The organism is Streptomyces sp. NPDC107562, from assembly GCF_055657325.1.
This window is the reverse complement of record NZ_JBVKBE010000005.1, coordinates 1-115,343: the sequence shown is the minus strand read 5'-3', so window position 1 is coordinate 115,343 and position 115,343 is coordinate 1. Positions and strand designations below refer to the sequence as shown.

Here is a 115,343-nt window from a genome sequence, read left to right as displayed (position 1 = left end):
CCCCATCACTGCGCCTTCGTGGACAACGCCTTCGGCGACGGGGAACTGCGTCTGGACTGCCCCGATCACGCGGACGCCACCGGATCGGGGCGCTGACGGAGTCGAGCAGAGGCTTCGAGCACCCCGGTCGGCGGGCACACTCCCGGCACATGGGGTGCGCCGGTACGGGGCCGGCGGACTCCGGGTGAGGGGGTGCCGTGCCATGGCCGGAACGGGGAGTGTCCAGGAGACGCCGCACGAGATCGCGCTGCTGGCCGGCGGCTCGCGCGCCGCGGTCACCGTCGCGGTCGTGGCCCTGCATCTACGGGGCGCGGTGGAGGCTGGTGCGCCGGGCACGCTCCGGGCGATCGAGGGGGAGGCGGGCAGCGCCCTGCCCGCGCTCCCTGAACCGGGTCGGTTCCTGGACGGGTCGGCTGACCCCGACGGCGGGCAGGCGGCGGCCGTCACGGGCGCGGTGCGCGCCTCGTACCTGGAGAGCGCGGTGTACCACTGCCTGCACGAGCCGTGCGGGATACGGGAGTTGGTCCGGCACGTGGATGTCCGCTGGGCGCTGGCGGAGGTGCGGGTCGGCCTCGCGGAGGCGGGGCTGCTGCGCTATCCGCTGCTCGGTCCGACCCGGGCCGCCAGGCAGCGGATGAGGCTGCTGCGCAAGGCGCACCCGCCGCCGGAGAGCCGACTCGGCTCGTCGTACGACGACAAGCTGCTCGCCGTGGCCCTGCACGGTGAGCCGGCTCTGCGGGTGCTGGTGCCGCGTTTCGCCTTCCGGGCCGGCCTGACCGACCGGGTCCGGATCACGGCCAAGGACCAGTTCCGCAACTCGCCGCGCGGAGGCACCTACGGCGGCAACGGAGGCTACTTCTACTGCGGAAGCGGTGGGGGAGGCGGGGGAGGCGGGGACTGAGAGTGTCGGGGGAGTACCCGCCCACGCCGGGGCGAGCGCCCGAGCGGCGATGACGTGCGCGGGAACGGCGTGCGCGCACGGGCCCCGGGGCCAGGGGGAGTCGGCATGGCGACGTACGCCCACGAGTCCGGCGACGGCGAAGATCAGGCGATGCCGCGTTATCGTCGACTGGGTGAACGGAAGCGCGCCTGACATGCTCCGGCTCTCCGGCGACGGAGACCTTCCTCCGACCGCGGTGGTGCCCCACAGACGCGGTCGGTGCGCGGTTGCCGAGCGGCCCGGCGCGCGGCGTTCCGGCCGTCCCGTGCCGCTCCGACGGCCCGCCGCCGATCACGGCGCTCCACGGCGTTCCGGTCGCCCCCGGCTCCCCACCCCGGCGGAACACGTCCTGCCGAACGCACGTTCACTCCACTCGTCAGGGGCGGCGCCCCGCCGGTAGCCGCACCGCACAGGACCCCCGCTGGAGCACCGAAGTGAGCACAGCCACCACCGCGACCTCCCCGGCCCCACTGCTTCGTGTCCTGCGGCGGCTGATGCCGCACCCTCCGTGGCTGCTCGGGCCCCTCCTGGTGATCGTGGCCATCCCGGTGGCGGATGCCTTCCTTCCTCCCGACATCCATCTGGCCCACCTGCTCACCGTCGCCACCGCGGTCACGGCAGTCGGTGCCGGACCCCGCGCCACGGCCGCGGTGGGCCTGGCCGCGCTCCTGGCGCTCACCGCGGCCGGACTGGAGCGGCACACCCTGACGAGCGAGAGCGTGGTGGTCGAGTGGTGCGCGCTGTTCGCCGTCTCGGTCATCCTGGTGGCGTTCGCGCATCTGCGGAACCGGCACGAGCAGGCGCTACGGCGGGCACGCTCGGTGTCCGACACGGCCCAGCGCGTGGTGCTGCGTCCGCTCCCGGACCGCGCGGGACCGGTGCGGCTCGCCTCGCAGTACCGCAGTGCCGACGCCGACACCCAGGTCGGCGGCGACCTGTACGCCTCGGCGCGCACCGCGGGATCCACCCGGTTGATCATCGGTGATGTCCGCGGCAAGGGGCTCGCCTCGATCAGTGACACGGCGATCGTGCTGGGAGCCTTCCGTGCCGCCGCCCACCGTGAGATCCCGCTCACAGAACTGGTCTCCTACGTCGAGGACGCGATCCGCTGGGGCCTGGCCGAGTTCTCCTCGTCCGCGACGGAACTCGCCGAGCGGTTCGTGACCGCCGTACTCGTGGACATCCCCGACGACGAGCAGGTCGTGCATCTGGTCAGTTGCGGGCATCCGCCGCCCCTGCTGGTGTGCGGGTCGAACGGCATCGTGACGACGTTGCAGGCGGCGGAGATCGCGCCGCCGCTCGGTCTGGCCGTCGGACCGGCGTCCCCGCTCTCGTACGTCCCGTCCAGCTTCCCCTTCCACGACGGTGACCGCCTGGTCCTCTACACCGACGGGGTCAGCGAGGCCCGCGACCCGGCCGGCAGCTTCTACCCGCTCGCCGAACGTGTCGCCAAGCGGGCGGACCATCAACCCGGACCGCTCGTCGAGGCCATCACCGCCGACCTGTGCGAGCACGCCGGGGGCCGGCTGGTGGACGACATGGCCCTAGTCGTGGCGCAGCGGGGCCCGGACCCGGTGCCGGCCGACCGGGGCTGGTGACGCGACCGTCATCGTTCGGCCGTCGGCGGCGCGCTCGGCGCCTCCGGCAGCGCCCGTCCCAGGAGGGCCAGCGGGGACGACGCGATCACCACGGGGGACAGCAGCATGCCCGCGGCGGCCGCCAGAAGACCGGCGCGCGACCCCATTGCTCGGCGAGGAACCCGCCGAGCAGGGAGCCGAGCGGGGACAGCCCCATGCCGACACACGTGATCGTCGCGGCCGCCCGGCCCTGCATCCCGTCCGGAGTGACCGTCTGTCGCACGGCCATGAGCGCCACGTTCACGAGCTGACCGCCCGCACCGAACACGAAGCTGATCGCGAGGAGCGCGGCAACCGTCACCGCGGTGGAACCGTGCAGCGCGGGCACGCACAGGAAGACACCGTCGCCGAGTGCCGCCGCGACCACGAGGACGGGGCCGTACCCGAACCGGTGCGGGAGCCGGGCCGCCAGTACCGAGCCGAGCAGCGCGCCCGGCCCCGTCGCCGCGAGCGCCAGGCCGACGGCGGTGCCGGACAGGTGCAGTTCCCGCGGCAGGAAGAGGAGATAGACGGTCATCACGGCCGCGAAGGAGAACTGGAAGGCGGCCGAGGCCAGGCACACGGTCCGTAGCACGGTGTCGCCGACGACGAAACGGATACCCTGGCGGATCCGCCGCCAGATGCCGCACGGCCGCCCCGGGCGCTCGGGCACCGGTTCGACGCGGCGGATCCGGCGGATCGACAGGAACGACAGCGTGAAAAACAGGGCGCTGGAGGCGGCGGCGACCGGCGCCGACAGCAGGGACACCAAGGCACCGCCGAGTGCGGGTCCGCCGATCTGAGCCGCGGACCGGCTGCCTTCGAGCGCGCTGTTGCCCCGCACGAGCTGGTCGCGTCGTACCAGCCGTACGAGGAAGGCCTGGTACGCCACGTCGAAGAACACGGAGAGGGACCCGACGACGAAGGCGGTCAGGAACAGCGCGGACAGACCGAGCCGGCCGCACAGCCCGGCCACGGCGGCGGCCGCCAGGGCGACGGTCCGGGCGACGTCCGCCAGCACCATCACCGTGCGAGTGCGCCATCTGTCCACCCATGCGCCGACGAAGAGCGAGAGCAGCAGGACCGGCGCCTGACCCACGGCGCGCAGGACGCCCAGCTCGCTGCCACTGGCGTCGAGCGTCAGGACGGCGAACAGCGGAAGGACCACCAGAGCCGTGTGCTCGCCGAGTTGGGAGGCGGTCTGCCCCAGCCAGAGTCTGCGGAAGTCGCGGTCACGCCACGGTCCGGACGGGGCGGGGTCGCCGGAGGAAGGGGAAAGCGGGCGGGAGGCGGTCGGCACAGGGATTCCCGGGGTCGCGACAACGAAGCCCGCCACCGGGCACCCGGCGGGTGCGCCGACGGTTCAGGCAGGAGAAGGCTCGCTGTGCCGCAACAGCAGGGGCAGCACGCGATGACGGGCCGCTGGGCCTACGACGTCAACGCGCGCTCGAAAGACCGGGCACCTGCAACTCCTCGGGGTTCGACCAGCCGCACCGGGACTCTAACGTTCCCCGGCCGGGCACGAAAGGGATGTGCGCGCGCCGGGGAAGCGCCGACGCACCGGCGCTTCCCGGACGCATCAGCGAGACGCAGGCGGCCACGTGGTTCGCGCTGCTGAGCACGGAGTCGGGCAGATTCACCGCTGGTCGCGGCCAGGCAGTTGCCCTGCTCCGGCCGAGAGCGGTTCCCTCGCCAGGCGGGTGTCGCGATGCCGCTGCTCCCGCCCCCTGTTGCGCAGTTGTCCGGGGGCGCTCCCGGTGGCCAGCCGGAAGGCGCGGCCGAAGGCGGAACCCGAGGCGTATCCGACGGCGGTGGCGATGGAACCCACGGGACGGTCGGTGTTCGCGAGCAGGTCGGCCGCGAGGAGCATGCGCAGCCGGGTGAGGAAGTCACCGGGGTTCATTCCGGTCTCCCGCGTGAAGTGCCGGATGAACGTGGCCCGGGACATGGAACCGAGGGCGGCGAACTTCTCGATGCTCCAGTCGTACGACGGATCCCGGAGCACGGCCTCGGTCACGGTCCGCACGGACTCCTCCGCCGAGGCGAGCCACACCGCCTGCCCCAGTCCCCGCGTGCCGCGCAGGGCCATCGTCAGCAGGACGTCGCACAAGGCGTTCAGGATGGCGTCGACACCCGGGTCGGCATGGCGGGCCTCTCCCCGCATGAACTCGCTGAGCGGTCCGATCGGTCCGAGCCGCCCGGCGGAGGGGGGATCGACGCGAGCGGTCGCGCCCAGCGGCACATGGACCACCTCGGGAAGCATGTCCATCAGGATCTGTGCCGGGCCGGGCTCCCAGAGGTAGTGACCGCAGAAGAGGTCGACGGGCGCCTCCTCCCCTCCCCGCACGGCATCCGTCGCGCGATCCGCGTCCTCGGCCGTCGCGTTGCCGATCAGTTCGTACGGCCCCGCCTCCCGCCTCTCGACGCCCAGGGCCGCGCGCCGCCCACGGACGTGCATCTTGTGCGCCGTGCCGCGGGGAAGCAGCACCATGTCGCCCGAGACCAGCTCGATCACCCGGTCGGGGAGTTCCAGGTCGCACGCACCGCTCAGCAGGAGGTGGAACGGGGCCCGGCCCTCCTCGGCCGCGTCGTTGGCCAGGGTGTAGCGGCCCGCGAGCAGGCATCGGACGTCGATGTGGCCCTGCAGGCGCGCCAACCGGATCAGGCGGCTCAGTGCGTCCATGAAACGTTCTCGATAGAAATTGCGACATTTCAACCTTGGCCTGTCCGGATGGTGGAGGCAAGGTCGAAGTCATGGACACCTTGCACGTGGAACTCCTCGTCATCGGCAACAGTTCGGGCGGCAGGGCGCTCGCCGAGCGGATGAGCGCCGCCGGGTGCCGCGTGGTCCTCGTCGAGCAGCCCTCGCCGACCGACGGCGGTCCGAGGCCCGACCCGCCCGATCCGCCCCGTCCGCAGCCCGGCCCACCGCCCGCACCACCGCGCGTGCCACCGGCCCGACGTCCCCTGAACAACCCCGCCGACGCGAGCACGGTGACGGTGATCCAGGGGCACGCACGCTTCATCGGCGAGAAGCAGGTGGAGATCCGCACCGGCGTGGGCCGGCTCGTCGTCACCGCACGGACGATCATCGTCGACGCCGGTGCGGAGCCAGCCGTCCCGCACCCCTCGGGCGCGCGCCCCGGCGCGAGTTCCCGCACGCCTCGGGAGGGGACCATGCGAGCCGGGCCGGCCGCCCGCACGACGGTCCCCGGCACACCGCCGCACGGGACCGACCCGGGAGCGGCCGCCGTGCACGCGCTGTTCCACGACTCGTCCCTCAGCATGGCCGTCTGGGACCGCGCACTGCGCTGCGTGTGGTTCAACGACAGCGTGCACGACAAGGAGATCTACCACTGCGGCCCCGAGCCGGGCGGCCACGTGAGCGACCTGTTCCACGTACGGCACCCCGAATTCCTGGAACGCGCCATGACACAGGTCCTCGACAGCGGGGTGCCGCTGCTCGGATACGAACTGTGGCCCGTCCTCGCGGACCCGGCCGAGGTCCGCTCCCACTACTTCCGGGTCTCCCTGGTCCCGCTCGACGGACCGGACGGCAGGCCACTCGGCGTCTGCTCCCTCGCCACGCGGGTGAGCGCCGAGCACGACGGCGGGCGTCACAAACTGCTGTGCGAGGCGGAGAGCCGCATCGGCACCGACCTGGACCCGCTGGTCACCAGCCAGGAGCTGGCGGAGACGGCGTTGCCCGAGCTGGCCGACTTCATCACCGTCGACCTCGTCGAGGCGGTGCCCTTCGGCAAGGAGCCGCTGCGGCACCTCAAGCCCTCCGGCACGGGCACTCCGGGCGTCTACCGCGCCGCCGTCGCCTCCGTCCACGACGCGCTGCGCGCGGCACTGCCCGCACCCGGGACACCGGTCCACATCCCCCCGGCGTCCCCGCTGACCGCCGTGCTGAACAGCGGACGGTCCCACTTCGCGCCCGTCCTCGACCGCTCTCCCGGCAGCCGGCTGGACAGCGACCCGGAACGGGCCCGGATCATCGACCGGGCCGGCATGCACTCCCTCATGATCGTCCCGTTGCGGGCGCGCGGATCCGTGCTCGGCGTCGCCGTCTTCGCCCGCAGCCGGAACCCGGCACCCTTCAGCAGGGCGGACCTGGCGCTCGCCGAGGGGCTCGCGACGCGGGTCTCGCTGAGCCTCGACAACGCCCTGCGGTACGCACGCGAGCGCACCGCGGCACTCGTGATGCAACGCGATCTGATGCCCCAGCGCCTGTCGGCCGGCAGCACCGTCGAGGTCGCCTCCCGCTACCTGCCCGCCGACACCCACGGCGGCGTCGGCGGCGACTGGTTCGACGTCATCCCGCTGTCCGAGTGCCGCGTGGCCTTGGTGCTGGGAGACGTGTTCGGTCACGGCATCGACGCCGCCGTCACCATGGGGCGGCTGCGCGCCATGGTCCGCGCACTCAGCAAGCTGGACGTGCCGCCCGACGAACTCCTCCGGCTCCTCGACGAACTCGTCGTCGACCTCGCCCGCGACCGGGACGACGGCACCCCCGTCCCGACGACGGTCGCGGCGACGTGTCTCTACGCGGTGTACGACGCGACGTCGCGGCGCTGCGTGATGGCGAGTGCCGGCCACCCGCCGCCCGCGATCATCTCGCCGGACGGATCGGTGGCCTTCGCCGACGTGCCGCCGGGGGCGCCCGTCGGGGTGGGACTGGGCTCGTTCGCATCCGTCGCGGTGACGCTGGATGAGGGCACCGCGCTCGCCCTGTACAGCGACGGTCTCGTCGAGGGCGTCGGCCACGACATCGACCGTGGGCTGCACCAGCTGAGGACCGCGCTGGCCCGCGCCGGCCACGACGCCCTGGACGACCTGTGCGTGTCGGTCGTCGACGCTTTGGCGCCGGAGGGACCGGTCGACGACGACATCACCCTGCTGCTCGCCAGGACCCGGCCGTGCGGCGGCTGACCGACCCGGCCCTGGGAGGTTCCATGTCCCGACGCTTCGCGCACAAGGTCGTCCTCGTCACGGGGGCCACCTCCGGGATAGGGCGCGCGACGGCGCGACGCCTGGCGGGCGAGGGCGCGAAGGTCGTCCTGGCGGCCCGCGGACGGGAAGCCGGTGAGGCATTCGCGGCGGACCTACGCTCCGTAGGAGGCGAAGCCGCCTTCGTACGCGCGGACGTGACCGTCGAATCCGAGGTCGCGGAACTGGTCCGGGAGGCGGTGCGCCGCTACGGCAGGCTGGACGGCGCCTTCAACAACGTCGGAGCGCCCACGGCCGAAGGCCCCCTGACCGGGATCGAGGCCGAGGCCTGGCGGGCGGACCTGGCGCTGAACCTCGACAGCGTCTTCTACGGCCTCAAGCACGAGATCCCCGCCATCCGGAACAGCGGCGGCGGCGCGATCGTGAACAACGCATCCGTGTGCGGCGTCGGCGCGCAACTCCGGCAGGCCTCCTACGTCGCCGCCAAACACGGCGTGATCGGCCTCAGCCGGTCGGCCGCGCTGGAGACGGCCGACGCCGGCATCCGGATCAACGCACTGGTCACCGGCGGTGTCGACACCCCGCTGTCGCGGTCGCTGGTGCAGGACCTGCCGGGCCTGGCACCGGAGGACGCCTGGCGCGCGGCCATCGCGATGCACCCCCTCGGGAGGATGGCCGAGCCCTGCGAGGTCGCCGCCTTCACGGCGTTCCTGCTGAGCGACGAAGCCGGCTTCATCACCGGCGCCGCGCTGACGATCGACGGCGGCATGACCGCCCGGCTGTAGTCAGGCGACGCCGTACGCGACGGCCAGCGCACCGACGGCGTCGGCCATGCACCGGCGCAGTTCCGCGGGCGCTACGACCTCGACGTCGGCACCGAGGCGCAGCAACTCGCCGCGGGCGTGCTCGGTGCTCTCCGTCGGGATGACCGCCTCGATCCATCCGTCGTCACCGGCGGCCGTCGCGGTGGACTCGACCGCCCGTACCACCTCCGGGGGAAGGTTGTCGGGCAGCCGCCGCCGTCCTCGGGGGGAAAGGCGGATGGTGGCCGTGCCGGTGAAGCGACGCGACCGGAACTCGTCGAGGTACGCGGCCCAGTGCGCGCCCAGGTCGAAGTCCCGCGGTCGCTCGAACCGCTCGTCGCTCGGCGCCGCATCGAGCACCTGGGTGACGCGGTAGGTCGCGATCCGGCTCTCCGACGCGGCCACGAGGTACCAGACACCGGACTTGAGCACCAGGCCGTAGGGGCGCAGGCGGCGATCCACCTCCTGCGGCTCGCGCCAACGGCGGTAGCGCACGTCCACCGCGCGACCGCAGAGCACGGCATCGACGAACAGCGGCAGATACGGCGCCGGTTCGGGCTCCCGGTACCAGGCCGGGGCGTCCAGGTGGAACACCTCCGCGGTGCGCGCCGCCTCCTCCCGCAGCCCCGCCGGCAGCGCGGCCAGCAGCTTCAGCCGCGCCGCCGTCACCTCCGCGGAGAACCCCAGATCGGCGGCGGGGCCGGGCAGCCCGGCGAAGAACAGGGCCCGCGCCTCTTTCTGGCTCATGCCGGTCAGGCGGGTGCGGTAGCCGTCGAGCAGTTGGTAGCCGCCTCCGCGTCCCGGCTCCGCACGGACCGGGATCCCGGCGTCCTGCAGACGTGCCACATCACGGTAGGCGGTGCGGACCGAGACCCCCAGTTCGTCGGCGATCCCGCGGGCGGAGACGCGGCCACGGGATTGCAGCAACAACAGCACCGAGACGAGCCGGCCGGCAGACATGCCCGCATTCTCCCCGAAAACCCTGACAGCCCCTGACACACGGCTGCTCTAGCGTCTGTCCACGCCCCGCACCGAACGAGGCCCGGGAACCCCCGTGCCCTTCCCCCGGATGACAGACGAACAGGAGCCCGTCGTGCCTTCCCAGGACGCCGCCGTGCCTTCCCGCGATCGTGCCGTGCCTCCCGCGCGCGGCCCCGTCGTGATCGAGCTGCGCCAGTACACGCTGCGTCCCGGCCGGCGCGACGAACTCGTCGAGCTGTTCGACCGGGAGTTCGTAGAAACTCAGGAAGAGGCCGGGATGCTGGTCCTCGGCCAGTTCCGCGATCTCGACGACCCGGACCGCTTCGTCTGGCTCCGGGGCTTTCGGGACATGACGACCCGGCACCACGCGCTGACCGCCTTCTACGGCGGCCCCGTCTGGGCCGAGCACGGTCCGCGGGCCAACGCCACCATGGTGGATTCGGACGACGTCCTGCTGCTGCGACCGCTGTCGGATCCCTCCGGCCTCTCCCTTCCACCGGCCGAGCGTCCCCCCGTCGGCGCCGCCGCGCCGGAGCGACTCGTCGCCGCCACCGTGTGGTCCTTCCGTCCCGGACGTCCCGACGGCGTGGCGCTGCTCCGGGACGGTCTCCTTCCCGTGATCCGTGAGACGGGCCCCGCACCGCTCGCCGTCCTGGTCACGGAGCCCGCGCCCAACACCTTCCCCAGGCTGCCGGTCCGGACCGGCGAGAACGTCGCCGTGGTCATCACCTCGTACCCGGACGAGAGCGCCCGCCTGCGGCACCTCGCCGCCGTGCGGGCCCATCCCCGCGCCCGGGACGGGATCCTGCCGCGTGTCGAGCGCGAACTGACGGCGCCGCCCCGGACGCTCCGGCTGGCGCCGACGGGCCGCTCGCTCCTCACCTGACAGCGTGCTCACGGCTCACAGGAGCCGCCAGAGATGGTCGGCGGTGCCGTTGTCCGCGAACTGCACCACCTGGGCACTGTCGGCGGTGGACATCCGGTCCACGCCGAGGACCTTGCCGCTGTGCTTGTTGCGCAGCCGGAACCAGCCGTCGCCGTCGTCGACGCGGGTCCACAGGTGGTCGGCGGTGCCGTTGTCCGCGAACTGGACGACGTTCGCGCTGTCGGCGGTGGACATGCCGTCCACCCCGAGGACCTTGCCGCTGTTCCCGTTGCGGACGAGGAACCAGCCCTCGCCCCGGTCGACGAACTGCCAGGCGTGATCCGCCGTCCCGGTGTGGGCGAACTGCACCACCCGGGCGCTGTCGGCGAGCGACATGCCGTCCACGGCCAGGACCTTGCCGCTGTGCTTGTTCTGGATGCGGCGGAACGGCGGTTCGGGGGACCACGGCCGGCCCTGCGCGGACGCCGGGGGAAAGGCCGTGATCCGTAGCCGGGCGGCGCCCATCGGGATGAGGGTGACCCGTTCGACGGCGGCGGTCGAGCGGGCCGGCCCGTCCTGCAACGGGGCGACGACGTTCTCGCCGTCGGCGATCCATTCCGGGATCCGGCGGGCGTCTGCGGTGATCCGCACGGGCACCGTCTCGTGGGTGAACGGGTTGTCGGGGACGGGCCCGCCGGTACGCGTCACGGTCGCCCGGATGTCGGAGGCCAGGCCGTAGTTCCACGGGGTGGTGGCGTGCACCTCGTACTCCGGGAACTCGTCGGTGCCGGCATACCGCACGTACCGCTCGCCGATCAGCAGCGAGTACGTCAGCGGCCCGTGGTCGACGCTGACCGCGCCGTGGTTTCCGGGCCAGTTCCGCAGGGTGGTGCGCTGGGGCAGTCGGAGCGTGACGGTGTCGCCGTCGAGCCAGGTCCGGTCCACCCGGGCGAAGGCCGGCCCGTCCGGGGCGGTGACCCGCTGCCCGTTCACGGTGAGACGCGGGCCACGGCACCAGCCGGGCACCCGCAGCCGCAGCGGGAAGGCCACAGGTGTCGAGGTGGCGACGGTGATCGTGACGGTCTCGCCGAAGGGGTAGTCCGTCGCCGTGGTGAGCGTGACGGTCGTGTCCGACGCCCCGACGACGGCGCGCACCTGGCTGGGCGCGTACATGGCGGCGACCAGGCCGTTGTCGGGACTGCCCAGCCACAGCTCCTCGGTGAAGTAGGGCCAGCCCATGCCGTAGTTGTGCGGGCAGCAGCGGTAGTTGTCGACGCCCGGCTGGAACGCCTGCATGGCGAAGCCGTTCTGGAACTGTCCCTGGGTCTTGGCGCGGTTGTCGAGGTCGACGCTGTTGGCGCTGGTGACGTAGTGGACGGCCTTGCCCTGCGGATCGAGTGCGGCCGGCAGCATGTTGAACGCGAGGTCCTCGCACCGGTCGGCCCACACGGGATCACCGGTGATCCGGGTCAGCAGTTCGTGGCTGGCCATGAACTCGACGATGCCGCAGGTCTCGAAGCCCTGCCGGGGGTCCCCGAAGTCCGGTCGGCAGTTCTCGTCCCCGGCGAAGCCGCCGCCCGGGAACTGCCCGTAGCTGCGCAGCACGTCCTCGTAGGCCCGGTACGTGGCGCGGGTGAGTTCGGCGGAGCCGTCGAACTGCGCGTACTGGGCCGGCTCACGAAAACCCTGGGCGATGTTGACGTTGTGCGCACTGGGACTCGCCCCCGTCCAGTTGGCGCCCCAGGTGTGCATCTTGGCGGCGAGTTCCACCAGGAACGCCTCTCCCGTGCGCTCGTGGAGCCAGTGCGCGATGTCCAGCCCGTCGCCCCAGCGGTAGGAGACCCAGCTGGAGTCGAACGCCGACTTGCCCTGCGCGTTCATGAAGCGCAGGAATCGGGTGACGAACGGCACGATCCTGGTGTCGCCCGAGTACTCCTCCCAGGTGCGCAGTGCCATCAGCAGCGGCAGGAAGGGCCAGAAGTCGGGGCCGCCGCCCAGCGAGGTGCGCAGGGCGCGCGGGCCGAAGAACCCGTCACTCGCCTGCGTGGCCACGACGGCGTCGATCCAGCGGCGGGCGTTCGCCAGGGCGGCCGCGTCCCGGGTCGCCACGGCGAGGGGAACGTAGCCGCGTAACCAGTAGGTGACTTCCTCCCAGCCCTGCTTGTCCGGGTTCACCCAGCCGGTGCTCGCGAAGTCCAGGAAGTGCGAGCGCTGCTCGTAGCGGCCGAAGAGGCCGGTCAGCAGCAGTCGGAGCTGGCCGGCCAGCCAGCCGCGCGCGGTGACGCTGCCGGCCGGCAGCTTACGGAAGGCGTTCTGCGCCGCCGGCGGCGCGGCGGCCGAAGCCGTCGGCGCGAGGCGGACGTTGAGCGTGACGGCACCCAGCGCGAGGGCGCTCGCGGTGAGGAAGGCGCGACGGTCGACGGTCATGGGGGAGCTCCTGTCCGGGCGGAGGAGAGGGGAGCGTGCCACGGTCGTTCCAGGCTCTGTATATCGTTGTAAAGATTGGTTGCTGACATGACAACATCTGGAGCGGGGGCACGTCCAGATGGGGGACCGGGGCGGTGCCGCGTCAGCGCAGTGCGGCTTCGCCCGCGTGAACGGCGTGCAGGGCGCGCGCGACCGTCTCCTCGTTCTCACCGACCGGGGCGACGTAGTTGAGGACACCACGCGCGGCGTCCTCCCCGAGGGTGCGGGTGATCACCCACGTGGCGAGGTACTGCGAGGCCAGGCACCCGCCCGCCGTGGCGATGTTGCCCTCGCTGTGGAACGGCGTGTCCAGCACGGTGACGCCGCGGGCCTCGACGAAGGGCCGGGTCTTGATGTCCGTGCAGGCGGGCATGTCCTCGAGGAATCCGAGCCGGGCGAGCACCAGCGCGCCACTGCACTGGGCGCCGACCAGCTGGCGCGCGGGGTCGAGTCGCAGCCGGGAGATCAGCTCGTCGTCGGCGACGACGTCCCGCGCCTTGACGCCGCTGCCGATCAGCACCACGTCGGCCTCGGGCAGGAACTCCATCGGGCGCTGCCCTGTGACCTCGACGCCGTTCATCGACGTGACGACCGGCGTGGGAGTCGTGATGAAGGCCTCCAGGCCGTCCTTGCGGCACCGGTTGATCAAGGCGGAGGCGATGAAGCTGTCGAGCTCGTTGAACCCGTCGAAGGTGACCACCGCTACCTGCATCACAACTCCCTCGCCTGCGTCTCTCGCCCGCTTCTCCGCCGTGGGGATCCGGGCGCCCTCCGCCCACCTTGACCGGTCCGCTTGCAAAAAACAAGTGCCATTCCGGGGGGGGGGGGGGTGAGCGGCGCCGCGGACCGGACATGTCAGGTACTGAGAGGTGCCGCGGCGTCGGTGTCGGGCTCGCGCAGGGGGCGGAACTCCACGGCGACGACGCCGTCGACCGTGCGGCACAGGTCCTCCAGGGCGGGCACCGTCAGTTGCGAGGAGAGCCGTCCGGTGAGGATGACGTGTCCGTGCGTCACGTCCACCTGGACCGCCGAGGGGGCCTGGCCCAGCGTCTTGACCAGGACCTCCTCGACGATCTCGGTACGGATCGCCTGATCCTTGCGCAGGAAGACCCGGAGCAGGTCGCTGCGGCTCACCACGCCGATCAGCCGCTGGTCGTCGTCGACCACCAGCAGCCGCTTGATGCCGTGCCGTGCCATGACCCGGGCGGCCTCCACGACGCTCCAGTCCGCACGCGCGCACAGGGCGGGTGACGTCATCAGTCCCGCGGCGTCGGTCGCCAGCGCCTTGTCCGGCCGTGGGGGGACGCCGGGCGCCGTCGCGTCGTCGTCGTGGCCGCCCCATATCTTGTGCAAGAGGTCGGCCTCCGAGACCACTCCCACCGGGCGGTCCTCGTCGTCCACCACCGGCACCGCGGTGATGTCGTACTCCTGCAGCAGATGAGCGATCTCCTTGAACGGCGTACCGCCCTGCACGCGCACGACGGCGGCGCTCATCAGGTCGCGGACCAGCAGGTGGTTCATTCGGGCCCGTCCTTCTTCCGACCGTCGCGGGAAGCGTCCAGTGGCGCCTGGGTGATGCGTCCGACTCGCATACCTCCACTGTGCCGGACGCGCCGTCCACCGGCGACGAGTGATCGTGGCACGCCCGACACGACACCCGAGGCGTGGTGCCCGATATGTCAAGTTTTGTGTGTATATGATCACACTCCGTAGTCGAGCCAGGCGTCCTGCCTGGACGAGAAAGGGTTTGCATCATGCGCAAGATCATGCGTGCGGCGGTCGTAGCCGTGGCGGTCGCGGGGCTCTCCACCTTCGGTGCCGGGGTCGGCTTCGCCGGCGAGGAAGAGGGTGCCCCGCCGGTCATCGCCGAGGCCCACTCGTCGGCCGACGCCACGGCCGTCGGTGGCGACTTCGTCATCGACCCCGAGGAGGAGAAGCACGGCGGCGAGCACCACGGCGGCGAGGACGAGTGACCTGGCGCCGCGCCTCTTCAGGGACCGACTCGGCCTGAGCGACCGCGTAGGCGACCTTCCCGGCCCCGGGCGCACACCCCCTCCGCGGGGGTCTGCGCCCGGGTCGCCGTCCGAGCGGACGGGTGAGCGCCGCGGTCAGCGGCGACGGGTGGGTCGGCCTCCCGAGCGGCGCACGACGAGCAGAAGCACGACCGTGGCCAGCAGGGCCGCGATGCCAGGCGCGGCGAAGCGGGCCCACCGTATGGCGAGGCCCCCGAGTGCGGCACCGACGGGCATGCAGACGATGATCAGCGTGACCCTCGCGTCGAACCGCCGGTTCTGCACCAGCTCCGCGATGACGCCGGTCATCGCGCCGGTCAGGTACGAGGTGCTCGTGGCACCGCTGGTCGCCGCCCGGACCCCACCGCCCTGACAGCCCATGGCCAGGGCGCCGGCGGCGAGCAGAAGTGCCTGCTCGACGCTCCCGGGCCTGCCGTCCACGGTCATCCAGACCGCGGACACCGACCAGAGCACCACGATCTCCACGGCCAGCGCGCCCTTGAGACCCACCGCGTCCGGACGCCGGCGCAGGGAGCTCACGGCGACCTTGCTGCCCACGGCCGAGCCGGCCCAGTACGCGAGGATCGCCACGGCCGCAAGCCGCGCGACGGAGGGGTCGCCGACGCCCGACGCGAGGCCCAGCAGGGCCAGGTTGGCGGTCATCACGCTGGTGAAGACGCCCCCGAGCGCCAGGTAGCCGACGGTGTTGACACATCCGGCCGTCATGGTGAGCAGTGCCTGGCCCGCGAGGTCCAGCCCCTGGTCCGGAGCCGGGCCGCGGGACGGGGTCATCGGCACGTCCGAGCGCGACTTGTCATGGTGCGTTCTCCCGCAGGGCAGGCAGCGTGGGGCGACCGCCGGAGGCGGCTCTCGCATGGGGAACGATCAGGCTCTCACCGCGAACGCGGCACGCGCCGCAGGCGAAGCCGCAACACGCCGTGACCACCGGCTCCCGACGGGGCCGGGAGGCCACGCTAGGGCTCCATCAGCTCCTGCTCCGCCCAGATCGTCTTGCCGCTCTCCCCGTAGCGCGTGCCCCAGCGGCCGGCCAGGGAGGCGACGAGGAACAGGCCCCGTCCGCCTTCGTCCTGCACCCGGGCGTGCCGCAGGTGCGGCGCGGTGTCCGCGTCGTCGGACACCTCGATGGTCAGCGTCCGGTCCAGGATCAGCCGTAGCCGGATCGGGCCCTCGGCGTGCGTGATGACGTTGGTCGTCAGCTCGCTGACCACGAGTTCCATCACGGCCGCCGCCTCCTCCAGCCCCCAGCGGGACAGCCACCTCCGGGCCGCCCGCCTCGCCTCACCGACCGAGGCGGGCTGCGGGGGGAAGGTCCAGTCCACGACGTGTCCGGGATCCAGGTGCCGGGTCCTGGCCACGAGGAGCGCCGCCCCGTCCTGCGGGATGGTGCGCAGCACCTTGTAGGCGGCCGCGTCGCAGATGTCCGTGGGGCGGGCCGCGACGTCGGCCAGCATCTCCCACAGCCGGCGCAGCCGCTCGTCGGCCTCGGCCGGGTGGCGGTCCGCGCTGCCGTCCGAGTAGAGGGAGAGCAGGCTGCCGACGTCGAGCTCCGTGGTGGACGACTCGTAGGGAGTGCCACGGCCCAAGGCCGGTCCGACGGGCACGCCGAGCCGGCTGACGATGCCCTCGGGACTGGTGATCAGCGGGGCCGGGTGGCCCGCCGACGCCGCCGTGCACTGCCGCGTGACCGGGTCGTAGACCAGGTAGGCGCAGGTGGCGCTGAAGGGCGGCCGCCCCTGGTGGAGTGTCACCGGGTCGTCGTCCTGTTCACGGGCCAGGCGCTGGGCGGCGTCGTCGAGGTGCGCCAGCAGTTCGTCGGGCGGCAGGTCCATCTCGGCCAGCGTGGAGACGGCGGTGCGCAGGCGGCCCATGGCGGTGGAGGCCTGGAGATCGTCGCCGGGAACGTATCCGATGACCAGACCCACCCGGCAGCTGGAGAGGTCCAGGACGTCGTACCAGTGCGCCCCGTAGCGTCCGGGCAGGTAACAGTGGGCGGGCTCCACCGCCGTCACCTCGGGCGGGGTGCGCGGCAGCAGGCTGCGTTGCAGCGCGGTGTTGACCGTACGCTCGCGCGTGAAGCGACGGGCGTTGTCGATGCACAGGGCGGTGCACGCCGTCAGCTGGGAGGCCAGCGACAGGTCCTCCTCGTCGAAGCTCTCGGAATGCGATCCCTTCCGGTAGTAGCTCACCAGGCCGAGGAGCAGTCCATGCACGGTGAGCGGTGCCACGATCAGTGAGTGGACGCCCGCGCGGGTGAGGAACTCGGCGCGCAGCCGGTCGTGGTCCAGCCAGCCGTCGGCCGGCCGGACGGAGTTCACCAGCCGGGGGCGCAGATCGGCCAGCGCCTGGGTGTAGGGGGTGGGGAAGGCGAAGGCGCTGGCGCTGCCCACCGGGTAGGCGCCGTACCCGCCGTCGTCGGCCCGGAACGCCGCGCGCCGCGTGGGTAGCCGGCTGCTCACCGGACCGATCGGCGCGTCGCCGCTGAGAACCGATTCCAGCAGGTCGACCGAGACGGCGTCGGCGAAGCGGGGGACCGCCATGTCGGCGAGCTCCTGCGCCGTGCGCAGCGCGTCCAGGGAAGTGCCGATCTGCGAGCGCGCGATGTTCAGGAGATCGAGTTCGTTCTGCTTGCGGACCGGTTCGGTGATGTCGTGGACCATGGCGGCCACGCCGATCGCCCGGTCCCCGCCGCACAGGAGGAAGCCGCTGACGGCGTACACGTGCCGGTGGTGGGGGTCGTCGCTCGGGCGGGCGGGCACCCGCTGGTCGAGGACCGGGCGGCCGTCGCGCACGACCTCGCTCATGATCGGCCAGAGCGGGATACCGGTGTCGAGGCTCTTCAACTCCGCCCCGACCACCTTTTCCTCCGGTTGACCGCGCATGGCCAGGGCCGCCGCGTTGGAGCGCAGCACGCGCAGGTCCAGGTCGTAGATCTCCAGGCCGGCGCGGGCCTGACGGAACAGCGCCACCTCGAAGTCGTCCGTGGGGTCGGGCACGTCGGTGCCGGTCATGGTCCGGCCCCTCGATGTCGTTGTGCATGAGGCATGATCCACCTCATTTCTCCTCGACATAGGCCAGTTAACCCACCGACCACCCCGCCGCGCCACCGGGGCCACCGTCGAGCAGGAGGACCCCGGCCGTCACGGCCCGTGCGCGCGTCCCCGATCGGCGCGGGCCGCTACGTCCTCGTACCCGGAGCGCCCCTCAGCTCTCGCCGTCCGTGCTGGTCCGGGCCCTCGGGGGCGGCTGGAAGCAGGCGGTGACGTCCTTGCCGCGCGGACAGGGGTGGGTCTGCACGTCGTCGGCGAGGGCGTCGACCAGGAGCAGCCCCCGGCCCCCGAGGGCCGCTTCGTCGGCTCCGCGTTGCTCGGGGAGGCGACTGGACGCGTCGTGGACGGTCACGTGCAGGCACTCCGTGTCCCACGTGAGGATGAGCTGCGCCGCGCTGCGGGCATGCACATGCGCGTTGGTCACCAGCTCCGACACCGCCAGTACGACCGAGTCCACCAGATCCGGTGCCGTCCGCTCCCAGTCGAGCGCCGCCAGATGCGCCCGCGTCCAGTCCCTGGCCGCCTTCACTCCGCTGCTGACAGGCAGCGAACGCGCCCAGCCCACGGCCCTCAGCGATGAGTCCTGCGCCACTGTCTCTCCTTCGGCCAGTCACGGTACTCACCTCGTCTTCCCGGTATTCCACGGACCCAACGTGACTCCTCACCGACGTCGTCTCGGCGTGTGCCACGTCCCGTCCGTGCCGTCGTGCGCTTTGATCGCAGGAAGGCGTCGCACCACGCGGGACGCCGACGGGACGGCGGAACGTCGATGGAGCGCTCGGCATGGTTGAGGAAGAGTCCGGCATCCCCCATTGGCTGTTCGGTGATCAGCTCGGTCCGCACTTCCTCGATCCGGCGCGCGGCGGCCCGCACCGGGACGCGCCGGTCGTGATGATCGAGGCCCGCAGCGTCCTGCGGCGACGGCGGTTCCATCGCGCCAAGGCCCACCTGGTCCTCTCGGCGATGCGTCATCGGGCGGCCGAGCTCGGCGACCGCGTGCGCTACGTCAAGGCCGACACCTACCGCGAGGGACTGCGCGAGGCGGTGGGGGAGGGCGCCGTGACCGTGCGCCACCCCACCTCCCACTCGGCCCTCGCCTTCGTCCGCGCGCTGACCTCCGTACGCGTCCTGCCGGCGAGCGGCTTTCTCGTGACGCACGAAGAGTTCAGGCGATGGGCGGACGACCGCGGCACGAAGCACCTGCGCCAGGAGGACTTCTACCGCTGGGTCCGCCGCACGCACGACTTCCTGATGGAGGGCGACAGCCCCGTCGGCGGGCGTTGGAACCTGGACCACGACAACCGGCAACCGCCGCCGCGCGGCGCCACCGAACTGGGCGTTCCGGCTCCCTACCGCCCGCGGGAGAGCGACATCGACGCCGAGGTGCGCGCCGACCTCGACCGCTGGGCGCGCGACGGCGACGTCGAGTTCGTCGGTGAGGACGCGCCCCGGGCCTTCCCCGCCACGCGACGGGAGGCCCTCGCCGCGCTCCGCCGCTTCGTCGAGCACCGGCTCGCCACGTTCGGCCCGTACGAGGACGCGGTGCTCGCGAAGGACGCGACGATGAGTCACAGCCTGCTCTCCTCCTCGCTCAACCTCGGCCTGCTGGAGCCCGCCGAATGCGTCGAACGGGCCGAGGCCCGCTGGCGGTCGGGCGGCGCGCCGCTCAACAGCACCGAGGGCTTCGTGCGGCAGATCGCCGGGTGGCGCGAGTTCGTGTGGCACGTCTACTGGTACTTCGGTCCGCGGTACCGCGAGAGCAACGCCCTGCGCCACCACGAGCCACTGCCCGACTGGTTCACCGAGTTGTCCCCGGACGCCATCGGGGCGAACTGCCTCGCCCAGGTCCTCGGGCAGGTCAGGACGACGGGCTGGACCCATCACATTCCACGTCTGATGATCCTGGGCAGTTTCGCCCTGCAACGGGGGTGGGACCCCCGAGCCGTCACCGACTGGTTCCACCGCAGCTTCGTCGACGGCTACGACTGGGTCATGGTGCCGAACGTGGTCGGCATGTCGCAGTACGCCGACGGCGGCCGCATGACGACCAAGCCGTACTCGTCCGCGGGCGCCTACATCAACCGCATGAGCGACCTGTGCGGACCGTGCCGCTACAAGCCCTCCGTACGGGTCGGCGAGGACGCCTGCCCCTTCACCGCCGGGTACTGGAACCTCCTGCACCGGCACCGCGAGCGGTTCGCGCACAACGCCCGCATGACGCAGGTGGTACGAGGGCTGGATCGCCTCTCGGATCTCGAGGAACTGCTGGAGCAGGAGCGCGACCGCCGCTACTGAGTCACCTGGCCCGAGAGGAACGGCACATGGAGCGGAGCGGGGGAGACGCCGCGTCGGAGGAACCCGAGCAGCAGGCGCTGTTCGACTTGCCGGCACCTGGACGCACCGGGAGCACGCCGTTCCGGGACAGCCCGGCGGCACGCCGGATCCTCCAGGTGCGGGAGGTCTACGCGGAACCGGCGGCCCTCGCCTCCCCGCGCGGCCAGGAGATCATGGCGCGGCTGCCGGGCGTGCGCGTGACCGAGGTCGCCGGCCATTGGCGCATCCCGTCCCTGCACGGCAACGAGGGCAACGTCGGCCGGTGGGTCCGCATCAAGACCGAGACGCTCGTCCTCGGGGTCAAGCGCACCCTGGCGACGCGCCCCAACGGAAGGTCGGCCGACTGGATCGCCCCGGGCCCCTCCAACGGATGCGCGTTGGCCTGCGCCTATTGCTACGTCCCCCGCCGCAAGGGGTACGCGAACCCCATCACGGTGTTCACCAACATCGAAGCGATCATCGCCCATGTCCGGCGGCACGTACGGGCCCAAGGGCCCAAGGCGCGACCCAACCAGTGCGACCCCGAGGCCTGGGTCTACGACATCGGTGAGAACGGCGACTGCTCCGTGGACGCCCTGGTGTGCGACAACACGGAGGATCTGGTCGCCGCCTTCCGGTCGCTGCCCACCGCGAAGGCCTCCTTCGCGACCAAGTTCGTCAATCCCGACCTGCTCGCACTCGACCCGCAAGGGCGCACCCGGGTGCGGTTCTCCCTCATGCCGGCGGACGACGCCCGCCTCCTCGATCTCCGCACCAGCCCGGTCGACGAGCGGATCGCCGCCGCGGCCGACTTCCTGGACGCCGGTTACGAGGTCCACTTCAACCTCTCACCCGTCGTGCTGCGCCCGGGATGGGAACGGGACTGGGCCGATCTGTTCGCACGGCTCGACGACGTCCTGCCCGCCCGGGTGAAGGCTCAGGCGGCGGCCGAGATCATCATGCTGACCCACAACCAGTCCCTGCACGAGGTCAACCTGGGATGGCACCCTCGCGCCGAGGAGATGCTGTGGCGGCCCGACATCCAGGAGACCAAGCGGTCGCAGAACGGAGCCCTCAACGTCCGGTACGCGTTGGAGACCAAGCAGCGGGCCCTGACGACCGTCCGGGGACTGCTGGCGGAGCACGCGCCCTGGCTCCGGATCAGGTACGCCTTTTGAGGTGAGACATCGCACACCCGGCCGATCGGTCCGAGTTGTGTGGTTCGGGTGCGGCTTCCCGGGGTGGCTTGCAACGGCGGAGCAGGTACGGGACTGTTGCCGGACGACATCTGTTGTCCACGGCAGGAAGGTGGTGAGGTGCGCACCGCGCGTGCCTCCATTTGTGAATGCTTCCCGCGGGTTTCCCGCCCGTCCGGCCGACGCCGGCCCCCGGGCCGACGCGTCCTGGACCGAGGCGCCCTTTCCCGTGCTGGTCGTCGACCGGCACGGCGGCTTGACCCGGATCAACGAAGCCGCCCGCGCACTCCTGCCCGCGGCGGCCGGCGGAGCCCGCCTGCGCGAGGCGGTACCGTCCTGGCTCGCGGAAGCCCACCAGCGCCTTGGCCGCGACGCGCCCCTCGTCTCCGTGATCCCGCCGAGCGGCGCCATCGACGACCGGCACTTCGAGGCGCATCCCACCCTCGCGGACGACGGCGACGTGGTGTGGTGGCTGGTCGACGAGACGAACCGGCGCCTGGCCGAGTCGGCGCTGAGGACCGCGCAGCAGCGCTCGGAGGTCCTCTCGAAGGCCTCCAGCGCACTGCTGTCCACGCTGAACGTGCCGCGCTGCATGGAGGTGGCCGCCTCCATGGCCGCGGAGCATCTCGCCGAGGCCGCCGTCCTCGTCGCCCCACCCCAGGGGCGCGGCCACCAGATCACCTACGCCCGTCAGGGCGGACCGGTGACGCAGACGACCCGGAAGGTCGACGTCGCGGCCGTGCCGGGTCTGGCCGAGGCACTCCAGGGCTATCCGCCCGTACCGGCCCGCTGGATCGACCCGGCCGCCATTCCCGACTGGCTGATCCCGGAGGGCTTCGCCGGACCGGTCGGCTCGGTGATCGTCACTCCGCTGCCCGGACACGGGGTGCCCGCGGGAGCCCTCATCCTGCTGCTGTCCAGCACCGAGCAGGCGTTCACCCCGGGCGAGGAGGTCTTCGCCCGCCTGTTCGCCGCCCGCGCCGGGGCCGCGCTGTCCGCCGCCCGCCTCTACACGGAACAGGCCGCCGTCACCGCCACGTTGATGCGTGAACTGCTGCCGCCCGCACTGCGCAACGTCCAAGGCGTCGAGTACGCCGGCAGCTACCGTGCGGCCAAGGACCACGAGCGCATCGGCGGCGACTTCTACGACGTCCACCCCGGCGCGAACTCCGCCGACGAGACCCTCGTCGTCCTCGGGGACGTCGCGGGCAAGGGCCTGGACGCGGCGGTCCTGACCGGAAAGATCCGCAACACGCTGCACGCACTGCTGCCGCTCGCCGAGGACCACGAGCGGATCCTCAACCTGCTCAACGGCGCACTGCTGAACTCGCACCACGCCCGCTTCGCCACCCTCGTCCTGGCCTCCGTGCGCCGCCGGGACGGCGCAGTCCATCTGCGGCTGACCAGCGCCGGACACATGCCCCCGCTGATCGTCCGCGCCGACGGCACGGTGGAGGAGGCGCCCACGCACGGCACCCTGGTGGGCGCGCTGCCGGCCGTCACGGCACGGACGGCGCACACGGTGCTGGCGCCCGGCGAGACGTGCCTGCTCTACACCGACGGCATCACCGAAGCCCGTGGCGGCCCGCTGGGCGACGAGTTCTTCGGCGAACGCCGCCTCAGGCGGGCACTTGCCGAGTGCGCCGGCATGCCCGCGGAGGCGGTCGTGGAGCGCATCCAGATGCTGGCCGCCCAGTGGCTCGGCACGGGCCGGCACGACGACATGGCCGCGGTCGCCATCAGCGCGCCCAAGGCGAGCCACCAGGCGACCCCCGACGGCGACCGAGGCGGCCGGCACAGCGGGAGGACCACGTGACGCACACCGCCGCGACAGCCCTGCTGCCCGAACAGCTGTGGCACGCGGTGGCCGACGGCGACGAATTCGCGGCCGCCGACATCCTGCACACGGCGCTGGCCGAGGGGGTCGACGAGGAGACACTCCTCCTGGACGTGATCGCGCCCGTCCAGGAGAGGATCGGTGCCGAGTGGGCCGCCGACCGCATCACCGTCGCCCAGGAACACGCCGCCACCGCCATCAACGAGCGCGTCATCGCCTCACTCGCCCATCGCGGGCGGGCGGGCGAGCGCCGGCGACCCGACCGCGGGCGAGTGACCGTCAGCTGCGTCGACGGCGAGTGGCACGCCCTGCCCGCCCGGCTGGTCTCCGAGGTGCTCCGCCTGCGCGGCTGGCAGGTCGACCACCTCGGGGCCCAGGTCCCCACCTCGCATCTGATCGCCCACCTGCACCGCACCAACCCCGACGCGGTCCTGCTGTCCGGATCGATCCCCACCCATCTGCCCACCGCGCACGCCGCCATCACGGCCTGCCAGGCCATAGGGGTCCCCGTCCTGGCCGGCGGCCGCACCTTCGGCCCCGACGGCCGCTACGCCCGTGCCCTCGGGGCCGACCGGTGGGCGGGGGACGCGCGCGCCGCGGCCGCCGTGCTGGCCGAAGGCATCCCGCGACCGGACGCCTCGGCGGTCCGGCAGGCGGTGGAGGACCTTCCCCACCTGGAGGACCAGGAGTACACCCTGGTCGTCCAGTCCCGTCCGCAGATCGTCAAGCAGAGCCTGGTGGATCTGGAGGACCGTTTCCCCGGGATGCGCGACTACGGCGAGGACCAGCGCGAGCGCACCGCGGAGGACCTCGCGCACATCGTGGACTTCCTCGCCACCGCCCTCTACGTCGACGACCCCGATCTCTTCACGCGGTTCCTCACCTGGACCGCCGGGATCCTCCAGGCCCGCGACGTCCCGGCCCGATCGTTGCTCGCCGGTCTCGAAACGCTCGGCGGCCAGTTGCGCGACTTCCCCCGCACCCGGCGCCTGCTCCACGAGGGCGCCCGGGCTCTTTCGAGCCTTGACCAAGTGGCTCCCGTTCACGACATCGGCACCGGCGTATGACCTCCTTGCACCCCACCGAATTCACCCTCAGCGTCGTGCGCGCACCGCACACCCTGACCGTGCGCGTGGCCGGCGAACTCGACTACGACACGAGCGGTGACCTGACCGAGGCCGTCGCCGAGCACCTGGCCGAGGCGGGGCCCGTGCGCGACGTACGCCTCGACTTCAGCGATCTGACCTGGCTCGACTCCACAGGCCTGTCGGCGCTGCTGATGGTCCACCGCCGTACCAGCGCCCTCGGCGCCCGGCTCCATCTGGACAACCGGCCGGACGTCCTGGAGCGGATGCTCCGGATGACCAATGTCCTGGAGCACCTCACCGCGGCCCCGGAACCCTGAGACGTTGTCGGTGGTGCGACCGGGTGAGATACTGACGCGCCGCGAGATCACCGGAGCGTGCGAGGGGTGCGATGGGCCAGGCCGTGGCCGGAGCCATGCTGCAGGTGGCGGACGTGCACAAGTCGTACGGGCGGGGCGCCGGGGCCGTTCACGCCCTGCGCGGCGTCTCCTTCGAGGTTCCCCGGGGTGAACTCGTCGCTCTGAAGGGACGCTCGGGCTCGGGCAAGACCACCCTGCTCAACATCGTCGGCGGGCTGGACGAGCCGGACAGCGGACGCGTCACCGTCGACGGGCTGCACCTCCAGGACCAGGACGAGGACGCCCTCCTCGGGCTGCGCCGGGAGCGCATCGGCTTCGTCTTCCAGTCCTTCGGGCTCATCCCCATCCTCACGGCGGCCGAGAACGTGGGCGTCCCGCTGCGGCTTCGCAGGGCGGACCCCCGCGAACGGCGTGAACGCGTCGAACTGCTGTTGGCGCTCGTGGGACTCGCCGACCATGCCGCGCAGCGCCCCGGCGAGTTGTCGGGCGGCCAGCGCCAGCGCGTCGCCATCGCCCGGGCCCTCGCCAACAGTCCCTCGATCCTCATCGCCGACGAGCCGACCGGCCAGTTGGACGCGGAGACCGGGCACGCGGTGATGGAACTGCTGCGCGCGGTCGTGCGCAGCGAGCAGATCACCGCTCTCGTGGCCACCCACGACCCGACACTCCTCGACCTGGCCGACCGCGTACTGGAGTTGCGGGACGGCGAGATCGCCGAGTCCTAGGACGCACGGAGAGCCGGAGCGCCCTCACCACTGAAAGAAGCGGACATCACCGTGCCGACCGGACAGCACCCCGCCACCATCCGCCCCGCCACCGTGGCGGACCTGGACGAGCTCCAGGCTCTCGCGCGTCGCACGATCGACACCTGCTACCGCGGATTCCTCGGCGACGAGGCGGTGGAGTGGTTCATCGGCAGCGGTGCTTCGGACGCCCATGTGAAGAGCCATCTGGAACGGGGCGGCGTGCACTGCCTCGACCAGGGCGGCCCGATCGCCGGCTTCTCCGTCCTCGACGGGCCGACGATCGACCTCATGATGATCGACCCGGAGCGACACCGCCGCGGGCTGGGCCGCCTGCTGCTGCGGCACGCCGAGGAAACGCTCCTCGCCCGGTACGCGACCGTCCGCCTGGAGACCTTCACCGCCAACACCGGGGCCATGGCGTTCTACGAGGCGTGCGGCTGGGTCCGCGGTGATCTGCTGGAGGGCGCGGGGGCGCCCAAGGCCGAGTACACCAAGAACGCCACGGGTGGCTGAGGGCCTTCGGGGCTACCCGTCGGCCGCGGCGTCGCCGGTGCGGTGGTGGGGCGGTGCGCCGTCCGGGCGGACGGCTATGTGGTCGGGTTCCAGTTCCAGCGCGACGCGGTCGCGCATGCCGAGGGCTCGGGTGTAGTCGGCGGGAAGCTGGAGGCGGCCGGCCCGGTCGAGCATGGCGTACTCGCGGGCGACCAGGGTCTCCTGGCCGGTGGCGGAGTCGACCTCGCTGCGGCGCAGCACCTCCGTGGACGTGCGGCCGTCCCGGATGGCGACCGTGCGGCGGACCTCAGCGGCGACGGACTGGTCGTGCGTGACGATCACGATGGTGGTGCCCAGGGCCTCGTTGGCGGTGCGGAAGGCCGCGAAGACCTCTTCGGCCGTGTGGGAGTCGAGTTCGCCGGTGGGCTCGTCCGCGAGCAGGATCGCGGGGTCGTTCGCGAGGGCGACCGCGAGCGCGACGCGCTGCTGCTGGCCGCCGGACATCTGGTGCGGCCGGCGGTCGCGGCACTCGGCGACGTCCAGCAGACCGAGGAGTTCCAGGGTGCGCTCGGCCCGGGTACGGCGGCGGCCCCAGGTGCGGGCGAGCTGCATCGGCAGGGCGACGTTCTGGGCGGCGGTGAGGTACGGCAGGAGGTTGCGTGAGGTCTGCTGGAAGACGAAGCCGACGGTCTCGCGACGGTAGGCGAGGCGTTCCTTGGCGGACATGGCGAGCAGGTCGTGCCCGGCGACCCGGGCCGCGCCGGCGGTGGGTCTGTCGAGCCCGGCCAGGATGTTCATGAGGGTGGACTTGCCGCTGCCGGATGCTCCGACCAGCGCCATCACCTCGCCCTCGTGCACCAGGAGATCGAGGCCCTGCAGCGCCTGGACCTCGACGCCGTCGGCCGAGAAGATCCGTACCAGCCGGTCGCAGGTGATCAGGGCGTCGTGACCGTAGACGGCGGCGTCGCGCGTCGCGCGGGCCCGGTCGGCCAGCTCGTGGAAGGTCGGACTGCTGCTCATCGGCTGCTCCTTGGCGGCAGGAGGGGCACGGGCCGGTGCCGGAAGGTGATTCCTCGCGCGGCGGCGTTCATCGACTAGTGGTCACCCAGCCTCAGTTCGTGGACCGAGCCGCCGCGCCTGCCGGTCCACCAGGCCTGGCCGGCGGCCACGGCGATGGTCAGCACCAGCACGGTGAGCGCCGGAACCGCCAGCGAGGGCGCGTCGGTGCGCAGTTCGGCCCCGTCGAGTGCCGACGGAGAGGCCAGGGCGACGGTCGTGAGGTCGATCCCGGGCGACAGCAGGTGGACGCAGGCCCAGCCGGCCAGCAGGCCGCCCGCCGCGGCCACGAAGGCCTGCGGGAGCGCTTCGAGGACGAGCAGCCGACGGCTCTGCGCCCGGCTGAGCCCCATCGTGCGCAGCCGGGCGAGCAGGGCACGGCGTTCGGGCGCGGCGCGCAGCACGGTCAGCAGGAGGGTGAGCACGGCGTAGCCAACGCCCGCCGCGACCGCGGCACCGTACAGTCGCTCCGCCCCCGATTGAAGGGGTGAGTCGACATACCGCGCGCGTTCCTCGGCGCGCAGGCGAACCGTCGCCCCCGTTCCCTTGGCCGCCGCGCGCAACGCCGGGCCGTCGAGGGTGTCCCCGCTCAGCAGCAAGGTCGTCGTGCGCGCCGCGCCGCGAGGCAGCGCGGAGCGGTCAACAACGAGGAAGTCGTCGCCGAACACGGCCGGAGTGCGCTCCCTGACCAGGACGATCCGGACGCTGACGGCGGTGCCGTCCTCCAGCAGGACGGAGAAGGGATCCGTGCCGTACTCGCCGGCCACGGGAGGCGACGCCAGCGCGGGCAGGGGGCCGGCCGTGCCGCCGTGCCGCAGCCGCGCCGCGTCGAACGGCCCCAGCCCGGTGCCCTGCGCCAGGCGCGCGTACGCGTCGGGGTCCACACCGGCCAGCGGCAGAGATCGGCTGCTCAGTTCCGGCCTCGCCTCCGGCGTGAGGCTCGCCTCCGTCGCGTCCCGTACGCCGGGCAGCCGGCCGACGCGATCGGACAGCGCCCGGGGCAGTGTGCCGGTGGACGTCTCGACTCGGCCGTCGGTGCCGACGGCCATGAGCGCGGCCTGGTCGCGGGCGGCGGTGACGCCCGCCAGGAACGAGCCGCCGAACGCGGCCGTCGTCAGGGCGCTGAGCAGGGCGAGCAGCGGCAGCACGGCGAAGCCGGAGGCGCGGGACGCGCGGGCCAGCGACAACGGAAGCACCACGCCGCGCATCCGCTCGGCCGACCTGCCAAGCGCCCGCAAGGGCAGCGGGTAGAGGCGTACCAGCAGCGGGGCCGCGACCACGCCGGTCAGCACCGGAGCGGCGGCCACCAGCGCGGTGCTCTGCGCACCCTGCCGTCGCAGGGCCAGGACCGCTCCCAGCGCGATCACCAGCACGGTGAGCTCCGCGACCGTCCGGTGCCGCGAGGGCCGGGCCGAGGTGAGGTCCTCCCGGCCTTCGTGCGTCCGTACCGCACGGTGGGCCGTCACGGCGCGCAGAGGGAAGGCCAGAGAGGCGACCACGGTGACGGCGAGGGCGGCGGCGACGGCGGGTGCGGTGCGGGCACCGGGCAGGACCAGCAGCGCGGTGGCCAGCCCTACGGCCCCGGCCGGCACCGCCGCGACGGCCGTCTCCGCCAACAGCCGCGCGGCGAGGCCCGGCAGTGAGACGCCCCGGGCACGGAGCAGAGCGAGCTCGGCGCGCCGCCGGTCGGCCGTGACGCCGCCGGTCATGGCCAGGGCGATCAGGACGAGGGTGCCGGTGCCGACGGCGGCGATGAGGAGCAGCGGCTCGATGCCCGACCGCAGTCGGGCATGGTCCGCGAGGACCTCGTCGAGATGTGTCTGGGCCTCCAGGTCCGGGTCGACGACTTCCCGCAGGCGCTGCACTCCGGGACCCGACTCCAGTGCCGCGACGGCGGACGAGAGTCGGTCGACCTGGTGCCCGCGCAGGGCGGTGACGTCGGGCGCCACCTGCCAGTACCGGTGGGGATTGCCGGCGGTGCCCAGGAGGGCGGGGCCGGCGTCGGGGGCGAGGAGCAGACCGCCGAGCCAGTAGACGTCCGTCGGCGCGCTGCCGGGCAGACGGCTCAGCGTGGGAGTGCGCAGGACCGGCAGCGCCGACCAGTAGGCGCCCGCGGGGGAGCGCGGGGCGACGATGCCGGTGACCTGGACGCGCAGTACGCCGTCCGGTCCGGGCACGTGGATCCGCGAGCCCACACGGATGCGCAGGCTACGGGCGGTGTCCGTGGTGACGGCGGCCTCGACCTCCCTGGTCCCCGCGGTCACGGGTCCGCCCGTGGTGCGGGGCAGCCGGCCCGCGGTGAGCCGCGCATGGGAGGCCACGTCCTGCTGGGCGGCGAGCACCACCTGGGCGGGCAGCCCGCTGGGCCGGGGAAGCCAGGTGTCGGCCGTGGGCAGGCCGGCGGCCGTCCGCACGCCGTACGAGGACTGCGCCGCGTCGGGAACGAGCGGGGCCTCGGCCGTGGCGAGCACCTTCGCCTGCGCCGCGGCCAGCGGACCGGACCGCAGGGCTGCCTCCGCCTCGGCGACCGTGGCGGCCCAGGGCGGCGAGGCCTGCAACTGCACCGTCGTCCGGTCGGGAAGGGCCTGCTCGACCGCCCGGCGCAGACCCGCGTCGGCGTACCGGTCGACGGCGCGCGGGTACGCGGCGGCCAGCGCGGCGGTCACGGCCACCAGCAGCGCGAGCGCGACGGACGTACCGGCGAAGGCCCGCAGCCGGGTCCGCAACCGGGCCGGGAACACCACGGCCCGTCCACGCGGCGGCGTCGCGTCCGCTCCTCGGCCCCGATCCGGCACCCGCTGCGCGCTCACTCGGCCACCTCGTCCCTGAGAGTCACCACTGGCTTCGTCCGCCGCAGGGCGAGGGCCGCGGTCACCAGGACCGGACCGGCGGCGAGAGCCGCCAGCAGGACCGCCAGGCGGGGGAGCGGGAGTTCGACGAGGACCGGCGGGAGCGGCCGGGCGGCCTGCCCGGTCAGGACGACCAGGGGGACCAGCGCGTGGGTCAGCACGGCACCGAGGGCGGTGCCGGCCAGCAGCGCCAGGCCCACGAGCACGCCGTGTTCGACGGCGATCAACCGGGCCAGCCGCCGACGCGGTGCTCCCAGGGCGCGCAGCACGGCGAACTCGCCGTCCCGTGCCCGGATCGCCCCCGCCGCGCTGACCGCGAAGCCGAGCGAGGCGAACAGCACCGTCACCGCGGCCGCCGCGACCAGTGCCGCCTCGGGGGCCACGCCGAACGGGTCGTCCTCGAGTTCCGCCGCCATCTCGTCGCGCACCACCACCTGGGCGGGATCGACCGCGGGCAGGGCCCGTACAGCCGCGGCGGCGGCGCCGGGCGCGGAGGTGCGCAGCCACCACTCGGTGGGCTGCAGGCCGGTGCCGTAGCGGGCCTGCAGCACCCGGTCGACGGACCGGAGATCGACCAGCAGGGCCCCACCGTCCTGCGCGGTCGACTCGGTGGTGGGCAGGGCGCGCGCGGTGCGGACGAGGCGCACCGGCACGGTCCGGCCGTCGAACGCCACGTCCACGCGCTGCCCCTCGCGGGCGCCCGCCGCGGTGAGGAACCGGTCGGTGGCGACCGCGGCGATCTCGGGTGCCGCGGGCTGCGCGACGTTCAGCCGGACCACCAGCGGTGAGGGTGGCGACATGCTGTCACGCGGCAGATAGCCGGTGCCGTACGTCAGGGTGACGGGTGCCGTCGAGGTGATCCGCGGTCGGGTCGGCTCGGTACTGCCGTCGCTGGACGGGACGGCCGACTCGGCCTCGGCGGCGGTCGCCCACCTGCGCGGCAACGTCAGTCCGCGCACCGGGCCTTCGGCCGCCTCTGCCGTGAGCGCGGTGAGGGCCAGGCGATGTCGCTGGGCACGGCCGGTCGGTTGCGTCGTACGCAGCTCGATCCCGGTCAGGGCCAACGGGCCACGGGCGCCGTCGAGGTCGGGGCTCAGCGCGTGCGGGCGGCCGTCCGCGGGGAGACGGCCGGACGGTATCTCGTGGCTGGTGCCGTGACGGTCGCGCAGGGTGAGGGTGACGTCCGCTGCCGCCCCTGGTGCCGGGCCGTGCAGCGCGGCGGTCAGCGTGAGGCGGACCGTGCCCGCGGGCACCTCGATGCCGCCGGGCTCCCCGCGCGGCGCGAGCCCGGAGAGCGGCGGACGGTCCGTCAGGTCGCCCCGCATCAGCACCGTCCCGGCCGCGTCGGCCGTGTCGAGGGCCAGTACGGTCGCGGTCCGGCTGCCGGAGAGCGACAGCGTGGTGCGTACGGCGGCGGCGACCGCGTCGACATGGGGGAGGTCGGCGTAGGCGTCCGCGCCGCCCGGCCCGCCGCCCCCCGAGGCGAGGACCCGCACGTCGGCTCCCGCCCGGAAATCGGCCTGGTCGTCCTGGGAACGGTGCCAGGACGCGCCCTGACCGACCGCCAGCACACCGAGCGCCACCGAGACGACCAGGAGCAGCACCGGGCCGGCGCCACGCATCGGACGGCGACCGAACTGCCAGCCGACCATGGCCGCGGTCAGCCCCCGCCCCTCCACCAGCCGGCGCTCCGCGATCCGTGCCGCCAGCGGCAGCAGCCGCAGCACGAGGACCGTTCCGCCGAGCAGGACGAGAGCGGGCGCGACCACCAGCAGCGGGTCGACCCCGAGGACCCCCTCCCGGTCGGCGGTGACGGCGCCCGACCTTTGGCTGCCGAGCTGCCACAGGGCCACGCCGGCCACGGCGAGCAGCCCGAGGTCCGCACCGGCCCGCAACGACGCGGGCAGCGCCCCCGCCCGCACCCCGGCGGTGCCCGCGAAGGACGCCCGCAGCGCCGGGACGGCCACCGCCAGCGCGCACAGCGCGGCCACACCCGCGGAGACCAGCCAGACCTCCGGCCGACCGCCGACCGGCACGTCGAGACGCATCCCTGTCCGGCCCAGCGCGCCCTGCCCCGCCAGCAGCCGCGTCAACGGCCCCGACAGCAGCGGCGCGACCACCAGCGCGGGCACGGAGAGGAGCAGGGCCTCCGTCGCGGCCAGCCCCGCCAGCCGTGCCCGGGTGGCACCGCGGGCCCGCAACAACCCTGTCTCGGCCGCCCGTTCGGAGCTGAGCAGGCGCGCGACGAGCAGGAGGGCGCAGGCCGCCAGCAGAGCGAGTTGGACGGCGACGATCAGCACGGTGGAACGGGTGACGAGCAACGAGCGTTCGACCCGGTCCAGCACCTCGGGCAGCGACGTGGCCGCGACGGTCGCACCGCTGAGCACGGGCCGCTCGCGCAGGGCCGCGCTCCCCGTGCGGGCGGACTCGCGCAGCGTCCCTATGCGCGCCGTCGTCATCGAGGAGTAGTCGGCCGTCACCAGCCAGCCCGACGCGCCGACGCTCACCCGTCCCGACGCCGGTACACCGGGGGCGGTGAGCAGGGGACCGTACGTCGTGAAACTGGACGCCTTCACCCCGCGGCCGCCCAGTTCGTCCAACTCCCAGTAGGGCGCGCCGACATCGACCGGCAGGTACACGCCGGTGATCAGTACACGTACCGCGGGACCCCCCAGACGGTCGGTGACGGTCAGCCGGGCTCCGGGCGACAGCCCGAGCCGTTCGGCGGCGCTCCGCGGCAGCGCGGCCTCGATGTACCCGGCGGCCGCCGGCGTGCGCGGCAGCCGTCCGGAGACGGTCCGCACCTGGGTGCGATCGAGCGCGGCGAAGTGGGTGAGGTCCGGGTTCTCGTTCCGCTCGGACGCCGGTCGCACGGTGACCGGCAGCGCGTAGGGACCGGACCGCAACAGGGTGCTCACCCGTAGGGGCAGCCCGTCGAAGGTCGCACGGGCACCCGCGCGCACGGCGTCGTCGGCCGCCTGCCGTTCGCCGCCCGGCACGTCGGCCTTGACGACGAGCGCGGCCTCGGCGGCCGTGCCCCGCTCGGCGAGCGACCGCCGTAGTGCCGCGTCGCCGATCGCCCCCGCGTACGCGGTGAGCGCGGCCAGCACGGCGGTGGTCAGCACGACGGTCACCAGGGCGGCGGCGAGCAGGGAGCGATACGACCGTGCCCGCAGCGCCAGGAACCGCAACACGCCCGCGGGCGCCGCTCGCTCTCCCACCCGTCCCCCCGTATGCAGACCACCGTGACCGGAACGCATTGCTGTGCTCGGTGGTGTGATGGTGCGAAAGAGCATTCTAGAGCCGACTCCGGTCGCACCCGCCTCCCTCGCTGGGGGGAGACGGATCCCCCGCGCACGGGATCCGGCCCGTGCCCGCCCGCCGCTGTACTGGAGGCAGTCGACGCACGGGAGGACCTGCGATGCCCACCTTGACGAGACGACACCTGCTGCGCTCGGCGGCGGCGACCTCAGCCGGAGGGCTGGCCGCCGTGGCGGCCGGACCGGCGGCGGGATCGGCGCGGGCCGCGGCCAGGACACGACGCACGCACGACGACGACATCGTCCGGCGTCTGCGCGCCCTGCCGGGGCTGCGGGTCGTGGAGGAACGGCCCGGGGCCGAACCGGGGTACCGGTTCTTCGTGCTGGGCCTGCGCCAGCCCGTGGACCACACCGACCACTCCGCCGGCACCTTCGAGCAGCGCCTGACCCTCCTGCACACCGGCACGGACCGTCCGATGGTCCTGGCCACGACCGGCTACGACGTGCCGCTGACGCCCCGCCGCACCGAGCCGGCGGTACTGCTGGACGCCAACCAACTCCTGGTCGAACACCGCTACTTCGGGACCTCCAGGCCCGGCACCCCCGGCTACGCCCACCTCACCGTGCGCCAGGCCGCCGACGACCACCACCGCATCGTCCGCGTCCTGCGCCGTCTCTACCCGGCCGCGTGGATGTCCACGGGCGGCAGCAAGGGCGGCATGGCCAGCGTCTACCACCGGCGCTTCCACCCCCACGACGTCGAGGGCACCGTCGCCTACTCCGCCCCGAACAACGTCGACGACCGCGACGACTCCGCCTACCTGCGCTTCCTCGACACGGTGGGTACGCCGGCCGACCGCGAGGCACTGCGAACGGTCCAACGCAGCCTGCTGATCCACCGTGCGGAGCTGGTCGGCCGCTACGAGGCCTGGGCCGCCGCCACCGGCGACACCTTCCGCATCGTCGGCAGCGCGGACCAGGCGCTGGAGGTCGCCGTGCTGCGCGCCCCGTTCATGTTCTGGCAGCGGGGCGCCGACGCCGCGGACCGCGCGGCCGTTCCCCGGCCGGACGCGTCCGTCGATGAGCTGTACACCTGGCTGGACGCCACCGCCGGGCTCGCGCTGTACGCCGACAGGAACGCCGGGGACCATGTGCCGTACTGGTACCAGCTGGGCACACAGCTCGGCTATCTCAGCGTTCCCACCGCTCATCTGACCGACCTGCTACGCCACCCGGACGGCATCGCACCGCGCGTCTTCGTCCCCCGCGACATCCCGATGCCCTTCGACCGTGCGGCCATGGCGGACATCGACCGCTGGGTCCGCCGCCGCGGCAGCCGGATCCTGTTCGTCAACGGCGCCCAGGATCCGTCGGTCGCCGAGGCGTTCCCGCCCGCGGCCCACGACTCCCGGGTCCTGTGGGCGCCGGACGCCGCCCACCACGTGACACTGGAGGCCCTGTCCTCCACGGACCGCGCCGCGGCCGTCGGCATGCTCATCCGCTGGGCGGGAGGAGCGGTACGCACGCCGTCCCGTCCCGCAGGCTCGTTCAGGCCTGGAACTCGGTGAGGTCGATGTGGTGGACGTGCAGAGCGAAGCCGTGCTCCGGGTGCGTCGTCTCGTGGTCGAGCGTCATGCCGAGTTTGCGCGCCACGTTCTCGGAGGCCTCGTCGCCGATGCGGTTGATGCTGACGACGCGGTCGAGGCCGCGGTCCTGGAGGGCGAACTCCAGCGTGGCGTGGGCGGCTTCGGACGCGTATCCCTGGCCCCAGTACTGTGAACCGAGCCGCCAGCCGACGGCCACGGCGGGCAGCACCTCGGGCAGGAACGCGGGCACGTACAGTCCCGTGAGTCCGGCCAGTTCACCCGAGGCCAGCAGTTCGACCGCGAACAGGCCGAAGCCTTCCTCGTCCCACTCCTCCTCCCAGTCCTCGATGTCCTGCGCCGTGCGCTCCAGCCCGCGCGTCGAGCCGTCGTCGACCCAGCGCATGACCTGCGGGTCGGCGTTGATGTCGGCCAAGGGCACGAGGTCGTCGTCGTGCCAGCGGCGGAGGATGAGACGGGGCGTCCGGATCTCGATCATGGCGCCCATCCTGCCGAACGTGGGGGCCGTACGGGTAATCGGCGCACTCCCGCCACCGGCGCCCCTTCCCTCCTGGAGCGGCCGCACCGGGTTCACCCGATTGCACCGGACGGGCTGGCCGGGCCCTCGGGGCGCGTGAAGCCTGGTGCCGTAGAGCCCGAGGAAAGGCGAACGGCATGAGCGCGGTCCATGGCATACGACGCCACACGCGGCGTCTTCACGGCGCGGCGGCCGCGGCGGCCGTCGCGGTCCTGTGTGCGGCTCCGGCGGCACCGGCTTCACCGGACGGGGGAGCCGGCGGCGCGAAGCCCACCGTCGTGCTGATACACGGCGCCTTCGCCGACGGGTCCAGCTGGGACGGAGTGGTCGAGCGGCTCCGGCGGGCGGGGTACCCGGTCCTCGCGCCGGCCAATCCGCTGCGCGGGCTGGCCGGCGACGCCGCGTACGTCCACAGTGTGCTGGAGAGCGTGCAGGGGCCCGTCGTGCTCGTCGGGCACTCCTACGGCGGCGCCGTGATCAGCGAGGCCGCCGTCGGCGACGACCGGGTCAAGGCGCTCGTCTTCGTCGCCGCCTTCAGCCCGGAGGCGGGGGAGAGCGCCCTGGAACTGTCTGGCAAGTTTCCCGGAAGCACGCTCGGCAGCGCCCTGAAGAATGTGCCGTTCCCGCTTCCCGGCGGCGGTTCGGGCACCGACCAGTACATCGAACTCGACAAGTTCCACGACCAGTTCGCCGCCGACGTGCCCAGGTCGGTGACCGACCTGATGGCCGCCGCCCAGCGTCCCGTGGCCGCGTCGGCCCTGCAGGAGAAGGCCACCGAGGCCGCCTGGAAGACGATCCCGGCCTGGACGCTCATCAGCACCGAGGACCGCAACATCCCGCCGGCCTCGCAACGGTTCATGGCCAAGCGCGCCCACGCGCACACCGTCGAGGTCAAGGCCTCCCACGCCGTCGCCGTGTCCCAGCCCGGCGCGGTCTCCCGCCTGATCGAACAGGCCGCGCGGTCCACCGGGGCCTCGACGACGGCCGACTCCCCCTCCGGTGAGAGCCTCGCCGACACCGGCTCCGGGCGGCGGACGACGCAGGCCGTCGCGCTCGGCGGGATCGCGACCGCGTCGGTGGCCGCGGGCACGGCCGTCGTCCTCCTCGGCCGCCGGTGGCGAGCACCGGCGGACGGGGACAACTGACCACCGCGGGCGGAGAGTGCCGGCGATCGCTGCCCCCCGCGGGCGGACAGCGATCGCCGGCCGTCGCCTGCCCCGTTCCGCCTACTTGCTGATCCAGAGGTCGGGGCCGAACACCTCGTAGTGGATGGCGGCGGGGTGTACGCCCTTGGCCAGCAGTTCCCCGCGCACCGCGCGCATGAAGGGCAGCGGCCCGCAGAGGTAGGCGGTGGTGCCGGAGCCGGGGGTGAGGTGGTCGAGGGTGGCCCGGCCGGCGAAGACGTTCGCGGCGGGGGAGTGGTGGTGGTCGTTCTCGTACCACAGGTGCAGGTCGGCGCCGGCCAGGCGGTCGACGAGATCCGCCTGCTCGTCACGGTGGACGTGGTCGCGCGGCGTGCGGTCGGCGTGGAGAACGGTGACGGGCCGCGTGGAGGAGGTGAGAGCGAGGTGGTCGAGCATCGACAGCATCGGGGTGATGCCGATGCCGGCGGACGCGAGCAGGAGCGGCGCGTCGGACTCCGGCAGGGTGAGGTCACCGGCCGGCACCGAGACCTCCAGCAGGTCGCCGACCTGGGCGTTGGCGTGCAGCCATGACGAGACCTCGCCGTCGGGGACCCGGCCGTCGGCGCCGCGCTCACGCTTGACGGTGATGCGCCAGGTCTTCTGGCCGGGGGCGGTCGACAGGCTGTACTGGCGGATCTGGCGGGCACCGTCGGGCAGGCCGACGCGCACACTGACGTACTGGCCGGGCCGGAAGGCCGCGGCGGGGCGGCCGTCGGTCCGGCGCAGGACCAGGGAGACGGCGTCGTCGGACTCCGGGTGCCGCTCGGCGATCTCCATCCGCTGCCAGACGTCCCCGTTCTCGACGCCGGCCTGGGCGTAGAGACGGGACTCGACGGCGATCAGGGCGTTGGCCATGAGCCAGTAGACCTCGTCCCAGGCCGCTGCCACCTCGGGGGTGACGGCGTCACCGAGTACCTCGGCGACCGCTCCGAGCAGGTGGCGTCCGACAAGCGGGTACTGGTCGGCGGTCACGCCCAGCGAGACGTGCTTGTGGGCGATGCGCGACAGGATGGCGTCCGGGCGCTCGTCGGGTCGCTCCACGAGGAGGGTGGCGAAGGCCGCGACCGAGCCGGCCAGGGCCTCCCGCTGGGAGCCGGTGACCTGGTTGGTCCGGTTGAACAGGTTCCGCAGGAGCTCGGGACGCTCCTCGAACAGGCGGTCGTAGAACCGTGCGGTGATGGTGGTCAGTGAGGCTCCCACCACGGGAAGCGTCGCCCGGACGACGGGGTCCGACTGCGCAGAAAGCATCAGGCACTCTCCTGGTTTTCGCTGGTTCGATTAATTGGTATCTGAGATGCGTATTTTTGGTCGCGCGGAATCCGCGGGGCGGGTCTCGTCGCGGTGGTGCGAGACGGCCGGGTCGGCGCCTTCGGCGGGAGCCGTCAGTCCGGGGGAGCGCCCAGCGACAGCAGTACCGGTCCTGTCGGCGCCGTCACCAGGTCGGCCACGGTCACGCCGTTCAGGGAGGAGTAGAACGCGTCCTGGGCCTCCCGCAGTGCCCGCCGCAGCCGGCAGGCGCCCGCGAGGGGGCAGGGGGTGTCGCCCTCGCACACCACGGCCTCCCGGTCCCCTTCCAGGGTGCGCACCAGATCGCCCACCGGCGTGCGCCGGCCCGAGGCGGTGAGCGTGAGCCCGCCGTTGCGTCCGCGGCGCGCCTCGATCACCCCCAGCCTCTGCAACTGCGCGATGGCCTTGGCCATGTGCGTGTAGGGGACGTTCATCGAGGCGGCGATCTGCCGTGTGGTCAGCAGGTCCTCGTCGTCCACGACGGCGAGGCGCATCACCGCCCGGAGCGCGAGGTCCGTGTACCTGGTCAGTCTCACGCGGCACACGCTAGCAATGTTGCATCTCGGATGCATATTTATCTGGGGGTGACGCTCGTCTCCCGATGTCCGGCGGGTCCCCAGTCTCCGCGGGTTGCTGCGATCGGGCGACGCCCGGCATGTGGAGCGTCGGTCGGCGGGGCGTCGCCAGCATCCTGAAGGGCATGCCTTCACAGCTGGGCAGGCTGTCGCCACGCCGCCCTGGTCACCCGTTCCCGTCCATCCCGCCCGGAGGGCCGACAGGCCGAGCGGCCAGGGTCCTCGGCCGATCCGTGGTCCCCGCCCTCCTCGGCCTGTCCGTCTTCCTGGCCCCCGCCCTCGCCCCGGTCGGCTTTACTGACGGGGTGGAGAGCGCTACGCCGGCCGCCGTCGCGGTCCCCGTCGGCCCCGACTCCGGCACCGCACTGTCCAAGTTCATGATCCAGTCGACGGCACGCGTCGAGGACCCGGCGTCCGAAGTGTCGCGTCCCGGGTATCGCACGACGGGCTGGTACAAGGCCGGCGCTCGCTCCACCGTCCTCGCGGCCCTGCTGGCGGCCGGCAAGTACCCCGACCCGTTCCACTCCACGAACCAGAAGCTGATCCCCGCCGCCGACTTCGAGGTCCCGTGGTGGTTCCGGTCCGACTTCACGGTCGACGGCCCGGGAACGCGGACCTACCTGGACGTCAGCGGGATCACCTCTGCCGCCGACGTCTTCGTCAACGGCCGTCGGATCGCGACGGCGAGCAAGGTCGTGGGGACGTACACCCGGCACGAACTGGACGTCACGTCCCTGGTGCGGCCGGGCACCAACACGGTCGCCTTCCGGATCCATCCCAACGACCCGCGCAAGCACCTCACCGTCGGCTGGCTCGACTGGCTGCAGCCGCCCCCGGACCGGAACATGGGGATCGTCCGCGACGTCGTCGTCCGCCGCAGCGGCCCGGTCGTCCTGCGCGACGCCCATGTCGTCACCGACCTGGACGTGCCGTCCCTGGACTCCGCCGACCTGACCGTCAAGGCCCGCCTGCGCAACGACTCGCCCGACACCGTCACCGCGCGCCTGTCCGGCACGGCCGGGCCCGCCGACCTCGGCCGCCAGGTGACGTTGAAGCCAGGTGAGAGCCGGACCGTGGCCTTCTCTCCCGCCGACCACTCCGGCCTCCGCGTGACGCAGCCGCGCGTGTGGTGGCCGGCCGGGATGGGCGAGCAGCCGCTCTACGACCTCGACCTGGCCGTGACGGTCGACGGGGTCACCTCCGACACCGCGCACAGCACCTTCGGCATCCGCGACGTACAGGCGCCGATCAACGCCGACGGCGCGCGCCAGTACCAGATCAACGGCCGGCCGCTGCTGATCAAGGGCGCGGGCTGGTCCCCCGACGAGTTCCTGCGCTGGGACCCGGCCTACGCCGAGCACCGCCTGCGCTACGTCCGCGACCTGGGCCTGAACACGCTCCGTCTGGAGGGCCACCTCGAACCCGACGAGTTCTTCGACCTCGCCGACCGGTACGGCATCCTCACGATCGCCGGCTGGGAGTGCTGCAACAAGTGGGAAGGGGAGGTCAACCCCGCGGAGTCCGGGGAGAAGTGGAACGCCGCCGACCACGCGGTCGCCCGGGCGTCGATGGCCGCCGAGGCGGCCCGGCTGCGCCACCACCCCAGCGTGATCTCCTTCCTGATCGGCAGCGACGCGGCGCCCAACGCAAGGATCGAGTCGGGCTATCTCGACGCGCTGCGGGAGGCGGACTGGAAGGTGCCCGTGATCCCCTCCGCCTCCGGCAAGCCGACACCCGTCACCGGCCGTTCCGGGATGCGGATGACCGGCCCCTACGAATGGGTGCCTCCCGGCTACTGGTACGACAAGCGCGAGGGCGGAGCCACCGGGTTCAACTCCGAGACCAGCGCGGGCCCGAGCATCCCCACCCTCGACACCCTGCGACGGATGATGACCCCGGCCGAGCTGGAGACCCTCTGGAAGCAGCCCGCCGCCGTCCAGTACCACCGCTCTCCCTCGCCCACGTTCTCGACCCTCAAGCTGTACAACGCCGCACTCGCCGGCCGCTACGGACGGCCCACCGGCCTCGGCGACTACGTGCGCAAGGCCCAACTGGCCCAGTACGAGGCCGTGCGGGCCCAGTTCGAGGCCTACTCGCGCAACGCCAAGGACACCACCGCCCCGGCGACCGGCGTCATCTACTGGATGCTCAACAGCGGCTGGACCTCGCTGCACTGGCAGCTCATCGACCGCTACCTCGACCAGAACGGCTCGTACTTCGGTGCGAAGAAGGCCAACGAACCACTGCACGTCCAGTACGGCTACGACAACCGCAAGGTCAGCGTCGTCAACAACCGCTCGGCCGCCGCTTCGGGGCTCACCGCCCGGGTCACGCTCTTCAACCCCGACGGGACCGAGAAGTACGACCGCACGGCGACCGGGGTCGACGTCGAGGCCCGTGGCGTCACCACCACCTCGCTGACCGTTCCGGCCGAAATCCCCGGGCTGGAAAAGACGTACCTGGCGCGGCTGTTGCTCACCGACTCCACCGGACGCGAGGTGGGCCGCAACGTCTACTGGCTCTCCACCCGTGACGACGTCCTCGACTACGCGAAGACCGACTGGTACTACACCCCCACCACCTCCTACGCCGACCTGACGGGCCTGAACTCGATGCCGCAGGTGACCCTGGACGTGGCGGCCACCACGAAGGCGGCCGGCGCGACGGACACCTCGACGACGACCGTGACCCTGCGCCACCCGGGCACCACGAAGGCCCCGGTCCTGCTGACCGACGTCGACGTGGTCTCCGCGGACGGGAAGACGCCCGTGCTGCCGGTGCACTGGAGCGACAACCACGTCAGCCTGTGGCCCGGTGAGGAGGTGACCCTGGTGGCCACGCACCCGACGACCGATCCGGACAGCGCCCCCCGCGTACGGGTCTCCGGCTGGAACACCCGGCCGGTGACCGTCCCGTCCGGCTGACGGACGGTCACCCACGGGCGGCACCGACCCGCCGCCGACCACTGGCGCGGGGCCCCGGACGGCCGGGGTCCCGCGCCAGCGGCTCTCACTTGAGGCCGCTGAGCATCACGCCTCGGATGTAGTACTTCTGCAGCAGCAGGAAGAGGATCAGCACCGGCAGGATGCTCATGACGAGACCCGCCATGACGATCGGCATCGTGCGGGTGGGGTCGACGTAGTCCTGAAGGAACTGGATGCCGACGGGCAGGGTCATCACGTCCGGGTTCGCGGTCGAGATGAGCAGCGCCCAGATGTACTCGTTCCACGCCTGGACGAACGTCAGCAGACCGAGCGTCAGCAGGACCGGCATGGTCTGCGGTACGACGATCCGCCACCACACGGCGAACTCGCCGGCGCCGTCGATGCGCGCGGCCTCCAGGACCTCGTCCGGGAGGGAGACCATGAACTGGCGCATCAGGAAGATGCCGAAGCCGTTGACGAGGAACGGCATCGCGAGCGCCGCGATGCTGACGGTCAGGCCCGCGCCCCCGCGCCCCAACAGGTCGTTGCCGCCCGCCAGCGGCCAGTGCACCAGGATCAGGAAGTGCGGGATGAAGAAGAGGAACGGCGGGAACATCATCGTCGACAGCACGAGCCGGAAGATCAGGTCCCGCCCGGGGAAGCGGAGTTTGGCGAGGGCGTAGCCGGCGAGCGACGAGGTGATCAGCACGGACACGGTGATCACGGCGGTCGCGACGACGCTGTTGCGGAACAGCACCGGCAGATCGAGCTGGTCGATCGCCGCCCGGTAGTTCGACCAGTCGAACGCCTTGGGCAGGAACCGGTACGGCAGCGTGCCCGCCTCGCCCGCGCCCTTGAACGACGTCATCACCATGTCGAGGAACGGCACCACCGTCAGCACGGCGCCGGTCACCACCACCAGCGAGGACAACCAGGGGAAACGGCGGCGGATCATACGTCCTCCTCCTTGCGCCGGAAGATCCACAACTGCGCCAGGGTGACCACCAGGACGACCAGGAAGAGCACGAAGGCGGCGGCGCTGGCGGGGCCCCAGTGGCCGTAGGAGAACGCCTGCCGGTACATCTCCAGGGCGGCCACGTTGGTCGCGTCGCCCGGCCCGCCCTTGGTCATCACGGTGATCAGCGCGAAGGACTGCAGCCCGCTGATGAACTGGGTGACGCATACGAGCAGCAGGGACGGCCGCAGCAGCGGCAGCGTGATCCGCCAGAAGACGGAGACCGGCCCGGCCCCGTCGAGCGCCGCGGCCTCGTAGTACGACTCGGGGATGGACTTCAGCCCGGCGGTCAGGACGAGGATCGCGGAGCCCACCGAGGCCCACGCGTGCACGACCACGACCGACGGCAGTGCGGTGCCCGGCTCCTGGAGGAAGGCCACCGAGTCGAGCCCCACGGAGTTGAGCACGCCGTTGACGAGGCCGCCCGGCTCGTACATGAACTTCCACACGTTGCCGACGGCGACCACCGTCGTGACGATCGGCAGGAAGTAGAGGGTGCGCCACAGCCCCTGGAACCGCAGATTGTCGATGCAGGTGGCGACGACCACGGAGCCGGCGAGCGAGAGGACCACGGTGCCCAGCGCGAACAGCAGGGTGTTGGTCAGGATCGGTGCCAGGAACGTCGATCCGTCGGCGAAGAGTCCCGCGAAGTTGTCCGTCCCGACCGGCCGGATGCCGCCGAGGTCGAACCCCGACCAGCGGGACATCGACAGCAGCAGCGCGAAACCGAGGGGCAGGAGCAGGAACACCGCGAAGAACAGCAATGTCGGCGTGAGGAAGAGATAGGCGACGACCGTCTGCCGGCGCCGGGCCCGGACGCGGCCGTCGACGGTGAGCGGGACGGGGGGCGTGCTGGGCGCGGCCCGCTCGGTCGTGGCCGGCGTCAGCGCGTTCACCATGAGCGTGCCACCTCTCGGTCGACCTGACGGCGGGTGGTGCGCAGTGCCTGGTCGACCGACTGCTGACCGGTCCACAGCGCCTCGATGTTCTTGCGCAGCAACGATTTCGCCTGTTGCGCGCCCGGCACGTTCGGCTCCGGCACCGAGTACGCCAGCGCGTCCAGGAAGGGCCGCAGGTTCGCGTCGCCGTGGGCGCCCAGGAGGGTGCGCATGTCGTCGGCGCGTCCGGTCAGGGAACCGGCAGACACCTGCAGGGAACTCATCCGGGTCGCTCTCCCGCCCGGCTCGGCACCCTTGACCCTCACCTTCTCGGTGTTGAGCCAGCGCAGGAACTCCCAGGCGGCGGCCGGGTGTCTGCCGGCCGCGTTGACCCCGAGCATGAAGCCGGTGGAGAGCGTGGCGCGCTTGCCGTCCGCCTCCGGGAGGGGCAGCGGGGCGACGCCGACGTCGCGGTACTCCGTGCCCATCAGGGTCTTCAGGCTCCCGGTCCACCAGCCGGCGCTGACCACCATGGCCACCTGCCCCGACCGGAACGCCTTGTAGACGTTGACACCGGGGACGCTGGCGCCGCCGCTGACGAGGCGGTGCTCCAGGTCGAACACGGCCCGTCCGGCGGGGGAGTCGATGGCGGTGCTCCTGCCGTCCTCGGAGACGAACCTGCCGCCGGCCGCGTTGAGCAGGGCGAGCGTCTGGCCGACGGTGGTGGAGTCGTCGGCGGTCGAGAGTCCGAACCCCTGGACGAGGGTGTTGCCGAACCGGTCCTGCCGGGCGGTGCGGTAGGCGACCTCCTCCAGTTCCCGCCAGGTCCGCGGCGGGTGGTCGACGCCGGCTTCGCGCAGCAGCCGCTTGTTGTAGTAGAGAGCGTACGTCTGCGCCTCGGTGGGATAGCCGTAGACCTGGCCGCGCACCGAGGCGGCGTCGACCGCGGCGCGGCTGTAACCGCGGGTGATCTCCTCGGCGTACTCCCGCGGAGCGGGCCGCAGGACACCGGCCTGGACCAGCTGACCGTTCCACAGGCAGTACGGGTGGAGGATGTCGGCGCCCTGGCCCGCGGCCTGCCGGACCATGAACGTGGTGAGCAGGTCCGTGAACTCGACCGCCTTCGTCTGCACCTTGACCCGGTCGTGCCCGGCGTTCCACTCGTCGACCGGGCCCTGCAGGGCCTGCTTGAGCACTCCGCTCGCGTAGTGGGTGAGCAGGGTGAGGACGATCGGGTCACCCGGCCGCCCGGTGCCCTGGTGCGGCGCGGCGCAACCGGAGGCGAGCAGCGCCGAGGGGAGCGCGAGCGCGAAGTGGCGGCGGCTGAGCCGGGCGGTGCGGCGGGCCGGCGTCATCGCGCGCCCTCGCGGCGCATCACGCGGAACACGCGGGTCGTGGTGAAGCCGGTCTTGCGGTACATGTGGCCGGCGGGGGACTGCGCGCCGGTCCACAGGAACCACGCGGAGTGCGCGCGGCGCGCCCGCATCCTCTCCAGGACGAGGTGCAGGAGGACCTCGCCGAGTCCGGTGCCGCGCATCTCCTCCAGTACGCCGATCGGGCCGAACCGCTCGTCCACCGCGTCGAACGCGCCGTGCATCGCCCAGCCGACCAGGCGGCCCGACGGCTCCCGGGCGACGACGATCCGGTCGACCGGTGTGCCCACGGCCACGGACGCGCGGATCGTGCACGCCCAGTCGGGGCCGAAGTGGTCCCCGGCGAGGGCGAACAGGTCGACCAGGTCGTCGTCGGACGGGGTGGCGAACCGGTAACCCCCCGCCGTCAGTTCCCGCACGCGGCGCGCGACGTCCTCCGGCATGCGGTAGCCCACCAGGCCACGGTCCATCGCCTCCGCCTCGTAGAGCGTGCGAAAGCCGAGGGACTCCAGGAGCAGGGCGGCCTCCGGGTAGGCCTCGGCGTCCAGGCCGGGCAGGACGTAGTTCGGGGTGTACGAGGAGAAGTCCACCCGGGTCCGGCCGTGGCCGTGCAGCCAGTCGAGGGCCTCGGTCAGCAGCCGGCGGCCGAGGCCGCGCCGACGGGCGTCCGGGGCGACGAAGAAGAAGGGGATCCAGCCCTGCTGCGGCTCCAGGTCGGTGCCGGCCATCGGCGTCCGACGGCGCACCGCGTAGGCGGCGCCGACAACGCGTTCCCCCTCCACGGCGACCCGCAGACCCTCCGGATCGAAGTTGGGGTCGAGCAGCACCAGGGAGCGGAAACGGTCCGCGGTGACGGGGTCGCCCGGCGCGCTGCGCCGCCACACCTCCACCACCCGCGGTCCGTCACCCGCGCGAAAGCCGCGGATGTCGGCCCGGGTCGTCGTTGCGCTGTCGGTCATCGGCGGTGCTGTCCTTCCGGACACCGGGCGGTGTCGGTGTCGGGGGTGATGAGCCATCACATCGGGAATTTACTGGGATGTCCGGCAATTCCGCAATTATCCGCTGTCGGGCCGCGCCGCAGGAGCGCCCAACCCCTCGCGGCGCGCGAGGAGTACGGCCGGACGCACGGTCGTCGGCGGCTGTCGCAGTTTCGACATGGCGCATTCGTGCCACGTGCAGGCGATGACACGTCAGGCGGCGGGGCGCATGATCTCGAACAGGTTGTGAACCCCGGTTTACGAAGGGTTTTTGCTCATGGCACCGAACCGCCTCCCGACGCGCACGGCGCCGGGATCGACGTCGGCTGTCGGCGAGGTGCCGAGCACGGCCCGGACGGCCGCCGCCGATCCGCGCTCCGCCCCGGCCTGACCCGCAGCACGGCCCCCCTGAGGCCGGCCGCGCCCCCCGACAGCGGCGGCGCGCCCCGGCACCCGGCACCCGGATGCCGCGGCCGGATGCCGCTCGTCCCACAAGTCCCCTGTGTGACAGGCCGGTACGCGCCGCCCTGATCCGATGCCGGGAAGTGACAAGAAAGGCTGTAACCACCCATGAGACGCATCCGCCTTTGGGCGGTGATATCGATGTCGGCCATGGTGGCGGCGAGCGCGATCACGCCTGTCGCCGCCCAGTCCCCGCCGAAGGCCCCCGCCTCGGCGCCGGCATCCGACGTGCGCGGTACCACCGTGCGACTGATCACCGGCGACCTGGTCACCGTCAACGACGCCCCGAACGGCAGGAAGACCGCCTCGGTGCGGCGCGCGCCGGGGCGCGAGGACGTCTTCTTCCAGGTGACCGAACGCGACGGCGGCCTGACCGTCCTGCCGTCCGACGCGGCGCCGCTGGTCCGCAGCGAGCGGCTCGACGCGGGGCTCTTCGACGTCGCCGCCCTCATCGCCGAGGGCTACGACACGGCGCACACCGACGCCCTGCCCCTGATCGTCTCCGCCTCCCAGGGCTCGGCGCGTGCCGCGGCCGAACGGACGGACGCGCTCGCGGAGTTCCACGAGGGCACGGGCGGCCCCCGGCACCTGCGGAGCATCGACGCCCAGGCCCTGCGCGTCGCCGACCAGGACCTGGCGGCCTTCTGGAAGGAACTCGCGCCCGCGACCGACGCGTCGGTCGCGAGGGCGGTGGCGGCGACGCCGAAGATCTGGCTGGACCACAAGGTGCGTCCGACCCTGGACCGCAGCACCGCGCAGATCAACGCACCGGCCGCCTGGGCCGCCGGTCAGCACGGCGAGGGTGTCAAGGTCGCGGTCCTCGACACCGGTGCCGACCAGACGCACCCCGACCTCGCGGGCCGTGTCTCCGAGGCCAGGGACTTCTCCGGCAGCGGCTCGACGCGGGACCTCTTCGGGCACGGCACGCACGTCGCCGCCACCGCCGCCGGCAGCGGCGCCGCTTCGGGCGGCCTGCGCAAGGGCGTCGCGCCCGGCGCCGACCTGATCGTGGGCAAGGTCCTCGGGGACGACGGCTCCGGCACCGAGTCCCAGATCATCGCGGGCATGGAATGGGCCGCGGCCGAGGGCGCCAAGGTCGTCAACATGAGCCTGGGCGCGGACATGCAGTCCGACGGCACCGACCCCATGAGCCTCGCCGTCAACGAGATCTCCCGCAGCAGCGGCGCGTTGTTCGTCGTCGCCGCCGGAAACAGCGGCGGGCGGGGCGACATGACGGTGGGTTCGCCCGGCGTGGCCGACGCCGCCCTCACCGTCGGCGCCGTCGACCGGGACGACTCGCTCGCCCCCTTCTCCAGCCGCGGCCCGCGGTTCGGTGACAAGGCCGTGAAGCCGGACATCACCGCCCCGGGCGTCGGCATCGTCGCCGCGCGCGCCACCGGGACGACCATGGGCGCTCCGATCGACGACCACTACGTCGCCGCGGACGGCACCTCCATGGCGACCCCGCACGTGGCGGGTGCGGCGGCGCTGCTCGCCGGGCAGCACCCCGACTGGACGGCGCAGCAGCTCAAGGACGCGCTGATCAGCACGTCCCGTACGATCTCCGGCCAGACCCCCACCGAGCAGGGCGGCGGCCGCGTCGACGTCAAGGCGGCCTTCTCCGCGCCCGTCACCGCCACCGGCACGCTCGCGATGGGCCCGTTCGGCAGGGACGCAGCCCCGGTGGAGCGGGCCGGAGTGATCCGCTACACGAACCACTCCGACACCGAGGTCTCGCTGGACCTGCGCGCCACGCTGGCCACCAACGGCGGCAGGGCGCTGCCCGCGGAGGGCCTGACCATGGGCACGGGCACCGTCCGGATCGCCCCGGGCGCGACCGCTGAGGTTCCGGTGCGGGTCGACCCGGTCAAGGCCGGCCGCGGCACGTACTACGGCTATGTCAGCGCCACGTCCTCCGACGGCAGCGCGCTCCACACCACCGTCAGCCTGGTCGTCCGTGCCCCGATGCACAAGGTCACCATCGACTCGCACGGCCCGGACGGTGAGCCCACCGGCTGGAACATCGTGGACGTCTTCGGCGGCGACACGGACGTCCAGTTCGTCAGCTGGGACCCACTGGCCTTCGAGGTCGAGGAGGGCACCTACCAGGTCGGCGGCGCGCTGCTGCACCAGAGCGGCGGCGCCACGCGGCTCATCTACGCCGTGGAGCCCGAGGTGAAGGTCGCCGGGGACACGACGGTGACCCTGGACGCGCGCAAGGCCGAACCGGTGCGCATGCGCACGCCCCTGCCTGCCGAGCGGCGCAACAACGCGACGTACCAGACGTACCGGAAGATCGACGGTACGGCGATGGCCCAGACCACCTACTACGAGGACGGCGGCGGGTCGGTGGACCTGTACGTCACTCCCACGTCCAAGGTCACCGAGGGCGAGTTCGAGTTCAACACCCGCTGGGAGATGGTGGCTCCGGACCTCAGGACCGAGGTCCGCGGCGCGGATCTCGACCTGGACCCGTACTACCTCGCACGCTCCACCCCGTTCGACCCGAAGGGTGAGCGGCTGACCGCCGTGTACGCGGGGACCATCGAGAACCCGGACCTGCGGCCGGACACTGTACGGGGCAAGCTCGCCGTGATGCGCGACGACACCGCCTCGGGCGAGTACGAGCTCGCGAAGGCGGCCGCGCGGGCCGGTGCCAAGGGCCTGGTGATCGTCCTGCCCGAAGGGCTCGTGGCCTGGACCCGCTGGCAGCCGACGGACACCCGCTCCGCCGTCCCGGTCATCCGGGTCACCGCGGCCGACGGGGCCAAGCTGCTGCAGCACATGAAGCAGCACAAGACCGTCGTCGACATCTCCGGGACGGTCGCGAGCCCGTACCTGTACGACATCAGGGCGATCTGGAAGGACCAGATCCCGAAGGGCGTCACCTACACCGTCTCGGACCGCAACACCGCGAGGGTGAAGGCGTCCTACGCGGACACCGGCGCGCTCGACTGGACCGCAGAGCAGCGCTTCAGCTGGCGCCCCTTCGCGAAGGTCACCATGGAGACCTCGCGCGCGGTGCCGACCGGCCGGACGCGCTCCGAGTACGTCACCTCCGGGGACACGCAGTGGATGCACTACGTCGACTTCATCACCACCCCGTACGCGGACTTCGCCATGCGCGCCGGGCTGCGGGACGCTCCTCGCAACTTCGAGGCGGGGGAGAGGACCGAGGAGGAGTGGTACAAGGCCGTGGTGCGGCCGTCCATCCCGCGCGGCTGGAGCAGCCCGTCCGTCCGTGACGGCGACGTCATGACCCTGGCCGTCCCGGAGTACACGGACGCGGTGGCCGGCCACTGGGCCCGCAAGCAGGCCCCCGGTCTGTCGGGCGGCATCGGGCGTACCGGAGCCCCCGGAACGCTGGACGAGCCCGGCTACCCCGCGGGTGACAAGGTGACGGCCGTCCTCCACCGCAACGGCGAGGCGGTGGGCAGTTCCGGCGCCGCCTGGGGGAACTTCCCGGTTCCCGCCGGCAAGGCCGAGTACCGGCTGGACCTGACCACGGAGCGGCTCACCGACTACTGGCGCACCGGTACGCGGACCGCCACGTCGTGGACCTTCCGTTCGGACACCGCCGCCGAGCAGACGGTGCTGCCGCTCCTCCAGGTCGACTACGACGTCGAGGCCGACCTGTGGAACAGGGTCGACGGCGGGAAGCGCCATGAACTCGACCTCACGGTCCGGCACCAGGACGGGCTCGCCGCGCCCGCCGGGGTCCGGCTGAAGGTCGAGGCGTCCTTCGACGACGGCAGGACGTGGAAGGCGCAGGTCCGCACCAAGGACCGCGGGCACAACCGGTTCACCGCCACCGTCGAGTCGCCCGGGGACCACCGGCACGGCGGATACGTGACCCTGCGTGTCACGGCCTCCGACCAGGCCGGCAACACGGTCCGGCAGACGGTGGAGCGGGCCTACTCGCTCGGAAGCTGAGCGAACGCCTCCGCGGGAGACCCCCACGGACGGTGCCTGAGCGGGAGACCCCGCGGACGGTGCCTCCGTGGGACACCCCGCGGAGGCACCGGGCGTTCAGCGGCGGGCGTGGCGGATCTTCAGCCGGCCGAATCCCATGGTCCCGGAGATCCGGATCCTCGGCCCGCCGGGGCGGGACCGCCCCGGGACCTTGTAACGCAGGTCCTTCCACCCGGCCACCAGGCCCTCGACGTCGACGACCGCGTCACGAGGCACCGTGATCTTGGCGCCGCCGGTGCCGAGATGCAGCTCGATGTCGACGAGCCGATGCTCGATCACCGCCCGGGACAGATCCAGGCGCACCTTTCCGTACGCGGACTCGATCTTGAGGGTGCGCGGCACCCGCCACGCGCCGCTCCGCTTGATCCGCCCGCCGGCCGCGGCGATCGTCGACGTGGTGCCCGATTGCTCCGCCGGGAGCGAGGCCAGGGCCGACACGAGCTCGCCGCGTGCCGTGGCGGTGAGCACCTGGTGCAGGCGCTCGTCCAACTCCGCGTGCGTGATGAGCTCTTCGGTGTAGGCCTCCTGCAGACGTCGCACGGCCGTCTCGCGGTCGTCTTCGCCGATCAGCCGCGACGAGTCTTCCGGTGAGGAGGTCACCGTCTCACCCTACTGCCGTACCGGCGACGCGACAGGGGCAAGTCCCCTGGTGGACAAGGAAGTCGGCGTCGTTCGACAGGGCGCGGCCGCAGGTCAGCCGACCGGGCCGGGCGCGTGACGGGAGTCGGCCGCGGCCGCCGCGGCCCGGCTGACGAGGTCGGCCGCGCGAGCGGCGCGACCCGTCGCCTTCCAGGCCAGCATGCGCAGCGCGACCGCCGGGGAGGGTGGGAAGACGCCCAGCTGGCCGAGCATGGTGATGTCGTCACGCACGGCCTCGTGCCGGACCACCTTGCCCTCGCGCACGTCGAGCACGTGGATCTGCTCGAAGTCGATCTCGCGCCCGGTGGGCGGTACGGCCTGGTCCAGGGCGCCGTCGCGGAACGTGACGAAGGCGCCCGTGTGACGGCCCCGCATGCGCAGGCGGAGCCAGACCTGATCGTCGTTGCCGGCGATGCCGAGGATCTCGAACCTCAGGTCGTCGAAGGCCGAGCGCATCCACGCGCCGGAGGCCAGCACGCCCGCCGGTCCCGGGAGCGAGCAGGCGGCCGGTGAGACGGTGGCCTCCCGGTTGTGGAAGTCCTCCGCCACCACCTCGGCGGCCAGTGCCGCGTCCTGGGTCACGAGGATCTCGAAAAGCCCCTGCGCCAGTTCGGTCGGGTTCATGCCCACGTCGTCGGTCCCTCTCGCGTACGTCGTGCCGGGTGGCGGGCGCTTCCGCCTCGCGAGATTGAGGTTACAGAGCACCTAATGAATACTTCAAACAGCCCCTCGACTGGCTACAGTGGCGCCATGCCGAGCAAGCGCGCCTACGTCTCTCCCCTGCGGGAGCAGGCCGCCGTCCGTACCCGCGAGGTGATCATGCGGCGGGCCACCGAACTCTTCGCCGAGCGGGGATACGGCCGGGTGACGATCGCGGACATCGCCTCCGCCGCCGGTGTGTCCTCCAAGACCGTCTTCGCCAGCGTCGGGAGCAAGGGCGACATCCTCGACAGGATCGTCGACGAGGGGGTCTCGGCATCCGGCTACGAACAGGCCATGGAGCACGTCCTCGGCCTGCGTACGCCGGACGCCGTCCTGCACGCCCTGGCGCGGGGCACGCGCCAGGGCAACGAGAGCCAGTTCACCGTCCACGAGGCGATCCGCAAGGCGCTTCCGGTCCATGAGAGCGCCGACGGCTTGTGGGCGAGGGCGACGGCTGCCTACCGGGAGGCGCTGAACGCCGCCGCCCGCCATCTGCACGGACTGACGCCACCACCTCGCTGCCCCGTGCAGCGGACGGCGGACCTGCTGTGGCTGTGGTTCGGCCCCACGGGCTGGCGCACGCTCGTGGCGGAGAGCGGCTGGACCTGGGAGCAGGCCGAGGAGGCGCTGTACGACACGGCGGCGGCCGCGCTGTACGCCTCGGTGCCGGGTCGGGAATGCGCAGGAGAGGGCCGCTGTTCATGACTCTGTGAATGGCATGCGCTCGCCACTCACGGTGGGTGAAAGGAGGCCTCATGGCACGCAACGCCACGCGTCCCGTCGTGACGCTGAAGTCGACGGCCGGTACCGGCGTCACCTATGTGACGCGCAAGAACCGCGGGAACGACCCCGACCGGCTGGTCCTGCGCAAGTACGACCCGGTCGCCGGGGAGCACGTGCTCTTCCGTGAGGAGCGCTGAGCGGAGGGCCTTCGCCCGACCGCCGGGCGGGCGTCGGTCGGGCGCCCGCTGCTGACCCGTATGCACACAGGAGGTGCGGAGTCATGAAGGTGCGCAAGTCGCTGCGCTCGCTGAAGTCCAAGCCGGGGGCGCAGATCGTACGCCGCCGTGGCGTGACGTTCGTGATCAACAAGAAGGACCCGCGCTTCAAGGCGCGCCAGGGCTGACGCGGCCCCGGCCGGTCCAGGAAGTCGGGCCCCGCCACGCGCGGGGCCCGGCCGGTGGACGACGGCGGATTCCGGCCCGGCCGGCCCGCCCTCCGTGTCGATCAGCGGGCGAGACGCGTGTCAAAAAGCATAAGAAATGACCTTTCCTGTCATGCTCTGCCTTGGTTTGTCGGCGTCGAGGGGCGCCGACGCGGTGTCCAAGGTGCGGCGTGCGGGAGGTAGTTCGTGGCTGTCCGTCATAGCGAAGGTCCGGATGTGGAGGGCGCCCCGGGGGATCCGCCGCCTGCGGAGGCTGGTGCGCCCCGACCTGGGCGGAGCCGGCAGCCGGCGTGGAGCGGGGTGTTGCGGGGCCTGGTCGCGGCACTCGTCCTGACGTCCGGTGCGGCCCTGCCCGCGATGGTCCCGCAATCCGCCCGGGCCGTGCCGCCCGGGACCTACACCTTCGTCACCGACTTCGTCGACGACACGCTGTCGGTGATCGACACGGCCACGAACGAGACGGTGGCCACCGTCGAGGTCGGGCCCGGCCCGTCCGGCGTGGTGGTGTCGCCCGACGGCACCCGCGTGTACACGGCCGACAGCGCCAACAACACGGTGTCCGTCGTCGACACGGCCACCGACGCGGTGGTGGCCACCGTAGACGTGGGCAACGGACCCCAGCAGGTCGCGGTGTCGCCCGACGGCGCCACCGTCTACGTCACCGACTTCAACGACGACGCCGTGTCCGTGATCGACACGGACACGAACGACGTCGTCGACACGATCGCCGTGGGCAACCTCCCCATCGGGGTAGCGGTGTCGCCCGACGGCAGCACCGTCTACGTCACGAACTCCGGCGACGCCACCGTCTCGGTCATCGACACGGCGACGAACGACGTCGTGGACACCGTCCCCGTCGGCGCCCTCCCCACCGCGGTGACGGTGTCCCCGGACGGCGGGACCGTCTACGTCGTCAATGAGGCGGACGACTCGGTCTCGGTGATCGACGCGGCGACGAACGACGTGGTGGACACCGTCCCGGTCGGCACCACCCCTCAACAGGTGGCCGTGTCGCCGGACAGCGGTACGGTCTACGTCACCAACGCCCTCGACGACACGGTCTCGGTGATCGACGCCGCCACGAACGACGTGATCGACACCGTCCCCGTCGGCGGTGACCCGCGCGGGGTGGACGTGTCGCCGGACGGCGGCAGCGTCTATGCCACCAACGCCGAGGACGACACGGTGTCGGTGATCGACACCGAGACCAACGACGTGGTCGACACCGTCCCCGTCGGAGAGTTCCCGGTCGGGGCGGCCGTCGGCGTGGTCACGCCCTCGGACGACCCGCCCGCGTGGACGTTGCTGAAGATCACGACGAGTGGGTCGTTCGTCGCCGGGGGTCAGGGCAGGTACCGGCTGCGCGTGACCAACACGGGCGAGGGGCCGACCGACGGCAGCACCGTCACCGTGACCGACGTCCTGCCGAAGGGGCTGCGGGCCGTCGGATTCTCCGGGACGGGCTGGAGGTGCACGCGCACTCCGCTCGCCTGCACCCGCGACGACGTCCTGGAGCCCGGCGAGAACTATCCGACGCTGACCCTGACGGTCGACATCGCCCGGAACGCTCCCCAGCGGGTCACCAACAAGGCCCTGGTCACCGGGGGCGGCACCACCGCCACCGGCACCGCCACCACGACCACCACGGTCCGACGGCCGAACCACAAGCTCGACTGAGCCAAGCCCGCGCCGGGAGGAGGTGCTCCCGGCGCGGGCCACGCGGTCCGCCGGCCCGATGCCGCCCGCGGACCTTCCCGGTTCTCCGTCAGGTCCGGTGCGTCACCACACCCGAGCGCGCCACGTCGCCGTACCACCGGGCACTGGCCTTGGGAATGCGCCTGCCCGTGGGGTAGTCGACGTAGACCGCCCCGAAGCGCTTGCTGTATCCGTAGCCCCACTCGAAGTTGTCCAGCAGGGACCACAGGAAATAGCCCCGGACGTCGACGCCCGCCTCCATCGCGCGGTGCACGGCCGCCAGATGGCCTCGGAGGTAGTCGATCCGGTCGGGGTCGTTCACCTCGCCCGAGGGGTCGACGTAGTCGTCGAACGCGGCGCCGTTCTCGGTGATCATGAGGGGCAGCCGGGGGAACTCGCGCCGGATGTCCAGGAGCAGGTCGTGGAGACCGGTGGGGTCCACGGCCCAGCCCATCGCGGTCGTCGAACCCGGCGGCAGGTGGAAGGTCACGTCGTCGGCGGCCGGCCAGGGGCTGTGGTCGCTCCTGCCGTGACCGTCGGATCCGTGGCTGGACTCGGCCGAACCGCCCGAGACCACGGTCGGGGTGTAGTAGTTGACTCCCAGGAAGTCGAGCGGCTGGCAGATCTCCCGCAGGTCCCCGTCCTTGACGAACGACCAGTCCGTCAGCCGCGAGGTGTCGCGCAGCAGGTCCTCCGGATAGGCGCCCTTGAGCATCGGCCCGGTGAAGACCCCGTTCGCCAGCGCGTCGATCCGGCGCGCGGCGTCCACGTCCTCGGCGTCCTGGGTCAGCGGCCTCACATGGTGGATGTTGAGCGTGACCGCCACCTGGGCGAGGGTGGGAAGGCCCGCACGCAGGGCCTCGACGGCCTTGCCGTGCGCGAGGTTGAGGTGGTGGGCCGCGCGCAGCGCCGCCACCGGGTCGGTGCGCCCGGGCGCGTGGACCCCGGACGCGTAACCGAGGAAGGCACTGCACCAGGGCTCGTTGAGCGTGATCCAGGTCCGCACCCGGTCGCCGAGCGCGTCGGCGGCGAGGGCCGCGTACGCCGCGAAACGCTCCGCGGTGGCGCGCTCCGGCCAGCCGCCGGCGTCCTCCAGGTCCTGGGGCAGGTCCCAGTGGTAGAGGGTCGCCACGGGCTGGATGTTCTTCTCCAGCAGTGCGTCCGTGAGCCGGCGGTAGAAGTCCAGCCCCTTCTGGACGCCGGGCCCGCGACCCGTCGGCTGGACGCGGGGCCAGGCGAGGGAGAAGCGGTACGCGCCGACGCCGAGGTCGGCCATGATCGCGACGTCCTCCCGCCACCGGTGGTAGTGGTCGGTGGCGATGTCACCGGTGTCGCCGTTGCGCACCCTGCCCGGCGTGCGGGCGAAGGTGTCCCAGATGGAGGGCGTGCGTCCGTCCAGGGCGGCGGCGCCCTCGATCTGGTACGCGGCCGTGGCGGTGCCCCAGGTGAACGACGGGGGGAACGTCAGGGCGGTGGGGGCCTCGGTCGAGGACAGTTCGTGTCCAGCGGCGATAACCACGCGGGTCCTTCCGGAATGACAGTCGATGGGTGAGGGGGGAGACGACAGGGGGCTCGGGAGGGCCTGGTCAGCCCTTGACGGCGCCCTGCATGATGCCGCCGACGATCTGACGCCCGAAGACGATGAACATCGCGAGCAGGGGGAGCGTGCCGAGCAGCGCGCCCGCCATGATCAGGGACTGGTCCCGGACGTACCCCGCGCTCAACTGGGTGAGGGCGACGGGGACCGTCGGGTTCGTCATGTCCAGCACGATGAACGGCCAGAAGAAGTCGTTCCAAGCGTGCACGAAGGTGATCATGAACAGCACGGCCATGGCGGGCCGGGCGACCGGCAGGACGATGCTCCAGAAGATACGGAGCGAGTGCGCCCCGTCCACACGGCCGGCCTCGACCAGTTCGTCCGGCAGCGCGTCGGCCAGGTACTGGCGCATGAAGAAGACGCCGACCGCGCTGACGAGCGTGGGGAAGATGACGGCGGGCAGCTTCTGCCCCCAGCCGAGGTCGGTCATCATGAGGAAGAGCGGCACGACCGCGAGCTGCGGCGGCACCAGCATCGTCCCGATGACCAGGGTGAGCAGGATGTTGCGTCCCCGGAAGCGCAGCTTGGCGAAGGCGAAGCCGGCGAGCGTGGCGAACAGCACCGTCGAGGTGGCGATGGTGCCGGCCACGATCATGCTGTTCACCATGGCCTTGCCGAGCGCGGCGTCCTGCCAGGCCCTGCCCAGGTTCTCGAAGAGGTGCGGGCCGGGCAGGAACGGTGGCGGCGTCTGGGTGACCCGGGTGTTGTCCGTGGAGGCCGCCACCATCGTCCAGTACAGCGGGAAGAGCGACGTGATGGCCGCGATGGCGAGCAGGATGTAGGTGACGGGGCTCGCGTGGTGCTGGCGGCCCGCCCCGATCGCCCTGCGCAGCCGGAAGGGGCGTTTGCCGGGCGAGGTCGCGAGCACGTCCCGGCGGGCCCGGAGGGTGTCGGTGGTCATGAGGGGATCTCCTGGTCAGGACGAGCGCGCTGAGCGCCGCTTGAGCAGGCGCTGGGCAGCGAATATGAGGACGAGCAGCAGGAACATCGCCCACGCCACCGTGGCCGCCCGGCCCATCTGGTAGTTCTTCCAGCCCTCCTCGTAGAGCAGCAGTCCGAGGGTCTGGTACTGGTTGTCCGCTCCGCCGGTGATGCCGTTCGGTCCCTGACCGAAGATCAGGGGCTCACCGAAGAGCTGGGTGGAGCCGATGGTGGAGAGCACGATCGTGAAGACGATCGTGGGCCGGATCCCGGGGATGGTGACCTTGAGGAACTGCTGCCAGCGCGAGGCCCCGTCGATCGCGGCGGCCTCGTAGCGGTCGAGCGGGATCGCCTGCATCGCGGCCAGGTACAGCAGGGCGTTGTATCCGGTCCAGCGCCAGATGACGATCGTGGAGATCGCGATCTGCGCGGCCCACTTGTTGCTCTCCCAGTCGACATGGTCGAAGCCGAACAGGCTCAACAGCCAGTTGATCATGCCGAAGTCACGCTCGAAGAGCATGGTGAACACGAGCGCCGCGGCACCCACCGACGTCGCGTACGGCGTCAGGGTGGCCACCCGGAAGAACGTCGATCCGCGCATCCGGTAGTTCAGCAGGTGCGCGAGGCCGAGCGCCATGAGCAGCTGCGGGACGGCGGAGAGGACGCCGATGGTGATGGTGTTGGCCAGGGCGTTCCAGAAGCGGTCGTCCTGGGCGAGGGCGGTGTAGTTGTCGAGCGCGACCCACTCCATCAGGTCCATGGTGGCGAGTTCGGCGTGATGGAGGGAGATCCAGGCCGTGTAGAGGAGCGGGTACAGGCTGAAGGCGGCGAAGACGACGAAGAAGGGGACGATGAAGGCGTACGGCGCCCCGTTCACGTCCAGCCGGTGGAGAAGGGCGCTCCAGCGGCCGTCCTTGCGTGGCTGCCGGCCCCCGTGGGCGGGGCGGGAGGGGTCGGCGGCGTTCTTGGTGGGCTGCCGGCCGGCCGCGGCAGTTGAGGTCTGAGTGGACACCGGTGGTCCTTAGGCGTGACGGTATGCGGGCTGGGCGTACTCCGGCGGCCGTCGCGCACGCGTCGTGCGCGTCCGCCCGCCGGAGTTCTGGGCGAAGGTCAGCCGACGGCCTTCTTGATGCGTTCGTCGGTCGTCTCCCAGGCCTTGTCGGGGCTCTGGTTCTGGGACTCGATCAAGGTCAGTCCCTGGGAGAAGATGTCCTTGATCGTTCCGTCCTTGCGGCCGAGCACCTGCTCGTCGGGGATCTCCTGCGCGGCGGTGCCGAAGATCCGGCCGATGGGCGCGCCGCTGAAGTACTCGGACTTCGCGTTCGTCACCTCGGGCGCCTCCAGCGCCTTCTGCGAGGACGGGAAGTTGCCGATCTCCTCGAAGAGGCGGGCCTGCTGCTCCGGTGCGGTCAGCCAGGCGACGAGCTTCTTCGCCTCCTCCTTCACCGGGCTCTTCTCCATCACGCCGAGGAACGAGCCGCCCCAGTTGGCGCCCTTGGGGGCCTTGGCGACATCCCACTTGCCCTTGTTCTGGTCGCCGGCCTTCTCACTGATGTGGGCGAGCATCCACGCCGGGCACACCGTGGTGGCGAAGGTGCTGTTCGCGAGTCCGGGGTCCCAACCGGGCTGGAACTGCCGCAGCTTGGCGGTCAGGTCGGAGGTCGCGGCCTCGGAGGCGAGGTCCCAGGCCTCCTGGACGACGGGGCTGTCCTCGTAGATCAGCTTCCCGTCCTTGTCGTAGAACTGCTGGGAGTTGCCGTAGATCATCGCGTTGAACAGGCCGCTGGAGCTGTCCATGAAGGCGACCTTGCCGCCCTTGAAGTCCTTCTTGAACCGCTTGCCGGCGGCGACGAACTTCGCCCAGTCGCCGTCCCACAGCTTGGCGACCTGCTCGCGGTCGGTGGGCAGGCCGGCCTGCTCGAAGAAGTCCTTGCGGTAGCAGACGGCCATCGGGCCGATGTCCGTGCCGAGTCCGATGACCTTGCCGTCCTTGCCGGTCACCTGGCTCAGCTTCCACGGCAGGAAGTGGTCGGTGCCGGGCACCTTGCCCAGGTCGACGAACTTGTCGGCCTGGGTGTCGACGAGTTCCTTCGCGCGTCCGATCTCGATGCCCTGGATGTCCTTGAGGCCGCTGCCGGCGGCGAGGTGCGTCTGCAGAGCCGTGTAGTAGGTCTGCTCGTCACCCGCGACCTCGGCCTCGATGCGGACGTTCGGGTTGAGCTTCATGTACTCGTCGAGGAGGCCGGTCTCCTTGAAGCCCATGACGCCGAACAGGCCCATGGTGATGGTGGTCTTGCCGTCCTTGACGCCTCCCCCCGTCCCGCCGGAGTCGCTGCCCCCGCATGCGGTGAGAAGGCCGAGAGCCGTGACGGCCGATATGACGGCGATGCCTCTCGTACGCAACAGCTTCCGGGTGACCTTCATGTACGTGTCCTCTCAGGCGGCGGCGCCGACGCACCGAGTACGGGCCGGTCGACTGGGACGGCCGGCCGGAGTGAGGATTGGGAACGTTCCCAAACGCGGTGGGAACGTTCCCATCGAGTGCCGGAAGACTGGCGCTTGAGCGCGCCCTGTGTCAAGAACTTGAACGGTGTTCGTCACAGTGAGAAGTCGCAGGGCGAGTTCCGGACCGGCTCGCCGCCGCGCATCTCTGGCACAATGCGCTGGCGAACCGGCGTGCGACCGGGCCGGACGAGGAGACGGACATGGGGGCGCAGCAGCGGCCGACCATCAAAACCGTGGCGGCGCGGGCGGGTGTGGGGCGCACCACGGTGTCAAGGGTCATCAACGGCTCGACGCTCGTGAGCGACGAGGCGAAGGCCGCGGTGCTCGCCGCCATAGCCGAACTGAACTACGTCCCCAACTCGGTCGCCCGAGGTCTGGTGACGCGACGCACCAACTCCGTCGCGCTGGTGATCCCCGAGTCCGAGAGCAGGCTCGGTTCGGAGCCCTATTTCGCGGGCGTCATCCGGGGCGTGAGCACCGTGCTCGCGACGACGGGCACGCAACTCCAGCTCATGCTCGTCCGCGACAGCGGTGAGCGGAACCGGCTCACGGACAGCGTCGCGGAGCGCAGGGTGGACGGCGTCCTGCTGGTCTCGGTGCACGAGCACGACCCCCTGCCCAAAATCCTGGAGGACATGGGCCTGCCGACGGTCCTGGCGGGCCGGCGCTCGCCCGCGGAGTCGCTGAGCCACGCGGTGTCGGACAACCTGGGCGGCGGAAAGGAGGCGGGCCGGCACCTCGTCTCCCGGGGCCGCACGACCCTCGCCACCATCTCAGGGCCCCTCGACATGGATGTCTCCCGCGGCCGGCTGCGGGGATGGACGACCGCCCTCGAAGAGGCGGGCATGGCGCCGGACGAGCGGCTGGTCGCTTCGGCCGACTTCACGGAGGAGGGCGGGATGCTCGCCATGCGTTCGCTGCTTGAACGTGCGCCCGACCTCGACGCCGTGTTCGCCGCCTCCGACGTGATGGCGGCCGGCGCCATGCTCGAACTGCGGCGCCAGGGACGGCGCGTGCCGGACGACGTCGCGATCGTCGGCTTCGACGACTCCTACATCGCGCGCTACGCCTACCCGTCGCTGACGAGCGTCAGGCAGCCGGTGGAGGAGATCGGCTCGACCATCGCCCGCATCCTCCTTGAGGAGATCGCCGATCCCGGGGTGGCGAGGCGTCATGTCTTCCTGCCCACCGAGCTGGTCGTGCGCGACTCCTCCTGAAGGGTGCGGCCCGCCGCCGGGGTCATGTCGTCGTCCGCTGGGCGATGTCGCCGTGCCGGGACGGCGTAGCGGCCCATTCCCGGACAGGCGTGGCCGGGTGGGCGGGGACCCTGCACGTCGTCGGCCGCCCCCAGTTCCGACGGCCTTGGCCGATCTCGGCCGTCGCCGCTCGGCGTAGTTGTGACACGGCGTCGATACGACACCGGGATGTGTTGACCGCCTGGGCGTCCACCCGGTCAATTCAGGAGGCGCAACTCCCCGATGTCTCCTTCTGTGAGGAACTCCTTTGCCTCCCTTCCCACTTGGCGGGCGCATGGCGGTGTCAGGCATCGCCCTGGTGCTCCTGTCGTCCCTGGGCGCGGCCCCTGCGTCCGCGACCTCACCTCCCTCCCCTCCCGCCACGGTCGGCAGCTCGTCGCCGCGCGCGGCGGCGGGCCCTGTCGGCACCACCCGCACCGTCACCCTGATCACCGGCGACAAGGTCACCGTCACGCCGACGGCGAACGGCGCACCGGCATCGATGAGCGTCGAGCGCCGCCCGGGTGCCACCGGATCCGTGCGGACCGTCACCGACGCCTCGGGCACCTACGTGATCCCCGACGACGCCGAGCCCTACGTCGCCTCCGGCGCACTCGACAGGCGGCTCTTCAACGTCACCGGGCTCATGGCCCAGGGGTACGACGACGAGCGTGCGGCCGGGCTTCCCCTGATCGTCACCCGCGACGCCGCGGCGTCCCGTCTCGCCCGCACCGACCTGCCCGGACTCCGCCCCGAGCGGCAACTGACCTCCGTGGGCGGCGAGTCCGCCACCGCGGACCGTTCCCGTGCCGCGAGCCTGTGGCAGGCCCTCGTGCCGGAGCCGAACGGCAACGGCGTCCGTGAGACCGTCGCGGGACCGCCCTCCCTGTCCGGCGGCATCGACAAGATCTGGCTGGACGGCAAGGTCACGGCGGCCTTGGCGGACAGCACCGCTCAGATCGGAGCGCCACGGGTCTGGGACGCCGGCGCGACCGGCGCCGGGGTCAAGGTGGCCGTGCTCGACACCGGCATCGACGCCGACCACCCGGATCTCCAGGGACGCATAGTCGCCGGCCGGAGCTTCGTACCGGGCGAGGACCTCACCGACCGTCGCGGGCACGGTACACACGTCGCGTCGACCGTCTCGGGCACCGGTGCGGCCTCGGACGGCAAGGAGAGGGGTGTCGCCCCGGGCGCCGACCTGGCCATCGGCAAGGTCCTCGGCGACAGCGGATCCGGCGACGAGTCCTGGATCATCGCCGGGATGGAGTGGGCCGCCAGGACCGAGAAGGCCAGAATCATCAGCATGAGTCTGGGCAGCTCCTCCCTGCACACCCAGACGGATCCGATGAGCCGGAGCGTGAACCGCCTCAGCGAGGAGACCGGTGCGCTCTTCGTCATCGCGGCGGGCAACTCCGGACCGGGCGAGTACACCGTCAACGCGCCGGGCACGGCGGCAGCGGCGCTCACCGTGGGCGCGGTCGACTCCACGGACCAGATGGCAGGCTTCTCCAGCAGCGGCCCGCGCGAGGGTGACGACGGACTCAAGCCGGACGTCACCGCGCCGGGGGTCAACGTGCTGGCCGCTCGCTCGCACCACACCACCGGCGAGGGCTACTACACCGTCAAGAGCGGTACGTCCATGGCGACTCCGCACGTCGCCGGTGCCGCCGCGCTGCTCGCCCAGAAGCACCCCGACTGGTCGGGACAGCAGCTCAAGGACGCCTTGATGAGCACGAGCAAGGCGACGCCGGAGACGAGTGCCTACCGTGGCGGTACCGGCCGTGTCGACGCCGCCGCGGCCTTCGGGGCGCGAGTCGTGGCCTCCGGCTCGATAGACACAGGCCTGATCAAATGGTCGCGCGACCCGCAGCCGATCGAACGCTCCGTCACCTACACGAACCACGGCGACACCCCGGTGTCCCTGCGGTTGACGCTGGACCGGGGCGACAGCCCCAGCGAACTGTTCACCCTGGCATCCGACCAGGTCACCGTCCCGGCGCACGACAGCGCCTCGGTCGGCCTCGTCGTCGACCCGCGCAAGGTGGCCGTCGGCGGCCACACCGGCCGGATCGTCGCGCGGGACGCCGCCGGCGCGGTCGCCGCCCACACCATCCTCAGCACGCGGACGGAGTCCGAGCGGTACGACCTGACGCTCCGGGCCAAGGACCGTGACGGGCAGCCCACGACAGGCACGGTCACCCTCAAGGGCGCCAACGATCCGTACTTCCGGTCCCACCGGGTGCCGGAGGACGGCCTCACCCTCCACCTGCCCCGCGACACGTACTCCGCGATGATGTTCAAGGACGTCCGTGGCGCGCACGGTCCGTACTCCAAGGGCCTCGCGCTGCTGGGCGACCCGGAGGTCGAACTGACGGATCCCACGACGGTCACCTTCGACGCCTCCCAGGCCCGTCAGGTCCGCGCGCTGACGCCCCGGCCGAGCATGCCGACGAACACCAGGGTCGAGTACTGGCGTTCGTTCACGACCGCGCAGCCGAAACCCGGGACGTACGGGGACTGGATCGACAGCAAGATGATCGATGCGACCTACGACAGCGTGTGGGCCCAACCCTCCCCGGAGAAGGTGAAGGTCGGCGGCTTCGAGTTCACCACCAGGTGGCGGGCCCCGCAGACCCCGCTCCAGGTCTCCCACGGGACGCACGACCTGGATGTGCTCATGCAAAGGGGTGCCAAGTCCCTTCCGGACGGCAGCGCGAACCTGGATGCCGTCTTCGCGGGCACCGGCTCCGCCGCCGAGTACAGCCACCTCTCCGCGCGGGGCAAGGCGGCCGTCGTTCGCCGCAGCGCCACCGTCACACCGTACGAACAGACCCAGGCCGCCCAGGCCGCCGGGGTGCGGCTCCTGCTCGTCGTCAACGACGCGGTCGGCAGACTCCACACCTGGTACGGCGACAGCGACTACCTCTCGACCGGGCCGCTGGCGGTGGCATCGGTCACCAGGAGCGACGGCGAATCCCTGATCGCCGACATCGCGGCGTCGTCCCGGGACAGGACGCGTCTGCGCACGACGGCACACCCCGTTCCCTCCTATCTGTACGACCTGGTCAGCCATCACACGACAGCGATCCCGCCGGACCTGACGCATCGGGCCGACGCCCGGAACCTCGCACGCGTGGATGTCACGTTCGGCCACGGTGCGTCGACGCCCGCCTCGGAGACACGTGTCGACCTCCCTCGCTACCTCCTGGGCGGCGCCTGGAACTTCCTCACCGAACCGGTCCAGCGGGGACGGCGCACCGACTGGGTCTCGACCAGCGCTGACTCCAGATGGCAGCAGAGGGTCGACGTCGGCGACATGACGACCGAGATGTCCGAGGCCGTGACGTACCCCTCCGCCCGCACCCATGAGGAACGGTGGACCACACCGGTCACGCGCCCTCGCATGATCGGTGACAACCTCCCCTCACGGGAGAACGGCAGCGTCCTGTACTACGACACACCGGCGTGGGGGAGCGGCGGAGCGGCACACTCGGGCAAGGGCTGGGGCGGTGGTCTGTCGCAGCGCACCGCGCTCTACCAGGGAGACACACTGCTCGCGGAAACGGACTTCGACAGCGGATACGCCTCGGGCCTGGCCCCCGAGCGTCTGTCGTACCGGCTCGTGGTCGACGCCACCCACGACGCCCCTGCGTTCAGCCGGTACTCCACATCCACCCACACCGAGTGGTCCTTCGTCTCCGGGCAGGCCGAGAACGAGACCGTCCCGCTGGTGCAGCTCGACTACGGTGTGGACCTCGACACCGACGGCAGAGCCCGCCGCACGGCCGCCCTCACGCTCACCCCGTCGGTGCTCGGCGCCCCCGAGACCGAGGTGTCCTCCGTCCGGCTCGACGTCTCCTACGACGACGGGACCACCTGGCACCGCGTGAAGACCTCGCGACGCGACGGCGCGTGGACCGCGCTCCTGTCCGCGCCTCGCTCGGCCGCGTTCGTGTCGCTGCGGGCCGTCGCCACGGACGCGACGGGCGGCTCGATCACCCAGAGCGTCACGCGCGCCTTCGGTCTGAGGTGAGGTGACACGGGGACCGGTACCGCGCCCGTCGCGGCACCGGTCCCGCGGAGGCCGCCCTCCGGCGACGTGGTGCGGGTGGTGCCGTTCCATGGGGGCAGGGCGGGAGAAAAACGGGTCGACGGAGGTCGTCGCGTCGGCCGATCATGCGGGCATGCCGTGGAAGGAGACCCTTGCCCGCGTCGACGCCGATCTGGCGGCCGGCCGCGTCCCCGTCGCGCGTCAGCGCCTGCGGGGGCTGGTGTCGTCCTACCCGACCGACCTGGAGCTTCGCCGGCGCCTGGCCGAGGTGTACCGCCTGTACGGAGAACCCGCGCAGGCGGGCCGCTGGATGTACCTCGAACAGGACCGGGACGCGGCGGAGACCTCCGCCTTCGAGGCCCGGTACCCCTCAGGTCCGGGGCGTATGCGGGCACTTGGCTGGCAGGGTCCCGAGTCGCGCGCCCGTACGGCATGTGCCAGGGAGCGGCTCGCAGCCGTACGAGCGGAATGCTCCGACCTCGTGGGACACCCCGTCGACTGGGACGCGGTGCCCTCGGGCGAGCCGGCGGACGGTCGGGGAGGCGGGCTCGTCGGGTTCCTGGTGGGTGCCGGATGCCTGGTGGCGGTCCTCGCCTTTCTCGCCGTCTGGGTGCACGGGCTCGTCGCGCTCCTGGACTGACTCGTGCCCGCGGTCACCGGGGCGGGGTCTGACGCAGAGTCTTGCGGTAGACGCCGTACATGGTGAGAAAGAGGACAGCGGGAGGACCGACCAGGAAGATCCAAGGCCATACCAGGGTGTTCACGAACTCGGGCATGTCGAAGAACACCGTGAGCAGCGAGATTCCGGTGATGGGGACGATGGACAAGAACATCGCGGCGATTCCGCAGCCGAGGGCGGACTGCCGTGCCGTGTGCCGGTCGATGTGACGTGCCGCCTCCGGATCGGGTCTCCAGTCGGCGCCGCGCAGTTGGAACCAGATCGCCTGAAGCACCGCGAACTCGCGCTCCACATGCACGTGGCGGTCGTCGACGAACGGCAGTATGAGACGGCGCCCGTCCCGGCCGTAGGCGCAGACGATCACATTCGCCGCGTGACTGGCGGCGCCCGCTCCCGGATTGGGTTCGACGCGCAGCTCCTGGACGTCCTCCCACGCCAGATGACGACGCGTGACGAGGCCGCGCACCCTCAACGCCTTGACGTCCGCCGTCGTCGCGCAGCGCCTCGCGGCCCACAGGAGCCACCCGAGCAGGCCCAGTGTCGCCACGCTGCCGAGGGTCCGGGCGAGGACCGGCAAACCCTCGAGGACGAGCAGCGGGACCACGATCGTGATCGCGCCGCCGACGGACGCGAGGACCATGGCGCGTATCTGGGCCGAACTGATCCGGTACTCACGAGGAACGGTTCTCGGGCCGACGTCCATCGGTGTGCCCCTGCCCTTTCGGCCGACGCGAACAGCTGTGGCGTGTCCATGTTGCCCAGTCAACTTCCCTGTGTCCAGCGAGAGTTGAGAGACAACTGGCGTACGCTGTCGGGCAGTTCAACGGAGGAGGGGCTGCGGGCCGTATCACTCAGGTGCGGGATCGAGGCCGCCCGGATCGGACAGCCACGGCGTCGACCCCCTGCGCCCGAAGCCGGCGAGCCAGGAGTTCCGTCTCGGGCAGGGTGCCCGACCAGTCCCCGCTGCGCAGACGCGCAAGCTCCGTCCGGGCCTGTGCCAGGTCGACGCCGCGTGCGGCGCGCAGCACCCGCATGATCCTCGCGCCGTCCGCCTGCGGACCGACCACCTCCAGCCGCGCCGGTCCATGCTCACGGAGGAGCTGCTCACGCCGCTCGCTCGGCAGGTCCTCACCACACACCGCGAGCGTGAGCCCGCACCGGGAACACATGGACTCGACGTCCCACCGCACGCGGCCGTCGACGAGAGCCAGGACGCCCAGGCACTCCAGCTCCGCACCGCAGTCCTGACACGCCGCGGAGTACCGGATGGATTCGAGGACGATCTCCTCCATGGCCCACCCTCCTTTCGAGATCGAGCCGACGTCGAGCGACAGGTCGGTGGCGCCCAACGGCTAGTGTCGATGACATGAGCGAAAACTCGGAGCGTTCCGTCATCGTCGAGCGCACCGGCAGCGGCCGGTTCGTCGCGACCAACGTCCGCGGCGGATCGATCACTTTCGGTACGTCCTCGGACAGCGGGCAGGACACCGGCTTCACGCCGGTCGAATTGTTCCTCGCCGCCATCGGAGGGTGCACGGCCGTGGACGTCGACGTCGCCACCGGCCGCCACGCGGAGCCCACCGGTTTCTCCGTGGCGGTGACCGGCGACAAGATCAGTGACGACCTGGGCAACCGGATGACGAACCTCCAGGTCACCTTCACCGTCACGTTCGCGGACGGCGACGAGGGCGCGGAACGCGCCCGCGCCATCCTGCCCCGCGCGGTGAAGGCGTCCCACGACCGGCTCTGCACGGTGAGCAGAACCGTCGAGATCGGCGCACCCGTGACCACGACCGTCGCGGACGCCTGACGTCGACGCCTCCCCGCACGGGTCCGCTCACCCGGTCATCGGCGAAGTGACGCGGCGTCTCCCATCACGACCACCGGGTGCTGCTCGGGATCGAGCCACAGCAGCAGTTCCCGCATGTGCTGCTTCTTCAGGCTGACGCAGCCCTGCGTGGGCCCCTCGTGGTCGACGTGGAGCCAGATGCCGCCGCCCTTGTCGGCGCCGAGCGGACGGGTCCAGTCCAGGGGCGAGTGGCCGGGCTCACGGTTGTAGTCGATCGCGACGACGTAGTCGAAGGAGCCCGACAACGGCTCACCGAGGGCCCCGGTGCCGTTGATCGTGAAGCCGGAGGACCGGTCGTACGGCAGCCGCGTGCCGGGGTCGGGCAGCAGACCGCCCGCGTCGGTGAGGGTGAAGACACCGATGGGGGAACGCCGATCGCCCAGGCGGTGGTCATCGGTCCAGCCCTTGAGCGCGTTGTGGGCGGGCCACGTGACCCCCGGCTGCCAGCCCGCTCCGGTGCGCCGGTGGAGCGTCACCTCCGAGTCCCAGGAGTTCTTGCCGCGGCCGCTGACGAGGACGACCTGGCGGGTGTCCCGCGGGATCGCGGCGAGGGTGCGGGGGCCGACGCCCGGCAACGGCGTGGGAGCAGCCGTCCGACTCTCCGCGCGGTGTCCGCCGGCGGGCAGGGGCTTCGCTTGTGCCGTGCCAGGTCCCCCTGACGGGCCCGCCGTCCCCTCCGCCGCCGCGGCGGCGGTGTCCGGCCGGTTGTCGTCGGACGAGGCGCCGACGCCGCACCCGGTCAGCGTCACGGACAGGGTCAGCGCGAGCGCCGGCACCGCGAGGCGGCTCAAGGACGTCGTGGTGCGCGGCCCGTGGTGTGGTGCACGCGAAGGGGCGGGTGCGATGGGGGGAAGCTCAGCCATGTTGATCAGCCTGGAGGGCGGATGTGAGGAACTGGTCAGCGTGAGCGGCTCGTTGCCGGGGGAGGGGGCACTCACCGTGCGGAGCCCGCTTCCCACTCGCGCCACGACATGTTCCAGCCGTTGAGGCCGTTGTCCGGGGCGATGGTCGCGTCCCGCGAACCGCGCACCACGACCACGTCGCCGAGCAGGGAGTTCTCGAAGAACCAGGCGGCGTCCTGCGAGGCGTCACCGCCCCCCTGCACATCGTTGAGTCCCACGCAGCCATGGCTGATGTTGGACCTGCCGAACACCGAGTCGTCGCCCCAGTAGTTGCCGTGGATGAAGGTGCCTGACGTGGACAGGCGCATGGCGTGCGGGACGTCGGGGATGTCGTACTCACCGGCGAAGCCGACGGTGGCGCCGTTCATCCGGGTCGTCCTCAGCTTCTCGGAGATCACCATCCGTCCGTTCCAGGTGGGGGAGGACGGGGCGCCGGCCGTGATGGGTATCGTCCGCGCGACGCGGCCGTCACGGACGACCGTCATCCGGTGCGCGGCGGCGTCCACGGTGGACACCTGACTCCGGCCCACGGTGAAGCGGACTGTTCCGTCCTGCTCGCCGTAGGCGCCCTCGGCGCCCCTGACGCCGTCCAGACGGATGCGGACCGTGACGTCGGATCCGGCCCTCCAGTAGTGCCGCGGGCGGAAGTCGAGCCGACGCGCGCCGAACCAGTGACCGACGACCTTCTGCCCGCTGCTGGACGTGACCTCGATGCCGGACTCGACGGCCTTCCGGTCGGAGACCGCCCTGTCGAAGGTGAACGAGACCGGCATCCCCACGCCCACCGTGGAGCCGTTCTCCGGGACGTGGGTGCCGGTGAAGCGGTCGGCCTCGGCCAGGGTCGTGAACGTGATCCTCCTGGTCGCCGTCGCCCCGGCGTCGCCTCTGACGGCGGCGGTCAGCCGGTAGGTGGTGCCGTGGTCCAGGGCGTCGTCCGGGGACCAGGACCGCCCGCCCGGGGCGAGCGTGCCGGGCACGCGGCGGCCGTCCGCGGCGACCAGCGACGCGTCGGTGAGCGTGCCGTGCTCCACCACGACCCGGCCTCCGGTGCGGACGGAGACGTTCCGCTGCCCGTCGGAGACGCCGAGGGACATCCGCGGCTGCGTCGCCGCCCGGCCGGCGGCCGAGGGCTCGCCCGTACGCTCGTCCCCCGACCGTGCCCCCGTACCGCAGCCGGTCAGCAGGCATGCCGAGGCGGACAGCAGGGCAAGCGCCCGGGCGAGGCGGGGCAGGGTGGTGCCGCTCTGGTGCATCGTGTCTCCGTCGTGTCCGTGAACGGTGTGCTCCACGAAGAGGTGGAGCGTGACCGGCCCCGGCCGCGAAGGGCGCGCGGCACCGCTGGACGTCACCACGGCAGCGCCCGCACCACGCACGCCCCGGGGCATGCTCCGAGGCTGACGTGGACTTATCAGGAAGTTGTCAGCATGTGGGAAGGGCGACCATCCGGCCCTCCGGGGACCGTGGGCGCTTAGAGTCGGCGTCGTGTGCGCACATGTCCTGGTCGCGGAAGACGACCTCATGCAGGCGGAACTCATCCGCCGGCTGCTCGTGAAGGAAGGCCACGAGGCCGTCGTGGTCACCGACGGGCCGGCGGCCATCGACGAGGCCCGCCGCCGCAGGCCCGATCTCGTCGTCCTCGACCTCATGCTGCCCGGGGTCGACGGATACGGAGTCTGCCGGGTGCTGCGCGACGACGAGGACGCGCCGATACCGATCCTGATGCTGACCGCCCGTTCGACCGAGGACGACCTGCTGCTCGGACTGGACACCGGCGCGGACGACTACATGACCAAGCCCTACAGCCCACGGGAGCTGCTGGCACGCATCCGTGCCGTGCTGCGCCGCACCGCGCGGCCCTCGGAGCCGGCCACCGTGCTCCGTGCCGGCGGTGTCACCGTCGATCCGGCCCGCCACGTGGCCACCTGCGACGGCGCCGCCGTCCCGTGCACGCCCGGCGAGTTCGCGATCCTGCACGCCATGGTCGCGGAACCCGGCCGGGTCTTCACGCGCCGCCAGTTGCTGCACCACACCCGCGGCCACGACCGCGCGTCCACCGAGCGTGCCATCGACGTGCACATCATGAACCTGCGCAAGAAGATCGAACCGGACCCGCGCAGACCCTCCCGGCTGCTCACGGTCTTCGGCGTCGGATACAAGTTCGCCGGCGGTCGTGATGGCGGCTGACTCCCGCGCCGGCATACCCATGCGCAGAAGCCTGCTGGTACGGCTTCTGCTCACCTCGATGGCGATCACCGCGCTCTCCGTGGGCGCCACGGCGTGGCTGGCGGTGGAGACCACCACGCGCGCCGTGCAGGAGGAACGCGGTCAGCTGCTCGCCGACGACACCGACATCCTCCGGCAACTGAGCGGCTTCGCCGCGGACCACGCCGACTGGGACGGGGTCCGGGCCACCGTACTGGCACTCTCGCGCACGACGGACCGGCGCATCGCCGTGACCACCACGACCGGTCGGGTCATCGCCGACTCCGCCCCCGCGGGGTCCGCCCTGCCCGACCGTGCCTCGGCCACCGTCGACCCCCTGCGCATCGACACCTACACCGAGCCGGGCGGCCAGCTCTCCGGCATCGACCCACGGGCCGTGGGACCGTACGTGCTCGACCGCCAGGAGCGCAGGTTCGTCAGGAAGCTCGCCGAGATACGCCTGTCGTGCATGCGCCGGCACGGCAGCGACGGCACCCTGCGGCAGGGCCCCAGCGGACGCACGGTGATCACCCAGGACGCCGGGGACGCGGGCGTGCCCATCGAGTGCGCCGACGGGAAACTCAACACGCCGACCGGGACGGAGGCGGCGGCGCTGGAGGAACTCGACCACCTCGTGCAGGCCTGCGTCGGCCCCGGACGGAGCATGATCGGATACAAGTTCGGCGTAGGTCTTGACGTCGTCTCCGGAATGAGCAAAATTCCGGCACACGACGGCAGCCTCTCGGCCGAGGGCCGGCAGAAGGCCAAGGACTGCGTCGACAGCGCGCGCCGCACCCAGCTCGATCCGTTCGTCGCGCCCCGGGCACTCCTCTACCTGGGCAGTCAGAACCAGCGCATCTCCGTGTTCGACCTCTCCACCACCAACAAGGCCAAGATCGTCGGAGTGACGGCAGCGGTTCTCGCCCTGAGTCTCGCCCTGACCGCGGGCGTCGCCGTCCGTCTCGTCCGCCCCCTGCGCGCCCTGACGACCGCCGCACTGCAACCACCGCAGCGGCACACCCGTGTCCCCGTCACCACCAAGGACGAGACCGGGCTGCTGGCCGCCGCCTTCAACGAACTCAGCGCACGACGGGAACAACTGGAAGCCCAGCGCAGGGCCATGGTCAGCGACATAGCCCACGAGCTGCGCACCCCGCTCACCAACATCCGCGGCTGGCTGGAGGCCACTCGTGACGGTCTGGTCGACGCGGAGCCGGGCCTCATCGCCTCGCTCCACGACGAGGCCCTGCTGCTCCAGCACATCATCGACGATCTGCAGGACCTCGCCGCGGTCGACGCGGGCACCTTCGAGCTGCACCGGGAACCCGTCCGCGCGGACGACCTGGTCGCCCAGGTCGTGGCCGCGCACCGCGGCACGGCCGACGCCGCGGACGTCGATCTGCGCAGCGACGTCCGAGCCGGCCTGTGGCTGGACGCCGATCCGGTGCGGATGCGCCAGGTCCTCGGCAACCTCGTCTCCAACGCCCTGCGGCACACCCGGCCGCACGGCAGCGTCACGCTCGTCGCCCGGCCGGACGGTGACGACGTGGTGCTGACGGTGCGGGACACGGGCGACGGAATCGCCCCGCAGGACCTGCCCCACGTCTTCGAACGGTTCTGGCGCGCGGAGAAGTCCCGCAGCCGGAGCACGGGCGGGAGCGGGCTGGGCCTAGCCATCGTCCGTCAGTTCGTCGAGGCCCATGGCGGGACAGTGAGTGCCGAGAGCACCCCCGGCGTGGGCGCGGTGTTCACCGTGCACCTCCCAGCCGGCCCGCACCCGGAGTCCGGCTGACGGGTCGGCGTCGGGTCACGCCGTCCCGCAGCGACCGCGGAGGAGTTCCACACCGTCGCCCACGAGGTCGTCGCAGTAGGTCGCCCGTCCGGTCGTGGCCATGACGAGGGCCAAGGTGGGCCCGGACACGAGTGGCCCGGAACCGGTCGCGAACGGGCCGTCGTCGGCGACGAGCCGCAGTCCGCCGATGCGTCCCTTGGCGAGCACCACGAGGTCCGAGCCCTGGTAGTACTCCGCCACCTGTGTGACGACCTCGACCGGACAGTCATGACGGATGCCCAGCGGTCGGCGGATGTCCTCTCCGTGCACGAGCGTCTCGCCCAGCATCGCGATCGCGGGCAGGGGCGGCTTGGTGGTGCTCGGGACGACCTGCCGGAACCGCGCGAGGGTCTCGGCCGGAGTGGAGCCCAACTGCTCGGCCAGCCGCATGGCCACCTGCTTGTCGAAGTCGAACCTGCTGCGGATCACCCCCGCCATCCAGCGCACGGCATTGAGGCTCGCGCCGGCGGTGAGGTGCGCCAGCACCTCACGCACCGTCAAGCCCGTGCACAGCGAGGGCGTCGTCCAGCCCTCGTCCGTCAGCTCCGAGAGATCGGCCGCCAGCGCCGCGCGCTCGGCGTGGATCAAGGGCCACACGCCGTCCCTGCGGCTGCCGGCTGCTGTCACTTCGCGATCAGTCATGAGGAAGGTTCTCCTGTCAAGGGTCGTGCCTGGTAGGGGGAGACTCGTGTCAGACGGCAAAGTCATCGCCCGTGACCGGATTTCCTGGTGACAAACGGCCGGGCGAACCGCTCCCCAGCCGCCAGGGCCGGACATGGCGCGACAGATGGTCCACAACTGACGCGATCGCCGGTTTTCGCCGTCGTAGAGTGCACTTCATGACCACGGTGGAAGTGATGCAGCTCCTGTTGTCGCCGACCCATCGCTTCATGGGACGCCCCGCCGACGGCCCGGCTCCGGCGCAGGAGGAGGAACTCGTCGACAGGGTCGAGGTACGACGGAATCTGGGGATCGTCGGCGACCGGTACTTCGCTCATCCGGCCCACCGCCGCGCCGCCATCACTCTCATGGCGGTGGAGAATCTTCCGGTGCACATCAACGCGGCGATCGACCTTCGGCAGACGCGTCGGAACGTCCTCCTGAAAGGGGTGGACATCGACGCGTATGTCGGGTCCACGGTCAGCTTGGACAGTGGTGACGGGCCGGTCCTGCTGGCGGTCAACAGTGCGGCCAGGCCCTGTGCCTGGATGGAGACCACCATCGGAGCCGGTGCCCAGCGCGCGCTGCGAGGCAAGGGCGGCGTGCGGTGCACACCGCTTTCCGACGGCGTTCTCACCCTGGGCCCCGCGGCGTTCACGGCCACGGACAGGGACCCGGCTTCTTGAGCAAGTCGCCTTGTTCCAGGGGCTGTTGAGTGAGGTGTGGCCGAGCTAGATTGGCGCTTCCGGGGGCAGGAAGGGGAGGGCTCGTGTCGTGGACCGTGCCTGAGCGGATCAAGCTCACGATGGTGCACCTGATGGAACTGGAGCAGGAACCCGGGCTGATCCGGACCAGGTCGCGGGAGACCTCGTCCGTGGTGCGGCGCCCTGAGCGCGGTGAGTCGCGGGCGACGGTGGAGTGCGGGCAGTGCGGACGCGAGGGCGTGTTCGTCATCCAGGATCTGGAGACGACCCGGCGCCTGCGGCGGGGGCCGATAACGCGTTCGTTGACCGCGTCCGCGCTCATCGTGGGGTCGACGGCAGCGCTGTGGATCGTCGGCCTCGCCGGCGACAACCCCAGCGAGGAGCCCCTGTTCGTGCTCCTGGCGATCGCCGCGTCCCTGATGTTCCTGCCGGTCGGCCTCTACCTGGCGTTCGACCCCACGAGCAAGATCGGAGTCGCGTCTCCGGAGATGATTCACTTCGACGGTGGCACACGCCGCGAGGGACTCACCGTCATCAGCCGAAGCAGCCATCGCGGCAAAGGGCTGAGCTGCGCCGGAAAGGCCGCGGCAGCTCGCTGACTTGGGCGCTGTCCGACGGGGAGTGGGACAGGGGAGGTGCGGCGTTCCCGACGCCCTGTCGTAGCCGGCAGGGTTTCTCGTCTTCACGTCGCGGCCAGGGGCAGGTCAGAGGGCGCGGCCATGATCGGGCCCGTTGCGCACCCGAGCCAGGAGGTCCTCATGTTCCGCCGCACCCTGCCCGTCCTCGCGACGGTCGTCACGCTCGCCGCCGTCGGATCCGTCGCCCAGGCCTCGGCGGACGAGGAGGGCCCCGCCGAGCGGTTCTCCGGACCCCGCGTGCTGGACGTCATGACGTTCAACATCCACCACGCTCAGGGCACCGACGACGTCCTCGACCTCCGGCGCATCGCGGACGTCGTCCGTGAGAGCGGCGCCGACGTGGTGGGACTTCAGGAGGTCGACAACCACTACTCCGCGCGCAGCGACTGGGCGGACCAGCCCGCCGAGCTCGCGGCGCTGCTCGGGTACCACGTGGTCTTCGGCGCCAACATCGACAACGCCCCGCCGGTGGAGGGCGGTCACCGCGTGCAGTACGGCACCGCGATCCTGTCGCGCTACCCGATCACCGCCTCCGACAACACGTGGCTGTACAAGTCCCCCGGTCAGGAACAGCGAGGTCTGCTGCACGCCACCCTCGACGTCCACGGCAGGAAGGTGGAGTTCTACAACACCCACCTGGCCGCCAGCTCGCAGACCGACCGCCTGGAGCAGACGGCACAGGTCGTGGACCTGATCGGCACGAAGAAGCCCGGAATCCTCGTGGGCGACTTCAACGCCCTCCCCGCCGCCCCGGAGTCGCAGCCCTTGCAGAAGGCGTACACCGACGCGTGGGCCACGTCCTTCCACGGCCGCGGCGACGGTGCGACCTATCCGGCCGAGGCCCCCACCGAGCGGATCGACCTCATCTACACGACCCGCAAGGTGACGCCGCTGCTCACCCGCGTGGTCCAGAACGACCCGACCGCCTCGGACCACCTCCCGCTGCTCAGCAAGGTCCTCGTCACCCCCTGACCCACGGTCGCGGGAGCGCGCGGTTCGGTCCGTCCGCTACGGGCGGACCAGGTCGCCGTCGTCACGGAGCGTCGACGCTCGGCGGGACCGGCGTGCCGCCGACGTGGCCGCGCCGGCGACGACGTAGAGCACGACCAGTACCCCGATGACGAGGTCGAGCCAGTCGTAGCTTGCGCCCTTGAGCAGCGAGCTCCACGCTCCGTAGCCCGCGACGGACCCGCCGAGCACGAGCAGCGCGGACGCCGTGGCCCACAGCGTCCGCGACAGCCTGGGTCGGCTGCCCTTGAACAACTCGGCGGCCGCGCCGAGTGCGACCGACGCGGCAAAGGCGTCGTGCGGTGCGAGGCGGCCCGACTGGATGGCATCCACGACGTTGATCAGGATGCCGATCGAACCAACGGCCAGGGCACCCTGGGTTATCCGGCGACTCATTGAACCCTCCGCTCACGGTCATTCGATGCTGGGGCATCAGTACAGGCCGGCCCCCAGTCGAGCCCGAGGGCGGCCAGTCGCCGGAGTTGGTCGCCGGTGAGCTTGGCGCGTCTGCTCCTGGTGTTGGAGAGCCACACGCCGAGCTTCACCTGGGTTCCGTCCGGCAGGATCTCGACGTGGGAGCGGCTGACGGGGCCCACCGCTCCGGTGCGGGCCTTGTACTGCGCCAGGGCGGCGACGCCCCGTTGGAAGGCACTCGGGGCTGGCGTGCGGGCAGGGGCGGGTGCGTCAGGTTCCGGTGACGACGGCGTGACGCCGAGCCGCTCCAGGAGCGCGCGCTGTGCGTCCGTGAGGGTCTGCCAGACGCTGTGCCGGCGGTTCTTGTGCAGCCACCGTCCGATGTCCATGCCGTGCACGGTGACACCGGGCAGCACCTCAGGCAGGCTCTGCTCGTCGCGCAGGAGCTCGCGGGCGGCCGCGTAGTGGCGTTGCCAGTCGGGCGGCCACGCCGGGTTCCAGTGCTCGTCGATCTCGGCCAGCGCCCGCGCCCACTGCGGCCGTCCGTCGAGGGCGCCGGGGCGGCGCAGGTTGGACAGCCACTGCCCCACGGGCCGGTCCAGCGCCGTCGCCGACCTCGGCGCGCACAGGGTCCCGTGTGCGTCGTAGTACGCCTGGGCGGCTGCCAGGTTCTCCTGGAACCGTTCGTCGGGCAGGGACCAGACCATGCCGAACTCCTCCAGGCGGGCGGCGCGCCGTCCGGTCATCTGCCCGGCCCCGTGGGCGCGGCGCTGCTCGGCGATCCACTGCCCGAGCGGGTAGGCCCCCTCCTTGTGCCCGTAGGGGACGCGGGCGTGGCCCTCGCGTTCGGCGTACCGCTTCAGCGCCGACCAGCCGCGTGCCCAGTCCTGCCTCTCGGTGTCGATGACGTTGAACGACACCCACCGGGCCACCATGACCGGGTCGCGGGGCGCGGCGAACCGCAGCAGCAGCCGGGACTCCGCTTCGCCCTCTCCCGGGGCGGAGCCGATGAACACGGAGGGCTGTGCGGCGTCCTTCTGCGGCTCCTGCGGGACGGCGAGCAGTTCGACGGCCTCCTCGTCGTGTGCGCGCAGCCCTGCGAGCACCTTCACCAGGGGCCGGTAGGAGGCGGAGGTGAACATGTCCTGCGGCCGCTCCCCGCGCGGCAGGAAGACGGGGACGATGAGCGAGGCGAGCTTGCCCTGGCCCGGCTTCTGGCGCAGGGCCCGGCCGATGGCCTGCACGATGTCGTGCGGGGCGCCCTTGGGGTCGAGCAGGGCGACGCTGTCGACGGCGCGGATGTCGACGCCCTCACCGAGGATCCGGCAGTTGGACAGGACGGCGCGTTCGGCGGTGGTGGCGAAGCCGGCGAGGACCTCGCTGCGGCGCTCGGCGGCGTGTTCGCCGTACAGCCAGTCCGCCCAGATCTTCGCCGGGTAGGCCTCGGGCCGGTCGGCGTGCAGCTTCGCGGCGACGCGGCCGAGGCCTTCGGCGTAGGCCTGCGCCTCCATCGTGCGGTGGTGGAAGGTGATGCACGTGCTCAGGTCGTGCTCGGCCATGGTGCGCAGCAACGCGGCCTGCAGCGTGCCCAGCCGCTGCCCTCGTACCTCCTCACCGCGCCGTTCCTCACCCATCAGCCGTTCCGGCGTGACGACGGGGTCGGTCAGTTCCATCACGATGATCTGGTAGCGGGCGAGCAGACCGCGCGAGACGGCCGAGGCGAGGGAGAGCTTGTACAGGACGGGGCCGAAGACGGCCTCGTCGTCCATCGAGGCCGCCAACTCCTCGGGCAGCGCGTCGCGGACGCCCTCGGCGACCTGCCAGTGGGGTGCCCGCTCCTGCCAGATCCGGGGTGTGGCCGTCAGGTAGAGCCGGCGCGCGGCGGGGACGACCCGCTGGTCGTGGACGTCGGCCCAGGCCTTGCCCAGGGAACCGCTGGTCCGGTGGGCCTCGTCGACGACCGCGAGGTCCACGGGGGCGAGCCGTTGGCCGTAAGCGCCCTCGAAGGCCTCGGCCAGGACCGGCAGCGACGCGTAGGTGGCGTAGAGGGTGACGGGACCCTGACCGTGCCACAGGGCCAGTTGGACCGGATTGGTGGTGCAGCGGACCTTGAGGTTCCACAGCTCCGGGTCGTCCCGGAGCGAACACACCGCGACCGCAGGCCCCTTGTGACCGGCCTGGTGCCACGCCTTCACCGTCTGGGCCAGCAGGTCCAGCGTCGGCACCAGCACGAGGACGCGGCCGCGCGGCACGAGTCGCCCGGCCGCCGCGGCGGCCATCAGGGTCTTGCCGGTCCCGCAGGCCGCGTGCACCTGACCGCGCAGACCGTTCGCGGGGATCCCGCCGGACGGCACGTCGAGGCCCCGCACGATGGCGGCGACCGCTTCGATCTGGTGGTCCCGCAGCCGAAACTCGGACATCGCTGCACTCTCCAGCCTCATGGCGCTCGACGGATCGCTCTCCAGGCTCGCGCGCCGTGTCACATGGCGGGACCGGCGGCCAGGAACCGGTGCAGGGATGCCGTCATGTGCGCCACGAAGGAGTCCCGCGCCTCGTCGGTGACCAGGCCCAGGGACAGGTAGGGGTTGAGGTCCTCCAGCTCGACCAGGAGCAGTTCGCCCTCCTGGGTACGGCAGGCGTCGACCCGCTGGATGCCGTGGTCGAGGGTGTTCCAGTCGATGAAGCGCCGGGCGAAGGCGAGGTCGGCGTCGGTCGCCTCGTAGTGCTCGAGCTCCCAGCGCCGCCCCGGATCGGGGGCGTGCAGGGCGTACTGGAACGCGTCGTCGACGAAGTAGAAGGACACTTCGTAACGGAAGTCGATGCGCGGCTGGACCAGGATGTCGCCGTGGACGAGACCGCCGAGTTCCTCCCGGGACAGGAACGCCAGGCCTATGGAGTCCGCGCCGGCCTTGGGCTTGACCGCGTACTGGTCGGCCTCCGGCAGCAGGTGCAGGTGCTCGCGCCGGTCGACGGTGGGGATGACCGGGTGTCCGGCGGCGGTCAGGTCCAGCAGGTACTGCTTGCCGGCCATGTCGCCACGGCCGGTCAGGGGGTTGTACACCCGGGTGCCGCGGGTCGTGGCCCGTGCACGGAAGGCGTCGTACTCCTCCTGGTAGTGCAGCACGGGACCGCTGTTGCGGACCACGACCACGTCGAACGTGTCCATCAGCGCGGCGGCGTCCAGGGGATGGCACAGTGCGACGTCGAAGTCCTCGCGCAGCCGGGAGGTCAGCCAGATGTCCTCGTCGCTGTAGCGCCGTCCCCGGGCCTGGTAGGAGAGGTCGGTCACGAACAGGACGGTGCGGCGGTCGGGCAACGCGGATCTCCTTGGACGGTGCCGGTGTGCACGCCGCACGTACGGTGGTCCGGCGTGGCGCGCTGTCAAGGTAGCAGAGTCCCCCAAGTAAGTTAATCCCAAGGGTAAATCGGAGGTTAATCACTGCTAGGGTAAGGGCGGGAGGTAGACGCTCATGGCCACCGAGGAAGAGCTGTTCGCCAACGTGGACGCCCTGCTGGAGGAGGAACCCCAGCTGCCGTCCCCGGCGGAACGGGCCCGGCTGCGTGAGGCGGCCGGCATCACCCAGGCCCGCCTGGCGGCGGCACTGCGCAGCACCACACAGAGCGTCAAGAACTGGGAGAACGGCCGCTCCGAGCCCCGCCCGCCCCGACTGGAGGCGTACCAGCGGCTGCTGCGCGGCTGGGCGGCGAAGTATCCCGCGCACGGCGCCCCCGCCGCGACCTCTCCGGGTGCCAACACGCCGCCCCACCCGTCGGGTACGGGGGCGGGCGTGGCCGTGCCCGGGCAGGAGAGCGCCACCCCCGCGGAGGCCCCTGCCGTGCGGACCCCGCACGCGCCGGCCTCCCGTCCGGTCGCGGAGGCCCCAGCCGGGCCTGCCCCCCACCCCGTCGCGGAGGCCCCACCCGTGCCCGCCGCCCGTCCGGCCGCGCGCCCGGCCGCGTCCGCGCGCCGTACGGCCGCGCACGGCGCGGCGAAACCCGCCGTCGACCCGCGGTTCCCGCACGGTCCACTCGCCGTCCTGGACGGCGACGGCTCCGCCTGGTGCGTCGACGGCATCGTGCTCGACTGCCCGGCGACCACGGTCCCGGAGCTGGTGGAGTGGACGCTGCGCGAGTCCGGCCTCGGTGCCGCCAGACTCCACCGCTACGGCAAGGACAGCGACCCGCTCGTCGTGCTCACCGGCGCGGCAGCCGTGAAGCTCGGACTGCCCGAGCGCCTGGAGGGCCACGAGCAGCGCCGTTCCCTGCGGTTGCCCGCCGACCACCCGGTCGTGAAGCAGGTGGCCGGGGCCAAGTGGCGGCTGACGCAGCGCGGGTTCGGCCCATGGGCGCGGATCTACCGCAAGGTGCAGGGACACGAGCGGCAGTGCGTGCAGCTGGCGATCCTGTCCTGGGACGCCCTAGACGAGCGGTCCTGGCCCGGCGTCGCCGCCATGGAACCGGCCGACATCGCCCGCGTCCTCGGCGTCTACGCCCGGCGGGTGATCACCCCCCGTGGCTCCACGGCCGTTTCCGGGCTGGAACTGATGACGGCGCTGCGCCCGCCCACCCGCGCCGAGCGGGACGAGGCCACCGGCAACTGGGTGCCCGGTCACCACCCCGGCTCGCTGGGCACGCAGCCCATGGACCCGGCGCCGCCGGAGGCCACTCCGGAGCACCCCGTCGTCGTCGGCAGCGGCTGGAGCGGCGGATTCCTCGACGAGGAGGCCTACCAGTGGGTGCGGCCGGTGGACCGGCTCACGGACGAGGAGTGCCTGCTGCCGTACGCGGTCGGCCTGGACCTCAACACGGCGTTCCTCGCCGCCGCGGCCCGCCTGGTCGTCGGCCTGTCCGCGCCGGACCACTTCCACGCCCCGAGGTTCAACCCGAAGATCCCCGGCTCCTGGCTGGTCGACCTCTCGCACATCGAGCTGGACCCACGCCTGCCCTCGCCGTTCACACCGGACGGCACCCGCCCGACCGGCCCGGCCTGGTACCAGACGCACACCGTCGCCTACGCCCAGGAGCTCGGTCACAACGTGGCACCGATCGAGGCGTACCTGCGCCGTGAGACCGGCGCCTACCTGGACCCGTGGCACGACCGCCTCAAGAACGCGTACGTCGACACCCTCGCCGACCTCGGCGTCACCCGGGACCTCACGGACGCGGAGTTCCTCGCCGCGATGGAACGGCACAAGCACACCGACGCGGCCCTGTTCGCCGTACTCACCGCGATCAAGGCGACGGTCAAGGGCGGCGTCGGCAAGCTGCGCGAGCGCCCTCAGGGCAGGCACTACAAGCAGGGCGAGCGGTGGCCGGCCCTGGAACGGCCGACGTGGCGCCCCGACATCCGCGCCGCCGTCATCAGCAAGGCCCGGGTCAACATGCACCGCAAGCTCACCAACATGGCCAGGATGACGGGGCTGTTCCCCCTGGCCGTGCTGTCCGACTGCGTCGTCTACCCGAGCCCCGGCGCCGGCCCCCTCGACTTCCTGCCGTACGCGGCCAGCGGGAAGCCCCAGCCCGGCGCCTTCCGTCTCGGGCCCACGCCGGGTCTGGCGAAGCTGGAGGGCGCCCAGCCGATGCTGTGGGCGGTGGACCTGATGGAGAAGGGGCTCAACCCCGCACGGCACATCAAGGGCGGCGACGCCGTCCTGGACGAAGGCGAGTAGACCCGTGTGCGCGGACGTACTGCCCTTGGAGGCGGCGGAGTGGGAGCCGGCATCCAACCCTGCCGACGCGCGCGGCCGGCACTTCACCCCTGAGGGGAGCTGACCGTGGCAGGCGAGATCGAGGAAGCGATCGAGCGGGCCGGGCGGGAGTCGTTCACCCGGGAGCCGCCGAAGACGCTCAAGGGCAAGATCGGCTACCTGCTCAAGCAGTTGGGCAGTGCCAAAGCCGTCGCCCAGGAGATCGGGGTCACCGCCGACTCCGTCAACCGCTACCGGCGCGGCGCCCGCAAGCACGCGCGCGCCGACGTCGCCGCGAGGATCGACGACGCGGTCCGGCGCCGCTGGCAGCCCGGCGTCCGCAGGCGGCGGCAGCGCCAGGCCGCGCGCACGGGCGGCATCACGGTGGAGACGCGGGCCCGCTTCGGCTACACCGCACCGGTCGGCACCACTGACGACGGCCGTTTCCGCCGCCTCACCGTGCACCTTCCCCCGGAGCACGCCCGCCGCCTGTTCGACGCCCGTGACGCCGGAGCCGACGACCAGCAGATGCGGCAGATCATCGCCGACGGACTCAAGGACGTGTATTTCCAGGACGGCGGCAGCCGGGCGCTCGGCCTCTCCGACGTCGCCATCAACGACATCGACTACCTGGATCTCGACTTCTGACGCACCCCTCCTCGGGCCGGATGCGGCAGCGCCTGTCACACGCCCGCGCCCCGTCTTGTCTCCCTGGTGAGACAACCAACAGAGGGAATCATGCGTGAGATTCTGATCGTCGGTGGGGGCTACGCGGGCTTCTACACGGCCTGGGGCCTGGAAAAGCTGCTGCACAAGGGCGAAGCGCGGGTGACGATCGTGGATCCCCGCCCCTACATGACCTACCAGCCGTTCCTGCCGGAGGTGACCGCGGGATCGGTGGAGGCCCGCCACGCCGCGGTGTCGTTGCGGCGACACCTGTCCGGCACCCGGATCATCGCGGGCAGCGTCACGCGGATCCGCCACGCGGAGCGAACGGTCGTCGTCCGGCCGGCGAGCGGACCCGAGTACAGCCTCGGATACGACACCCTGGTGGTCACCGCGGGCGCGGTCACCCGCACCTTCCCGATACCGGGACTCGCCCAGCAGGCGATCGGCCTGAAGCACGTGGAAGAGGCGGTGGCCGTCCGTGACCAGTTGCTGACCGCCTTCGACCGGGCGGCGTCGCTGCCGCCCGGAGCGGAGCGCCGGAAACTGCTCACCGTGACGTTCGTCGGCGGCGGATTCTCCGGTGTCGAAGGCTTCGGCGAGCTGCTGTCCCTCGCGACCGCCATGCTCAAGTCCTATCCGGAACTGAGCTTCGGCGAACTGTCCTTCCACCTCGTCGAGGCCCGTGACCGCATCCTGCCCGAGGTGACGGCCGGGCCCGGCGCCTGGGTGGTCAGCTCCCTGGAACGGCGAGGCGCCCACGTGCACCTCAACACGCAGCTGCTGTCGGCCGTGGACGGACACGTCGTGCTCTCCAGCGGCGAGGAGTTCGACTCCGCGCTGGTCGTCTGGACCGCGGGCAACGCCTCGAACCCGGTCGTGCTCAACCACACGGACCTGCCCGTCGACCAGCGCGGCCTGCTCGTGGTCCGCCCCGATCTGCGCGTCGGCACCGACAACGACCCGGTGCCGGACGTCTGGGCGGCGGGCGACGACGCCGCCGTCCCGGACCTGGCGTCGCCCGTGCCGGGCGCCCACACGGTGCCGAACGCCCAGCACGCCGTACGGCAGGGCAAGCTGCTGGCGAAGAACATCGCGGCGACCCTGCACGGAGGCAAGGTCCGTCAGTACCGCCACCGGAGCCTGGGGGTCGTGGCGACGCTCGGCCTCGGGCGGGGAATCTTCCAGTACAAGAGCATCGTCATCAAGGGCCTTCCCGCGTGGCTGATGCACCGCGGCTACCACGTCCTGGCCGTGCCGACCTGGGAGCGCAAGGTCCGTGTGTTCAGCGTGTGGCTCACGGCCGCCCTGTTCGGCAGGGACCTCGTCTCCCTGGCCTCCGTCCAGCACCCGCGGGACGCCTTCGTCAGCGGTGGTGATCCGCAACGCCCCGACGAGGGGCGCAGGAGCGACCAGGTGCCGGCGTGAGTGCCACGGCGGGTCGCTCACCCTCCCATTCCCTTCTTGGAGCACAGCATGAACGCGCATGAGGAGGCCGCACGCGGCTTGAACGACATCGAGCACTACCTGTACCGGCAGGCCCACCTGGCCGCCGCGAGGAGGCGCGTGGCGGCCTTCCTCGCCTACGTGCCGGAACTCACGGGGGAGCAGAAGGTCCGTATCGAGCGGTGGTATCTCGAAGAGCAGCGTTACATCGCCCGCATGGTCACGGGACACATCACCGACGCCCTCGAAACGGCGCAGGAACGACATGACCAGCACTTCGGACGATGGCTGCGGGGGACCCGGACCTCGATGATCGTGATCACCCTGATCATGGGACTGGTCGTCGCCGTGGTCCTCGGTTCGACGCGCTGAACCCGGCGCTCCCCCCTCCGTCCGCCCCGCAGATCCGCGGTTTTCCCGACCTCTGTCCGTGATACCGAAGCCGGCGCATGTCACAAACAAGCGGGCTGTCTGGTCATAAAGGTGACGGGAACGGCACATCGGACCCCTGCGGCGTCGGTGCGCGGTGCCTCCACTGGTGAAAGTTGCGTGGTGACGTATGGGAAACGCGAGCACGGAGACCGGTGCGCGGACGGGTGGGGCGGGGAGCAAGGTCTCCCGGTGGTTCGACCTCCGCCTCGGGACCGGCGAACTGAAGAAGACGTTGATGCGCCGGGTCTTCCCGGACCACTGGTCCCTCCTGCTGGCGCAGATCTGTCTCTACAGCTTCGTGATCCTCGTGGTGACAGGCATCTACCTGACCTTCTACTTCCACCCGTCCTCGGCACCCGTGGTGTACGACGGCAGTTACGCGCCGCTGCGGGGGCAGATCGTGTCGGAGGCCTTCAACTCGACGATGCACATCTCCTTCGACGTCCGCGGTGGTCTCCTGATCAGGCAGGCCCATCACTGGGCGGCGCTCGTCTTCGTCGCCGCCATGCTCACCCACGTGATGCGGATCTTCTTCACCGGCGCCTACCGGATGCCACGGGAGATCAGTTGGGTCATCGCCCTGCTGCTGCTGGTCCTCGGGATGTTCGGCGGACTCACGGGATACGACCTGCCGGACGATCTGCTGTCCGGAACCGGACTGGCGGTCGTGAACGGAACGCTCCTTTCGATACCCGTGGTCGGCACCTACCTGTCGATGTTCCTGTTCGGCGGAAGCTTCCCCGGCGACGACGTGATAGGGCGCTTCAACACGATCCACGTCCTTCTCATACCCGCGGTGATGGTCGTCCTGATCGCCGTACAGATCGCCCTGTCCCTGCGGCAGGGCAGCGCGCAGTACCCCGGACCCGGCCGGACCGAGCGGAATGTCGTCGGTCTGCCCCTTCGCGTGTACGCGGCCAAATCGGCGGGCTACTTCTTCCTGGTCACCTCGATGATCTTCACCATCGCGGCGATCGCACAGATCAACCCCATCTGGCGGTACGGCCCTTACCGCGCGGACCAGGTCTCGGCGGGGTCGCAGCCCGACTGGTACATGGGCGTCGCCGACGGTCTGCTGCGCGTCATGCCCGGCTGGGAGATCGACGCCTGGGGCCACACGCTGGCCCTCGACAACCTGATCCCGTTGCTGGCAAGTGCCGGGCTCTTCCTGGCCCTTGGCGTCTACCCCTTCATCGAGTCCTGGGCGACCGGTGACGAGCGCGAACACCATCTCCTCGACAGGCCACGCAACAGGCCGGTGCGTACCGGCTTCGGTGCGGCGTGGCTGACCGCGTACGGGGTGGCCCTGCTCGGCGCCGCCAACGACGTGATCGCCCTTAAACTGAACGTGTCGGTGAACGCGGTGACATGGGCCGTCCGCATAGGCCTCCTGGTGGCTCCGCCGCTCGCGTACGTGGTGGCGAAGCGGTGGGCTCTCGGCCTCCAGCGTCGCGACCGTGACAAGGTGCTGCACGGGAGGGAGACCGGGAGGATCCGCCGGCTGCCGCACGGGGAGTTCGTCGAGGTGCACCAACCGCTCGGTCGGGCGGAGCTGTACACCCTGACGGCACATGAACAGTACGCACCGCTGACGGCCCGCTCCGCCGGGGACGGCCCCGGCGCGGCCCGCAGGCAGTCCGTGTCCGCGCGGCTGCGGGCCCGGCTCAGCCGAGCCCTCTACGGTCCGGGTACGCAGATCCCCAAGCCGACGGCTGACGAGTACCGGCAGATCACCGCCCACCACCGATCCTGACCTCTGTGCCAAGGGTGATGGGCAGGCGGATTCGCTGAACCCGTCGAGGCCGCCGGCAGCGGTGCCGGCGGCCTCGACGCGGCCGGGCTCACGAGCCCTGTGCGGGTCAGAGTCGCTGCTGTTTGATGATGTCCTCCAGCGAACCCGTCGGCAGCTGACCGTTGGGGGAGAGCTTGTCGACGGTCGAGGGAAGCGTTTGCGCGATCTCGTCGGCGGCCCGCTCCGGAGAGACTCCCGCTCGCGCGGCAACATGGTGCAGCGTCTCGTCGGGCAGGGCCTTGGCGACCTGAGAGCCGGTGACGGTCTGGTTGCCGCCCGTGCCGACCCAGGACTGAGCCTGGTCCGCCAGGCCGCTCCTCGCCAGCATCTCCAGGAGGCCGGCCAGCGGATTGTCACTGCTCCCGGCCGCCTTCGCGCCCCCGGCGCCGCCGCTCGTCAGCGCCCCCAGCAGCGCGCCGAGGATGTTCCCGCCCTTGCCGCTGCCTCCCTGGCCGCCGCCCAGCAGGCCGCCGATCAGAGAGCCAAGATCGTTGCTCGTCATGAAGCGCTCCTTCCGTGGGGGAGGAGGAGAAACCTCCACGTATCTTCACGATCAGCGCAGCGCGCACGGGTCGCAAACGGACGTTCCGGGTCACGGACGAGGGGCGCTCCCCGCCATGCACCGCCCGCTCAGTAACCGAATTCATGTCCCGTGGTAGCGCGAGCATCCATGCGGCGAACGGCACCACGGCGCCGCCCGCCGCGACGAGTGGCACGTCGATGTAGAGCACGCTGAGGTCCCGGCGGATCCCCTCGAAACCACCCTCCACATTCAGGGGCCCTGCGCCGTGTCGAGGCGGTTGCTCCTGAGCCACCGACGGAGCTCGGTCAGCAGGGCGACGCCGTCGTCGATGTCTTCGGCCAGCCATCCGGGGACGAGTGGCGGCACTTGGCGGCACTTTGAACGTCAGGACAACAGAGAGGTAACAAAAGGCAACCGATCGGCATGCCAGAAGGTCTAGTCCGCCATGAAGATCTCCTTCCTGCTTCACAACGCCTATGGGATCGGAGGCACGATCACCACCACCTTCAACCTGGCCCAGGCCCTGGCCGCCCGGCACGAGGTGGAGATCGTCTCCGCCATGCGGCACCTGGAGCACCCGAACTTCGCCCTCGACCCAAGAGTGTCGTTGAAGCCGCTCGTGGATCTGCGGCACGAAAGGAAAGCTGCCCTGCACCTCAGGCCGGCGCGGGTCTTCCCCGCCGCTGAGTACCGCCACGGGCAGTACAGCGAACTAACGGACCGGCGGATCGGTGCCTACCTCGCGGAGACGGATGCCGACGTGCTCATCGGCACCCGGCCCGGCCTCAACGTGCACCTCGCACGTCAGGCACCAGAGCGGGCCCTACGCATCGGGCAAGAGCATCTGACCCTCGACCACCACTCGCCCCACCTGCGCACGGTGCTGCGCCGGGCCTATCGACGACTTGACGCGCTCACCACGGTCACTGAAGCCGACGCCGCCGCCTACCGGCGCAAGATGCGGCTACCCGGAGTGCGCGTGGAGGCGCTCCCCAACAGCGTGCCCGACCCTGTGTTGCCCGCGGCGGACGGCACCGCGAAGGTCGTGGTCGCGGCCGGCAGGCTGGTCCGGGTGAAGCGGTACGACCTGCTCATCGAGGCGTTCGCCCTGGTCGCCGCCGAGCACCCGGACTGGCGGCTGCGCATCTACGGCAAGGGCGAGGAACACGGCCGACTGCGGGACCTTGTCGGACGTCTGGGCCTGCACGACAACGTCTTCCTCATGGGAGTCGCGGCGCCGATGGAGGGCGAGTGGGTCAAGGGCTCGATCGCCGCGACCGCCGCCGACTTCGAGCCCTTCGGCATGACCATCGTGGAGGCCATGCGCTGCGGGCTGCCCGTGGTGAGCACCGACTGCCCGCACGGGCCCGCGGAGATCATCGAGGACGGTGTCGACGGCCGGCTCGTGCCGGTGGGGGACCGCGACGCGCTGGGCGCCGCGTTGCTGGAACTCGTACGTGACGACGAACGACGCCGGCTGATGGGCCGCGCGGCGCAGGAGAACGCGCGGCGCTATGCGCCCGGCCCCGTCGTGGAGCGGGTCGAGCGGTTGATCGACGCCGCGAGGTCGGCCCGTGCGGGCGAAGCTCCGGTTCCGACGAACGGCGGCCGAGTGCAACACGCACTGGTCAGCGGAGGATTCGCCGCTCGGGACGCCGCGTACGCCATGGCCTCCAGCGCGCTACGGAGAGTACGGAGGAGACTGGGATGAGCGCGAAGCGCGAGACGGCACCGGGCGCCCGGCCGCGCGCCGACTGCACGTCCGGCACCGACGGCCGGATCACCTTCCGTCTCGTCACACGGGCCGGTACCACCGCCCGACTGCACCTGCGGCTGCGCCCCACGATGGGCGAACCCGGGAAGACCGTCCACCACCTCGAACTTCGACCTGCGGACGGGAGCCCGCGGGCTGTCCTGGACGCCTAGCCCTTACTGATTGAAGGCGATACTGGGCAGCACCCGAACACGGACGGTGCGGGTGTCGCCCGTCATGGCGTCGCGGATCTCGGCTTCCAGGCGTGCCCAGTAGGGGAAGAACGACGCTCGGTCGGTGCCGTGCAGGCGGGGGCGGACGATTGGAGACCGTTGCAGTACTAGGCGGCCAGTGTCTCGTCGTCCTGCGTGGTCGTCTGGTCGGCGCGGTACTGCCGTAGGAGGGCGTCCGCCGCGAGCACGGCCTGCTCGACGGTGCGCACGCCGGTCATCACGCAGAGCGTGTACGAGGCGTCCTCCAGAGCGCGGCTCGTGGGACCGGTGGGGAGGACGTCGTGTTGGATACGCGCCCGAGCGAGTCGAGCCAGCGCTGCACGCAGTTCCTTCTCGGCAGGCAGGATCACGGCGAGTCCTCTCTCTCAGTTCCCAAGGTGGAGCTCGCGAGCGGGACGGCACTCGCGTGAGGAACCGGCTACGAGCGGTACCTCACGCGGTTGCGCGACTCCGAGCAGTTCGCAAGTGCCCCGCGTTGAGTGGTCTATGCATGGGGATTCGTGAGCAGGGAGTCGGTGAGGGTGGCCAGTCGGCGCCGGTAGCCGACGTCGTGGGCTTCGGCCGCCGCCGCACTCTCCTGACGGCCGTCGAAGTACCGCCCGGTCACCCCGGCCAGGTCGGGGTCGTCGACCAGACGCCGGGTCGCGGCCACCCCTTGCTCCAGTGAGTCGACGAAGTCCATGCCGGTGTGCCGGGACATGGTGGTCGGCATGAACGTCGCGGGATGCAGGCTGTTGACGGTGATGCCGCTGCCGGACAGTTCCTGGGCGAGGTCCAGACTGTGGCAGATCAGGGCCAGCTTGGAACGGCAGTAGGCGGCCACGTCGGTGTAGTCGTGGGTGAGTTGGGGATCGTCGAGGTCCACCGGCTGCTGACCCGTGGAGGCGATGTTGACGATGCGGGAGGGCGCCGCCCGGCGCAGCAGCGGCAGCAGCGCCCGGGTCAGCACGACCGGCGCCAGGTAGTTGACGGCCAGGCGCATCTCGTGGCCGTCCTGGGAGGTCTGCCGCCGGGTCCCCTCGGCGTGGAAGCCGACGCCCGCGTTGTTGACGAGCACGTCGAGTCTGTCGTGCGCCGCGGCGACCTCGTCGGCCAGACGGCGGACTTCGGCCAGCGAGGAGAAGTCGGCCCGGTAGGGCCGGCCGCCGGTGCTCGCGGCGACCTCCGCGAGTCGGACGTCGTCGCGGCCGTGCAGCAGCAGGGTGTGCCTGCCGTCGTCGGCCAGATCCTCCGCGAGGGCCCGGCCGAGGCCGTCGGAGGCGCCGGTGATCAGGATGGTTGCCATGTCGTGCACCTTTCGGTGTGGGCGGGCATCGTGTGCCGCCGGATTGTGGGGAAGTGGGTCGAGCCGGTGTGACGTCCACGAGGGCCGTTCCGGGCTCGGCGCGCTCATGGATCTCGCGGCGTCGCACGCTGCCGGTCCACGGGGGCCGGGGTCATGCCCGGACCGGCGAGCACGGCGATCAGCAGGAGCGCGGCGCCGGCGAGCGCGAAGCAGGCCGTGAAGCGGGCCTCGGCGGGCGGACGACCCTGCTCACCCGCCGCGACGAGCACGGCCACCAAGGCACCCGCCACCGCGCTGCCCACCGAACGGGCCACGGAGTTCACACCGTTGGCGACCGCCGTGTGCGCGGGCGGCACCAGTGCCATCAGAGCGGCCGGAAGCGCGGCGAAGCCGAACGCGATCGCGACGCCCACGAGCATGCCGGACCCCTGGACCGCCGCGCTGCTGCCGTGGCAGCCCGCGAGGAGCGCGAAGCCCAGGGCACCGGTGACGGAGCCGATGGCGAGGGTGAGTCGCGGTCCGCCACGACGCATCAAGGGGCCGGCCACCTGCGCGGCAGCCAGGGAAGCCAGCGAGGAGGGCAGCAGATACCGCACCGAGGCATCGAGGACGGAGGCGCCGAAGCCGTAGCCGGCCGACGGCGGCACCTGAACCAGCGCCGAGACCAGGATGAACTGCGAGAACATCGCGAATCCCAGCAGCAGCCCCGCGAGGTGGACGAGCAGGACCGGCCTGTGGACCAGTACGTCCAGGTCGATCAACGGGTGCGGTACGGAGCGCTCCCCTCGCGCCCAGAGCGTCGCGGCCACCCCGCACGCGGCCAGGCACCCGAGTGTCCAGCCGGAGGTCCAGCCCCACACACCACCGCGCGACAGCGGGAGCAGCAGCAGGAGGAGCGTGAGGGTCAGTCCCGTGGCGCCTCGCCAGTCCGTGCCCGCGCCGCTCGCCGATCGGGACGAGGGAACGTACGCCACGATCGCCACCAGGCTCAGCACGGACACGGCCGTCGCCAGCCGGAAGACGCCGTGGAAGTCAGGCGTGTCCCCCCGGGTGAGCAGGGCGGCGCCGACCAGTGCCGAGCCGGTGCCGAGCGCGAGGCCGCCGCTGAGCGTGCCCAGCGCCGCGGGGAGGCGCTGGGCGGGCAGTTCCGCGCGCAGCACCGCCTGGGCGAGCGGGAAGACCGCGGTCGAAACCCCTTGCAGGAACCGTCCCACGATCAGCAGGGGCAGCCCCTCGGCGAGGGCGGCCAGCAGGGATCCCGCGACGGTGACCGCCATGACGCCGATGAGGACCGGCCGCCTGCCGTAGCGGTCTCCCATCCTGCTGAGCAGGGGCGTGCACACGGCGGCCGACAGCAGGGTCGCCGTGGTCAGCCAGCTCGCGTCGGCGGCCGGTGCGCGCAGGTCCCGCTGGATGGTGCCGAGGACCGGTACCACCAGGGTCTGCATCATCGACACGACCACGGCGCCCAGGCCCAACGCCAGGACGAAGCCCCGCCCTTCGACGCGGCGCAGCACGGAGGAGGGAGGAGGAGTGGCGGGGATCTGTCGGCACGGCGTGGTCATGAGGACGCACTTCTGAGGGTCCGGGAGCGCCAGGTCCGCGCGCTCAGCCGATGGTCCGGAGGAGAGCCTCGGCCAGCGACGCCGAGGAGGCGGGATTCTGCCCCGTGTGCAGGCCCCGGTCGACGACCACGTGCGGCGTCCAGGGTTCGGCGGCCGAGTACTCGGCGCCCAGCTCCACGAGCCGGTCCTCCAGCAGCCAGGGCAGCCGGTCGGCGAGGCCGGTCTGCTGCTCCTCCGCCGTACTGAAGCCGGTGAGCCGGTAGCCCGCGAACGGCCAGGCCCCGTCCTCCTCCGTGGCCGTCAGCGCCGCGACGCCGTGGCACACGACACCCAGCGGCGTCTGTGTGAGCTGGGCGGTGCGCAGCAGCCGCGCGGAGTCACCGTCCTGCGCCAGGTCCTGGAGGGGGCCGTGTCCGCCGACGTAGAAGAGGGCGGCGTAGCGGGCGGCGTCGACCTCGGCGAGGGCCAGCGGGCGGCGCAGTGCGGCGGCGGAGTCCAGTACGGCGGCCACCGCGGCGGCCCCTTCCGGACCGCCGTTGAACTCCGGCTGGAGGCTGACGGGGTCGACGGTGGGGACGACGCCGCCCGGAGTGGCCACGGACACCTGGTGTCCGGCTGCGACGAAGGCCCGGTACGGCGCCGTGAACTCCTCGGCCCAGTAGCCGGTGCGGTGCTCGGTGCCGTCGGTCAACGTCAGGTGATCGGCACCGGTGACCACCATGAGGATCTCAGCCATGTCTCTCGTGCTCCTTGTGCAGGTCCCGCCGTTGCCCAGGCGGGGGAGGGCGCCGGTGGACCGGCGGTGGAACATCGACGACACTAGGTCGCGCATCCATCCGCCTACCAATGGGAAGGCTGATATGAACGATCGGGAATCCGATGGGTCCGAGGCCGGTCCCGGATCCCGTCCGGCGGGGAGAGGGCCCCTGGACCTCGGCCTGCTGCGGACCTTCCTGGCCGTGTACCGGGCTCGTTCCCTGACGACCGCGGCCCGGGAGCTGGGGATCTCCCAGCCCACCGTGAGCGCACAACTGCAGGCCCTGGAGGCGGAGCTGGGCCGGCAGCTTTTCGAGCGCCTGCCCAGGGGAGTGGCTCCGACCACGGTCGCCGACGAGCTGGCCGGTGAGATCGCCGCGCCCCTCGACGCGCTGGCCACGGTCGCGAGCCGGGGGCGGCCGGGCCTGCCGGCGCTTCCGGAGCCGGTGCATCTGGCCGGGCCCGCCGACATGCTCTCGCAGCTGGCCCTGCCCGCCCTCGCTCCTCTGGTCGCGGACGGTGTCCGGCTGCGTGTCACAACCGGGCTGGCCGACGACCTCCTCGCGGGCCTCCAGGCCGGGCGCTTCGACCTGGTCCTGTCGGCCGTACGGCCACGGGGCCGCGCCATGTCGGCGGTGCCGCTCATGGACGAGGAGTTCGTTCTCGTGGCCGCGCCCGCCTGGGCCCGGCGGATCGGGCCGCTCACCTGCGACGACCCGGAGCCGCTGCGCGACGTCCCGCTCGTGGCGTTCGCCGAGGACCTGCCGATCCTGCGCCGGTACTGGCGCCACGTCTTCCGGTCCCGGCTGTCCGCGCGTCCCGCCGTCGTCGTTCCGGATCTGCGCGCAGTACGCTCCTGCGTCGTCGCCGGTTCCGGGGTGACCGTCCTGCCGCGCTACCTGTGCGAGGACGACCTTGCCGCCGGGAGGCTCGTCCTGCTGCTGACCCCCGAGGACGCGCCCATCAACACCGGGTTCCTGGTCCAGCGGGCGGGCGCCCTGCCGCGCCCGCATGTCACGGCGGTGCGTGAGCGCCTGCTGAGCGCGGCCCGCGCGTGGTGACGGGGGCGGGCCCCCTGGCGGTGCGCGCGGGGAAGGAGCCTACCGCGTGCCAGGAAGGCGTACCGCGACGAGGAGACCACCGGCCGGCCGGGCAGCGAGATCGAGGGTCCCGCCGTGGGCGCGGACGATGCTGTGCACGAGGGCCAGCCCCAGGCCGACGCCCGCGTGCTCGTCGGTACGCACGCGTTCCGTCCCGCGCTGGAAGGGTTCGGTGAGCGTCGGCACCAGTTCCGGGGCGAGAGGATGCCCCGTGTTCTCGACCCGGACCACGCTCGCGTCGCCCTGCGCCTCCGTGTGGACCGTGACGGTGCCACCCGTGGGGAGGTTGTGGACCACGGCGTTCTGGACGAGGTTCGTCATCATCCGCAGCAGGAGCTCCGCCGAGCCGCTGGTGCGTGTCGCACCGCCGGTGACGTCGAGCGTGATCGCGCGCTGCTCCGCGAAGGGGAGCAGGGTCTCGGCGGCCTCCTCGGCGACGAGGGAGAGGTCGACGCTCTCGCGGGTGAACGTCCCCCGGTCGCTGCGGCTGAGCAGCAGGAGGGCCTCGGTGAGGTCGATCGCGCGCCTGTTGACCGCTCGCAGGCGACGGACGAGTTCGCCCTGATCCCGTGTCGGGTCCCTGTGGGCGAGGTCGAGCAGCGCCTGCGAGATGGCCAGCGGGGTGCGCAGTTCGTGGGAGGCGTTCGCGGCGAACCGCTGCTGCTCCGCCACGTGCGCGTCGAGCTGTTCGAGCATGGTGTCGAACGCGTCGGCGAGTTCACGGAACTCGTCCTGGCGGCCCTCCATGCGGATCCGGTGGGACAGCGACCCGCTCCCGGCCGTCCGTGCCGCGGCCGTGATCCGTGTGAGCGGAGAGAGCATCCGGCCGGCGAGGACCCATCCCCCGGCGAGGCCGAACACGAGCAGGAAGACCATCGCCACCGCCGCGGCGGGTGCGAAAGTGCGTACCAGGAGGTAGCGGTTGGGCGAGACCCCGAGGAGGCCCCTTTGGGTGTCGGGTACGTAGCGCAGCAGGAACACCCACACCACCGCCAGCAACAGGGCGCCGGCGACGGCGAGGAAACCGGCGTAGCTGAGGGTGAGTTTCATGCGGGCGCTGAGCCCTGGTCGTCTACGCACGGGCGTCACCGGGGCCGTTATTGTCCGTACGGCCGTCGATCCGGTAGCCGACGCCGGGCACCGTGGCGATGATCCAGGGTTCGCCGAGCCGCTTGCGCAACGCCGAGACGGTGATGCGTACGGCGTTGGTGAAGGGGTCGGCGTTCCCGTCCCAGGCCCGCTCCAGCAACTCCTCGGCGCTGACGACCCCGCCTTCGGCGCCGACGAGGACCTCCAGCACGGCGAACTGCTTACGGGTCAGCGCGACATAGCGTCCGTCGCGGAAGACCTCCCGGCGGAACGGGTCCACCCGTAGACCCGCCAACTCGCGGACCGGAGGCCGGGCGTAGGCGCGCCTGCGGTCGAGCGCCCTCAGCCGCATGACGAGCTCCCGCAGCTCGAACGGCTTGGTGAGGTAGTCGTCGGCACCGAGTGCGAACCCGGTCACCTTGTCGTCGATCCGGTCGGCCGCGGTGAGCATGAGGATCGGGATGCCGCTGCCGGAGGCGACGATGCGCCGGGCGACCTCGTCGCCGGAGGGGCCGGGGATGTCACGGTCGAGGACCGCCAGGTCGTAGGAGTTGACACCGAGGAGCTCCAGGGCGGTGTCGCCGTCGCCGGCGATGTCGGCGGCGATCGCCTCCAGCCGGAGACCGTCACGGACGGCCTCGGCAAGGTACGGCTCGTCCTCCACGATCAGTACGCGCATGTCGGCAGCCTAAGCAACGCCGCGTGTCGCCGGCGTATGCGTCACAGACAGTCGGCGCGGACCGGGCCGCGCCTCAGCCTGTCGGCGCGAGCGTCGAGCGCGGCTGGTCCGACGGCGCCGCCGCCCTGGCGCGCCACCAGGGGCGCGACGCCAGCGCCGCAAGCACGGCGCCGGTCGCGTTCACCAGTACGTCGTCCACCGAGGACACCCGGTCCAGCCGCAGCGCGTACTGCGCGGTCTCGACCAGGACCGAGCAGCCCGCCCCGAGTGCCAGCATCCGCGGTACCGACGCCAACGCCGCGAAGCGCATCGGGGCGAAGAACCCCACCGAGGCGAAGACCAACAGGTTGCCGACGATCCCGCCCGGCCCCATCACGAGCAGGTCCCGCAGCGGCACCAGACTCACACGCGCGGGAGCGGTGCCGGGTTCGGCGCCCGGCATCATGGTCATCCACAGGAACGGCACGGTCCCGTGCACCATGCCGACCTCGGCCAGCGACATCCGCCACGCCGACGCGACGCCCGCGGCACGCCGACGCAGCGCCAGCACCGACACCACCAGCGCGGCCAACGGCAACGCCACCAACGTCATCAGCACCACACCGTTGAACGTGTCGTAGCAGCCGTGCCACCGCCCGGCCATGCACCTCGGAGCGGCCATCGTGAGCGGCCGCAGCGGGACGAGCGCGGCGGCCGCCACGCCGAGGACCGCCAGACCGAACACCGCGATCCTGCCTGTGCGGCGGGACTGCGGTGCTGACAGGGAAGCCTCGTCGTTCATGGCCCCCATTGGATGCGGAGGGCGGTTGCGGTGGCGTATCGGATTCTCGATACGCCCGCGATACAGGAGACTTTTCGACGTGTCGCGGCCGAGGAGCGATTGGCGAGGACCTGCACGTGGGCCGGCCGATCGGGGGCGCGGACGCCGGGCACCGGTGTACCGCCCCGGGACCGACGGCCGCACCTCGTAGCGGCATCACAGAGGTGGGCGGAGTGGCTCGCTGTAGCGCTCCCCGGCGTAGGGCTGGACCGCGTCGCGGACCGCCGGGGCGCCTCCTGGGAGCCGGTCCACGCGGACCAGGGCGTACGCCTGATGCCCGTCGACCAGATGCGTCGGTGCGGCGCGCAGCGTGGAGCCGGGCAGGAGCCACACCACCAGCCAGGGCCGGGCGTCCTTGCTGAAAGGTTCGCGCCCCATCGTCACCGCGGCGATCTCGTCCCAGTAGAGGAACAGCTCCTGCTTCGCGACCTCGCGCATCCCGATGCCTTCCGGTCCGACGCGCAGCCGCAGCGGCTTGCGCCACCGCTGGAAGGAGCGCACCGCCAGGGGCCAGGACAGCAGCGCGCCCATGGTGGCGACCGGGAGCAGCGCGAAGGGGCCGATCAGGCGCTGGTGGACGACGAACTCCACCAGCAGGAAGGTGCACAGGGCGGCCGACGCCGCCCAGAGGACCGTCCAGACTCCTGCCCGGCTTCTGGAGGCCAAGTGGTGTTCGCCGCCGGGAACCCGGTGTTCGGGGCCCGACCGGGTCACCGGGACGGGCAGGCGGACCGTGCGTGGGGCAGTCTCGAAGCGGGCACCGCCGTGGCGGGCGAGTTCGGCCGTGAGTGCCGAGACGGTCTGGTCGAGGTCGCCGCAGTCGACGATCGTGTAGCGCGGCAGCACGTCAAGTGTGTGATCGGGCCTGCGGGTCAGTGTGACGCCGGGGGCGGTCCAGAGCCGGAGGTGCGGCTTCGGAGGCTTGGTGTCCACGCTGTTCTCACGGGTGTTCGGCGGATGCCACAGCGCGACCCTGTCGATCTGCTCCCAGGCGAGCTCCGCGTCGTGGAGTGTGATCCCGAACCCGTCGACGCGCAGCCTGAACGGCCGCCGGGCCTTCCACAGGTACGCCACGCCCGTGAGCGAGGCGACGACCCCGTACAGCGTCACGCCCAGCGGGCCGTCGACGCCGTCACCGACGAGAAACCACACCAGGCCCCCGGCGAGCCCCAACCCCCCTGCCAAGAGGCAGAGTTGTCCTCGCCGTCTGATGCGCCCCACGGTGAACTCCATGGCCCCGGCCCCCCTGTCGCGTCGCCCCCTGGACTCACGCCCATGATGAGCCTGCCACGGTGCACAACCGGCCCACGTCGGCATGGTGTTGCCTCACCGTGACGCCCACGCGACAAGGCCACAGACAAGGGACGTAGATCCGTCGGCGGGTCTGGATCGGTCACGTGGCCTTGGTTCGTCCGCAGCGGACCCGTCCAGTGCGGACGGTCAGGCGGGGGCGAGGTCCTTGCGGACGTCAGGGCTGCCCCGTGAGTGCCCGGGTATTCATGCGCCGGGCTCGGACTGCGCTGCGGCGGCGGCCCAGCGACGGATGTGCTGGTCGGGATGGGCCCGGGCGGATGCGATGGTGCTCTCCAGTAGTCCGTGCAGGCGCCGCGGGTACGACGCACGGGAGGTGGGCAGTCCCAGCAGGACACGGTGGCGCATCCGTAGATCGGTGAGGTCGGCGAACACCCGCAGGGAGACCTCCAGCCAGGTGTCCATGATGTCTTGCGACGCGTCCAGAGCGGGATCACGTACCCCCGCGCACCCGTACGCCGGGGACCGATCCTCGCGCAAAGGGACATGGGCGCAGTACCAGGCCCGCACCGCGCCCGCTCGCTCAGCATCCGAGCCGACCCGTAGATAGTCGACCAACGCCGCCATCACGCGACGGCGTCCGAACGCGTAGACCGCCGGTTCGACGAACCAGCGGCAGAAGCTGGGATCCGGGTCGTACACGGCTGCCGCCATCAGCGGGGCGAACAACTCCTCGGGCAAGCCGGCACGTTCGAGCAAGGGCTTACGCACCGCATGAGCGAGGCGGCGGGCATCGAGGCCGCTCTGCTCCGCGGCGACTTCTTCCAGGCCCAGCAGTCGGGCCACCTCCGTCGCGCATTGCGGGAAGGAACGCGGTTCCGTGCCGCTCCGTTCGTCTTCGGCGGGCACTTCAGCCGAGGGCTTCCCTCAACCGATCGCAGACCCGCTCCACTTCCGCCACCCCAGGGAAGCATCCCGCTTCACCCATGGCCGTTTGCAGTGCCGGTCCGACGGCGTTGAACCGGGACATGTCCTCCCGCCCGACCGGTTGCACGACGAAGTGAAGGTGGCCCGGAACCCCGCCGGCATGCGACCACAGGCACACGTACACCTGCTCCGGGGTCATCACCGCGGTGACCGCCGCACCCACCCGCCGCAGCAACGGACCCAGCTCGACGGATTCCCGCTCCGTCAACTCGGCGACCTGAACGACGTGCCGGGCGGGCTTGACCACGACGGTGCCCAGGCCCAGGGGGCCGACACAGTGCTCGACCACCCAGGAATCGGTGCGCAACAGGATCCCTCCCGGCAGTGGAGCCCTGCCGGCCATGAGGTCGCACGCCAGACAGACGCCCTGCGTACCATCCTTTTCGGCCACCGATGGTTCCTCCGATCCCCGAGAGCGGCGCACTGCGCCAACCGCCCGCACCCCCGAAGCGCGGCGCCGTCCGCTCGACGCAGGCCGTCGACGTGAACGCCATGATCGCAGGTCATGGGTGAGGGCTCCTAGTCCCGCATCGGGTCGTGACGCCGGTTCCCTTGCCAACTCCCCGCCGATCGTGGATTTTTGACAGTGCCTTGACAAATAGTCCCCGTGCCGCCAGGGTGCAAATATCTCGCAGAGTCGCACAATCTTTCAGACGAACCGCGCAATAACTCTGCAGAAGAGCACCGCTGATCCATGCGGCAAGGCGCGGCCGACGCGCGCCTGCCTGACTTCCCCCACCGTCAGGAAGGAAAGCTCTGTCATGTCTCAGCGCCCTCGCGCAGGGCTGCGATGGCTCACCGCACTGGTCCTGGTTCTGTCCGGAGCCGCGGTAAGCGCACCGGAACGCGCGGCAGCCGCCCCCGCAGACCTTCCGCCCAACGACTACCAGCAGGTTCAACTCGCCACCGGGGCCGCCGAAATGGGCGAGCCCATGTCGCTGGCCGTCCTGCCCGACCGCTCCGTGCTGCACACCGCGCGCGACGGCACGATCCGTCTCACCGACGCCGCGGGCAACACGAAGCAGGCCGGGAAGCTGGACGTCTACACGCACGACGAGGAAGGCCTCCAGGGTGTCGCCGTCGACCCCGCCTTCGCCACGAACCGCTACGTCTACCTCTACTACTCGCCGAAGCTGAACACCCCCGCGGGCGACGCCCCCACCACGGGCACCGCCGCCGACTTCGCGCCCTGGAAGGGGCACCTCAACCTGTCGCGGTTCACGCTGCGCGCCGACGGCACCCTGGACATGGCCGGCGAGAAGGTCGTCCTCGAAGTGCCCAACGACCGCGGCCAGTGCTGCCACGTCGGCGGTGACATCGACTTCGACGCGGCCGGGAACCTCTACCTGACCACCGGCGACGACACCAACCCGTTCGACTCCGCCGGGTACGCCCCGATCGACGAACGCACCAACCGCAACCCGCAGTTCGACGCCCAGCGCAGCTCGGGCAACACCAACGACCTGCGCGGCAAGGTGCTGCGGATCAAACCGACCGCAGCCGGCGGCTACACCATCCCCACGGGCAACCTCTTCGCCCCGGGCACCGCGAACACCCGGCCCGAGATCTACGCGATGGGCTTCCGCAACCCGTTCCGGATGTCCGTCGACCGGCCCACCGGCACGGTCTACCTCGGCGACTACGGTCCCGACGCCGGCGCCACCGACCCGAACCGGGGCCCCGGCGGCCAGGTCGAGTTCAATCGCATCACCTCGCCCGGCAACTACGGCTGGCCGTACTGCACCGGCACCAACACCTCCGGCGAGGTCTACAACGAGTACACGTTCCCGAGCGGCCCCTCCGGCGCCAAGTACAACTGCGCGGGCGGCCCGGCCAACAACTCCTTCCGCAACACCGGCCAGGCCCAGCTGCCGCCCGCCAAGCCCAGCTGGATCAAGTACGGCCTGGACGGCTCCCCGCCCGAGTTCGGCGGCGGCTCGGAGTCCCCGATGGGCGGCGAGGTCTACCGCTACGACCCGAACTCGACCTCCACGGTGAAGTTCCCGCAGTCCATCGACGGCCGCTACTTCGCCGCCGAGTACGGCCGCCAGTGGATCAAGGCGATCGAGGTCAAGAGCGACGGCACGTACGGCACCATCGAGGACCTCCCCTGGAACGGCACCCAGGTGATGGACACCGACTTCGGCCCCGACGGCGCGCTGTACGTCCTGGACTACGGCACCGGGAGCAACAACTCGGGCCTGTACCGCGTCGAGTACATCGGCGGCAGCAACCGCAACCCGGTCGCCCAGGCCTCCGCGGACCGCACCTCCGGCGCCCTGCCGCTGACCGTGCGGTTCTCCTCCCAGGGCAGCTCCGACCCCGAGGGCGGGGCCCTCAGCTACTCCTGGAACTTCGGTGACGGCACCACGTCCACCCAGGCCAACCCCAGCCACACGTACACCACCGCGGGCACCTACCGCCCCACCCTGACGGTGCGCGACCCGCAGGGCCTGGCCGGCACCGCCAGCCTGGTGGTCACCGCGGGCAACACCGCGCCGACGGTGACCCTGCAACAGCCGCCGGACGGCCAGTTGTTCTCCTTCGGTGACACCGTGCCCTTCCGGGTGCAGGTCAGCGACCCCGAGGACGGCACGATCGACTGCTCCAAGGTGAAGGTCACCTACCTGCTCGGTCACGACAGCCACACCCACGCCATCACCTCCACGAGCGGCTGCCAGGGCACCCTCACCATCCCGGCCGACGGCGAGCACGACAGCGCCGCCAACCTCTACGGCGTCTTCGACGCCGAGTACACCGACAGGAGCGGCCTGACCACGCACTCGGTGCGCACCCTGCAGCCCCGCCACCGCCAGGGCGAGCACTTCGGCGCCCAGTCCGGCATCCAGACCGCCGACCACGCCACCGCCGAGGGCGGCAGGACCGTCGGCTTCACCGACGACGGCGACTGGGTCTCCTTCAAGCCGTACGTCCTCGCGGGCGCCACGAAGTTCACCGCCCGGGTGTCCTCCGGCGGTGCGGGCGGCAGGATCGAGGTGCGCGCGGGTTCCACCACCGGGACCCTGCTCGGCACCGCGACCGTGCCGGTGACCGGCGGATGGGAGACGTTCACCGACGTCACCGCCAACCTCTCCGGCGCGCCCTCGGGCACCACCGATCTGTTCCTGGTGTTCCGTGGCCCGACCGGGCAGGGCAACCTGTTCGACCTCGATGCCTTCACCCTCGGCACCGGCTCCACCACGACGACGCCGTGGGAGGCGGAGTCCTTCAGCTCCGCCTCGGGCGTCCAGTCCGCCGCGCACGGCCCGGCCAGCGGGGGACTCACCCTCGGCTACATCGACAACGGCGACTGGGCCGGCTACGCCTCCGTCTCCACCGCGGGCGCGACCTCGGTCTCCGCGCGGGTCTCCTCGGCGGGAGCCGGCGGCACCCTCCAGTTCCGCTCCGGCTCACAGACCGGGCCGCTGCTCGGCTCGGTGACGGTGCCGGTGACCGGCAGCTGGGACACCTTCACCACCGTCAACGCCACGCTCAACGGCGCCGGCACGGGCCCGCTGTTCCTCACCTTCACCGGTGGCTCCGGCAGCCTGTTCGACGTCGACACCTTCACGCTCGCCTCCTCGACGACACGGAAGGGGTGATGACATGACCACCCTTGTACGGCGACTGCGCCGCGGCGGCGCGGCCCTGATCCTGGCCCTGCTGGGCGCCCTGGTCGTCCCGGCGGGCACCGCGCACGCGGCCTCGTTCGAGATCCTGGTCTTCACCAAGACCGCGGGATTCCGGCACGACGCGATCCCGGCAGGCCTCGACGCGCTGCGTACCCTCGGCCAGCAGAACGACTTCACGGTCACGGCCACCGAGGACGCCGGCGCCTTCACGGCCGGCAACCTCGCGAACTACGAAGCGGTGGTGTTCCTCAACACCACCGGCGACGTCCTCAACTCCACCCAGCAGACCGCCCTGCAGTCCTACGTCGACTCCGGCGGCGGCTACCTCGGCGTGCACGCGGCGGCCGACACCGAGTACGACTGGCCGTACTACGGGCAGCTCGTCGGGGCATGGTTCCAGAGCCACCCCGCCATCCAGCGGGCCACGATCCGCAACGAGGACCGGACCCACCCCGCGACCTCGCACCTCGGCGCGACCTGGACCCGTACCGACGAGTGGTACAACTACCGCGCCAACCCGCGCGGCGGCGTGCGCGTGCTGCAGACCCTGGACGAGAGCACCTACAGCGGCGGCTCGATGGGCGCCGACCACCCCATCACCTGGTGCCACCGGCAGGGCCAGGGCCGCTCCTTCTACACCGGACTCGGGCACACCATCGAGTCGTACGCCGACCCCGCCTTCCGTTCCCTGCTGCTGGGCGGGGTGCGCTACGCGGCGGGCCAGGTCGCGGCGAACTGCTCCGCCCCGGCCGGCACCGTACCGGTCGAGGCCGAGTCGTTCACCTCGGGCTCCGGTGTCCAGGCGGCCGCGCACGGCCCCGCCAGCGGCGGCCAGACCCTCGGCTACATCGACAACGGCGACTGGGCGGGCTACTCCGCCGTCTCCACCGCCGGGGCGAGGACGTTCACGGCGAAGGTGTCGTCCGCGGGCGCGGGCGGCACCGTCGAGATCCGCTCGGGCTCGGCCACCGGCACCCTGCTCGGCTCGGTGACCGTGCCGGTGACCGGCGGCTGGGAGACCTTCACCACCGTCACGACGACCCTGACGGGATCCGCCTCCGGACCTCTGTTCCTGAGATTCACCGGCGGAAGCGGCGCCTTGTTCGACATCGACACCTTCAGCCTGGGCGCCCAGCCCGTCTCCGACGCCCTGTCCGACGACGTCCACCTCTTCTACTACCCGTGGTACGGCAGCCCGGCGGTCAACGGGGGCTGGCGGCACTGGCAGCAGGGCGGCCGCACCCCGCCCGAGGACGTCGGCGCCGACTTCTACCCGGAGCTCGGCCCGTACGACTCGGGTGACTACGCGGGCACCGTGGCCCGGCACATGGAGTGGGTCGCCCGGTCGGGAGCCGGCGTGATCGTCTACAGCTGGTGGGGCCGGGACAGCTACGAGGACCGGCTCGTGCGGGGCGTGCTCGACGCGGCACAGAAGCACGGCATCGAGGTCGCCTGGCACCTGGAGCCGTACGCCGGCCGTACCGGGGCCTCGACGGTCGCCGACATCGAGTACATCAACCGCACCTACGGCAGCCACCCGGCCTTCCACCGCGCGACGGACCACGGCGACAGGAGCGCCTTCTACGTTTTCCAGAGCCTGGACATCACCGACTGGACGGCGCTGGACCAGGTCACGGACGACAGCATCGTCCTCGCCCAGACCACCGACACCTCCAAGATCGCGCACTTCTCCGGCATGTACACCTACGACGGCATCGCGGGCGCGACCGCGCCCGGCTGGAAGCACGCGGGCGACTACGCCCGGGCCAACAACCTGATCTGGGCCCCGTCCGTCGCGCCCGGCTACCTCGACGACCGCGCGGTGCCGGGCAACACCACGCCCACCGTGGAGCGGGCGAACGGCGCGGCCTACGACCGGCAGTGGTCCAACGCCCTCGACCCGGCGATCGGCGGTTCACCGACGTGGGTGTCGGTGACCTCCTTCAACGAATGGCATGAGGGGAGTTCCATCGAGCCCGCCGACTCGACACCGCCGGGCGGCCACGGCTACCGGACGTACGACGGTGCCTACGGACTGACGGGCCAGGCCGCGGAGACCGCCTACCTGGACCGGACCGCGTACTGGGCGGGCCGCTTCCGTCCGGCGGCCGCGCGCTGAGGCGACCCGGCTCCCCGCACCGATGAGGGCGTCCGGCCGGCACGTGCCGGCCGGACGCTCACGGATGTGTCCTCGGGCGAGGATCCGGCTACCCCTGGAGCTCCAGGACGTCGGCGATCACGCAGCTGACGTTGTCGGGTCCGCCGGATTCGTTGGCGAGGGCGACCAGTTCGCGGGCGGCCTGCTCGGGTTCGCCCGTACCGGAGAGCACTCGGTGGATGTCTGGGGTCGGGACGACGGTCGACAGCCCGTCGGAGCAGAGCAGATACCGATCGCCCAGGTGGGCGTCGTGAAGGCGCATGTCGGCGGTGGTGTCGGCTCCTTGGCCCAGAGCCTTGACGAGCAGCGACCGTTGAGGGTGGGAGGCGGCTTCCTCCGGACTGAGCCGGCCCTCGTCGACCATCGACTGCACCAGGGTGTGGTCGTGGGTGATCTGGGACAGCTCTCCGTCGCGCAGGAGGTAGGCGCGGGAGTCGCCGATGTGGACGAGGCCCAGCTGTGATCCGGTCCAGAGCATGGCCGTGAGCGTCGTGGCGGTTCCTTCGGGCGCGGAGCCGTGCCCGGCGACGTCGTGCACGGCCTGTCCCGCCTGCTCGATGACGTCTTCGAGAGTGTTGAGGAGTTCGCCTACCGGGATGTCGTCGGCTTCGACCCGCTTGAGCGCCTCGACGGCTGCCGCGCCGGCAGGGGCTCCGTGACTGCCGCAGCCGTCGGCGACGGCGAGCAGGCGGGGACCGGCGTATGCGGTGTCCTGGTTGATCTCGCGGACCAGGCCTGTGTCGGAGAGGGCGGCGTAGCGGATGCCCAGGGGGCCGGTGGTCGGGGTCATGGCGGGGTCCTTCCGTGACAAGTGGTCGATGAGGAAGGCGGCCAGGTCCCGCCGTGCGGCGGTGTCGGCCTCGACCTGAGCCCAGAACGCGCGGATCTCTCGGGCCACCTGGCCCGCCTCCAGCGTCGTGACGTACTGGATGCGGGCCAGGGGCATGCTCAGACGGCGGAGCCAGGCGACCATGCGGGCCTGCTCCAACTGATCCGGCGCGTAGAGGCGGTAACCGGTCACGGGGTCGACGCGGGCGGGGGTCAGCAGGCCGAGCTCGTCGTAGAGACGCAGTGCCTTCGGCGACAGCCGGGATGCCTTCGCGAACGCCCCGATGGTCAGCAGGCCCATGCTCGCTCCTCCTCACACCGGGCCCCTCGCCCGGCCCCACCGATCCTGCGGCTTCCCCCAGGGAGAAGGTCAACTACGGGGCACGCAAGGCGCAACCGCGCGAGCGGGTCAGACGCGGTCCGGCACCTGGTCCGGCGCCGGCTGAGGGTGCCATGTCCCGTCCAGCGGGACGCCGACGGCCACCGCGATCCGGTCGCGTGACGCCGGCGGCCGGACCCTCGGAGCGGCCAGATCGACGCCCACCGGCGCACCGTCGCGTTCGACCACACGGCCGGCACGGCGGTGGTCGGCGCGGCCATGCCGGACGCGGTGACCATGGCCACGCTGACCGGCTACGTCGCCATGAAGACGCTCGCCGCCGACGCCACTGAGCGATCAGAGGGTGAGGGAACCGCGGACGCAGACGGTGGTGGCGCCGCTCACCCATACGGTGCCGTCCGGATCGGCGGTGATCTCGATGCTGGCCGCCCGTCCCAGCCTCGCCCCCTGGGAGACCCGGTAGGTGGAGGGCGCGGCGCCGCAGCCGGTGAACCACTCTCGAAGTGGTGCTCGGACCCCTCGGGGTGGGCGCCGATCGCGCCGACCATCGCGTCCGGGATGAGGGCGGGGTCGGGTTCGGGGGCGAGCACCTCCTGTGCGGTGGCCGGCTGGACCACGGCCCAGCCGGGCCCGTTGTCCACCCACTGGTGGGCCCGGACCCGCTCACGCGGAATGCCGAACGCGGCGACGATCCGCTCCAGATGGGCCTCGACGAGTGCCCCGTCGCGAATCCGCGGCGGGGCGGCGAACGACAGGGCGCCCTCGCCGCGGCGAACGGTGACCAGTCCGGCGGCGCACTCCTGCACGATCCGGTCGGTGTGCCGGGGGACGCCGCCGCCGTCCAGCCAGGCACGCGCGGAGCCCAAGGTGGGGTGCCCGGCGAACGGCAGCTCGTCCTGGGGTGTGAAGATCCGCAGCCGGTAGTCCGCCTCCGGCCGCGTCGGGGGCAGGACGAACGTGGTCTCCGACAGATTCGTCCAACGCGCCAGGCGCCGCATCTCCTCGTCGTCCAGGTCCGTCCCGTCCAGGACGACCGCCACCGGGTTGCCGCGATAGGGGAGGGTGGGCCGCGCCGCTCAGGACGGCAGAGGCGTCGTCCCCGTGGTCTCCGAAGGGGACGAACGGTCGAAGCGTGGCACGGTCCATCCTCCGTCACCGTGGATGTCCCGGGCGATCAGCGTGACGACGGCAGCCGACCCGACCAGCTCCAGAACCGACTGCACCGTGCCGAGCGGAACCTGGAGCAGCGACCCCGTGGCCGCCGCGCCCCACAGCTTGAAGAAGGCGGTCGGCATCATGAACACGGCGAGCGCGAACGAGAACCCGGTCGCACTCGGCATACGCCGGCCGACGAGTACCAGGCCCACGCCGCACAGCGCGGTCAGGCACGCCCACTGCCACGGGGAGGACACCGCGAGGACCGCCTGGCCGTTGCCCCGGCCGACCAGCAGGTCGGCCAGCATCCCGGGTCCGACCTGCACGGCTGTCAACGCGTTGCGCAGGACGTAGACGACGTTCAGCGCCGTCAGCAGCACTGAGGAGACCGCGGCGGTGACCTTCACCGGGCGCAGCCCGTCCGTGGGGAGGTCCTCCTGGCGTGCGGCCTCCTCCTGTTCCAGCCGGTGGGCATGGAACAACAGGCCCCCCTGGGCCAGGGCGACCACGACGATCAGCGCGCACGTGCCGCCCACGGCGGTCAGCGACGGGCCTTCGAGGTCACCGAACCAGGGGTCGGAGGGCGAGTCCAGGAGCATGTACCAGACCACGGGCATCCGGAACGCCAACGTCGCCGCGCAAGCGGCCACGAGCATGCCCCCGGCGCCCCGGATACGGCCGAGAGCGGCGTAACCGGCGAACAGTTGCAGCGCCGCGAGGCCGATGTCCAACGAGGTCGTGGCGGCCAGGTCAGAGGCGGGACCTACGGTCCAGGTCGACCACACGTCGACCGGGCCCCGGTCCACCACGTCGTAGCAGAGCCAGAAGGCGCTGTGCGTGAAGAGCACGAGGCTCAGCACGCCGACGATTGCCCGGACGCGCTCGATCGACACCTCTGCACGATCCATCGCTCACCTCGGATATGGCGCTGGGGAGATCAGAAAAGGCTCCTGGCGGCGAGCGGGCCGCTGCCGCGGAACGACGCGCACACATTACTGGATTCAACTACCCACTCGAACACGCGCCCGGGGCGGTCGCCGGGGTCCCGCCGGGCCGTACCGCGAGCCCGTGGACCGTCGCAGGTCGACGATCGATACCCCCACCTGCGCGAACGCGCCTCTCCAGAAGGGCGATTGCCGGAATGCCACACCCCCCACGGGGCGGCCTGTCACGCGACCTGGCCCCAGGATTCCATCGAACCGACACGCATCTTCCATCCCGGCGAGCAACCGTGCCTGCCGACGAAATCCGCCCGCAGAAAGGGACATGGCGAAGTCGACAGGAATTCCGCGAGCCGCCCTCGACCGTTCATCTCCCGCAACGGCCGCCCGCTGCTGCTCCTTTGAAGTTCCGCGGACGCCCGGGGGAGGCCAGGGGACGCCTGCGCCGAAGCAGCTGTTCGCACACTCCACGAGGGCATGGCTTGGGCCGCTCGGGCGGTCGGCTGCCCGCGTACGGGTCTGTCCGGTTGCTGTGCCGACCGACCCGCTCGACGATGGTGATCAGTCGCGGTCACTCCGCGACCGTCACGTCACCCGCGCTCACGCTCCTCATGGACAGCGCCCGGGCGCCGTCGCGTCCGTCCCCGCTGCCTGGCGCCCGGGCCAAGGAGGAACCCGCTTGTCCAGCGTGTTCACCCAGATGTACAAGACCCGCGACCTGCGGAAGAAACTACTGTTCACGCTGGGTGTCGTCGCGCTGTACCGCATCGGCGCGCACGTCCCCATCCCCGGCGTCTCCTACGAGAACGTCCAGCGGTGCGTGAGCGCCGCGGAGGCGGGGGGAGGCCTGCTGGGTCTGGTCAACGTGTTCAGCGGCGGGGCGCTGCTCCAGATCACCGTCTTCGCGCTGGGGATCCTTCCCTACATCACGGCGAGCATCGTGCTGCAACTGCTGACCGTGGTCATCCCGAGGCTGGACACCCTGAAGAAGGAGGGCCCGTCCGGGCAGGCGAAGATCACGCAGTACACCCGCTATCTCACGGTCGGCCTCGCCGTTCTGCAGGGCACGGGCCTGGTCGCCACCGCCCGCAGCGGCGCGTTGTTCCCGGGCTGCCCCACGGCCGGGGCCATCGTGCCGGACTCCTCTGTCCTCACCACCGCGGTGATGGTGCTCACGATCACCGCGGGGACGGCCTGCGTGATGTGGCTCGGCGAGCTGATCACGGAGCGGGGCATCGGCAACGGCATGTCGCTGCTCATCTTCATCTCCATCGCCTCCACGCTCCCCGCGGCGCTGTGGGCCGTGAAGCAGCAGGGCAAGGTCCTCGACGGCTGGGTCAACTTCGGCAGCGTCGTCCTCGTCGGCCTCGCCATGGTGGCCCTGGTCGTCTTCGTGGAGCAGGCCCAACGACGCGTACCGGTGCAGTACGCCAAACGGATGGTGGGCCGCAAGGCCTACGGGGGAACCGCGACCTACATCCCCCTCAAGGTGAACCAGGCCGGCGTCGTCCCCGTCATCTTCGCCTCGTCGATCCTGTACGTGCCCGCGCTGATCGCCCAGTTCTCCCATTCGACCTCGGGCTGGGCGACCTGGATCACCGGGAACTTCGTCAAGGGAGACCATCCCTACTACGTGGCCGCGTACTTCCTGCTGATCGTGTTCTTCGCCTTCTTCTACGTGGCGATCACGTTCAACCCCGAGGACGTGGCGAACAACATCAGGCAAGCCGGTGGCTTCATCCCGGGCATTCGCGCGGGAACCCCGACGGCCGAGTACCTCCACTACGTCCTCAACCGCCTGACCTGGCCGGGATCGCTGTATCTCGGCCTGATCGCGCTGGTGCCCACCGTGGCGTTCGCGAGCTTCGGGGGAGCCAATCAGCTCACCGGGACGAGCATCCTCATCATCGTCAGCGTCGGCCTGGAGACGGTCAAACAGATCAACAGCCAGATCGAGCAGCACAGCTACGAGGGCTTTCTGCGCTGACGCCCAGGAGGCCATGAGCGCGAGCACCCCCGAGAGGCGCGCCCGCCCGCCACCGGCATCGGGCCACGACAACACGCGCGACCCGGCAGGGGATGAGCGTGCGGCGACGGTGCAGTTACGGCATGTTTATGACGCACATCCTGGTGGCGTACCTTGTGGCGAATTAGAGGATTCTGATGGCCGTAGAGGCAGAACCGTCCACGCTCGTGCCGGCGGAAGGACGGCGGTCGAGGGGACGGATCGTCGTGGACTGGTTGACCACGACCGACCACAAGAAGATCGGCCATCTGTACCTGCTCACGTCGTTCGGCTTCTTCCTGATCGCCGGCGCGCTGGCGCTCGCGCTGCGGGCTGAGCTGGCCCGCCCAGGCCTTCAGATCCTGTCCCACGAGCAGTACAACCAGACGTTCACGCTGCACGGCACCATCATGCTGCTGCTGTTCGCCACCCCGACGTTCGCCGGGTTCGCCAACGCGATCATGCCGTTGCAGATCGGCTCTCCTGACGTCGCGTTTCCGCGGCTGAACATGTTCGCCTACTGGCTGTTCCTGTTCGGCGGCCTGATCGTGCTCAGCAGCTTCCTCACGCCGGACGGCGCCGCGGACTTCGGCTGGACCGCCTACACACCCCTCAGCGGCGGCGAGCGCACCCCGCAGATCGGCGGCGACCTGTGGATCATGGGGCTGGCGCTGTCCGGGTTCGGCACGATCCTGGGCGCGGTCAACTTCATCACGACGATCATCTGCATGCGGGCTCCCGGAATGACCATGTTCCGCATGCCGATCTTCACATGGAACGTGCTGCTCACCTCGGTGCTGGTCCTGCTCGCGTTCCCCGTCCTCGCCGCGGCACTTCTCGTGCTGGAGGCGGACCGGAAGTTCGGCGCGCAGGTCTTCGACCCGGAGAACGGCGGAGCGATCCTGTGGCAGCACCTGTTCTGGTTCTTCGGTCACCCGGAGGTGTACATCCTGGCCCTGCCGTTCTTCGGGATCATCACCGAGATCCTCCCCGTGTTCTCCCGCAAGCCGATCTTCGGCTACACGGGTCTGATCGCCGCCACCATCTCCATCACGGGCCTGTCCGTGGTCGTGTGGGCGCACCACATGTTCGCCACCGGGGCCGTGCTCCTGCCGTTCTTCTCCTTCATGAGCTTCCTCATCGCCGTGCCCACCGGTGTGAAGTTCTTCAACTGGGCCGGCACGATGTGGCAGGGCTCGCTGTCCTTCGAGACGCCCATGCTGTGGGCCGTCGGCTTCCTCGTCACCTTCTTGTTCGGCGGCCTGTCCGGGGTGATCCTCGCGTCGCCGCCCATGGACTTCCACGTCACGGACACGTACTTCGTCGTGGCGCACTTCCACTACGTGGTGTTCGGCACCGTGGTCTTCGCGATGTTCGCCGGTTTCTATTTCTGGTGGCCCAAGATGACCGGCACGATGCTCGACGAACGCATCGGCAAGGTGCACTTCTGGACGCTGTTCGTCGGCTTCCACACCACGTTCCTGGTGCAGCACTGGCTGGGCGCCGAGGGCATGCCCCGCCGCTACGCCGACTACCTCGCCGCCGACGGCTTCACGGCACTCAACATGGTCTCCTCGATCGGCGCGTTCCTGCTGGGCCTGTCGACGCTCCCGTTCCTCTACAACATCTGGAAGACCGCCAAGTACGGCAAGAAGGTCGAGGTCGAGGACCCGTGGGGCTACGGCCGCTCCCTCGAATGGGCGACCTCCTGCCCGCCGCCGCGCCACAACTTCAACGCGCTGCCCCGCGTCCGCTCCGAGTCCCCCGCCTTCGACCTCCACCACCCCGACGTCGCCCAGTTGGAGCAGCAGCAGTTCACCGGCAGGCGCGACGTCATCGAACCGGGGCACATCGAGGGCGGCACACCGTGATGCGTGCAGTCCTGGCTCACGACCGCGCAGGCCGAGGACCAGGCGCTCAACGCGACGCTGTGCGCCGCCGTACAGCGGCGACCGCGCCGAGCGCCACCCCGACCGCGATGACGATCAGCCCGCGCACCCACACTCCGCCGTCGACCTGCGTGGCGAGCAGCACGCACGACAGCGCGCCCAGCACGGGCACGGCCGTGCAGGCACGGAAGTGCGGTCCGGCCGCGCGGTCGCGCCGCTGGACGAGGACGGCGGTGTTGACGACGAAGAACACCACCAGGAGCAGCAGTACGAGGGTGGAGGCCAGGGTCGCCACGTCTCCGGTGAGCGCCAGCAGGAACGACAGGACGGTCGTGACCGCGATCGAGGCCCACGGGGTACGGCGTCGGGGCAGCACGGACGTCAGGAAGCGGGGGAGGAGACCGTCCCGCGCCATGCCGTAGGCGAGGCGGGAACTCATGATGCCGGTGAGCAGCGCACCGTTGGCCACGGCGACGAGGGCGATGAGGCTGAACAGTTTCGGGGGCACCCCGCCCGCAGCCTCGACCACCTCGAGCAGCGGACCGCTGGAACCGGCGAGGGTCTCGGTGGGGACGGCCGCTGAGGCCACGATCCCGACGAGGACGTACACGATCCCGGCCGTCACCAGGGCGCCGAAAAGGGCGCGAGGGTAGGAGCGACGCGGGTCACGGGTCTCCTCGGCGACATTGACGGAGGTCTCGAAGCCGACGAACGAGTAGTACGCGAGCACCGTCCCGCTCAGCACCCCTGCGGCGGCTCCCGTCTCGGCGGTGCCGAGGTGGGCGAGCCTGCCGAAGTCGCCGTCGCCGCGGAGGAACAGCCACACCCCGAGACCGACGACGAGCAGGAGACCGCCGACCTCGACGACCGTCGCGGCGACGTTGGCGCGGGTCGATTCGCTGATGCCCCGTGCGTTGAGCAGGGCCAGCGCGCCCAGGAAGGCCGCCGCCACCCCTACGACGGGGAGGCTGACGAAGGCGGTCAGGTAGTCGCCGGCGAATCCACGGGCCAGCGCCGCCACGGACACGATGCCCGCCGCGAGCATGCAGAACCCGGTGAGGAAGCCGGTGAACGGCCCGTAGGCGAGGTTGGCGTAGTGGGAAGCGCCTCCGGCCCTCGGATACTTCGTGGCGAGTTCTGCGTAGGAGGCGGCTGTCAGGAGCGACAGCAGCAGGGCGAGGAGCAGGGGCACCCACACGGCACCACCGGATTCCGCGGCGATCTGACCGACCAGGACGTAGACGCCGGCGCCCAGCACGTCGCCCAGGATGAAGAAGTAGAGCAGTGGGGTGGTCAGCGCCTTCTTCAGGCCGGGGGTCTCGCCTTGGTGTGGTCCGTGTGGTGCGTGTGAGGAGGAGGTTGTCACTGCTACCGATTACCCCTGCTGGCCCTGTCAGCACTCGTGCAGTGCTGCGTCCGGTGAGCGCGACGTGCCATCCGGAGGAACTGGAAGTTCCAGTCGAGGCCCGCGAGGACGGAGCGGCCGCCGGCGAGGAGCATCGGCCACTGTTTCCCGAGGACGGCCCCCCCCGGGCGGCGGACGCCGACCGCTGTCTGGACGATGCCGGAGACGATGGCGACGCTAAGTACGCCGCCGAGCTTGCGGGCACAGCCGCAGACTGTCGCCGACAGGAGGTGTCACTTGCTGTGCACGCTCCAGGCGCCGCCGCTCGCCGCGGCGTCGTCATGGAGCGCCGTCCAGGCCGTGCCGTCGAGCTTGAGGGTATGGAGGAGGTAGGCCGAGATGGCGTCGGCGACCAGAGCGACGCGGGTCGGGTCCTCGTCGGTGGTCTCGGCGACCCTCTCGCCGGCGACGCCACCGAGGGTGTGCTCGCCCTCGGCGACGGTGAGCAGACTCTTCGGGGCCGGGCCGAGGTGGTAGGCGTCGGTGAACCAGTCCGGCCCGCGGGTGGACATGGCCGACTGGTCCTTGCCCCCGGCGACGATCAGCGCCGGGGCGGACATGGTGGAGTAGTCCGGCTTCATGAAGGGCAGGTGCTCGGCGGCGAACGGGGTGAGGCTGTCGCCGGTTCCTGTCGCCGCGACGAGTGCCCCGGCTTTGACCGCGCCGTGGGAGAAGTCCTCTCCGGGGACACCGGAGGCGTCGAAGACGCGCGCGCCGAGGAGCGCGCCGACGGTCTGCGCACCCCAGGAGTGCCCGACCGCGGCGATACGGTCGTGGTCGATCCGGCCGTCCAGCCCGCCTGCCTGGGCGAGTATGCCGTCCAGGTGGTCGAGGACCGCGTGGAGATCGGCGATGCGCACCCGCCAGATGGTGCCGAACCGGGGGTCGTCGAATCCGATGCCGTTGCGGCGGGAGTCCAGGTGAGTCGGCTGCACGACGACGAACCCGGCCGCGGCCCATCGGTCGACGAGCGGCTCGTAGCCGTCCATCGACCAGGCGTTGCCGTGCGAGAACACGATGACCGGCATGTCCCGGCCCGAGACCGGGGCGGTGACCTTCACCTGCAAGGGGATTACGCGTCCGGCGGCGGGGACGGTGATCGGCTTGACCGCGGTGATCCGACGGTCGCGCTGTTCGATGGGCATGGTGATCTTGCCTTTCCCGCAGTTCCGGGCTCTGCCATAATTTGGCGGAACGCTGTTCCGTCAACGTAGCGGAACATTGTTCCGTGAACAAGGGAGGAAGCTGTGCCGGAACCGTCCGGGGCGCGCCAAGTGGCAGCGCAACGCACCCGTGAGGCCCTGCTGGCGGCAGCGGCGGCCGTATTCGTGGAGCAGGGAGTGCAGGCGCCCATCCGCGACATCGCCGGACGCGCCGGCGTGGGCCTCGGCACCGTCTACCGGCACTTCCCGACCCGAGCGGATCTCGTCACCGCCGTCTACCGGCACCAGATCGACGAGTGTGCCGCCCTGGCGCCGCAGCTCCTGCGGGAACCCGTCCCGCCCTTCGTCGCGTTGACGCGGTGGATCGACGCGTTCGTGGACTTCCTGGTCACCAAGCACGGCCTCGGCGGCGCGCTGCGGTCCGACGACCCTGGCCTGCAGAACCTGCACACGCTCATGCTCGACACCTTGGTACCTGCGTGCTCGACGCTGATCGACGCCGGTGTGGCCGCGGGCGAGATCGACGCGGACGTCACCGCGTACACGCTGATGCGCGCCGTCGGGAATCTCTGCATCCTGGGCGGCGACTACGACCGCACCGACGCGCAGCAGATGGTCGCCCGCCTCCTCACCGGGTGCCGCCGCACCCCGTAGCGACCGGCCGGACGGGGGCCTCTCGGCCGCCTCGACGACCACGCCACCGTCCCGTTCTGACAAGGGCACGGCAGGCCACGCGGTGGCCAGCTCGTGCAGCGGGACAGGACACGACTTCGCGGTCCCGACAGTTCGTCCTCGTGCGACCGCATGGCAACCCTGGGCCAGGGGCACACGGGCGGTGCATGACCCACGCGGGTAGCGGCGGACCAGGGAGGCTCCCGATGCTGAATGCACACCCAACCGTGTTGAAGGATCTTGTCGAGCAGTACGAGGCGCTGAGCACCCTGCAAGGCGAGGACGGGAGCGAAGAGGTGCGGCGGCGTATGGACGACATCGGCTACACGCTGTGCGTGTCGACCGCGACGCGAGACGTGGACGAGGCACTCGTCGCAGCGCGCCGTCAGTTGTCGGCCGTCCCCGCATCGGACGACTCCCTCCAGGCGACCTGACCCCGCCGGCCGGAAGTCCCGAACATGTGGTTCCTCGTGGAGCTCGAATACCTCCCCGAGCGGTTCGTCCCCGTGCGCGCCCGTCACCGCAACTACCTTGCGGGTCTCGCCCGAGAGGGAAAGCTGGGCTTCGCGGGCCGACTTGAGGACGACAGCGGCAGCGTGTTCCTGTACGGGCCGGGCACGGAGCAGGAACTGCGGATCCTCATGGACAATGATCCGTACATCCTCGAACACGTCGTGGCCGGACGAACGGTACGTCCGTTCGTACCCGGAGTGGCCTTCGGCCTCCCACCCGCGGGCCACTACGAGTGACCTGCCCGCCCCTTTTTGATCGACACGCACGCTGAGGGCAGGCCCGTTATGTGGTCGGCCCCCAGGTCGCCTTTCGCGGGCATCGAGGCGGAGACCTCGCATGATGACCGTCGAGGACATGCGTCGGTTGATCGGCAGGACGTAAGGCGCGCCACTTTCTGCCGATGGCGATCAAGGTGTGGCGGGACAACCCGAAGGCAGAGGGAGATCTGCTGACCGACCTGCCACCTGAGCTGCGGCGGAAGGTTGAGCGATTTCTGCGGTCAGGGCACTGCCGGAGCTAAATCAAGGTGCGTCGGGGCTGCTCGGCGCTCTTATACTCGTGCCGGTTCATGGAGGGGGAGGTGGGGACAGTGAAGCTTGCTGAGGCTCTGGCAGAGCGTGCGGAGGCGACGCGCCGTGTCGAGCAGTTGAAAGCGCGCGTCGTCGGCAGCGCGCGGTACCAGGAGGGGGAGACGCCCGCCGAGGACGCGGCCCGGTTGTTGGCCGAGGTCGGCGAGGTCCTGGACGCCCTGGAGACGTTGATCCGGCGCATCAACCGGACCAATGCCACGGTGGCGATGGAATCAGGCGGCACTCTCACCGACGCCCTGGCGCGCCGGGATGTCCTGCGGCTGCGGCACTCCGTGGTGACCGCTGCCGCGGACGCCGCTGCGGGTCAGGGAGAGCATGGATACGGCCGCCAGCTTCGGTCCGAACTGATGATGCTCTCCGCGCTTCCTGTCGCGGAACTGCGCGGGCAGGCCGATGCGCTCGCCCGGGAGATCCGCGAGGTCGATGTGCGGATCCAGCGCACGAACTGGGAGGTCGACCTGCTGGACTGAGAAGTCCAGGCAGTCGGACGATGCGGAGCAGGTAGCGGCTTCGGAGGCGTGCACACACCGAGGGCCGGCGGATTTCCGGCCCACTTGTGGCGCGTGGAGAGCAACGCGGGGGTTCAATTCCCCATCAACAGTGCAGCTCAGCACCGCGTACAAGTAACAGTGCACATCGCACGGCACATCACCACGTGCAGATCCGAGGCGGTGAGGGCGGGTTCGGGGCTCTCCGCATTGCAGCATTCCGGAGTACAGCACTTCCCGTTCGGCCGGGCCCACCTCGAAAGAGGGGGCCCGGCCCGTCTGTTGATCGTGTCGGCCTGGTGACAGGCCGACAACGGCCGACCGGTGCGGGCTAGAACAATCCCTTGTAGTTCTGCCAGCCCGTGCTGATGCGTGCGCGGGTGCCGAAGGAGCCCTTGCCGGTCCCGGGGATCCGGTAGAGCGCGCCGGTGGTGT

At 71.5% G+C, this 115,343-nt stretch carries 95 protein-coding genes and 1 pseudogene (1 of these 96 running past the window's edge); 47 read left to right on the top strand and 49 right to left on the bottom strand.

Features of this window, described 5'->3' with window-relative positions:
* From ACZ7LV_RS16945 to ACZ7LV_RS16935, 3 genes are all read left to right on the top strand, one after another.
* Positions 1-96, top strand: the final stretch of a protein-coding gene (locus ACZ7LV_RS16945; RefSeq protein ID WP_471940060.1) for a MarR family winged helix-turn-helix transcriptional regulator. It extends 516 nt beyond the left edge of the window; 96 of the gene's 612 nt are visible here — the last part of the coding sequence; the start codon falls outside the window, past its left edge; its stop codon occupies positions 94-96.
* 106 nt (positions 97-202) lie between these two features.
* A complete protein-coding gene (locus ACZ7LV_RS16940; protein WP_471940058.1) occupies positions 203-901 on the top strand; it encodes a TIGR04222 domain-containing membrane protein in 699 nt (232 codons plus the stop codon).
* 473 nt (positions 902-1,374) lie between these two features.
* On the top strand, positions 1,375-2,538 hold the full coding sequence (locus tag ACZ7LV_RS16935; RefSeq protein ID WP_471940056.1) for a PP2C family protein-serine/threonine phosphatase: 1,164 nt from the start codon (positions 1,375-1,377) through the stop codon (positions 2,536-2,538).
* Positions 2,539-2,546: 8 nt separating this feature from the next.
* Here ACZ7LV_RS16935 and ACZ7LV_RS16930 read toward each other — a convergent pair.
* Positions 2,547-3,856 (bottom strand): annotated as a pseudogene (locus ACZ7LV_RS16930) (MFS transporter).
* 336 nt (positions 3,857-4,192) lie between these two features.
* Complete coding sequence (locus ACZ7LV_RS16925) at positions 4,193-5,239, bottom strand: AraC family transcriptional regulator (protein ID WP_471940054.1); 1,047 nt, start codon at positions 5,237-5,239, stop codon at positions 4,193-4,195.
* A gap of 71 nt (positions 5,240-5,310) precedes the next feature.
* Between ACZ7LV_RS16925 and ACZ7LV_RS16920 the strand changes: the two genes are divergently transcribed.
* The gene (locus tag ACZ7LV_RS16920) at positions 5,311-7,491 is read left to right on the top strand and encodes a SpoIIE family protein phosphatase (RefSeq protein ID WP_471940053.1); all 2,181 of its coding nucleotides are present in this window, start codon (positions 5,311-5,313) and stop codon (positions 7,489-7,491) included.
* Between the two features lie 23 nt (positions 7,492-7,514).
* Positions 7,515-8,294 (top strand): SDR family NAD(P)-dependent oxidoreductase, encoded by a 780-nt coding sequence (locus ACZ7LV_RS16915; protein ID WP_471940052.1) that lies wholly within the window; start codon positions 7,515-7,517, stop codon positions 8,292-8,294.
* Here ACZ7LV_RS16915 and ACZ7LV_RS16910 read toward each other — a convergent pair whose 3' ends face one another.
* Entirely contained in the window at positions 8,295-9,272 is a 978-nt protein-coding gene (locus tag ACZ7LV_RS16910) for a helix-turn-helix transcriptional regulator (protein WP_471940051.1), read from the bottom strand.
* Between the two features lie 133 nt (positions 9,273-9,405).
* On the opposite strand from ACZ7LV_RS16910, the gene ACZ7LV_RS16905 reads away from it, so the two are divergent.
* The gene (locus ACZ7LV_RS16905; protein ID WP_471940050.1) at positions 9,406-10,179 is read left to right on the top strand and encodes an NIPSNAP family protein; all 774 of its coding nucleotides are present in this window, start codon (positions 9,406-9,408) and stop codon (positions 10,177-10,179) included.
* Between the two features lie 15 nt (positions 10,180-10,194).
* Here the strand turns inward: ACZ7LV_RS16905 and ACZ7LV_RS16900 are convergent, their stop codons facing one another.
* From ACZ7LV_RS16900 to ACZ7LV_RS16890, 3 genes are all read right to left on the bottom strand, one after another.
* Positions 10,195-12,585: an RICIN domain-containing protein gene (locus ACZ7LV_RS16900; RefSeq protein ID WP_471940049.1), complete on the bottom strand. Its 2,391-nt coding sequence runs from the start codon at positions 12,583-12,585 to the stop codon at positions 10,195-10,197.
* A gap of 142 nt (positions 12,586-12,727) precedes the next feature.
* Positions 12,728-13,336 carry a DJ-1/PfpI family protein gene (locus ACZ7LV_RS16895; RefSeq protein WP_471940048.1) on the bottom strand — a complete coding sequence of 203 codons (609 nt, stop codon included), beginning with the start codon at positions 13,334-13,336 and terminating at the stop codon, positions 12,728-12,730.
* A gap of 143 nt (positions 13,337-13,479) precedes the next feature.
* Entirely contained in the window at positions 13,480-14,145 is a 666-nt protein-coding gene (locus ACZ7LV_RS16890; protein ID WP_471940047.1) for a CBS domain-containing protein, read from the bottom strand.
* A 233-nt stretch (positions 14,146-14,378) separates the two neighbouring features.
* Here ACZ7LV_RS16890 and ACZ7LV_RS16885 point away from each other — a divergent pair, with 233 nt between their 5' ends.
* On the top strand, positions 14,379-14,597 hold the full coding sequence (locus ACZ7LV_RS16885) for a hypothetical protein (protein ID WP_401670056.1): 219 nt from the start codon (positions 14,379-14,381) through the stop codon (positions 14,595-14,597).
* A 135-nt stretch (positions 14,598-14,732) separates the two neighbouring features.
* On the opposite strand, the gene ACZ7LV_RS16880 is transcribed toward ACZ7LV_RS16885, so the two are convergent.
* From ACZ7LV_RS16880 to ACZ7LV_RS16870, 3 genes are all read right to left on the bottom strand, one after another.
* Positions 14,733-15,428 (bottom strand): YoaK family protein, encoded by a 696-nt coding sequence (locus tag ACZ7LV_RS16880; protein ID WP_471940046.1) that lies wholly within the window; start codon positions 15,426-15,428, stop codon positions 14,733-14,735.
* 182 nt (positions 15,429-15,610) lie between these two features.
* Complete coding sequence (locus tag ACZ7LV_RS16875; protein ID WP_471940044.1) at positions 15,611-17,665, bottom strand: ATP-binding SpoIIE family protein phosphatase; 2,055 nt, start codon at positions 17,663-17,665, stop codon at positions 15,611-15,613.
* A gap of 193 nt (positions 17,666-17,858) precedes the next feature.
* A complete protein-coding gene (locus ACZ7LV_RS16870) occupies positions 17,859-18,296 on the bottom strand; it encodes an ATP-binding protein (RefSeq protein ID WP_471940043.1) in 438 nt (145 codons plus the stop codon).
* A gap of 191 nt (positions 18,297-18,487) precedes the next feature.
* On the opposite strand from ACZ7LV_RS16870, the gene ACZ7LV_RS16865 reads away from it, so the two are divergent.
* From ACZ7LV_RS16865 to ACZ7LV_RS16835, 7 genes are all read left to right on the top strand, one after another.
* Positions 18,488-19,999, top strand: a complete 1,512-nt coding sequence (locus ACZ7LV_RS16865; protein WP_471940042.1) for a cryptochrome/photolyase family protein — start codon at positions 18,488-18,490, stop codon at positions 19,997-19,999.
* 26 nt (positions 20,000-20,025) lie between these two features.
* Positions 20,026-21,195: a spore photoproduct lyase family protein gene (locus ACZ7LV_RS16860; protein WP_471940040.1), complete on the top strand. Its 1,170-nt coding sequence runs from the start codon at positions 20,026-20,028 to the stop codon at positions 21,193-21,195.
* A 163-nt stretch (positions 21,196-21,358) separates the two neighbouring features.
* Positions 21,359-23,029: a PP2C family protein-serine/threonine phosphatase gene (locus ACZ7LV_RS16855; RefSeq protein ID WP_471940038.1), complete on the top strand. Its 1,671-nt coding sequence runs from the start codon at positions 21,359-21,361 to the stop codon at positions 23,027-23,029.
* Entirely contained in the window at positions 23,026-24,117 is a 1,092-nt protein-coding gene (locus ACZ7LV_RS16850; protein WP_471940036.1) for a cobalamin B12-binding domain-containing protein, read from the top strand. The genes ACZ7LV_RS16855 and ACZ7LV_RS16850 overlap by 4 nt, the downstream gene beginning before the upstream one ends.
* 35 nt (positions 24,118-24,152) lie before the next feature.
* A complete protein-coding gene (locus tag ACZ7LV_RS16845) occupies positions 24,153-24,455 on the top strand; it encodes an STAS domain-containing protein (protein ID WP_471940034.1) in 303 nt (100 codons plus the stop codon).
* 71 nt (positions 24,456-24,526) lie between these two features.
* Entirely contained in the window at positions 24,527-25,219 is a 693-nt protein-coding gene (locus tag ACZ7LV_RS16840) for an ABC transporter ATP-binding protein (RefSeq protein WP_471940032.1), read from the top strand.
* Positions 25,220-25,270: 51 nt separating this feature from the next.
* The gene (locus ACZ7LV_RS16835; RefSeq protein ID WP_471940030.1) at positions 25,271-25,753 is read left to right on the top strand and encodes a GNAT family N-acetyltransferase; all 483 of its coding nucleotides are present in this window, start codon (positions 25,271-25,273) and stop codon (positions 25,751-25,753) included.
* A 12-nt stretch (positions 25,754-25,765) separates the two neighbouring features.
* On the opposite strand, the gene ACZ7LV_RS16830 is transcribed toward ACZ7LV_RS16835, so the two are convergent.
* The 3 genes from ACZ7LV_RS16830 to ACZ7LV_RS16820 form a co-directional block, all read right to left on the bottom strand.
* A complete protein-coding gene (locus ACZ7LV_RS16830; protein ID WP_471940029.1) occupies positions 25,766-26,752 on the bottom strand; it encodes an ABC transporter ATP-binding protein in 987 nt (328 codons plus the stop codon).
* Between the two features lie 74 nt (positions 26,753-26,826).
* Positions 26,827-29,598: an FtsX-like permease family protein gene (locus ACZ7LV_RS16825; RefSeq protein WP_471940027.1), complete on the bottom strand. Its 2,772-nt coding sequence runs from the start codon at positions 29,596-29,598 to the stop codon at positions 26,827-26,829.
* The gene (locus ACZ7LV_RS16820) at positions 29,595-32,858 is read right to left on the bottom strand and encodes an FtsX-like permease family protein (RefSeq protein ID WP_471940025.1); all 3,264 of its coding nucleotides are present in this window, start codon (positions 32,856-32,858) and stop codon (positions 29,595-29,597) included. The genes ACZ7LV_RS16825 and ACZ7LV_RS16820 overlap by 4 nt, the downstream gene beginning before the upstream one ends.
* A 200-nt stretch (positions 32,859-33,058) precedes the next feature.
* Here ACZ7LV_RS16820 and ACZ7LV_RS16815 point away from each other — a divergent pair, with 200 nt between their 5' ends.
* Positions 33,059-34,465: a S28 family serine protease gene (locus tag ACZ7LV_RS16815; RefSeq protein WP_471940023.1), complete on the top strand. Its 1,407-nt coding sequence runs from the start codon at positions 33,059-33,061 to the stop codon at positions 34,463-34,465.
* Here ACZ7LV_RS16815 and ACZ7LV_RS16810 read toward each other — a convergent pair.
* A complete protein-coding gene (locus ACZ7LV_RS16810) occupies positions 34,446-34,979 on the bottom strand; it encodes a GNAT family N-acetyltransferase (protein WP_471940021.1) in 534 nt (177 codons plus the stop codon). The genes ACZ7LV_RS16815 and ACZ7LV_RS16810 overlap by 20 nt on opposite strands.
* A gap of 176 nt (positions 34,980-35,155) precedes the next feature.
* On the opposite strand from ACZ7LV_RS16810, the gene ACZ7LV_RS16805 reads away from it, so the two are divergent.
* Positions 35,156-36,163, top strand: coding sequence for an alpha/beta fold hydrolase (locus tag ACZ7LV_RS16805; protein WP_471940019.1), 1,008 nt, complete (start codon positions 35,156-35,158; stop codon positions 36,161-36,163).
* An 81-nt stretch (positions 36,164-36,244) separates the two neighbouring features.
* Here the strand turns inward: ACZ7LV_RS16805 and ACZ7LV_RS16800 are convergent, their stop codons facing one another.
* On the bottom strand, positions 36,245-37,450 hold the full coding sequence (locus tag ACZ7LV_RS16800; protein WP_471940017.1) for a globin domain-containing protein: 1,206 nt from the start codon (positions 37,448-37,450) through the stop codon (positions 36,245-36,247).
* Positions 37,451-37,584: 134 nt separating this feature from the next.
* Positions 37,585-38,025 (bottom strand): RrF2 family transcriptional regulator, encoded by a 441-nt coding sequence (locus ACZ7LV_RS16795; protein WP_471940015.1) that lies wholly within the window; start codon positions 38,023-38,025, stop codon positions 37,585-37,587.
* A 272-nt stretch (positions 38,026-38,297) separates the two neighbouring features.
* Here ACZ7LV_RS16795 and ACZ7LV_RS16790 point away from each other — a divergent pair, with 272 nt between their 5' ends.
* The gene (locus tag ACZ7LV_RS16790; RefSeq protein ID WP_471940013.1) at positions 38,298-40,988 is read left to right on the top strand and encodes a glycoside hydrolase family 2 protein; all 2,691 of its coding nucleotides are present in this window, start codon (positions 38,298-38,300) and stop codon (positions 40,986-40,988) included.
* Between the two features lie 85 nt (positions 40,989-41,073).
* On the opposite strand, the gene ACZ7LV_RS16785 is transcribed toward ACZ7LV_RS16790, so the two are convergent.
* From ACZ7LV_RS16785 to ACZ7LV_RS16770, 4 genes are read right to left on the bottom strand one after another with little or no spacing between them, the layout of a single operon-like run.
* On the bottom strand, positions 41,074-41,943 hold the full coding sequence (locus ACZ7LV_RS16785; RefSeq protein WP_471940011.1) for a carbohydrate ABC transporter permease: 870 nt from the start codon (positions 41,941-41,943) through the stop codon (positions 41,074-41,076).
* Positions 41,940-42,902, bottom strand: coding sequence for a carbohydrate ABC transporter permease (locus ACZ7LV_RS16780; protein WP_471940010.1), 963 nt, complete (start codon positions 42,900-42,902; stop codon positions 41,940-41,942). Before ACZ7LV_RS16780 ends, ACZ7LV_RS16785 begins: the two co-directional genes overlap by 4 nt.
* On the bottom strand, positions 42,896-44,236 hold the full coding sequence (locus ACZ7LV_RS16775; protein ID WP_471940008.1) for an ABC transporter substrate-binding protein: 1,341 nt from the start codon (positions 44,234-44,236) through the stop codon (positions 42,896-42,898). Before ACZ7LV_RS16775 ends, ACZ7LV_RS16780 begins: the two co-directional genes overlap by 7 nt.
* On the bottom strand, positions 44,233-45,213 hold the full coding sequence (locus ACZ7LV_RS16770) for a GNAT family N-acetyltransferase (RefSeq protein ID WP_471940006.1): 981 nt from the start codon (positions 45,211-45,213) through the stop codon (positions 44,233-44,235). Before ACZ7LV_RS16770 ends, ACZ7LV_RS16775 begins: the two co-directional genes overlap by 4 nt.
* 588 nt (positions 45,214-45,801) lie before the next feature.
* Here ACZ7LV_RS16770 and ACZ7LV_RS16765 point away from each other — a divergent pair.
* On the top strand, positions 45,802-49,626 hold the full coding sequence (locus tag ACZ7LV_RS16765; RefSeq protein ID WP_471940005.1) for a S8 family serine peptidase: 3,825 nt from the start codon (positions 45,802-45,804) through the stop codon (positions 49,624-49,626).
* 96 nt (positions 49,627-49,722) lie between these two features.
* Here ACZ7LV_RS16765 and ACZ7LV_RS16760 read toward each other — a convergent pair whose 3' ends face one another.
* The gene (locus ACZ7LV_RS16760) at positions 49,723-50,265 is read right to left on the bottom strand and encodes a DUF1707 SHOCT-like domain-containing protein (protein WP_471940003.1); all 543 of its coding nucleotides are present in this window, start codon (positions 50,263-50,265) and stop codon (positions 49,723-49,725) included.
* A gap of 93 nt (positions 50,266-50,358) precedes the next feature.
* The gene (locus tag ACZ7LV_RS16755) at positions 50,359-50,928 is read right to left on the bottom strand and encodes an ester cyclase (protein WP_471940001.1); all 570 of its coding nucleotides are present in this window, start codon (positions 50,926-50,928) and stop codon (positions 50,359-50,361) included.
* Between the two features lie 126 nt (positions 50,929-51,054).
* Here ACZ7LV_RS16755 and ACZ7LV_RS16750 point away from each other — a divergent pair, with 126 nt between their 5' ends.
* From ACZ7LV_RS16750 to ACZ7LV_RS16735, 4 genes are all read left to right on the top strand, one after another.
* Positions 51,055-51,711 carry a TetR/AcrR family transcriptional regulator gene (locus ACZ7LV_RS16750; RefSeq protein ID WP_471939999.1) on the top strand — a complete coding sequence of 219 codons (657 nt, stop codon included), beginning with the start codon at positions 51,055-51,057 and terminating at the stop codon, positions 51,709-51,711.
* 50 nt (positions 51,712-51,761) lie between these two features.
* Entirely contained in the window at positions 51,762-51,926 is a 165-nt protein-coding gene (rpmG, locus tag ACZ7LV_RS16745; protein WP_365453762.1) for a 50S ribosomal protein L33, read from the top strand.
* Positions 51,927-52,009: 83 nt separating this feature from the next.
* Entirely contained in the window at positions 52,010-52,132 is a 123-nt protein-coding gene (gene ykgO, locus ACZ7LV_RS16740; RefSeq protein WP_385383332.1) for a type B 50S ribosomal protein L36, read from the top strand.
* A 342-nt stretch (positions 52,133-52,474) separates the two neighbouring features.
* Positions 52,475-53,848, top strand: a complete 1,374-nt coding sequence (locus ACZ7LV_RS16735) for a YVTN family beta-propeller repeat protein (RefSeq protein WP_471939996.1) — start codon at positions 52,475-52,477, stop codon at positions 53,846-53,848.
* Between the two features lie 88 nt (positions 53,849-53,936).
* Here ACZ7LV_RS16735 and ACZ7LV_RS16730 read toward each other — a convergent pair whose 3' ends face one another.
* The 4 genes from ACZ7LV_RS16730 to ACZ7LV_RS16715 form a co-directional block, all read right to left on the bottom strand.
* Positions 53,937-55,379 (bottom strand): GH1 family beta-glucosidase, encoded by a 1,443-nt coding sequence (locus tag ACZ7LV_RS16730; RefSeq protein WP_471940480.1) that lies wholly within the window; start codon positions 55,377-55,379, stop codon positions 53,937-53,939.
* A gap of 73 nt (positions 55,380-55,452) precedes the next feature.
* Positions 55,453-56,364, bottom strand: coding sequence for a carbohydrate ABC transporter permease (locus tag ACZ7LV_RS16725; protein ID WP_471939994.1), 912 nt, complete (start codon positions 56,362-56,364; stop codon positions 55,453-55,455).
* A gap of 15 nt (positions 56,365-56,379) precedes the next feature.
* Positions 56,380-57,396 carry a carbohydrate ABC transporter permease gene (locus ACZ7LV_RS16720; protein WP_471939992.1) on the bottom strand — a complete coding sequence of 339 codons (1,017 nt, stop codon included), beginning with the start codon at positions 57,394-57,396 and terminating at the stop codon, positions 56,380-56,382.
* Between the two features lie 98 nt (positions 57,397-57,494).
* Positions 57,495-58,808, bottom strand: a complete 1,314-nt coding sequence (locus ACZ7LV_RS16715) for an ABC transporter substrate-binding protein (RefSeq protein ID WP_471939990.1) — start codon at positions 58,806-58,808, stop codon at positions 57,495-57,497.
* A gap of 281 nt (positions 58,809-59,089) precedes the next feature.
* Between ACZ7LV_RS16715 and ACZ7LV_RS16710 the strand changes: the two genes are divergently transcribed.
* From ACZ7LV_RS16710 to ACZ7LV_RS16700, 3 genes are all read left to right on the top strand, one after another.
* A complete protein-coding gene (locus ACZ7LV_RS16710) occupies positions 59,090-60,106 on the top strand; it encodes a LacI family DNA-binding transcriptional regulator (RefSeq protein ID WP_471939988.1) in 1,017 nt (338 codons plus the stop codon).
* 313 nt (positions 60,107-60,419) lie between these two features.
* Positions 60,420-64,160, top strand: coding sequence for a S8 family serine peptidase (locus tag ACZ7LV_RS16705; RefSeq protein ID WP_471939986.1), 3,741 nt, complete (start codon positions 60,420-60,422; stop codon positions 64,158-64,160).
* 151 nt (positions 64,161-64,311) lie between these two features.
* Positions 64,312-64,818, top strand: coding sequence for a DUF6584 family protein (locus ACZ7LV_RS16700; protein ID WP_471939984.1), 507 nt, complete (start codon positions 64,312-64,314; stop codon positions 64,816-64,818).
* Positions 64,819-64,831: 13 nt separating this feature from the next.
* Here ACZ7LV_RS16700 and ACZ7LV_RS16695 read toward each other — a convergent pair whose 3' ends face one another.
* Together ACZ7LV_RS16695 and ACZ7LV_RS16690 are read right to left on the bottom strand one after the other, a co-directional pair.
* Positions 64,832-65,560: a PH domain-containing protein gene (locus tag ACZ7LV_RS16695; RefSeq protein WP_471939982.1), complete on the bottom strand. Its 729-nt coding sequence runs from the start codon at positions 65,558-65,560 to the stop codon at positions 64,832-64,834.
* A gap of 148 nt (positions 65,561-65,708) precedes the next feature.
* Complete coding sequence (locus ACZ7LV_RS16690; RefSeq protein ID WP_471939980.1) at positions 65,709-66,149, bottom strand: hypothetical protein; 441 nt, start codon at positions 66,147-66,149, stop codon at positions 65,709-65,711.
* A 74-nt stretch (positions 66,150-66,223) separates the two neighbouring features.
* Here ACZ7LV_RS16690 and ACZ7LV_RS16685 point away from each other — a divergent pair, with 74 nt between their 5' ends.
* Positions 66,224-66,667: an OsmC family protein gene (locus ACZ7LV_RS16685; RefSeq protein WP_471939978.1), complete on the top strand. Its 444-nt coding sequence runs from the start codon at positions 66,224-66,226 to the stop codon at positions 66,665-66,667.
* 35 nt (positions 66,668-66,702) lie between these two features.
* Here ACZ7LV_RS16685 and ACZ7LV_RS16680 read toward each other — a convergent pair whose 3' ends face one another.
* Positions 66,703-67,569, bottom strand: coding sequence for a L,D-transpeptidase family protein (locus tag ACZ7LV_RS16680; protein WP_471939976.1), 867 nt, complete (start codon positions 67,567-67,569; stop codon positions 66,703-66,705).
* A 71-nt stretch (positions 67,570-67,640) separates the two neighbouring features.
* The gene (locus tag ACZ7LV_RS16675; protein WP_471939974.1) at positions 67,641-68,861 is read right to left on the bottom strand and encodes a L,D-transpeptidase; all 1,221 of its coding nucleotides are present in this window, start codon (positions 68,859-68,861) and stop codon (positions 67,641-67,643) included.
* Between the two features lie 229 nt (positions 68,862-69,090).
* On the opposite strand from ACZ7LV_RS16675, the gene ACZ7LV_RS16670 reads away from it, so the two are divergent.
* Complete coding sequence (locus ACZ7LV_RS16670; RefSeq protein ID WP_471939972.1) at positions 69,091-69,792, top strand: response regulator; 702 nt, start codon at positions 69,091-69,093, stop codon at positions 69,790-69,792.
* On the top strand, positions 69,782-71,602 hold the full coding sequence (locus ACZ7LV_RS16665; protein ID WP_471939970.1) for a sensor histidine kinase: 1,821 nt from the start codon (positions 69,782-69,784) through the stop codon (positions 71,600-71,602). The genes ACZ7LV_RS16670 and ACZ7LV_RS16665 overlap by 11 nt, the downstream gene beginning before the upstream one ends.
* Before the next feature lie 15 nt (positions 71,603-71,617).
* On the opposite strand, the gene ACZ7LV_RS16660 is transcribed toward ACZ7LV_RS16665, so the two are convergent.
* Positions 71,618-72,283, bottom strand: a complete 666-nt coding sequence (locus ACZ7LV_RS16660) for a maleylpyruvate isomerase family mycothiol-dependent enzyme (RefSeq protein ID WP_471939969.1) — start codon at positions 72,281-72,283, stop codon at positions 71,618-71,620.
* 197 nt (positions 72,284-72,480) lie between these two features.
* Here ACZ7LV_RS16660 and ACZ7LV_RS16655 point away from each other — a divergent pair, with 197 nt between their 5' ends.
* The 3 genes from ACZ7LV_RS16655 (at position 72,481) to ACZ7LV_RS16645 (ending at position 74,615) form a co-directional block, all read left to right on the top strand.
* Complete coding sequence (locus ACZ7LV_RS16655; RefSeq protein WP_471939967.1) at positions 72,481-72,987, top strand: molybdenum cofactor biosysynthesis protein; 507 nt, start codon at positions 72,481-72,483, stop codon at positions 72,985-72,987.
* An 83-nt stretch (positions 72,988-73,070) separates the two neighbouring features.
* Complete coding sequence (locus ACZ7LV_RS16650; protein ID WP_471939965.1) at positions 73,071-73,604, top strand: hypothetical protein; 534 nt, start codon at positions 73,071-73,073, stop codon at positions 73,602-73,604.
* 159 nt (positions 73,605-73,763) lie between these two features.
* The gene (locus ACZ7LV_RS16645; protein WP_471939964.1) at positions 73,764-74,615 is read left to right on the top strand and encodes an endonuclease/exonuclease/phosphatase family protein; all 852 of its coding nucleotides are present in this window, start codon (positions 73,764-73,766) and stop codon (positions 74,613-74,615) included.
* Positions 74,616-74,651: 36 nt separating this feature from the next.
* Here the strand turns inward: ACZ7LV_RS16645 and ACZ7LV_RS16640 are convergent, their stop codons facing one another.
* From ACZ7LV_RS16640 to ACZ7LV_RS16630, 3 genes are read right to left on the bottom strand one after another with little or no spacing between them, the layout of a single operon-like run.
* On the bottom strand, positions 74,652-75,047 hold the full coding sequence (locus tag ACZ7LV_RS16640; protein ID WP_471939962.1) for a hypothetical protein: 396 nt from the start codon (positions 75,045-75,047) through the stop codon (positions 74,652-74,654).
* Positions 75,044-77,485, bottom strand: coding sequence for a helicase associated domain-containing protein (locus ACZ7LV_RS16635; protein ID WP_471939960.1), 2,442 nt, complete (start codon positions 77,483-77,485; stop codon positions 75,044-75,046). Before ACZ7LV_RS16635 ends, ACZ7LV_RS16640 begins: the two co-directional genes overlap by 4 nt.
* A gap of 59 nt (positions 77,486-77,544) precedes the next feature.
* Positions 77,545-78,381, bottom strand: coding sequence for an ATP-grasp domain-containing protein (locus ACZ7LV_RS16630; protein ID WP_471939958.1), 837 nt, complete (start codon positions 78,379-78,381; stop codon positions 77,545-77,547).
* A 154-nt stretch (positions 78,382-78,535) separates the two neighbouring features.
* Between ACZ7LV_RS16630 and tap the strand changes: the two genes are divergently transcribed.
* From tap to qcrB, 5 genes are all read left to right on the top strand, one after another.
* Complete coding sequence (tap, locus tag ACZ7LV_RS16625; protein ID WP_471939956.1) at positions 78,536-80,734, top strand: telomere-associated protein Tap; 2,199 nt, start codon at positions 78,536-78,538, stop codon at positions 80,732-80,734.
* Positions 80,735-80,839: 105 nt separating this feature from the next.
* Positions 80,840-81,400, top strand: coding sequence for a telomere-protecting terminal protein Tpg (tpg, locus tag ACZ7LV_RS16620; RefSeq protein ID WP_471939954.1), 561 nt, complete (start codon positions 80,840-80,842; stop codon positions 81,398-81,400).
* 90 nt (positions 81,401-81,490) lie between these two features.
* Positions 81,491-82,846, top strand: a complete 1,356-nt coding sequence (locus ACZ7LV_RS16615; protein WP_471939952.1) for an NAD(P)/FAD-dependent oxidoreductase — start codon at positions 81,491-81,493, stop codon at positions 82,844-82,846.
* A 48-nt stretch (positions 82,847-82,894) separates the two neighbouring features.
* A complete protein-coding gene (locus tag ACZ7LV_RS16610) occupies positions 82,895-83,236 on the top strand; it encodes a hypothetical protein (RefSeq protein WP_471939950.1) in 342 nt (113 codons plus the stop codon).
* A 187-nt stretch (positions 83,237-83,423) separates the two neighbouring features.
* Complete coding sequence (gene qcrB, locus ACZ7LV_RS16605; protein ID WP_471939948.1) at positions 83,424-85,049, top strand: cytochrome bc1 complex cytochrome b subunit; 1,626 nt, start codon at positions 83,424-83,426, stop codon at positions 85,047-85,049.
* A gap of 106 nt (positions 85,050-85,155) precedes the next feature.
* Here the strand turns inward: qcrB and ACZ7LV_RS16600 are convergent, their stop codons facing one another.
* Positions 85,156-85,590, bottom strand: a complete 435-nt coding sequence (locus ACZ7LV_RS16600) for a YidB family protein (RefSeq protein ID WP_471939946.1) — start codon at positions 85,588-85,590, stop codon at positions 85,156-85,158.
* A gap of 466 nt (positions 85,591-86,056) precedes the next feature.
* Here ACZ7LV_RS16600 and ACZ7LV_RS16595 point away from each other — a divergent pair, with 466 nt between their 5' ends.
* Together ACZ7LV_RS16595 and ACZ7LV_RS16590 are read left to right on the top strand one after the other, a co-directional pair.
* Positions 86,057-87,322, top strand: a complete 1,266-nt coding sequence (locus ACZ7LV_RS16595) for a glycosyltransferase family 4 protein (protein ID WP_471939945.1) — start codon at positions 86,057-86,059, stop codon at positions 87,320-87,322.
* Positions 87,319-87,537 (top strand): hypothetical protein, encoded by a 219-nt coding sequence (locus tag ACZ7LV_RS16590; protein WP_471939943.1) that lies wholly within the window; start codon positions 87,319-87,321, stop codon positions 87,535-87,537. Before ACZ7LV_RS16595 ends, ACZ7LV_RS16590 begins: the two co-directional genes overlap by 4 nt.
* A 167-nt stretch (positions 87,538-87,704) precedes the next feature.
* Here ACZ7LV_RS16590 and ACZ7LV_RS16585 read toward each other — a convergent pair whose 3' ends face one another.
* From ACZ7LV_RS16585 to ACZ7LV_RS16570, 4 genes are all read right to left on the bottom strand, one after another.
* A complete protein-coding gene (locus tag ACZ7LV_RS16585; protein WP_471939941.1) occupies positions 87,705-87,947 on the bottom strand; it encodes a DUF5133 domain-containing protein in 243 nt (80 codons plus the stop codon).
* Between the two features lie 134 nt (positions 87,948-88,081).
* Positions 88,082-88,882, bottom strand: a complete 801-nt coding sequence (locus tag ACZ7LV_RS16580; RefSeq protein WP_471939939.1) for an SDR family NAD(P)-dependent oxidoreductase — start codon at positions 88,880-88,882, stop codon at positions 88,082-88,084.
* 104 nt (positions 88,883-88,986) lie between these two features.
* Complete coding sequence (locus tag ACZ7LV_RS16575; protein ID WP_471939938.1) at positions 88,987-90,447, bottom strand: MFS transporter; 1,461 nt, start codon at positions 90,445-90,447, stop codon at positions 88,987-88,989.
* Positions 90,448-90,490: 43 nt separating this feature from the next.
* Positions 90,491-91,183 carry a type 1 glutamine amidotransferase domain-containing protein gene (locus ACZ7LV_RS16570; RefSeq protein ID WP_471939936.1) on the bottom strand — a complete coding sequence of 231 codons (693 nt, stop codon included), beginning with the start codon at positions 91,181-91,183 and terminating at the stop codon, positions 90,491-90,493.
* 124 nt (positions 91,184-91,307) lie between these two features.
* Between ACZ7LV_RS16570 and ACZ7LV_RS16565 the strand changes: the two genes are divergently transcribed.
* Positions 91,308-92,264, top strand: a complete 957-nt coding sequence (locus ACZ7LV_RS16565) for a LysR family transcriptional regulator (protein ID WP_471939934.1) — start codon at positions 91,308-91,310, stop codon at positions 92,262-92,264.
* A gap of 39 nt (positions 92,265-92,303) precedes the next feature.
* Here ACZ7LV_RS16565 and ACZ7LV_RS16560 read toward each other — a convergent pair whose 3' ends face one another.
* The 6 genes from ACZ7LV_RS16560 to ACZ7LV_RS16535 all read right to left on the bottom strand — a co-directional run bounded on the left by ACZ7LV_RS16560 (position 92,304) and on the right by ACZ7LV_RS16535 (position 97,520).
* Entirely contained in the window at positions 92,304-93,383 is a 1,080-nt protein-coding gene (locus ACZ7LV_RS16560; RefSeq protein WP_471939932.1) for a sensor histidine kinase, read from the bottom strand.
* Entirely contained in the window at positions 93,376-94,071 is a 696-nt protein-coding gene (locus tag ACZ7LV_RS16555) for a response regulator transcription factor (protein ID WP_471939930.1), read from the bottom strand. The genes ACZ7LV_RS16560 and ACZ7LV_RS16555 overlap by 8 nt, the downstream gene beginning before the upstream one ends.
* Before the next feature lie 73 nt (positions 94,072-94,144).
* The gene (locus ACZ7LV_RS16550; protein ID WP_471939928.1) at positions 94,145-94,852 is read right to left on the bottom strand and encodes a VanZ family protein; all 708 of its coding nucleotides are present in this window, start codon (positions 94,850-94,852) and stop codon (positions 94,145-94,147) included.
* Between the two features lie 195 nt (positions 94,853-95,047).
* The gene (locus ACZ7LV_RS16545) at positions 95,048-96,076 is read right to left on the bottom strand and encodes a hypothetical protein (protein WP_471939926.1); all 1,029 of its coding nucleotides are present in this window, start codon (positions 96,074-96,076) and stop codon (positions 95,048-95,050) included.
* Between the two features lie 312 nt (positions 96,077-96,388).
* Positions 96,389-97,051: a hypothetical protein gene (locus tag ACZ7LV_RS16540; RefSeq protein WP_471939924.1), complete on the bottom strand. Its 663-nt coding sequence runs from the start codon at positions 97,049-97,051 to the stop codon at positions 96,389-96,391.
* A 1-nt stretch (position 97,052) separates the two neighbouring features.
* Positions 97,053-97,520 carry an HIT family protein gene (locus tag ACZ7LV_RS16535; RefSeq protein WP_471939922.1) on the bottom strand — a complete coding sequence of 156 codons (468 nt, stop codon included), beginning with the start codon at positions 97,518-97,520 and terminating at the stop codon, positions 97,053-97,055.
* A gap of 370 nt (positions 97,521-97,890) precedes the next feature.
* Between ACZ7LV_RS16535 and ACZ7LV_RS16530 the strand changes: the two genes are divergently transcribed.
* Both ACZ7LV_RS16530 and ACZ7LV_RS16525 read left to right on the top strand, forming a co-directional pair.
* Positions 97,891-100,731, top strand: a complete 2,841-nt coding sequence (locus tag ACZ7LV_RS16530; RefSeq protein WP_471939921.1) for a carbohydrate-binding protein — start codon at positions 97,891-97,893, stop codon at positions 100,729-100,731.
* Positions 100,732-100,735: 4 nt separating this feature from the next.
* Positions 100,736-102,880 carry a glycoside hydrolase family 99 protein gene (locus ACZ7LV_RS16525; RefSeq protein ID WP_471939919.1) on the top strand — a complete coding sequence of 715 codons (2,145 nt, stop codon included), beginning with the start codon at positions 100,736-100,738 and terminating at the stop codon, positions 102,878-102,880.
* 88 nt (positions 102,881-102,968) lie between these two features.
* Here the strand turns inward: ACZ7LV_RS16525 and ACZ7LV_RS16520 are convergent, their stop codons facing one another.
* From ACZ7LV_RS16520 to ACZ7LV_RS16510, 3 genes are all read right to left on the bottom strand, one after another.
* Positions 102,969-104,048, bottom strand: a complete 1,080-nt coding sequence (locus ACZ7LV_RS16520) for a protein phosphatase 2C domain-containing protein (protein WP_471939917.1) — start codon at positions 104,046-104,048, stop codon at positions 102,969-102,971.
* A 419-nt stretch (positions 104,049-104,467) separates the two neighbouring features.
* A complete protein-coding gene (locus ACZ7LV_RS16515; protein ID WP_471939915.1) occupies positions 104,468-105,127 on the bottom strand; it encodes a PhzF family phenazine biosynthesis protein in 660 nt (219 codons plus the stop codon).
* A gap of 36 nt (positions 105,128-105,163) precedes the next feature.
* On the bottom strand, positions 105,164-106,150 hold the full coding sequence (locus ACZ7LV_RS16510) for a hypothetical protein (protein WP_471939913.1): 987 nt from the start codon (positions 106,148-106,150) through the stop codon (positions 105,164-105,166).
* Positions 106,151-106,862: 712 nt separating this feature from the next.
* Between ACZ7LV_RS16510 and secY the strand changes: the two genes are divergently transcribed.
* Together secY and ctaD are read left to right on the top strand one after the other, a co-directional pair.
* The gene (secY, locus tag ACZ7LV_RS16505) at positions 106,863-108,170 is read left to right on the top strand and encodes a preprotein translocase subunit SecY (RefSeq protein ID WP_471939911.1); all 1,308 of its coding nucleotides are present in this window, start codon (positions 106,863-106,865) and stop codon (positions 108,168-108,170) included.
* 176 nt (positions 108,171-108,346) lie between these two features.
* Positions 108,347-110,059, top strand: coding sequence for an aa3-type cytochrome oxidase subunit I (ctaD, locus tag ACZ7LV_RS16500; protein ID WP_471939909.1), 1,713 nt, complete (start codon positions 108,347-108,349; stop codon positions 110,057-110,059).
* 46 nt (positions 110,060-110,105) lie between these two features.
* Here ctaD and ACZ7LV_RS16495 read toward each other — a convergent pair whose 3' ends face one another.
* Positions 110,106-111,362: an APC family permease gene (locus ACZ7LV_RS16495; RefSeq protein WP_471940479.1), complete on the bottom strand. Its 1,257-nt coding sequence runs from the start codon at positions 111,360-111,362 to the stop codon at positions 110,106-110,108.
* Positions 111,363-111,715: 353 nt separating this feature from the next.
* Positions 111,716-112,627: an alpha/beta hydrolase family protein gene (locus tag ACZ7LV_RS16490; protein ID WP_471939908.1), complete on the bottom strand. Its 912-nt coding sequence runs from the start codon at positions 112,625-112,627 to the stop codon at positions 111,716-111,718.
* A 102-nt stretch (positions 112,628-112,729) separates the two neighbouring features.
* Between ACZ7LV_RS16490 and ACZ7LV_RS16485 the strand changes: the two genes are divergently transcribed.
* The 4 genes from ACZ7LV_RS16485 (at position 112,730) to ACZ7LV_RS16470 (ending at position 114,890) form a co-directional block, all read left to right on the top strand.
* Positions 112,730-113,299, top strand: a complete 570-nt coding sequence (locus ACZ7LV_RS16485) for a TetR/AcrR family transcriptional regulator (protein WP_471939906.1) — start codon at positions 112,730-112,732, stop codon at positions 113,297-113,299.
* 224 nt (positions 113,300-113,523) lie between these two features.
* On the top strand, positions 113,524-113,751 hold the full coding sequence (locus ACZ7LV_RS16480; RefSeq protein WP_471939904.1) for a DUF5133 domain-containing protein: 228 nt from the start codon (positions 113,524-113,526) through the stop codon (positions 113,749-113,751).
* 36 nt (positions 113,752-113,787) lie between these two features.
* Positions 113,788-114,066 (top strand): YciI family protein, encoded by a 279-nt coding sequence (locus ACZ7LV_RS16475; RefSeq protein WP_471939903.1) that lies wholly within the window; start codon positions 113,788-113,790, stop codon positions 114,064-114,066.
* Positions 114,067-114,419: 353 nt separating this feature from the next.
* Positions 114,420-114,890 (top strand): DIP1984 family protein, encoded by a 471-nt coding sequence (locus tag ACZ7LV_RS16470; RefSeq protein ID WP_471940478.1) that lies wholly within the window; start codon positions 114,420-114,422, stop codon positions 114,888-114,890.
* The last annotated feature ends 453 nt before the right edge of the window (positions 114,891-115,343 follow it).

Bases quoted from the DNA above. Each gene is read 5' to 3' on its own strand.
- ACZ7LV_RS16705 (WP_471939986.1), top strand. From the start codon at position 60,420: ATGGCGGTGTCAGGCATCGCCCTGGTGCTCCTGTCGTCCCTGGGCGCG.
- ACZ7LV_RS16590 (WP_471939943.1), top strand. From the start codon at position 87,319: ATGAGCGCGAAGCGCGAGACGGCACCGGGCGCCCGGCCGCGCGCCGAC.
- ACZ7LV_RS16840 (WP_471940032.1), top strand. From the start codon at position 24,527: ATGGGCCAGGCCGTGGCCGGAGCCATGCTGCAGGTGGCGGACGTGCAC.
- ykgO (WP_385383332.1), top strand. From the start codon at position 52,010: ATGAAGGTGCGCAAGTCGCTGCGCTCGCTGAAGTCCAAGCCGGGGGCG.
- qcrB (WP_471939948.1), top strand. From the start codon at position 83,424: ATGGGAAACGCGAGCACGGAGACCGGTGCGCGGACGGGTGGGGCGGGG.
- ACZ7LV_RS16775 (WP_471940008.1), bottom strand. From the start codon at position 44,236: ATGACGCCGGCCCGCCGCACCGCCCGGCTCAGCCGCCGCCACTTCGCG.
- ACZ7LV_RS16610 (WP_471939950.1), top strand. From the start codon at position 82,895: ATGAACGCGCATGAGGAGGCCGCACGCGGCTTGAACGACATCGAGCAC.
- ACZ7LV_RS16900 (WP_471940049.1), bottom strand. From the start codon at position 12,585: ATGACCGTCGACCGTCGCGCCTTCCTCACCGCGAGCGCCCTCGCGCTG.
- ACZ7LV_RS16510 (WP_471939913.1), bottom strand. From the start codon at position 106,150: ATGGATCGTGCAGAGGTGTCGATCGAGCGCGTCCGGGCAATCGTCGGC.
- ACZ7LV_RS16690 (WP_471939980.1), bottom strand. From the start codon at position 66,149: ATGGAGGAGATCGTCCTCGAATCCATCCGGTACTCCGCGGCGTGTCAG.
- ACZ7LV_RS16865 (WP_471940042.1), top strand. From the start codon at position 18,488: ATGGTTGAGGAAGAGTCCGGCATCCCCCATTGGCTGTTCGGTGATCAG.
- rpmG (WP_365453762.1), top strand. From the start codon at position 51,762: ATGGCACGCAACGCCACGCGTCCCGTCGTGACGCTGAAGTCGACGGCC.
- ctaD (WP_471939909.1), top strand. From the start codon at position 108,347: ATGGCCGTAGAGGCAGAACCGTCCACGCTCGTGCCGGCGGAAGGACGG.
- ACZ7LV_RS16890 (WP_471940047.1), bottom strand. From the start codon at position 14,145: ATGAACCACCTGCTGGTCCGCGACCTGATGAGCGCCGCCGTCGTGCGC.
- ACZ7LV_RS16925 (WP_471940054.1), bottom strand. From the start codon at position 5,239: ATGGACGCACTGAGCCGCCTGATCCGGTTGGCGCGCCTGCAGGGCCAC.
- ACZ7LV_RS16570 (WP_471939936.1), bottom strand. From the start codon at position 91,183: ATGGCTGAGATCCTCATGGTGGTCACCGGTGCCGATCACCTGACGTTG.
- ACZ7LV_RS16830 (WP_471940029.1), bottom strand. From the start codon at position 26,752: ATGAGCAGCAGTCCGACCTTCCACGAGCTGGCCGACCGGGCCCGCGCG.
- ACZ7LV_RS16645 (WP_471939964.1), top strand. From the start codon at position 73,764: ATGTTCCGCCGCACCCTGCCCGTCCTCGCGACGGTCGTCACGCTCGCC.
- ACZ7LV_RS16635 (WP_471939960.1), bottom strand. From the start codon at position 77,485: ATGTCCGAGTTTCGGCTGCGGGACCACCAGATCGAAGCGGTCGCCGCC.
- ACZ7LV_RS16600 (WP_471939946.1), bottom strand. From the start codon at position 85,590: ATGACGAGCAACGATCTTGGCTCTCTGATCGGCGGCCTGCTGGGCGGC.
- ACZ7LV_RS16700 (WP_471939984.1), top strand. From the start codon at position 64,312: ATGCCGTGGAAGGAGACCCTTGCCCGCGTCGACGCCGATCTGGCGGCC.
- ACZ7LV_RS16675 (WP_471939974.1), bottom strand. From the start codon at position 68,861: ATGCACCAGAGCGGCACCACCCTGCCCCGCCTCGCCCGGGCGCTTGCC.
- ACZ7LV_RS16940 (WP_471940058.1), top strand. From the start codon at position 203: ATGGCCGGAACGGGGAGTGTCCAGGAGACGCCGCACGAGATCGCGCTG.
- ACZ7LV_RS16765 (WP_471940005.1), top strand. From the start codon at position 45,802: ATGAGACGCATCCGCCTTTGGGCGGTGATATCGATGTCGGCCATGGTG.
- ACZ7LV_RS16695 (WP_471939982.1), bottom strand. From the start codon at position 65,560: ATGGACGTCGGCCCGAGAACCGTTCCTCGTGAGTACCGGATCAGTTCG.
- ACZ7LV_RS16555 (WP_471939930.1), bottom strand. From the start codon at position 94,071: ATGCGCGTACTGATCGTGGAGGACGAGCCGTACCTTGCCGAGGCCGTC.
- ACZ7LV_RS16490 (WP_471939908.1), bottom strand. From the start codon at position 112,627: ATGCCCATCGAACAGCGCGACCGTCGGATCACCGCGGTCAAGCCGATC.
- ACZ7LV_RS16780 (WP_471940010.1), bottom strand. From the start codon at position 42,902: ATGGTGAACGCGCTGACGCCGGCCACGACCGAGCGGGCCGCGCCCAGC.
- ACZ7LV_RS16715 (WP_471939990.1), bottom strand. From the start codon at position 58,808: ATGAAGGTCACCCGGAAGCTGTTGCGTACGAGAGGCATCGCCGTCATA.
- ACZ7LV_RS16915 (WP_471940052.1), top strand. From the start codon at position 7,515: ATGTCCCGACGCTTCGCGCACAAGGTCGTCCTCGTCACGGGGGCCACC.
- ACZ7LV_RS16895 (WP_471940048.1), bottom strand. From the start codon at position 13,336: ATGCAGGTAGCGGTGGTCACCTTCGACGGGTTCAACGAGCTCGACAGC.
- ACZ7LV_RS16910 (WP_471940051.1), bottom strand. From the start codon at position 9,272: ATGTCTGCCGGCCGGCTCGTCTCGGTGCTGTTGTTGCTGCAATCCCGT.
- ACZ7LV_RS16565 (WP_471939934.1), top strand. From the start codon at position 91,308: ATGAACGATCGGGAATCCGATGGGTCCGAGGCCGGTCCCGGATCCCGT.
- ACZ7LV_RS16520 (WP_471939917.1), bottom strand. From the start codon at position 104,048: ATGGGCCTGCTGACCATCGGGGCGTTCGCGAAGGCATCCCGGCTGTCG.
- ACZ7LV_RS16685 (WP_471939978.1), top strand. From the start codon at position 66,224: ATGAGCGAAAACTCGGAGCGTTCCGTCATCGTCGAGCGCACCGGCAGC.
- ACZ7LV_RS16615 (WP_471939952.1), top strand. From the start codon at position 81,491: ATGCGTGAGATTCTGATCGTCGGTGGGGGCTACGCGGGCTTCTACACG.
- tap (WP_471939956.1), top strand. From the start codon at position 78,536: ATGGCCACCGAGGAAGAGCTGTTCGCCAACGTGGACGCCCTGCTGGAG.
- ACZ7LV_RS16860 (WP_471940040.1), top strand. From the start codon at position 20,026: ATGGAGCGGAGCGGGGGAGACGCCGCGTCGGAGGAACCCGAGCAGCAG.
- ACZ7LV_RS16770 (WP_471940006.1), bottom strand. From the start codon at position 45,213: ATGACCGACAGCGCAACGACGACCCGGGCCGACATCCGCGGCTTTCGC.
- ACZ7LV_RS16550 (WP_471939928.1), bottom strand. From the start codon at position 94,852: ATGAACGACGAGGCTTCCCTGTCAGCACCGCAGTCCCGCCGCACAGGC.
- ACZ7LV_RS16530 (WP_471939921.1), top strand. From the start codon at position 97,891: ATGTCTCAGCGCCCTCGCGCAGGGCTGCGATGGCTCACCGCACTGGTC.
- ACZ7LV_RS16580 (WP_471939939.1), bottom strand. From the start codon at position 88,882: ATGGCAACCATCCTGATCACCGGCGCCTCCGACGGCCTCGGCCGGGCC.
- ACZ7LV_RS16710 (WP_471939988.1), top strand. From the start codon at position 59,090: ATGGGGGCGCAGCAGCGGCCGACCATCAAAACCGTGGCGGCGCGGGCG.
- ACZ7LV_RS16655 (WP_471939967.1), top strand. From the start codon at position 72,481: ATGACCACGGTGGAAGTGATGCAGCTCCTGTTGTCGCCGACCCATCGC.
- ACZ7LV_RS16920 (WP_471940053.1), top strand. From the start codon at position 5,311: ATGGACACCTTGCACGTGGAACTCCTCGTCATCGGCAACAGTTCGGGC.
- ACZ7LV_RS16665 (WP_471939970.1), top strand. From the start codon at position 69,782: ATGGCGGCTGACTCCCGCGCCGGCATACCCATGCGCAGAAGCCTGCTG.
- ACZ7LV_RS16885 (WP_401670056.1), top strand. From the start codon at position 14,379: ATGCGCAAGATCATGCGTGCGGCGGTCGTAGCCGTGGCGGTCGCGGGG.
- ACZ7LV_RS16480 (WP_471939904.1), top strand. From the start codon at position 113,524: ATGCTGAATGCACACCCAACCGTGTTGAAGGATCTTGTCGAGCAGTAC.
- ACZ7LV_RS16750 (WP_471939999.1), top strand. From the start codon at position 51,055: ATGCCGAGCAAGCGCGCCTACGTCTCTCCCCTGCGGGAGCAGGCCGCC.
- ACZ7LV_RS16815 (WP_471940023.1), top strand. From the start codon at position 33,059: ATGCCCACCTTGACGAGACGACACCTGCTGCGCTCGGCGGCGGCGACC.
- ACZ7LV_RS16875 (WP_471940044.1), bottom strand. From the start codon at position 17,665: ATGACCGGCACCGACGTGCCCGACCCCACGGACGACTTCGAGGTGGCG.
- ACZ7LV_RS16640 (WP_471939962.1), bottom strand. From the start codon at position 75,047: ATGAGTCGCCGGATAACCCAGGGTGCCCTGGCCGTTGGTTCGATCGGC.
- ACZ7LV_RS16575 (WP_471939938.1), bottom strand. From the start codon at position 90,447: ATGACCACGCCGTGCCGACAGATCCCCGCCACTCCTCCTCCCTCCTCC.
- ACZ7LV_RS16800 (WP_471940017.1), bottom strand. From the start codon at position 37,450: ATGCTTTCTGCGCAGTCGGACCCCGTCGTCCGGGCGACGCTTCCCGTG.
- ACZ7LV_RS16805 (WP_471940019.1), top strand. From the start codon at position 35,156: ATGAGCGCGGTCCATGGCATACGACGCCACACGCGGCGTCTTCACGGC.
- ACZ7LV_RS16785 (WP_471940011.1), bottom strand. From the start codon at position 41,943: ATGATCCGCCGCCGTTTCCCCTGGTTGTCCTCGCTGGTGGTGGTGACC.
- ACZ7LV_RS16880 (WP_471940046.1), bottom strand. From the start codon at position 15,428: ATGACCCCGTCCCGCGGCCCGGCTCCGGACCAGGGGCTGGACCTCGCG.
- ACZ7LV_RS16755 (WP_471940001.1), bottom strand. From the start codon at position 50,928: ATGAACCCGACCGAACTGGCGCAGGGGCTTTTCGAGATCCTCGTGACC.
- ACZ7LV_RS16725 (WP_471939994.1), bottom strand. From the start codon at position 56,364: ATGACCACCGACACCCTCCGGGCCCGCCGGGACGTGCTCGCGACCTCG.
- ACZ7LV_RS16595 (WP_471939945.1), top strand. From the start codon at position 86,057: ATGAAGATCTCCTTCCTGCTTCACAACGCCTATGGGATCGGAGGCACG.
- ACZ7LV_RS16810 (WP_471940021.1), bottom strand. From the start codon at position 34,979: ATGATCGAGATCCGGACGCCCCGTCTCATCCTCCGCCGCTGGCACGAC.
- ACZ7LV_RS16660 (WP_471939969.1), bottom strand. From the start codon at position 72,283: ATGACTGATCGCGAAGTGACAGCAGCCGGCAGCCGCAGGGACGGCGTG.
- ACZ7LV_RS16680 (WP_471939976.1), bottom strand. From the start codon at position 67,569: ATGGCTGAGCTTCCCCCCATCGCACCCGCCCCTTCGCGTGCACCACAC.
- ACZ7LV_RS16525 (WP_471939919.1), top strand. From the start codon at position 100,736: ATGACCACCCTTGTACGGCGACTGCGCCGCGGCGGCGCGGCCCTGATC.